Annotated in this window: 80 protein-coding genes and 5 pseudogenes; 18 read left to right on the top strand and 67 right to left on the bottom strand. The window is 61.6% G+C overall.

Annotation, left to right across the window (positions count from 1 at the left end):
• Nucleotides 1–417: 417 nt before the first annotated feature.
• Nucleotides 418–984: a hypothetical protein gene (locus ACFY9W_RS21415; protein WP_391134299.1), complete on the bottom strand. Its 567-nt coding sequence runs from the start codon at nucleotides 982–984 to the stop codon at nucleotides 418–420.
• A 453-nt stretch (nucleotides 985–1,437) separates the two neighbouring features.
• Nucleotides 1,438–2,820: an aminotransferase class I/II-fold pyridoxal phosphate-dependent enzyme gene (locus ACFY9W_RS21410; RefSeq protein WP_391134296.1), complete on the bottom strand. Its 1,383-nt coding sequence runs from the start codon at nucleotides 2,818–2,820 to the stop codon at nucleotides 1,438–1,440.
• 121 nt (nucleotides 2,821–2,941) lie between these two features.
• Between ACFY9W_RS21410 and ACFY9W_RS21405 the strand changes: the two genes are divergently transcribed.
• Nucleotides 2,942–3,811 carry an EamA family transporter gene (locus ACFY9W_RS21405; RefSeq protein WP_391134293.1) on the top strand — a complete coding sequence of 290 codons (870 nt, stop codon included), beginning with the start codon at nucleotides 2,942–2,944 and terminating at the stop codon, nucleotides 3,809–3,811.
• Nucleotides 3,812–3,854: 43 nt separating this feature from the next.
• Here ACFY9W_RS21405 and ACFY9W_RS21400 read toward each other — a convergent pair whose 3' ends face one another.
• Together ACFY9W_RS21400 and ACFY9W_RS21395 are read right to left on the bottom strand one after the other, a co-directional pair.
• A complete protein-coding gene (locus tag ACFY9W_RS21400) occupies nucleotides 3,855–4,862 on the bottom strand; it encodes a zinc-binding alcohol dehydrogenase family protein (protein ID WP_391134291.1) in 1,008 nt (335 codons plus the stop codon).
• A gap of 130 nt (nucleotides 4,863–4,992) precedes the next feature.
• The gene (locus tag ACFY9W_RS21395; RefSeq protein WP_391134288.1) at nucleotides 4,993–5,790 is read right to left on the bottom strand and encodes an SDR family NAD(P)-dependent oxidoreductase; all 798 of its coding nucleotides are present in this window, start codon (nucleotides 5,788–5,790) and stop codon (nucleotides 4,993–4,995) included.
• A gap of 105 nt (nucleotides 5,791–5,895) precedes the next feature.
• On the opposite strand from ACFY9W_RS21395, the gene ACFY9W_RS21390 reads away from it, so the two are divergent.
• Nucleotides 5,896–6,837, top strand: a complete 942-nt coding sequence (locus ACFY9W_RS21390; RefSeq protein WP_391134285.1) for a helix-turn-helix domain-containing protein — start codon at nucleotides 5,896–5,898, stop codon at nucleotides 6,835–6,837.
• Nucleotides 6,838–6,908: 71 nt separating this feature from the next.
• On the opposite strand, the gene ACFY9W_RS21385 is transcribed toward ACFY9W_RS21390, so the two are convergent.
• The 10 genes and pseudogenes from ACFY9W_RS21385 to ACFY9W_RS21340 form a co-directional block, all read right to left on the bottom strand.
• Nucleotides 6,909–7,172, bottom strand: a complete 264-nt coding sequence (locus ACFY9W_RS21385; RefSeq protein WP_391134282.1) for a stress-induced protein — start codon at nucleotides 7,170–7,172, stop codon at nucleotides 6,909–6,911.
• Nucleotides 7,173–7,419: 247 nt separating this feature from the next.
• Nucleotides 7,420–8,778 carry a Na+/H+ antiporter NhaA gene (gene nhaA, locus ACFY9W_RS21380; RefSeq protein WP_391134279.1) on the bottom strand — a complete coding sequence of 453 codons (1,359 nt, stop codon included), beginning with the start codon at nucleotides 8,776–8,778 and terminating at the stop codon, nucleotides 7,420–7,422.
• Nucleotides 8,779–8,972: 194 nt separating this feature from the next.
• A complete protein-coding gene (locus tag ACFY9W_RS21375) occupies nucleotides 8,973–9,113 on the bottom strand; it encodes a DUF2256 domain-containing protein (RefSeq protein ID WP_391134277.1) in 141 nt (46 codons plus the stop codon).
• Nucleotides 9,110–9,634, bottom strand: a complete 525-nt coding sequence (locus tag ACFY9W_RS21370) for a DUF3833 family protein (RefSeq protein ID WP_391134274.1) — start codon at nucleotides 9,632–9,634, stop codon at nucleotides 9,110–9,112. Before ACFY9W_RS21370 ends, ACFY9W_RS21375 begins: the two co-directional genes overlap by 4 nt.
• A 3-nt stretch (nucleotides 9,635–9,637) precedes the next feature.
• Complete coding sequence (locus ACFY9W_RS21365) at nucleotides 9,638–10,186, bottom strand: chalcone isomerase family protein (protein WP_391134271.1); 549 nt, start codon at nucleotides 10,184–10,186, stop codon at nucleotides 9,638–9,640.
• A 132-nt stretch (nucleotides 10,187–10,318) separates the two neighbouring features.
• Nucleotides 10,319–10,474 (bottom strand): annotated as a pseudogene (locus tag ACFY9W_RS21360) (DUF1543 domain-containing protein); the annotation flags it as partial.
• A 1-nt stretch (nucleotide 10,475) separates the two neighbouring features.
• Entirely contained in the window at nucleotides 10,476–11,999 is a 1,524-nt protein-coding gene (gene hutH / locus ACFY9W_RS21355) for a histidine ammonia-lyase (RefSeq protein WP_391134268.1), read from the bottom strand.
• Between the two features lie 12 nt (nucleotides 12,000–12,011).
• Nucleotides 12,012–12,845 (bottom strand): betaine/proline/choline family ABC transporter ATP-binding protein, encoded by an 834-nt coding sequence (locus ACFY9W_RS21350; protein ID WP_391134265.1) that lies wholly within the window; start codon nucleotides 12,843–12,845, stop codon nucleotides 12,012–12,014.
• Nucleotides 12,842–13,693: an ABC transporter permease subunit gene (locus ACFY9W_RS21345; protein WP_391134262.1), complete on the bottom strand. Its 852-nt coding sequence runs from the start codon at nucleotides 13,691–13,693 to the stop codon at nucleotides 12,842–12,844. Before ACFY9W_RS21345 ends, ACFY9W_RS21350 begins: the two co-directional genes overlap by 4 nt.
• A 75-nt stretch (nucleotides 13,694–13,768) precedes the next feature.
• Nucleotides 13,769–14,734 (bottom strand): glycine betaine ABC transporter substrate-binding protein, encoded by a 966-nt coding sequence (locus ACFY9W_RS21340; RefSeq protein ID WP_391134259.1) that lies wholly within the window; start codon nucleotides 14,732–14,734, stop codon nucleotides 13,769–13,771.
• Nucleotides 14,735–14,834: 100 nt separating this feature from the next.
• On the opposite strand from ACFY9W_RS21340, the gene ACFY9W_RS21335 reads away from it, so the two are divergent.
• Complete coding sequence (locus ACFY9W_RS21335) at nucleotides 14,835–15,749, top strand: LysR substrate-binding domain-containing protein (RefSeq protein ID WP_391134256.1); 915 nt, start codon at nucleotides 14,835–14,837, stop codon at nucleotides 15,747–15,749.
• A 186-nt stretch (nucleotides 15,750–15,935) separates the two neighbouring features.
• Nucleotides 15,936–16,454 carry an MgtC/SapB family protein gene (locus ACFY9W_RS21330; protein ID WP_391134253.1) on the top strand — a complete coding sequence of 173 codons (519 nt, stop codon included), beginning with the start codon at nucleotides 15,936–15,938 and terminating at the stop codon, nucleotides 16,452–16,454.
• Between the two features lie 39 nt (nucleotides 16,455–16,493).
• On the opposite strand, the gene ACFY9W_RS21325 is transcribed toward ACFY9W_RS21330, so the two are convergent.
• Nucleotides 16,494–20,603, bottom strand: a complete 4,110-nt coding sequence (locus ACFY9W_RS21325) for a CheR family methyltransferase (protein ID WP_391134251.1) — start codon at nucleotides 20,601–20,603, stop codon at nucleotides 16,494–16,496.
• Between the two features lie 227 nt (nucleotides 20,604–20,830).
• Here ACFY9W_RS21325 and ACFY9W_RS21320 point away from each other — a divergent pair, with 227 nt between their 5' ends.
• Both ACFY9W_RS21320 and ACFY9W_RS21315 read left to right on the top strand, forming a co-directional pair.
• The gene (locus ACFY9W_RS21320) at nucleotides 20,831–20,968 is read left to right on the top strand and encodes a PSPA7_2676 family Cys-rich small protein (RefSeq protein ID WP_391134248.1); all 138 of its coding nucleotides are present in this window, start codon (nucleotides 20,831–20,833) and stop codon (nucleotides 20,966–20,968) included.
• A gap of 9 nt (nucleotides 20,969–20,977) precedes the next feature.
• A complete protein-coding gene (locus ACFY9W_RS21315; protein WP_391134245.1) occupies nucleotides 20,978–21,814 on the top strand; it encodes a Ku protein in 837 nt (278 codons plus the stop codon).
• Nucleotide 21,815: 1 nt separating this feature from the next.
• On the opposite strand, the gene ACFY9W_RS21310 is transcribed toward ACFY9W_RS21315, so the two are convergent.
• From ACFY9W_RS21310 to ACFY9W_RS21190, 25 genes and pseudogenes are all read right to left on the bottom strand, one after another.
• Nucleotides 21,816–22,478, bottom strand: coding sequence for a glycosyltransferase (locus tag ACFY9W_RS21310; protein ID WP_391134242.1), 663 nt, complete (start codon nucleotides 22,476–22,478; stop codon nucleotides 21,816–21,818).
• Nucleotides 22,475–23,074: an SAM-dependent methyltransferase gene (locus ACFY9W_RS21305; protein WP_391134239.1), complete on the bottom strand. Its 600-nt coding sequence runs from the start codon at nucleotides 23,072–23,074 to the stop codon at nucleotides 22,475–22,477. Before ACFY9W_RS21305 ends, ACFY9W_RS21310 begins: the two co-directional genes overlap by 4 nt.
• Nucleotides 23,071–23,841 (bottom strand): PIG-L family deacetylase, encoded by a 771-nt coding sequence (locus tag ACFY9W_RS21300; protein WP_391134236.1) that lies wholly within the window; start codon nucleotides 23,839–23,841, stop codon nucleotides 23,071–23,073. The genes ACFY9W_RS21305 and ACFY9W_RS21300 overlap by 4 nt, the downstream gene beginning before the upstream one ends.
• On the bottom strand, nucleotides 23,838–24,863 hold the full coding sequence (locus ACFY9W_RS21295) for an acyl-CoA dehydrogenase (protein ID WP_391134233.1): 1,026 nt from the start codon (nucleotides 24,861–24,863) through the stop codon (nucleotides 23,838–23,840). Before ACFY9W_RS21295 ends, ACFY9W_RS21300 begins: the two co-directional genes overlap by 4 nt.
• Nucleotides 24,860–27,328, bottom strand: a complete 2,469-nt coding sequence (gene ligD / locus ACFY9W_RS21290; RefSeq protein ID WP_391134230.1) for a DNA ligase D — start codon at nucleotides 27,326–27,328, stop codon at nucleotides 24,860–24,862. Before ligD ends, ACFY9W_RS21295 begins: the two co-directional genes overlap by 4 nt.
• 415 nt (nucleotides 27,329–27,743) lie before the next feature.
• Complete coding sequence (locus ACFY9W_RS21285; RefSeq protein WP_391134227.1) at nucleotides 27,744–28,703, bottom strand: lysylphosphatidylglycerol synthase domain-containing protein; 960 nt, start codon at nucleotides 28,701–28,703, stop codon at nucleotides 27,744–27,746.
• Nucleotides 28,703–29,905, bottom strand: coding sequence for a cardiolipin synthase ClsB (gene clsB / locus ACFY9W_RS21280; RefSeq protein WP_391134224.1), 1,203 nt, complete (start codon nucleotides 29,903–29,905; stop codon nucleotides 28,703–28,705). The genes ACFY9W_RS21285 and clsB overlap by 1 nt, the downstream gene beginning before the upstream one ends.
• Nucleotides 29,902–30,675, bottom strand: coding sequence for an endonuclease/exonuclease/phosphatase family protein (locus tag ACFY9W_RS21275; protein ID WP_391134221.1), 774 nt, complete (start codon nucleotides 30,673–30,675; stop codon nucleotides 29,902–29,904). Before ACFY9W_RS21275 ends, clsB begins: the two co-directional genes overlap by 4 nt.
• Nucleotides 30,672–30,803 (bottom strand): hypothetical protein, encoded by a 132-nt coding sequence (locus ACFY9W_RS21270; RefSeq protein WP_391134218.1) that lies wholly within the window; start codon nucleotides 30,801–30,803, stop codon nucleotides 30,672–30,674. Before ACFY9W_RS21270 ends, ACFY9W_RS21275 begins: the two co-directional genes overlap by 4 nt.
• Before the next feature lie 720 nt (nucleotides 30,804–31,523).
• A pseudogene (locus tag ACFY9W_RS21265) lies at nucleotides 31,524–31,601 on the bottom strand (short chain dehydrogenase); the annotation flags it as partial.
• 20 nt (nucleotides 31,602–31,621) lie between these two features.
• A complete protein-coding gene (locus ACFY9W_RS21260; RefSeq protein WP_391134215.1) occupies nucleotides 31,622–32,824 on the bottom strand; it encodes an alcohol dehydrogenase catalytic domain-containing protein in 1,203 nt (400 codons plus the stop codon).
• 77 nt (nucleotides 32,825–32,901) lie between these two features.
• Nucleotides 32,902–34,266 (bottom strand): cytosine permease, encoded by a 1,365-nt coding sequence (locus tag ACFY9W_RS21255; protein WP_391134212.1) that lies wholly within the window; start codon nucleotides 34,264–34,266, stop codon nucleotides 32,902–32,904.
• Between the two features lie 50 nt (nucleotides 34,267–34,316).
• Nucleotides 34,317–35,264, bottom strand: coding sequence for a choline ABC transporter substrate-binding protein (choX, locus tag ACFY9W_RS21250; protein WP_391134210.1), 948 nt, complete (start codon nucleotides 35,262–35,264; stop codon nucleotides 34,317–34,319).
• Between the two features lie 98 nt (nucleotides 35,265–35,362).
• Nucleotides 35,363–35,836, bottom strand: a complete 474-nt coding sequence (locus ACFY9W_RS21245; RefSeq protein ID WP_391134207.1) for a thioesterase family protein — start codon at nucleotides 35,834–35,836, stop codon at nucleotides 35,363–35,365.
• A gap of 32 nt (nucleotides 35,837–35,868) precedes the next feature.
• The gene (locus tag ACFY9W_RS21240; protein ID WP_391134205.1) at nucleotides 35,869–36,822 is read right to left on the bottom strand and encodes a 2Fe-2S iron-sulfur cluster-binding protein; all 954 of its coding nucleotides are present in this window, start codon (nucleotides 36,820–36,822) and stop codon (nucleotides 35,869–35,871) included.
• Between the two features lie 58 nt (nucleotides 36,823–36,880).
• Nucleotides 36,881–37,813, bottom strand: coding sequence for a 3-hydroxyacyl-CoA dehydrogenase NAD-binding domain-containing protein (locus ACFY9W_RS21235; RefSeq protein WP_391134202.1), 933 nt, complete (start codon nucleotides 37,811–37,813; stop codon nucleotides 36,881–36,883).
• Nucleotides 37,814–37,902: 89 nt separating this feature from the next.
• On the bottom strand, nucleotides 37,903–39,324 hold the full coding sequence (locus ACFY9W_RS21230; RefSeq protein WP_391134199.1) for an aminobutyraldehyde dehydrogenase: 1,422 nt from the start codon (nucleotides 39,322–39,324) through the stop codon (nucleotides 37,903–37,905).
• Between the two features lie 20 nt (nucleotides 39,325–39,344).
• Nucleotides 39,345–40,274 carry a 3-keto-5-aminohexanoate cleavage protein gene (locus ACFY9W_RS21225; RefSeq protein ID WP_391134196.1) on the bottom strand — a complete coding sequence of 310 codons (930 nt, stop codon included), beginning with the start codon at nucleotides 40,272–40,274 and terminating at the stop codon, nucleotides 39,345–39,347.
• 63 nt (nucleotides 40,275–40,337) lie between these two features.
• On the bottom strand, nucleotides 40,338–41,480 hold the full coding sequence (locus tag ACFY9W_RS21220; protein ID WP_391134193.1) for an SRPBCC family protein: 1,143 nt from the start codon (nucleotides 41,478–41,480) through the stop codon (nucleotides 40,338–40,340).
• Nucleotides 41,481–41,639: 159 nt separating this feature from the next.
• The gene (locus tag ACFY9W_RS21215) at nucleotides 41,640–42,644 is read right to left on the bottom strand and encodes a helix-turn-helix domain-containing protein (RefSeq protein ID WP_391134190.1); all 1,005 of its coding nucleotides are present in this window, start codon (nucleotides 42,642–42,644) and stop codon (nucleotides 41,640–41,642) included.
• 104 nt (nucleotides 42,645–42,748) lie between these two features.
• Complete coding sequence (locus ACFY9W_RS21210; protein WP_391134187.1) at nucleotides 42,749–43,474, bottom strand: transporter substrate-binding domain-containing protein; 726 nt, start codon at nucleotides 43,472–43,474, stop codon at nucleotides 42,749–42,751.
• 13 nt (nucleotides 43,475–43,487) lie between these two features.
• A complete protein-coding gene (locus ACFY9W_RS21205) occupies nucleotides 43,488–44,726 on the bottom strand; it encodes an OprD family outer membrane porin (protein WP_391134308.1) in 1,239 nt (412 codons plus the stop codon).
• Nucleotides 44,727–44,817: 91 nt separating this feature from the next.
• Nucleotides 44,818–46,038 carry a beta-propeller fold lactonase family protein gene (locus ACFY9W_RS21200; RefSeq protein WP_391134184.1) on the bottom strand — a complete coding sequence of 407 codons (1,221 nt, stop codon included), beginning with the start codon at nucleotides 46,036–46,038 and terminating at the stop codon, nucleotides 44,818–44,820.
• 71 nt (nucleotides 46,039–46,109) lie between these two features.
• The gene (gene prpF / locus ACFY9W_RS21195) at nucleotides 46,110–47,258 is read right to left on the bottom strand and encodes a 2-methylaconitate cis-trans isomerase PrpF (protein ID WP_391134181.1); all 1,149 of its coding nucleotides are present in this window, start codon (nucleotides 47,256–47,258) and stop codon (nucleotides 46,110–46,112) included.
• On the bottom strand, nucleotides 47,258–49,885 hold the full coding sequence (locus ACFY9W_RS21190) for an aconitate hydratase AcnA (protein WP_391134178.1): 2,628 nt from the start codon (nucleotides 49,883–49,885) through the stop codon (nucleotides 47,258–47,260). The genes prpF and ACFY9W_RS21190 overlap by 1 nt, the downstream gene beginning before the upstream one ends.
• Nucleotides 49,886–50,179: 294 nt before the next feature.
• Between ACFY9W_RS21190 and ACFY9W_RS21185 the strand changes: the two genes are divergently transcribed.
• The 3 genes from ACFY9W_RS21185 to ACFY9W_RS21175 all read left to right on the top strand — a co-directional run bounded on the left by ACFY9W_RS21185 (nucleotide 50,180) and on the right by ACFY9W_RS21175 (nucleotide 53,873).
• The gene (locus ACFY9W_RS21185; RefSeq protein ID WP_391134305.1) at nucleotides 50,180–51,499 is read left to right on the top strand and encodes a citrate:proton symporter; all 1,320 of its coding nucleotides are present in this window, start codon (nucleotides 50,180–50,182) and stop codon (nucleotides 51,497–51,499) included.
• An 88-nt stretch (nucleotides 51,500–51,587) separates the two neighbouring features.
• On the top strand, nucleotides 51,588–52,895 hold the full coding sequence (locus ACFY9W_RS21180; RefSeq protein WP_391134175.1) for an MFS transporter: 1,308 nt from the start codon (nucleotides 51,588–51,590) through the stop codon (nucleotides 52,893–52,895).
• A gap of 66 nt (nucleotides 52,896–52,961) precedes the next feature.
• A complete protein-coding gene (locus ACFY9W_RS21175) occupies nucleotides 52,962–53,873 on the top strand; it encodes a GntR family transcriptional regulator (RefSeq protein ID WP_391134172.1) in 912 nt (303 codons plus the stop codon).
• On the opposite strand, the gene ACFY9W_RS21170 is transcribed toward ACFY9W_RS21175, so the two are convergent.
• The gene (locus ACFY9W_RS21170; RefSeq protein ID WP_391134169.1) at nucleotides 53,874–54,731 is read right to left on the bottom strand and encodes a LysR substrate-binding domain-containing protein; all 858 of its coding nucleotides are present in this window, start codon (nucleotides 54,729–54,731) and stop codon (nucleotides 53,874–53,876) included.
• A gap of 361 nt (nucleotides 54,732–55,092) precedes the next feature.
• Here ACFY9W_RS21170 and ACFY9W_RS21165 point away from each other — a divergent pair, with 361 nt between their 5' ends.
• The 6 genes from ACFY9W_RS21165 to metC all read left to right on the top strand — a co-directional run bounded on the left by ACFY9W_RS21165 (nucleotide 55,093) and on the right by metC (nucleotide 61,558).
• A complete protein-coding gene (locus ACFY9W_RS21165) occupies nucleotides 55,093–55,932 on the top strand; it encodes a transporter substrate-binding domain-containing protein (protein ID WP_391134166.1) in 840 nt (279 codons plus the stop codon).
• Nucleotides 55,932–56,666, top strand: coding sequence for an ABC transporter permease subunit (locus ACFY9W_RS21160; RefSeq protein ID WP_391134163.1), 735 nt, complete (start codon nucleotides 55,932–55,934; stop codon nucleotides 56,664–56,666). Before ACFY9W_RS21165 ends, ACFY9W_RS21160 begins: the two co-directional genes overlap by 1 nt.
• Nucleotides 56,656–57,336 carry an ABC transporter permease subunit gene (locus tag ACFY9W_RS21155; RefSeq protein ID WP_391134160.1) on the top strand — a complete coding sequence of 227 codons (681 nt, stop codon included), beginning with the start codon at nucleotides 56,656–56,658 and terminating at the stop codon, nucleotides 57,334–57,336. The genes ACFY9W_RS21160 and ACFY9W_RS21155 overlap by 11 nt, the downstream gene beginning before the upstream one ends.
• Nucleotides 57,326–58,144 carry an ATP-binding cassette domain-containing protein gene (locus ACFY9W_RS21150; protein WP_391134157.1) on the top strand — a complete coding sequence of 273 codons (819 nt, stop codon included), beginning with the start codon at nucleotides 57,326–57,328 and terminating at the stop codon, nucleotides 58,142–58,144. Before ACFY9W_RS21155 ends, ACFY9W_RS21150 begins: the two co-directional genes overlap by 11 nt.
• Nucleotides 58,145–58,173: 29 nt before the next feature.
• Nucleotides 58,174–58,764 (top strand): cysteine dioxygenase, encoded by a 591-nt coding sequence (locus ACFY9W_RS21145; RefSeq protein WP_391134154.1) that lies wholly within the window; start codon nucleotides 58,174–58,176, stop codon nucleotides 58,762–58,764.
• A 91-nt stretch (nucleotides 58,765–58,855) separates the two neighbouring features.
• Complete coding sequence (gene metC / locus ACFY9W_RS21140; protein WP_391134151.1) at nucleotides 58,856–61,558, top strand: cystathionine beta-lyase; 2,703 nt, start codon at nucleotides 58,856–58,858, stop codon at nucleotides 61,556–61,558.
• A 17-nt stretch (nucleotides 61,559–61,575) separates the two neighbouring features.
• Here metC and ACFY9W_RS21135 read toward each other — a convergent pair whose 3' ends face one another.
• The 24 genes and pseudogenes from ACFY9W_RS21135 to ACFY9W_RS21020 all read right to left on the bottom strand — a co-directional run bounded on the left by ACFY9W_RS21135 (nucleotide 61,576) and on the right by ACFY9W_RS21020 (nucleotide 90,112).
• The gene (locus ACFY9W_RS21135) at nucleotides 61,576–62,658 is read right to left on the bottom strand and encodes an ATP-binding cassette domain-containing protein (protein ID WP_391134148.1); all 1,083 of its coding nucleotides are present in this window, start codon (nucleotides 62,656–62,658) and stop codon (nucleotides 61,576–61,578) included.
• Nucleotides 62,659–62,704: 46 nt separating this feature from the next.
• The gene (locus ACFY9W_RS21130; RefSeq protein WP_391134145.1) at nucleotides 62,705–63,517 is read right to left on the bottom strand and encodes a MetQ/NlpA family ABC transporter substrate-binding protein; all 813 of its coding nucleotides are present in this window, start codon (nucleotides 63,515–63,517) and stop codon (nucleotides 62,705–62,707) included.
• An 18-nt stretch (nucleotides 63,518–63,535) separates the two neighbouring features.
• Nucleotides 63,536–64,195: an ABC transporter permease subunit gene (locus ACFY9W_RS21125; protein ID WP_391134142.1), complete on the bottom strand. Its 660-nt coding sequence runs from the start codon at nucleotides 64,193–64,195 to the stop codon at nucleotides 63,536–63,538.
• A 13-nt stretch (nucleotides 64,196–64,208) separates the two neighbouring features.
• On the bottom strand, nucleotides 64,209–65,444 hold the full coding sequence (locus ACFY9W_RS21120) for an SfnB family sulfur acquisition oxidoreductase (RefSeq protein ID WP_391134139.1): 1,236 nt from the start codon (nucleotides 65,442–65,444) through the stop codon (nucleotides 64,209–64,211).
• A gap of 170 nt (nucleotides 65,445–65,614) precedes the next feature.
• Nucleotides 65,615–67,228, bottom strand: a complete 1,614-nt coding sequence (locus ACFY9W_RS21115; RefSeq protein WP_391134136.1) for a dipeptide ABC transporter ATP-binding protein — start codon at nucleotides 67,226–67,228, stop codon at nucleotides 65,615–65,617.
• Entirely contained in the window at nucleotides 67,225–68,070 is an 846-nt protein-coding gene (locus ACFY9W_RS21110) for an ABC transporter permease subunit (protein WP_391134133.1), read from the bottom strand. Before ACFY9W_RS21110 ends, ACFY9W_RS21115 begins: the two co-directional genes overlap by 4 nt.
• A complete protein-coding gene (locus tag ACFY9W_RS21105; RefSeq protein ID WP_391134130.1) occupies nucleotides 68,067–69,011 on the bottom strand; it encodes an ABC transporter permease subunit in 945 nt (314 codons plus the stop codon). Before ACFY9W_RS21105 ends, ACFY9W_RS21110 begins: the two co-directional genes overlap by 4 nt.
• A gap of 2 nt (nucleotides 69,012–69,013) precedes the next feature.
• A complete protein-coding gene (locus ACFY9W_RS21100; protein WP_391134127.1) occupies nucleotides 69,014–70,609 on the bottom strand; it encodes an ABC transporter substrate-binding protein in 1,596 nt (531 codons plus the stop codon).
• A 9-nt stretch (nucleotides 70,610–70,618) separates the two neighbouring features.
• On the bottom strand, nucleotides 70,619–71,938 hold the full coding sequence (locus ACFY9W_RS21095) for an NtaA/DmoA family FMN-dependent monooxygenase (RefSeq protein WP_391134124.1): 1,320 nt from the start codon (nucleotides 71,936–71,938) through the stop codon (nucleotides 70,619–70,621).
• A 50-nt stretch (nucleotides 71,939–71,988) separates the two neighbouring features.
• Complete coding sequence (locus ACFY9W_RS21090) at nucleotides 71,989–74,427, bottom strand: TonB-dependent receptor domain-containing protein (RefSeq protein WP_391134121.1); 2,439 nt, start codon at nucleotides 74,425–74,427, stop codon at nucleotides 71,989–71,991.
• A gap of 161 nt (nucleotides 74,428–74,588) precedes the next feature.
• Nucleotides 74,589–75,575, bottom strand: coding sequence for an ABC transporter substrate-binding protein (locus tag ACFY9W_RS21085; protein ID WP_391134118.1), 987 nt, complete (start codon nucleotides 75,573–75,575; stop codon nucleotides 74,589–74,591).
• Between the two features lie 3 nt (nucleotides 75,576–75,578).
• Nucleotides 75,579–76,370, bottom strand: a complete 792-nt coding sequence (locus tag ACFY9W_RS21080) for a class II aldolase/adducin family protein (RefSeq protein WP_391134116.1) — start codon at nucleotides 76,368–76,370, stop codon at nucleotides 75,579–75,581.
• Nucleotides 76,371–77,058: 688 nt separating this feature from the next.
• Nucleotides 77,059–78,450 carry an NtaA/DmoA family FMN-dependent monooxygenase gene (locus tag ACFY9W_RS21075; protein ID WP_391134114.1) on the bottom strand — a complete coding sequence of 464 codons (1,392 nt, stop codon included), beginning with the start codon at nucleotides 78,448–78,450 and terminating at the stop codon, nucleotides 77,059–77,061.
• Nucleotides 78,450–79,310, bottom strand: coding sequence for a TauD/TfdA family dioxygenase (locus ACFY9W_RS21070; protein ID WP_391134111.1), 861 nt, complete (start codon nucleotides 79,308–79,310; stop codon nucleotides 78,450–78,452). Before ACFY9W_RS21070 ends, ACFY9W_RS21075 begins: the two co-directional genes overlap by 1 nt.
• Nucleotides 79,311–79,328: 18 nt before the next feature.
• Nucleotides 79,329–81,821: a TonB-dependent receptor domain-containing protein gene (locus ACFY9W_RS21065; protein WP_391134108.1), complete on the bottom strand. Its 2,493-nt coding sequence runs from the start codon at nucleotides 81,819–81,821 to the stop codon at nucleotides 79,329–79,331.
• A gap of 191 nt (nucleotides 81,822–82,012) precedes the next feature.
• On the bottom strand, nucleotides 82,013–82,699 hold the full coding sequence (locus ACFY9W_RS21060) for a redoxin domain-containing protein (RefSeq protein WP_391134105.1): 687 nt from the start codon (nucleotides 82,697–82,699) through the stop codon (nucleotides 82,013–82,015).
• Nucleotides 82,696–84,030 carry an NtaA/DmoA family FMN-dependent monooxygenase gene (locus ACFY9W_RS21055; protein ID WP_391134102.1) on the bottom strand — a complete coding sequence of 445 codons (1,335 nt, stop codon included), beginning with the start codon at nucleotides 84,028–84,030 and terminating at the stop codon, nucleotides 82,696–82,698. The genes ACFY9W_RS21060 and ACFY9W_RS21055 overlap by 4 nt, the downstream gene beginning before the upstream one ends.
• A gap of 25 nt (nucleotides 84,031–84,055) precedes the next feature.
• Entirely contained in the window at nucleotides 84,056–85,039 is a 984-nt protein-coding gene (locus ACFY9W_RS21050) for an aliphatic sulfonate ABC transporter substrate-binding protein (RefSeq protein ID WP_391134302.1), read from the bottom strand.
• A gap of 16 nt (nucleotides 85,040–85,055) precedes the next feature.
• Nucleotides 85,056–85,409: a 4Fe-4S binding protein gene (locus tag ACFY9W_RS21045; RefSeq protein ID WP_391134099.1), complete on the bottom strand. Its 354-nt coding sequence runs from the start codon at nucleotides 85,407–85,409 to the stop codon at nucleotides 85,056–85,058.
• The gene (locus ACFY9W_RS21040; RefSeq protein ID WP_391134096.1) at nucleotides 85,406–87,001 is read right to left on the bottom strand and encodes an FAD-dependent oxidoreductase; all 1,596 of its coding nucleotides are present in this window, start codon (nucleotides 86,999–87,001) and stop codon (nucleotides 85,406–85,408) included. Before ACFY9W_RS21040 ends, ACFY9W_RS21045 begins: the two co-directional genes overlap by 4 nt.
• 346 nt (nucleotides 87,002–87,347) lie before the next feature.
• Nucleotides 87,348–88,142 carry an ATP-binding cassette domain-containing protein gene (locus ACFY9W_RS21035; RefSeq protein ID WP_391134093.1) on the bottom strand — a complete coding sequence of 265 codons (795 nt, stop codon included), beginning with the start codon at nucleotides 88,140–88,142 and terminating at the stop codon, nucleotides 87,348–87,350.
• A 4-nt stretch (nucleotides 88,143–88,146) separates the two neighbouring features.
• Nucleotides 88,147–88,896 (bottom strand): annotated as a pseudogene (locus tag ACFY9W_RS21030) (ABC transporter permease); the annotation flags it as partial.
• Between the two features lie 438 nt (nucleotides 88,897–89,334).
• Nucleotides 89,335–89,795, bottom strand: a pseudogene (locus ACFY9W_RS21025) (type II toxin-antitoxin system YhaV family toxin).
• The gene (locus ACFY9W_RS21020) at nucleotides 89,795–90,112 is read right to left on the bottom strand and encodes a type II toxin-antitoxin system PrlF family antitoxin (RefSeq protein ID WP_391134091.1); all 318 of its coding nucleotides are present in this window, start codon (nucleotides 90,110–90,112) and stop codon (nucleotides 89,795–89,797) included. Before ACFY9W_RS21020 ends, ACFY9W_RS21025 begins: the two are co-directional and overlap by 1 nt.
• A 264-nt stretch (nucleotides 90,113–90,376) precedes the next feature.
• Between ACFY9W_RS21020 and ACFY9W_RS21015 the strand changes: the two genes are divergently transcribed.
• A complete protein-coding gene (locus ACFY9W_RS21015) occupies nucleotides 90,377–90,817 on the top strand; it encodes a hypothetical protein (RefSeq protein WP_391134088.1) in 441 nt (146 codons plus the stop codon).
• 212 nt (nucleotides 90,818–91,029) lie between these two features.
• On the opposite strand, the pseudogene ACFY9W_RS21010 reads toward ACFY9W_RS21015, so the two are convergent.
• Nucleotides 91,030–91,355 (bottom strand): annotated as a pseudogene (locus tag ACFY9W_RS21010) (type II toxin-antitoxin system YhaV family toxin); the annotation flags it as partial.
• Between the two features lie 419 nt (nucleotides 91,356–91,774).
• Between ACFY9W_RS21010 and ACFY9W_RS21005 the strand changes: the two are divergent.
• Nucleotides 91,775–92,041 (top strand): hypothetical protein, encoded by a 267-nt coding sequence (locus ACFY9W_RS21005; protein WP_391134086.1) that lies wholly within the window; start codon nucleotides 91,775–91,777, stop codon nucleotides 92,039–92,041.
• Between the two features lie 12 nt (nucleotides 92,042–92,053).
• Here ACFY9W_RS21005 and ACFY9W_RS21000 read toward each other — a convergent pair whose 3' ends face one another.
• On the bottom strand, nucleotides 92,054–93,310 hold the full coding sequence (locus tag ACFY9W_RS21000) for an HNH endonuclease (protein ID WP_391134083.1): 1,257 nt from the start codon (nucleotides 93,308–93,310) through the stop codon (nucleotides 92,054–92,056).
• A 197-nt stretch (nucleotides 93,311–93,507) separates the two neighbouring features.
• Between ACFY9W_RS21000 and ACFY9W_RS20995 the strand changes: the two genes are divergently transcribed.
• Nucleotides 93,508–97,287 (top strand): hypothetical protein, encoded by a 3,780-nt coding sequence (locus ACFY9W_RS20995; RefSeq protein WP_391134080.1) that lies wholly within the window; start codon nucleotides 93,508–93,510, stop codon nucleotides 97,285–97,287.
• The last annotated feature ends 191 nt before the right edge of the window (nucleotides 97,288–97,478 follow it).

The following is a 97,478-nucleotide window of genomic DNA, read 5'->3' as shown; positions in this document are numbered from 1 at the left end:
GCGCGAGTAGTATTTGCCCTACTGAAAAGCGGAGACGAGTATCGATCAAAAGCCGCTTAAAAAACTTCCCTAAAACCATAGAATCTCCCACAGGAGTATCACCAGCCTTCAGGCGAGTGCAGGACCTGTGGGAGCCGCGCTTGCCGGCGATGGGCCGCGCCGCGGCCCCGGTAGCGCTATGCGCACCCTGTGTGAGCGGGTTTACCCGCGAAGCAGGCGCCGCGGTGGATGGCACCGGCTGTGCCGGTGTTCGCGGGTAAACCCGCTCACAATGGATTGTGGTCGGGCTCAACGGCAGCTTCGGGTCGAAAGCTGTCGGTCGCGAATGACTGTTTTCGACCCGAAGCGGACCTTGCTTGGTGTTGATGACCAGGCGAACTGAGTAAGGTCAGCTCGAAAACGGCCTGAGAATGAGCATCAAAAGGGACTGAGCCGAGCATCGATACCTGCCTGTTTGGCCTGCGCGATCAGGTTTTCGACGGAATCTTGCTCAACTATGCAACCCACATAATCCGCACCGCCCGTGTCTACATGCACAAAGCGCTTTCCGAATCCGGTCAGCCATTGATCGAAGTCGACCAGCACCTGCGCCATTGTGGGCATCCCCTCCAGTGGGTAGGCATAGACCTGTTCAATACCGCTAGCTGAAACCAGTTTCGGTGCCAGGTACTCGAAATCATCGAAGCCGCGCACGTCTACAGCCATGAGTACCAGATGATCGAGTGACTGACCTTTCTCCGCGTCCAAAAGGCCACTGGCCAGCGCGGTGGCTGGCTCCTCACCCAGGTTGTAATAGCGCGATACCCTTCTGACGAGACGCGCGCGTTCTTTTTCAGGCAGGCGTGCCAATAGGGCATGAGTGAACATTTTAAGCTGCGCACCGAATGGATGAAGCTCACGCATTATCGCGGCGTCGCTCAATCGTGGTTCATCGGGTGGTGGCTGTGTGAAGCGGCCACCAAACAATCGATCGAATAGGCCCATCGCCGTTTATTCTCCTTTGAGGGTGAGGTAGCTGTAGTGAAGATTAACCCAGCGGCTCGACGACTCAAGCCATGCCAGAGTGCCGCAGCGATCGCCCCATGGCTATCACTGATAACGGCGTGGCGAGGGCGTAACTTCATTTCCTCGACTCGATCCCCATCCTGTTCGCATCGTGACGATCGATGAACACCTGAGCGCTGTAAGGCCGGGAAATCAGACACGGTTGGCCGTTTTCGACCCAAAGCAGAAGTTGAGCCGAACAGCAATCTTTGTGGGAGCGGGCACGCCCGCGAAGAATCCAACGCGGAGCCTGGCACCGGCTGCGCCGGTGTTCGCGGGCATGCCCGCTCCCACAGAGTGCGCATCGCGCTCACGAAATCAGCCATTTTTCAGTGTCTGCTTTGGGTCGATCGCCGCCGTTCGCGACAGAACCAGTGTGCATAGGCCCCGCGCCTAAGCACCCAGAGCCCGTTTCAACACTTCGTAGATTCTGGCGTCACCCGATTGAGCAACGTTGAACCGCAGAAAATCCCCCGCCGTCATCGACTGGCTAAAGGCATTTCCGGGTGCCAGCACCACACCTTCCGGCAAACACGCCCTGGCCAATGTTGCGGCATCCTTGCCGTGAGGCAGTTGGCACCAGGCATACATGCCAGCCTGGGGAATGATCCAGGGCTTGATACCAATGGCCTGCAACCTCGCTACCGTTTTGTCCATCTGCTCGGCCAACCGAAGGCGAACCCCCTCCATGTGTTTTCGGTACCCGCTATCAGTAATCGCGTGATGGATGATGTCTGCGGCCAGGCGCCCACCGCCGAATGTGGTCGCAATCTTGAGGTCGACCAGGCTTTCGATCCATTCCCCGCGAGCAGCAATGTAGCCGCATCGAACCGAGGCTGAGATGGTTTTGGAGAAGCTGCCTATCTGGATGACACGGGCGAGGCCATCGAAGGCCGACAGCCGTGGCGCGGGCGCATGCTCGAAGTCGCCGAAGATGTCGTCCTCGACAATCACCAGGTTGGAGGTGTCGGCCAGCTTCAGCAACCTGTGCGCCGTGACCGGTGAGAGGGTGGCCCCGGTCGGGTTGTGGATGCCGGAATTTGTGATGTACAACCGTGGCGAGTGCGTAAGCAGGGCAGCGCCGAACGCATCGATGTCCGGGCCCGTGGGCGTGTAGGGTACGCCCACAACGTTCACCCTGTGTGCCTTGAGCAGCGCGTGGAAGTTGAAATAGCAGGGGTCGTCTACCAGCACTGTGTCGCCCGGTTCCAGCAGAAAGCGGCAAATAAGGTCGATGGCGTGAGTGCCGGATTCCGTCAGCATGATCTGTTCCAGAGGGGCTTCGATCCCCATGCCTGCCAGGCGTCGCGACAAGAACTGCCTGAGCGGCGGATACCCCAGCGGTGAAGCGTACTCGGTCAGTTTTGCCGCGTCTGACCGGGCAACGATTCTAAGCGCTTTACGCATGCCAGCTTCGTACATCCAGGAAGGCGGTAGCCACCCGCAGCCGGGTTTCAACGCATCGATCGAGGTTTCAAGCGACTGTCGCGAGATCCACAGTGGGTCGACCACGCGATCAAACCTGGGGCCAAGTTCGGTCAGTGCCAAGGGCGCCACTGGCCCCGCCACGTAAAAGCCGGAGCCAGGGCGAGCGCTGAGCACGCCCTCTGCCATTAGCCGCTCATAGGCCTCAAGGACGGTAGAGACCGAGACCTGCATGGCTTGGGCCATTGCCCGGACGGAGGGAATTCTTGTGCCGGGTGTGTAGGTTCGGGAGGCGATTCTGGACTGAATTTCGCCCATGACTGTTTGAATTCGCGTTCCGCTGCGTTTCATCGCGCCCTCAACTGTGCGGGTTTTATATACATAACAGTTCGGTTCAACTGTATTGGATTGTACATGGCCTGGATAAACCCGTCAGTGATGTACTGAACACCGGATTATCGAGGACTTACCAATGGAAAAAACAACAAGCGGGTGGATCAACGGCTTTGTAGGCGTCGCAATTTTTGCGGGCTCGTTGCCGGCAACCCGTGTGGCAGTGGCGGATTTCGAACCCACCTTTCTGACCTGTGCCAGGGCAACCATTGCCGCCTTGTTGGGTGCGCTCTTCTTGATCGTGTTGCGCCAGCCTCGGCCGAAACGGGGTGATTTGTGGTCATTGGCGATAACAGCGCTTGGTGTTGTGATCGGTTTTCCGCTGTTGACGGCACTGGCCCTGCAGCATGTCACCTCAGCGCATTCCATTGTTTTTGTCGGGCTCTTGCCCCTGTGTACCGCAAGCTTTGCCGTGCTGCGGGGTGGTGAGCGCCCTCAGCCGCTGTTCTGGTTGTTCTCGATGATCGGTGCTGGCCTGGTCGCAGGTTATGCGTTGATGAATGGTGGTGACGGCTCGGTGGTGGGCGACCTGCTGATGATGGCTGCGGTGGTTGTGTGCGGGTTGGGTTATGCGGAAGGGGCGCGCCTTTCGCGGACATTGGGTGGTTGGCAGGTGATCAGTTGGGCGTTGGTTGTGGCGTTGCCGTTCATGCTGCTGCTGACCATCGCTAATTTTCCAGCGCCTGATGCCTTTGCCCAGGTAAGCGCGCCTGCGTGGTTCAGCTTTGGCTACGTTTCACTGTTCAGCATGCTGATCGGCTTTGTGTTCTGGTACCGGGGGCTGGTCCAGGGCGGGATTGCGGCTGTGGGCCAATTGCAACTTTTCCAGCCGTTCATGGGGCTTGGCCTGGCAGCGTTGCTGCTGCACGAGCACGTCAGCTGGATGATGCTTGTGGTCACGCTGGGGGCTGTCATCTGTGTGGCCGGGGCCAAGAAATACGCACGGTAAGTCGGCAGTGGCGGTAATCAGGCCCACCACTGCCAGCAAGCATTCAGAACCCTTCCAGCACAATCTTGCCGCGCGCTTTTCCACTTTCGATCATGGCGTGCGCACGCTTGAGGTGCTCGGCGTTGATGGTGCCGTAGTGCTCGCCAAGGGTTGTCTTGAGTACCCCATCATCGACCAGCCGGGACACGCGGTCGAGCAGTTGGTGCTGCTTGATCATGTCCTCGGTCTTGTACAGCGAACGCGTGAACATCAGCTCCCAATGCAGTGAAAGCGACTTGCGCTTGAGCGGCATCACATCCAGCTGCGCCGGGTCGTCGATCAGCGCCAGCTTGCCTTGCGGGCGTAGCACTTCCACCAGTTGCTCAAGGTAACTGTCGGTGTGCGTCAGGCTGATCACGTAGTCGACCGGGTTAAGCTTTAGCTCTTCCAACTGCAACGGGATCGACGCGCTGTGATCGATGACATGATGAGCGCCCAGCGCCTCGACCCAGGCCCGGGTTTCGGGCCTTGATGCCGTGCCGATAACCGTCAGCTGGGTGAGCTTGCTGGCGAGCTGGACCAGGATCGAACCGACCCCTCCGCCGGCGCCGACCACCAGCAGGCGCTGGCCTTTGCCACCGTTTTCTTCAATGCCCAGGCGGTCGAACAGCAGCTCCCAGGCGGTAATGGAGGTGAGCGGCAGGGCAGCGGCACTGGCGTTGTCGAGGGTGCGGGGCTTGTGCCCGACGATGCGCTCGTCCACTACGTGTAGCTCGCTATAGCTGCCTGGGCGGTCAATCGCCCCGGCGTAGTACACCTCATCGCCTGCCTGGAACAACGTGACTTCCGGCCCCACCTCGCGGACAACGCCGACTGCATCCCAACCCAGGATTTGTGGGTGCTCACCGCCGCGGCTCGCACGGATCTTCGTATCCACCGGGTTAACGGCAATGGCCCTGACTTCGACCAAGAGGTCGCGGGGGCCGGGTTTTGGCGTGGGCAGTTGCGCGTCATACAGCGATTGCGGGTCGTGGATCGGCAAACCGGGCTGGGTGTAAACGACGGCCTTCATTGGCGCTACCTCCAAGGGATATGAAAAGTGAGAGCAGGCTATTCCTTTCGATTCACTCAAAAAATAGCCTGAATGCAGTAAGACTTTCTCGCCTGTGATGAAAATAGTGTGGCGCTCAGCCCAATGCTGATCACTTGGCGTTATAGCGCGGCGCCAGCTGGTTGCTGGAGAGCTGGCCGAACAATGCCTGACGGCTGGCTTCGTAGTGGTCGAAGGCTTGCAGGTCGTGTACTGACGGCAGGGAGATCAGCACGCCGTTGTCGAAGTCTTGCAGGGCACCGTCAACCAGGTCCTGGGCCGACATCACGATGGCCGGGTCGAGGTTTTCGAGCGGCAAACCGCCTGTCTGCCAAAGGTCGGTGGCGGTAGCCCCGGGCAGTACTGCCTGCACTTGTACGCCTTTGCCTGCCAGCTCCTTGGCAAGTGCTTGCGTAAATGCGGTGACATAGGCCTTGCTGCCGCCGTAGACACCGTTAAGCAGTTCCGGGGCCAGGCTGACGATCGACGAGATATTGATGACCGCGCCTTGCTTGCGAGCCACAAAGCCAGGCACCGCGGCATAGGTGAGGCGGGTGAGGGCGGTAATGTTGAGGCTGATCATCTCGGCCATGCGCTCGACGTCGCTTTCCAGCAGGCCGGTATGGGTACCAATACCCGCATTGTTCACCAGCAGGCTGATGCTGGCGTCTTCGCGCAGCTTGCGCTCGACCCTGGCCAGGTCGGCTGCATTGGCAAGGTCGGCCGGGAACACCTCCACGTTCTGCCGGGTGTCACTGGTAAGCCGGGCGGCCAATGCGTTAAGGCGTTCCCGGTTGCGTGCCACCAGCACAAGGTCATAGCCGCGGCGGGCCAGTTGCTCTGCGTAGATCGAACCGATGCCGGTGGAGGCGCCGGTGATGAGCGCGGTGCCTTTGAATTGCTGGGTCATGATGATGCTCCTTTGTTTAGGTGTGGAGCCATCATGCAATACGTGGTTTTTGACCGAAATGACGCATATGATACGTTTTTAGGACATAACGTAGAGGGCACCAGCATGCACCGGGTCGGCTACCTCATAACCGATGGTTTCCAGGTCATGTCCCTGGCGACGCAAACCGTGTTCGAGTTCGCCAATATCGTGGCGGGCGAGGCGATTTACCGGGTCCAGAATTTTTCCATCGGTGGCGGCACGGTGCGTTCTTCCCTGGGGATGCATATCGACACACTGCCGTTGGGTGCGCCGGGCCTGGCTGACACCTGGATGGTCACCGGCACGTTGACGCCAATGACGCCGCCCAGTGAGGACGTGCTGGCCAGCGTACGTGGTTTTGTCGACGGCGCGCGACGTACCGCAGGCCTTTGTACCGGCTGCTTCGTGCTGGCGCAGGCCGGTGTGCTGGATGGCCGGCGCGCCACCACCCACTGGGCGTATGCGAACAAGCTGCGTGAGTTACACCCGAAGATCGACGTCGAGGAAGACCGGATTTTCATTGTCGATGGGCCGATATGGACGTCCGCCGGCATGACCGCCGCCCTGGACATGGCGCTGGGCATGGTCGAGAAAGACCTGGGCACTGAACTGGCCAGGTCGGTCGCACACAAGATGGTCATGCACCAACGCCGCTCTGGGGGGCAATCCCAGCACTCCGAACTGTTAGCGCTTTCGCCCAAGTCGGACCGTATCCAGCATGCACTGGATTACGCAAGCAGGCACCTGAGCCGCCCATTGAGCGTGGAGGAGCTTGCCGACGTGGTGCACCTGAGCCCTCGCCAGTTCACACGGGTGTTCACTGCCGAGACAGGGCAGTCACCCGGCAAGGCTGTGGAGCGCCTGCGGCTGGAGGCTGCCCGGCTGATGATCGAGCAGAGCCGGCACAGCCTTGATGTGGTGGCCAGGGAGACCGGGTTCAGGGACCGCCGGCACCTGCGGGAAGTGTTCGTGCGTGGGTTTGGTGTGCCACCGCAGTCCATACGCAGGGATGCACGGCAGCGATGATGCACGCAACTTAACGGTTTAGGCGGGGTAGAGGTGATGCCAAGGCGATCCGTCGCCAAGGCTTGCAGGGGTCAACGGTTCTTGTCTGTCATTCCGCCGTCCTGGTCTATATCGGCTTGTGAGTCATCATCCATGTTGCTGTGGCGGGCATTGTCTGATTTTTTGTCCGGGGAGTGGCCGCCTTTTGCACCTTGCTGATTGGCACCACTCGCCCGCCCGGGATCCTGGCCCTGCTTGTCCTGCCAGGCCCCTTGGCCGCCCTGTTGATGCTCATCAGGTTTGCCGCCAGACATCTGGCCGCGTTGCTGACCGGTTTTGTCTTGTTCGTTAGCCATGATCTTGCACCTCGCATGTTCACACAGAAAAAGCTGTGTTTACGTGTGAGGGCCAGCGGGCTGCGGTTGCTCATACTACTTTCCGGCTGGCAGACGAGGTGCGCGAAAATACCCATCGCTCAATGAGTTGTGTCGTAAAAGCTTGCAGAGGGCGCAGAGATCTGCCTGGCCGAAATTTCCGCACTCAGCGGGTATTTCAAACACCGCGCGGGCCGCCCTATGCGGCCTGCGAACAGTGCCTTGGAGGTTAGCCGGCGTTCAATGGCTTGGGGTTGGCGGCTTTTCTAACGCTTACTGCGCCCCACAACAGCCCGACGGAGGCAGCAATGAGCGACCCGGTGAGGATGCCAAGCTTGGCTGCACCCAGTGAACCTGGGTCGACAAAGGCGAGGTTGGCGATAAAGATCGACATGGTGAAACCAATGCCCGCCAGCAAGCCGATCAGGGTAATGCCACTCCAGGTCACACCTTTGGGCAGTGCACACCAACCCAGGCGCACCATTAGCCAGCTGACGGAGACGATGCCCAGGGGTTTGCCCAGCACAAGTGCCAGGCTGACAGCGAGCATCACGTGGTATGGCCCTTCGGAGGACAAGTCCACCCCGGAAAGCCCGACCCCGGCATTGGCCAGCGCGAACAGCGGCATTATCACAAAGGCTACCCAAGGGTGCAGCGCACTCTGCACCCGCACCACAGGCGGTACCAGGTCACGCTGGGCAAGCCGCAGGCGTTTCAGCGGGTCGATAAGGTTGCTGCTGTCCTGCTCCGGCGCTGTTGCACTGCCGAGCAGATCGTTGGAAAAACGTTTGATGGCGTCCACAGGGCGCTCACCCATGGGTGCTGAGCGCACGGGCGTCATGAGCCCGAGCACCACGCCAGCCAGGGTGGGGTGGGCGCCGGTCATCAGCACGCCGAGCCAGGTAATGGCGCCCGGAATCACGTACGCATAGGCCGAACCAACGCCGATCTTCTGCAACCCGACAACCAGCAGGATGCCAACGATGGCAACGCCAAAGCCTGTGTAGTCCATGCCACCGGAATAGAAGATGGCAATGATGAGCACGGCGATGATGTCGTCGATGATCGCAAGTGCCAGCAAGAAGATACGCACGTTGGACGGAATCGATTTGCCAAGCAGGGCGAGCACGCCGACGGCGAAGGCAATGTCGGTGGCCGTGGGCACAGCCCAGCCGTTCTGTTCTTGCGGTGCATGCGCGAACGCCAGGTAGATCAAGGCGGGTACAACCACGCCGCCCAGGGCCGCTGCCATGGGCAAGGTGGCCTGGCGCAGGCTCGCCAGCGCGCCTTCGTGGATTTCTCGGCGGATCTCCATGCCGACCACCAGGAAGAAGATGGTCATCAGGCCATCATTGACCCAGAAGTGCAGGGATTGCGAAAAAACCATCGACCCCACACCGAACGTGAGCGGTGTGTGCCAGAGTGAATCGTAGCTGTCAGCGAGTGAAGAGTTTGCCCAGGCGAGTGCAGCCAGGGCGGCGATGAGCAGCACCACACCACTCACGGCCTCGACATGCAGGAAGCGCTCTAGCGTGGCGAACGCACGACGGGCAAGTTGCTGGGCAAGGGGGATTCGAATTTTTTGCATAGGCGCAAGTAACCCCGCAAGGCGGCCCGACCTGCGCTGTTATTTAACCTGCGTCGCTGCGTTATGCAGCTAGCACCCGAGGGCAAGTCTATCACCCGAACGCAGTTTTGCGGTGAGAGATTGTGACGCTGCTTTTGCGCAGCTCAAGAGCAGGGTTGTGCGCAGCAGCATCGCCGGGGTGCGCGCAGGGCTGCCTAGTGAGGTTTGCGGTGCGAGCGGCGGCAGCGTTCTGAGCAGTAGCGTACGTGTTCCCAGCAGTTGGCCCACCGCTTGCGCCAGCTAAACGGCAAACCGCACGCTGCGCAGACCTTGCTGGGTAGAAACGGCTTCTTCATGGAAGACGACGGAAGAACAGGGTTATCTGCCCAATTTCCACGCCTAGCTTGCTCATGCTTGAGCGATTGATGAGGGTGTCTTCGTCCATCCGGTACATCCAGTCATCCAGGTCCACTTCCCAGTGGCGGCCGTCAACGGGTAGATCCAGGCGGTAGCGCCAGCGCAACGTATTACCGGCTACCTCACCGCTGGCCTCGCCGATCACGTCAGCCGCAGTGCCACGCCAGCGCCCGGGGCCGTTCGGGGTGAGCGTCCAGGTTCGCTGTTGTCGCGTACCGTCGCTATACACAAAGTGCTCGTCAAGGATCAGGCGTTCACCCTCCAGGCGGCTGCCGATACGTACATGGAAACGTTTGACGACTTCCCCCGAGCGCTTCTGGAACATGCCCCAGGCCTGAACCGGCCGCGAGAAGAACTCCACCAGGTCCAGCGGTGGCTGCTCATGGGCGTAATGCTCAACGCCAACCTTTGCGCAGCCGGCCAGCAGCAGGCAGCCGATCAACAGCACAAGTTTGTGCATGTTTCAGTCTCCTCGATTGCTCCCGGCCAGCCCAAGCAGCCGCTGGCGCAACTGTGGGTCGCGGGCCCGCGGGTCAAGCCAGATGGCGAAGAATGCGCGGGCGAAGGCGGGGTCGTTCACCTCGGCGCCAGGTTGGCCATCGACGTAGAAGCGGCAGCCTTTGCCAGGTAGGTAAAGGCCGCTGATGCGCATGCCGGGGCGCACATCCACAAAAGCTTCGCGCATGGCTTGGGACCAACGATTCAGGGTATCCGTCGCCAGTGGGCGATCAGCCAGCCGCTGCATTTCATCAAGGCTGGCCTGTACCAATGTGTCTCTGGACAGCGACCGGTGATAAATCAACTCAAGGGCGAAGGGCTCGTCCCAGTTCCATGCGGAACCGCTGTGCCAAAGTTGTGCGGTATACAGGCGCAAGCCAAACCAGGTGAATTCGCCGCTACCGGCCATGCGTGCTGGTGCCAGCGATTGCCGCCAGTCGGCGCATGCAGGCTGCGCCATTATGATCAGAATGGCCAAGGTGTACAGGCTGAGCGCCGAGCTTCTGCTTGCCATGTGTGTGACACCGGAAAACAAAATGCTGTACAAATATAGTTTGCTGTACAAGTTTTGCGCAAGTGAAGCTTATGTCGAGTGTTGGCAGGGTTGTCGGGCCAGAAGAGCCGGGGCTGGCCCCGGCCCACGGCCTCAGAGCAGGATATAGTCGCTGAACTGGCGGACACCCGCATGCTCGCCTTCAACCAGATGCACATAGCGCCCTGCCACCAGGTCCACCGGCAGGCAATCGTCGACATCGAGTACGGCGTCGGTGTGCGGCTTCAGCCAGTCTGCCGCCATGCGTTTGTCATAGCAGCCAAGGAAAGGCCGCGCCAGGCAGGCCGGGGTCCTTCAGGATCGATGCACTGCTGGCGATGTCCGGGGCCAGCCAACGGTCCTGGGAATAGGCCGGGACCCGTTCACGCAACAACTGCCAGGCAACGCGGGTGCCCGCGCCAAAGCGCTGCTCCTTGAGAAATTCGAATGCCTGAGCCGCCAACAGGTATTCGATGGCAAGGATCTGCGTACAGTTCTCCAGCGCGCGGTGCAGCTTCAACCCGGCGTTGGTGCCCATGCTCAGGTGATCCTCCTGCAGGCCAGAGGTGACGTAGTTGTCGATGACTGCCGGCTGCGCCAGCTGACGGTTTTCTGCACACAGTGAAGCGGCGACGTACTGGACAATCATCATGCCCGAATTCACTCCCGGCTGGCTGACCAGGAAGGCCGGCAAGCCGCTGACCAACGGGTTGATCAGGCGATCGAGTCGGCGCTCGGCAATCGCCCCGATTTCGGCCACCGCGATTGCCAGCAGGTCGGCCGCCATGGCCACCGACTGGCCGTGCGGATTCGCCTGGGACACCACCCGATATGACTCAGGTGTACCCAGCAGCATCGGGTTGTCGGTCGTGGAGTTGAGTTCGGTTTCGATCTGTCGCGCAGCGTGATCCAGCTGATCGCGCGCGGCGCCATGAACCTGCGGAATCGAGCGAATGCTCAAGGCGTCCTGGGTGCGGATACCCTGGCTACTGGCAATGACTTCGCTGCCGTCGAGCAGGCGGCGCAAGTTACTGCCCACGCGCTGCATGCCGGGGTGCGGTTTCATTGCGATGATTTCAGGGTCGAAGGCATCGAGTTGACCGCGCTGGGCCTCGAAGCTCATGGCGCCGATAACGTCTGCCCACTGGCTCAAACGCGTGGCGTCGTCCAAAGACAGGCAACTCAGGCCCGTCATGCAAGGGGTGCCGTTGACCAGGCACAGGCCATCCTTTGCGCCCAGTTTGACCGGCGCCAGGCCGACCTCGGTCAAGGCTTGCAGCGCCGGCACGACCTGGCCGCGATAGCTGACCTGGCCGACGCCCAGCAAGCTGATGCTGATATGTGCCATGTGGGTCAGGTACCCCACAGACCCCTGTTTCGGTACCTGCGGGGTGATGTGCTGGTTGAGCAGGCTCAGCAGCGCCTCGACCACCTTGCGCTGAAGGCCGGAGCGGCCCTGGCTGAAGTTGATGATCGCCGCACACATTATCGCCCGGGTCTGTTCGTCCGACAGCGCCGGGCCTACGCCACAGGCATGGCTGAGCAGGGTGTTACGCGACAGCTGGCTGAGTTGTTCGTCCTGCAAGGAGACATTGCACAAGGCGCCAAGCCCGGTGTTGACGCCGTAGGCGCGTTCACCGCTGGCAACGATGCGCTGGACGATCGCCTGGGCGTTCTCGATACGCGCCCAGGCCGACGGGGCCAGCTCAAGCTTCGCCCCGTGTCGGGCCACTGCCACCACGTCCTGCCAGCGTACTGGCGCCTCGGCGATGATGATCTTTTCGGCAAGTGACATACACGTGGTTCCTTAAAGCGAAGCTACACGGCGCTGCACGAAACGATCTACGTAGTCGTCCGCAGGCTGGTGGAGGATTTCCTTCGGGGTGCCGACCTGGATCAGGCGGCCGTCCTTGAGAATGGCAATCCGGTTGCCGATGCGCACCGCTTCATCCAGGTCGTGAGTGATGAAGACAATGGTCTTGTGCAGGGTCTTTTGCAGTTCCAGCAACTGGTCCTGCATTTCGGCGCGGATGAGCGGGTCGAGCGCACTGAAGGCCTCGTCCATCAGGATGATGTCGGTGTCGGCGGCCAAGGCCCGGGCCAGGCCGACACGCTGACGCATGCCGCCTGATAACTGGTGCGGGTAGGATTTTTCGTAACCCTTGAGGCCCACGGTGTTGATCCAGTGCAGGGCACGCTCGGCGCACAAAGCCTTGCCCTCGCCACGGACTTTCAGGCCGTAGGCAACGTTGTCCAGCACGGTGCGGTGTGGCAACAGGCCGAAGCTCTGGAACACCATGCTGATTTTGTGGCGGCGAAATTCCCGCAGGGCTTGCATGTCGTATTGCAGGATGTCCTCGCCATCCACCAGGATCTCACCGCTGGTCGGGTCGATCAGGCGGTTGAAGTGACGCACCAGGGTCGATTTGCCCGAGCCCGACAGCCCCATGATCACAAAGATTTCGCCGCTGCCGATGGACAACGACAAGTCGTTGACCCCGACTACGCAGCCGGTTTCGGCCAGGACCTGATCTTTGCTTTTGTTCTGGCGGATCAGTTTCAGGGCTTCTTCGGCGCGAGCACCGAAAATCTTGAACACATGTTTGACTTCGATCTTGTTCATTGTTTGTTTGGCGCTCATTTGCCCACCCCATGCCGTGGCCGGCCATAGGCCTGGGTAATGCGGTCGATCACAACCGCCAGAATCACAATGGCCAGGCCCGCTTCAAGGCCGCGGCCCACGTTCAGGGTCTGGATGCCGACCAGCACGTCCTCACCCAGCCCACGGGCACCGATCATCGATGCAATGACCACCATCGACAGGGCCATCATGGTGGTCTGGTTGATACCGGCCATGATGCTCGGCAACGCCAGTGGCAGTTGCACGCCGAACAGTTGTTGCATGCGATTGGCACCGAACGCATTGATTGCCTCCATCACTTCGCCGTCCACCTGGCGAATGCCCAGGTCGGTAAGGCGAATCAGCGGCGGGGCGGCGTAGATGACGGTGGCAAAGATCGCCGGCACCTTGCCCAGGCCGAACAGCATCAAAACCGGAATCAGGTACACGAAGCTGGGCATGGTTTGCATGATGTCGAGTAGCGGCATCAACACCGCCCGCAGGCGATCGTTGCGCGCCGAGAGGATACCCAGCGGAATACCGACCAACACCGATATCAGCGTTGCTACCAGCATCAGCGCCAGGGTCTGCATCAGCTTGTCCCAGAGCCCGACCGCACCGACCAGAAAGAGCAAGCCGACGATCACGGCAGTGGGCACAACCCTGCGCGTGGCGTGCCAGGCAATACCCGCGACAATGGCCAGCATCAGCCACCAGGGTGTTGCGCGCAGCAGGCCTTCGAGGTTGACAATGGCCCAGAGCAGGGTGTCGGAGATGTGCCGGAACACATCACCGTAGTTGGTGACCAGCGCATCGACCCAGCCATTGACCCAGTCGGCAATGGAAAACGTGAAGTTCTTGGGAAACATGGAATTCTCTCAAGCAAGTGCATGAAGCGGACTGCTGCATGGCGTGCCCGACACGCGCCGGACCCGCTCACACCCTCAGAGTGCCGCGTCTACCTTTTTGGCTGCGTCTACGCTGACCCAGCTGTGCCAGACTTCGGGGTGTTCCTTGAGGAACAGTTTGGCCAACTCAGGCGACTCGATACGCTCCTTGCTCATGCGCCCCAGGTTCTGGTTCAGCAGGTCGATCGGCAGGTTGACCTTTTCCAGCACTGCCACCAGCTCCGGCGCCTGCTCGTGGAAGGCCTTCGACACACCCACCTGAATGGTCACCGATTTATCCACGCCTGGTTCGTCCAGCTTGACCAGGTCGGCCTGGCCCATCAGCGGCGTCGGCGACCAGTAGTAGAACAGGATCGGCTCGCCACGCCTGTAGCTCGACAGTACGGCGGCATCCAGTGCCGGGCCGGTGCCCGGGCGGAAGTTGGTATAGGTGCTTTCCAGGCCGTAGCGCTTGAGCATCTCGCTGTTGTCCAGCTCGCAGGTCCAGCCGGCCGGGCAATTGTAGAAGCGCCCTTTATCTGGTTCTTCAGGGTCCCTGAATACCTGGGCGTATTGCCCCAGGTCGGCGATGGCCTTGAGGTTCGGTGCCTTGGCTTCGAGTTTGCGCTTGGCATCGCCTTCGATCACATAACGCGGCACATACCAACCTTCGGCCGCACCAACGACTGGCGAACCGATGCCAACGACCTTGCCGGCAGCCGCCGCCTTGTTCCAGACCTCGCTGCGCCCCACCCATTCCTCGGCAAACACCTGAATGTCGTTGCTGCTCAGAGCGTTTTCCATGGAGATGGAGTTACCTGGCAGGCTGTCGGTTTCGCAGCCATAGCCATTTTTCAGCACGAACTGCATCACGTCAGTAAGCAGCATCCCGCTTTCCCAGTTCAAACCGGCGAACTTCACCGGTTTACCCGACTCGCACCACCCGGCGGCCTGGCTGGCACCAGCGGATGCCAGCAGCCCGAAAGAAAGCGTTGTGGCAAGTAGAGCTTTTGTAATTGTCATTGTGACGCTCCCGAACAAGAACCTGTGCACGGGAGAAATATTTCACAACCTCAAAAAAGGAAGAAATAATAAGTCCTGATGCATCACAACGGAAAAACCTATGAAGTTCACACTGCGGCAATTGCGCTATGCACTCGCAGCGGCCAAGCACGGAAACCTGACGACGGCCGCCATGGAGCTTCATGTTTCGCAACCCTCCATCTCGGCGGCCATTACGGAACTCGAGGAAGTGCTGGGTCAGTCCATCTTCATACGCCAACGGGGCCTCGGCATATCGCTGACCCCATTCGGTCGAACCGTCATGGTCCAGGCACGTCGTGTACTGGCTGAGGCTCAGACCTTTGCCGAGATCAATGCCACTGCCGGCGAGTGTGTCGGAGAACTGGTGGTCGGCTGCTTTGAAGACCTGGCGCCCTATTGCCTGCCGCAAATCGTGCGACGGATGCAGCAGTCCTGCCCGAGGGTCACGGTCGACATGCGCGATGGCAGCTTCGATTTTGTTGGCAAGCGGCTGAGTGAAGGGGCGATTGAGTTGGCGATCACCTACGACCTGGGGTTGCCACCGAACACGCAAACCACTCCGCTGTGCCAACTGACTGCTCAGGTACTGCTGGCGGCCGATCACCCGCTGGCCAATGAACCGCGTGTCAGTCTCAAGGCACTGGCCGACTACACGCTGGTCGTTACCGATCAGGCGCAAAGTTGGCAGCATGTGCTGGATCTGTTCAGCTTTTACGACCTTACACCCTCCGTGGTGCACCGGGTGCGCACCTTCGAGTTGCAGCGCAGCCTCGTCGCCAACGGGTTTGGCGTGGCGCTGATCTACACCCGGCCGTTTGGCGATCGTAGTTATGATGGTCAAGCGCTGGTATGTCGGCCGACTCAGGAAAAATTGCCAACGCATAGCATTGTACTGGCGCACGATCAGCGCTACCCGCTGACGCCTTCGGCTGAGGCGTTCAAGGAGCTTGCGGTGGCATGGTTTGCGGAACGACCGTCGTTTGCATCCGAATGAACGACGGGTGGGACGATGCGGCTTGCACGATCCATCTGGCAGTCCGATGCAGCAACCTTGCAGTGGTTGCAGTCCTAGGCTTTAACCGCCTACGGAAAACGCTGCCATGCCCATCAAGATCGAACAAGCGCAAGCCGGCGAAGCGCGCCGCACAGGCAGGGAACGTGACCAGGCCGGAACCTGCCCATGGACATGATCTGGCAAACCATCCAGGCCGAATTCGCCGATATCGGCGATGAACGCGAGATCGTGCGAATACTGGTACGGCTGTTGATGGCTGCCGTACTGGGCGCGGTGCTGGGGTTCGAGCGCGAGCACAAGGGCAAATCCGCCGGGGTGCGCACGCACATGCTGGTTTCGCTGGGGGCGGCGCTGTTCGTGCTGGCACCGAGTATGGCAGGTGCCGATGCGCAGGCGCTCAGCCGGGTGATTCAGGGCATCGTTGCCGGTATCGGCTTTCTGGGGGCGGGCACCATACTCAAAGGCAATGGCCAGGACACCAGCCATGTCAAAGGCCTCACCACCGCCGCTGGGCTATGGATGACGGCGGCCATCGGTACGGCGGCGGGGATGGGGCGAGAAGCCACGGCGCTGGTCAGCACGGTGCTGGCGCTGTTGGTGCTGGGCACCATGCCCTTGCTGGTGGACAAGGTCGAAGGGCAGGACGAAGAGAAACAGAAGGAGGAGGAGGGCAGGAAGCACTGAGGGGCGTGGGTCGCCCCCCGGTCAGCCTGTCGGCACTGGTCAGACCGACGTTGAGCCATTCAGGCGCTCGATCGCGTCAATCAGGTCGTCATAACCCACGGGCTTGTTCAAGTGGCGGTCAAAGCCGGACTGTCGAGACTTGTATTGGTCAGCGCTTGCCCCGTAGCCAGTCAAGGCGATGGCTGGGATGTAGCGCAGATGTTCCAGGCCACGCAGCGCCCGGATCAGCGCATGGCCATCCATGCCAGGCATGCCGATGTCGGAAATGATCACGTCGTAACGCGCATCTGCCGCCGATTGCAGCGCCAGTTTCGGGTCGCTGTAGGCGTCCACGTCGGCATCCTCCATCAACAGCAACTGTTCCATCACTTCCAGCACATCCAGCGAGTCATCCACCAACAGTATGCGAACCCCTTTCAGCCGGCCTTCTGATGGCAGCGCTTCGCCCTGAACCTGGGGTTGCTGGGTGTACACACACAACGGCAATGTGATGATGAACGTACAACCCAGGCCTATTCCGGGAGACTCTACGCTGACCGCCCCGCCATGGGCTTCTACCAGTTGCCGGACCAGGGAAAGGCCAATACCCAGCCCCTCACGGCCATGCCCGGTCGGTGCAGCCTGGTTGAACAACTCGAAAATATCTTCCAGGGAGTTTTCGGCGAGGCCTATGCCCTGATCGATGACTTCAAGTCGTGCCTGCTCATCCTGCCGGGCAAGTTTCAACTGGATTTCGCCATCGGCAGGGCTGAACTTCAGTGCGTTGTTCAACAGGTTCCAGATAATCTGCTCGGCACGTGTGCTGTCGGCCTCCACAAAGACCGGCGTACCATCGGCCGGCAGCGTCAGCCGAACACTGCGGCCGCGCTGCTCATTGCAGGCTACAGCACAGATACCTTGCAGCATGGCAGACAAGTCGACAGGCTGGGTCTTGAGCTTGAGCTTGCCCGTGCGGATGCGCGCCACATCAAGCAAGTCATCGATGATCCGCGCCTGGCTTGTGACCGCTTCGCGAATGACGTTGACTGCCTTGCTCGCCATGCCGGTGCTGCTGACCGACGGGATGCGTCGCAAGATGTCGGCATTGAGCTGGATCAGGTTAAGCGGGTGCTTGAGTTCGTGCGACATCACCGCGAAGAACTCGTCCTTCATATGGCTGGAGCTCTGCGACTCGGCCAGGCGCTTGCTTTGTTCGTCCTGCAGGCGCTTGTGGCCGGTCAGGTCACGGGCGATCTTCACGTAACCGCGCAAACTGCTGCCCTTGAGGCGGGAGACTTCGCCACTGCAATAGAACCGGCTGCCGTCCTTGCGCACATGCCAGCGTTCGTCCTGGCCGCGGCCATGCAGGCGGGCGGCGCGCAGTTCACGTTCCGGTTGGCCCTCTTCGCGGTCCTGCTCGGTAAAGATCAGCGCATAGTGCTGGCCCAGCACTTCATCCTTGGCGTAGCCGAATATCAGCGCAGCGCCAGTGTTCCAGTCGATGATCAGGCCTTGTTCGTCAAGCAGGATGATGGCGAAGTCATGAGTGCTCTCCGCGACCAGGCGCATGCGTTCTTCACCCTGGCGTAGGCGCTCTTCGGCTGCGCGGCTTTTGGTGATGTCAATGAACGTGAGCACGGTGCCATCGACATTCTGCTCGCTGGCCCGATATGGCAGCAGGCGCGCCAGGTACCAGTGCTGGTCCTGGCCGATGACTTCGCGCTCGAGCGTGGTTTCGCGCTCGATCACCGCGCGCGCATCGTCCGCCAGCCCCGGATATTCCAGGCGATGGGTGATGTCGAGCAGCGAGCGGCCGGTGTCGACCGGCAGTATGCTGAAAATGGCGGTGGCCCCGGGGGTGAACCAGCGAATGTGCAACTGGCGGTCGACGAAAACGGTGGCGATCTGGGTGGAGGCGATCAGGTTGCTCAGGTAGTCGTTGATCTTGTCGGTTTCATCGACCTTGGTCTTGAGCTCGTAGTTGACCGTAAGCAATTCTTCGTTGATGGATTGCAGCTCTTCCTTGCTGGTTTCCAGCTCCTCGCTGGCCAGGCGCAGCTCCTCGTTGATCGCCTGCATTTCTTCGTTAGAGGCCATCAGCTCCTGGCTGGAGATATCCGACTGCTCGATGGTTTCCTGCAACTGCTGGCGGGTACGCTGGAGTTCGCGCTCCAGGGTACTCAACACCATGCCTTCGGTTTGCTGGATGGCAGGCGGGTTATGGGGATCAGCTTCGCGAACCTGGAATACCACCAGCAGGCATTCGCTGCCACTGGGTTCGTCCTGGTGGGGCTGTACCTGTACCTGGATTTCGACGCGCTGATCGTCGACCGTGGTGATCACTGCGCCCGAGCTGACCGGCTGGCCGGTGTTCTGAGCCTGCAACAAGGTACTGCGCAGGGCAGGGCGCAGCGGCGCGAGTACCAGGTTCAGCAGGCTGGGGCTGACTTCGCCACCGGCGTGGCGCAGGAAGCGGCCCACGCCTTCGCTCATGTGCAGGATGTTGCCATCAGCATCGACGATCAGGCTGGGCGGTGTGCGCCTGGACAAGGCACGGTGGTGGATTTCAGCGTAGGACAACTTGCGCAGGGGCTTGGGTTTGGCGCGTACTGCTTGCGTGTCGGGCGTGTGAAGCCGCCCCGGGCGGCGCGCCGGCTCCACTTCCCTGGCGCGGAAGATGCGATGGCGCTTGTCCACGGCAATAAACAGGTCGGTAGCCACGTCTGCCGATTCCGAACTGCCCAGGAACAAGTAACCCCCTTTGCGCAGGGCAAAGTGGAACAGGCGCAATATTTCCCGTTGCACTTCCCGGTCCAGGTAGATGAGCAGGTTACGGCATACCACCAGGTCCAGCTGAGAGAACGGTGGATCCGACAGCAGGTTGTGCCGGGCGAACAGGACTTTTTCGCGAATGTCCTTGCGTACCCGATAGTGCTGGTCCTCCTTGATGAAGAACTGACGCAACCTGGCCGTGGGTACATCGGTGGCGATGGCATCGGGATAAAGGCCGAGCCGGCCGATATTGATCGCACGCTCGTCGAGGTCGGTGGCGAACACCTGAACCTTGGCACTGCGCTGCGCCATTGCCAGCTGCTCAGTCGCCATCATCGCAAGGCTGTAAGCTTCCTCTCCGGAGGAGCAACCGGCCGACCAGATGCGTATCTCGCGCTGCTGGTCCTCGCTGTCGTCGATGGCCAGCCCCGGCATGACCTGTTGTTGCAATGCTTCGAAGGCATCCCGGTCGCGGAAAAAGTTGGTGACCCCGATCAGCATGTCAGCCAGCAATGCACGGCATTCCTCAGGGTGCCGCTCAAGGTATTCACGGTAGCCGGCCAGGTCAGTCTGCGCGGTGACATGCAGGCGCCGCTCAAGCCGGCGTAGCACGGTAGCGCGCTTGTAGTGCTGGAAGTCGTGGCCGGTACTGGCATGAAGGCGGACGAGGATGTCGTCGAGCAGTGGGTCGCAGTGGGCTGGGTCGCCTGAGCGTTCGCCCAGAGGCGGCGGCAGGCTGTCATCTTCTATTTCCGGCAGTTTCACCTTTTGTGCCGTGCGCCACAGGTCCACAAGCTTGCCCGGTATTTCGGCCACCGGCAGAATCAGGTCCACCATACCGGTGGCAATGGCGGCCCTTGGCATATCGGGGTACTGGGCGTCATCGGGCGACTGCACCAGGGTCAGGCCACCTTGTTCCTTGATACGCGACAGGCCCACCGCGCCATCGCTGCCGCTGCCCGAAAGGATCACGCAGAACGCATGGTCCTTGTGCACGTCCGCCAGGTCGCGGAAGAACAGGTCAATGGCGACGTGGTCACCGCGGCTGCGCCTGGCCGGGCTGACCCGCAGGTAGCCGTCATTGGTGGACAGGCGGTTGGCCGGCGAGATCACATACACGTGGTTACGCTCGATCGGTACCGGCTCGCTCACCTGGCACACCGGCATGCGCGTGACGCGCTGGATCAGGCGGTCGGCCTGGCTCTGGTGGTCCGGTGACAAGTGCAGCACCACCACGAAGGCCATGCCGGCATCCGCAGGGGCGTGCTGGAAAAATGCCTGCACGGCCTCCAGCCCGCCGGCCGATGCACCGATGCCCACCACCGGGAAGTCCAGGTGGCTGGGGCTGAGTGCAGGGTTGTGCGGCGAGGCGAGGGAAGTCTTGCTGGACGATTTCATTGGCACGAGCCTTGTGCGAACCGGAAGTGAGCTTTGGCACCGATTATAGGCCCGACACCCTTCAGCCGACGAGCGGGGTTCACGTTAGGACAGCCCTCGCCGGCCAAAGTGCCGCTATTTTTCCCGCTGCCCTGAAGGCCTGCCCGGGATATCCGGATAAACCTTCGCGGCGCCGCGTAGTCAGTTTCAATAAGGGCCTGGATATCCCTGGGCCCGGGAGGTGGCTGATGAAATTCTTCTGCCTGCTGCGTGGCTGCCAATGGCGCAGCCTGCTGGTGAGTGAAGTCGCCGGGCTTCACTGCCAGTGTTGCGAACGCTGTGGCGCGCTGCGCTATAGCCAGCCCGGCCAACCCTTCAATGCGTAGGAGCGGACCATGGCCCGGTCAATCTGGAAAGGCGCAATCAGCTTCGGCTTGGTGCACATCCCTGTCTCGCTGAATACCGCCGTGCGCAGCGAGCGTGTGGATTTCGACTGGCTGGACAAGCGCACCATGGACCCGGTTGGCTACAAGCGTGTGAACAAGGTAACCGGCAAGGAAATCGACAAGGAGCACATCGTCAAGGGTGTGGAGTACGAGAAGGGCCGCTACGTGGTGATCAGCGAGGAAGAAATCCGCAAGGCCAGGCCCGAGGCCACCCAGACCATCGATATCTTCTCGTTTGTCGACGCTGGCGACATTCCGCTGCAACAGTTTGACACCCCCTACTACCTGAGCCCCGACCGTCGTGGCGGCAAAGTCTACGCCTTGCTGCGCGAGACCCTGCACAGCACCGGCAAGGTGGCCCTGGCTACCGTGGTGCTGCACACCCGCCAGCACCTGGCCCTGCTGCGCCCACTGGAGGATGCGCTGGTGTTGATCACCCTGCGCTGGCCGGAAGAAGTGCGTGGGCTGGATACGCTGGAACTGGACAAGAGCGTGACCGACAGCAAGGTCGACAAGCGTGAACTGGAGATGGCCCGGCGCCTGGTGGAGGACATGAGCGGGCAATGGGCGCCCGATGACTACCGTGATGCGTTTCGCCAGACCATCCTCGACCTGGTGGAGGAGAAAGCCAGCAAAGGCAAGATCGAAACCGTGGACAAAGGCGAGGGCGCGACGGCGGAGAAGGGCGCCGACATCATCGACCTTACCGAGTTGCTCAAGCGTAGCCTCGGCGGCAAGCCCAAGGCGAAAAAACCGGTGGCCAAGCGTTCACGCAAGGCTTCATGAGTTACCCAAGCTCCCCCTCAAGCCCCTTGAGATAGTCGCCGAAGCCGTGGCGCGCGCGGCTGTCCACCCGGCTGCTGGTGGCCACGCTGTGCGCCGCGGTCCACACGATCTGTGCGCCGCTGGCTTCGAGGGCCAACACCAGTTGCACATCTTCGTGCGCCGGTACTGGCTGGAACCCGCCGACGCGCTCATAGGCCTTTGCGCACACCCCGAGGTTGGCGCCATGGATGTGCCGGTGCCCATCCTTGGGCTGGTAACGGCTGCGGTACAACTGGCGCAACGCGGCGTTTTGCCAAGGCTGCCAGCGCTCGATGTGCACCGTGCCGCAGACCGCATCGGCGTGCCATTGCAGCTGCGACACCAGCCAGTGCCCGGGCACGCGGCTGTCGGCGTCGGTGAAGGCCAGCCACTGGGCACCGCGCTCGATCATCCACGCCGCACCCAGGCGCCTGGCGATACCTACGTTACCGGCCTCCAGCTCCAGGGTATGCACGCGATGGCGGCGGGCGATGCGCGCGCTGGCGTCTACACAGCGATCCAGCACCACCAGTACCTCGACTGCCAAGCCCGTCGCCTCGGCTTGCGCCACGGCCTGCTTGACGGCCGCCAGGCAGTGCCCAAGCCGCCGGGCTTCGTTGTGGGCGGGGATGATGACGGCGATCATGGGCAGGTCTCGTCGAGGTCAACGACGCTGGGCTGACACGACCAGTATTCGAGCAAAAAGTCCGCCTCTTCGTGGCGCAGCACTGGGTAGAGTGGCAGATGCCGGGCTAGCAGGGCGTGCACCTCGCGGCCATCCTGCGGGCAGCTGGCGATGGGGTGGCGCCAGTGGCAGGCCAGCAGACCTCCGTCATCTGCCAGGCTGGCCGCTGATTGCTCGATGACCTGCAGCCAGTCGGTGGCGTCAAGGTAGTAGCCGATTTCGCTGAGCACGATCAGGTCGAACTGACCGCCCGGCCAGTCGCCCGGCAGGTGGCCCTGTTCGACATGGGCGTGGCCCACGCCCGCAAGCCGCTGGCGGGCCAGGGCCACGGCCGTTGCGTCGATGTCCTGGCACAACAGGCTGGCGCAGCGCTCGGCCAGCAGCGCGCTCAGCTCGCCGTTGGCGCAGGCGGGCTCGAAGACGCGCTCATAGCATTGCCGCGGCAGACTGGCCAGCGTCAGCTCGCGCTTGCGCCGTTCGTACCAGCGGGTACGAAAGGCCCAGGGGTCATCGTTGCCGGCATACAAGTCGGCGAAATACTGTGCGCCCAGGCTCATGTTGCCTCCGTTGACAGGAAAATCAGCTCGAACGGTTGCAACAGGCAAGCCTGCAACTGCTCTGGAACTACCGGCGCACGATCACCATCGGGCTGCAACTGGCTGGCATGAGCGGCGAGGGCTTGGCGTTTGAGCGCCAGATGCGCATCGCACAGTTGCAGGCGGCGGGCTCGGGGCCAAGGCAGGCGCGGGTCGTCGGGGCTTGCCCAGTGCCAGGCCCAGACCGGTACCTCCGCCAGTTGTGCCCGGCAGGCCTGTGCTGCCTGGGCACAGGCGCGACCCGCTGCCTCGTGGTCGCAATGGCCGTCACCGCGCCATGTGGTCAGCAGCAGGTCGCCAGGTTTGAGCAACTGATTGAGGTGGTTGACCAGGAAGGCTTCATCATGGGGCAGCGCGCCATCCTTGAGGTTGAGTCGTCGCCAGTCGAGGCGATTGAGGTCCAGGCCAAGCAGCTGCAGGGCATGGCGGCTTTCCAGCGGGCGCTGATGACGCAGGCGGCGCTCGGGCCATTGCGAGGAATGCGGGTGGCTACCCTCGCCATTGGTTGCAGAAACAAGCAGCACGTCCTGTTCTCGCCCCTGGAAACTGGCCAGTAGCCCGCCAGCCATGAGAATCTCGTCGTCCGGGTGCGGCGCCAGCAGTACCAGGCGCCTTCCAGGCGGGCACAACTGCTCAGGCAGCGTCCAGCTGGCGCGGGCCAGTTGAGCAGAATGCTGCCAGGCGCTCCACGGCGTCCCTTGCGCAGCCTGTATCAGGTTCTGGCTCATAGTTGCCATGCTCCCGCCGGCATGCCGGCCAGTTGTCGGCCCAACTCGGCCAGGTCGCGTTCGGCGTGGCTCTGACGCAGGTACACCGGCAGGTCGGCACTGAGCCGGGCAAAATGGCTGCTGCGACAGAACGGTGTGGCGCCCAGCGCCCGGCCGACATGCTGTATGACCTGATCGACCGCCTGCTCGACCTGGGCGCGGGTGCGCTGCACCTCGAAGCTGGCGTCGGCCTGAGGGTGACGGTCGATCCAGGTGGCGCATTCGTGAAGGGCTGCGCGGGCTCCGTACAAGGCGGCATCGACTGCGCCCAGGTGCGCATCGGCGTGCGGGTCGCGCCGGGGCTTGCGGCAGTTTTCGCGCAGGTAGTCTGCCAATGCCTCGGCGGCGCCATACCAGCAAGCAGCGATGCCGGCGCCGCCGTGCCAGAAGCCCGGGCGCGAAAGGTACTGGCCGGGGCCACCGATGGCTAGCCCCGGCGAGTGATCGAATTCAATGGCGACACTGACACTGGCAGCCATGCCAACCGCCTGCCAGTGCTCGGCCTGAATGCGTTGGCTGGGGTGAGGCAACTCGATGGCCACCAGTTGAGGCTGGTCGTTTTCCCACGCGGTGAGCAGCGCACGGTTGATGTGCAGCGCACCAGAGCACCAGGCCTTGCGGCCTTGCAGGCATACGCGTTCACCGTCCCGTTCGACGATGTAGGCCCGCGCATCCGGCGGCTCGGCGCCCCACACGCCCCAGATGCCGTTGCCGGCATGCTGGGCGGCACCGCATTCGGCCAGGATCGCCAGTGCGTCGGTATGGCCTTCGTAGAGCTTGGCCAGGCTGAGATCGCAAGCGGCGACCCGCGCCAAGGCCCGCCAGCGCTCCAGGGTGCTGCCCTGGCCGGGCAACGGGAGTGTGTCGAGTTGTTCGCCCTTCAAGGCCTGCATCAGTTCCATGAGCGAAGTGTCCCGGTCGATGGCCTGCGAACGGTGAGTAAAACGGTGTAATAACGAATCGAATTGGGTCAATTCCATCATGCAATTCCCAACTGTTTGCGCATGCGCAGCGTGATCGACTGGCGGGTCTTGCCCATTGCGGCCCACGGGTCGTCGACCTGTGCAAGCCGTGCTTGAAGGTTGCCGATGTGCCACTGGTTGGCACCCTTGAGCTGGCTCAGTTCTTCACGCCAGATGGGTACCGAAACCGGCAGGCCCTCGCGGGCTCGTAGCGAGTAGGCGGCAACGGTGGTGGCGCCCTTGCCGTTACGCAGGTAGTCGATGAAGATGCGCCCGACCCGGTTCTTCGGCCCGGACACCGCGCTGAGGCGATCGGGGAACAGCCCGGCCATGTGCTTGACCAGCGCATGGCTGAAGTCCTTCACCTCGTCCCAGCCAGCGCGACGGGTCAACGGTACAACCAGGTGCATGCCCTTGCCGCCGCTGGTCTTGAGAAACACCTTCAGGCCCAGTTCGTCAAGCAAGGTCAGGGTCAGTTGGGTGGCCTCAAGCATGGCTTTCCAGGGCAATGCCGGGTCGGGGTCCAGGTCGAGGACAAAGCGGTCGGGCTTGTCGAAATCCTTGATGGTGGCATTCCAGGTGTGCAGTTCAAGCGTATTCATCTGCACCGCGCCCAGCAGGCTGTCTGCGCGGTTGAGCACCATGGCCGCCTGGCCGGCCTGGGCCTTGCTGTAGCTGAGCAGGTGAGGGATATGCAGCTGGTCGGCGTTTTTCTGGAAGAACAGCTCGCCGCCCAGGCCATCCGGTGCCCGCACCAGGGCGACAGGCCGATCCTTGAGCTGTGGCAGCAGCCAGTCGGCGACCTGAGCGTAGTACTGGGCAACTTGGCGTTTGGTGGTACCGGTGGTTGCGTCGACCACTCGGTCGGGGTGGGTCAGGCGCAGGGTGCCCGCGTCCTCGTGTGGTGTATGTGCTGCACGCTTGGCGGGCATTGCTCGCTCCAGGTCGATGGCGGTGGCGGGTTTGTCGTGGCGCAGGCCGTGGAACACCGCGTGGCGCACGATGCCTTCACGGGTCATCTGGGCATAGGCGACTTCTGCCAGCAGCTGTGGCTTGAGCCAATGCACCCCGCGGGCTTCAGCACCGGTGGGTGGCCTGGGCAAGGGCGGCCTGTCGGTTTGCAACCGCTTGAGGCGGGCGTGGATACTATCCAGAGTGGCAGCGCTGAACCCGGTGCCGACCTTGCCGGCGTAGCGCAGTTGGCCGCTGGCGTCATCGTGCAGGCCGAGCAGCAGGGCGCCGAAGCCGTTGCGGCTGCCTTTGGGGTCGGTGAAGCCCACAATCACGAATTCCTGGCGCTGCGTGCACTTGAGCTTGACCCAGTCGCTACTGCGCCGGCCAACATAGGGGCTGTCGGCACGCTTGCCGATCAGGCCTTCGAGCTGCAGCCGGCAGGCGCTGTCGAGAAGTGACGCGACGGGCTCTGCAAAATCGGCGGAATACCTGAGTACCTGCGATGCATTGCCCTCCAGCAGCCGGGCCAGGGTGGCGCGACGCTGTTGCAGCGGCAGGTCTCGCAGGTCTTCGCCACCCAGCCAGGGCAGGTCGAACAGGTAGTAGGCAATGCCCTCGTCTTGCTCGGTGTCGAAGGCATTCTGCAAGGCCTGAAAGCCCGCTACGCCGTTGTCGTCGACCACCACCATCTCGCCATCCAGCCACGCCGAGTCGAGGCCAAGGGCCTGGAGCGCCCCGACCTGTCGAGGCATTTTGGCGCTCCAGTCGTGGCCATTGCGGGTGAACAGGCGCACGTCTTCACCCTCGATGCGCGCCAGGATCCGGTAGCCATCGAACTTGACTTCATAGCGCCAGTCGCCGCTGGGTGGGGAATCTACCAGGGTAGCCAATTGCGGCTGGAGCAGGTTCGGCATGGCTTTGCCGCCGGCCTTGCGCTTGCGTGGGGAGGCGGTCGCCTTGGCGGGTCGCCGCGGCGGCAGGGTGCGCTCGCTCAGCACACTGTCTGGCAAGGCCTCGACGATGCTGTAGTCGGTTTCGCTGCGGGCCTGTGCGTCATGGGATTTGACCAGCATCCACTGTTCTTTCTTGCCAGCCAGGTGGGTGCGGAACAGGTTCCACACCCCCGAAAGCTTCTCGCCCTGCAGGCGAAACCGCAGCTTGCCCTTGGCATAGGCTTCGCGGGGGTCGCCTTCGGGCTCCCAGGCACCCCGGTCCCAGACGATCACGTCGCCTGAGCCGTAGTGCCCTTCGGGGATGCGCCCCTCAAAATCGGCGTAGTCCAGCGGGTGGTCCTCCACGTGCACGGCCAGGCGCCGGACCTTGGGGTCGAGCGAGGGGCCCTTGGGGATAGCCCAGCTTTTGAGCGTGCCATCGAGCTCCAGGCGAAAGTCGTAGTGCAGGTGACTGGCATCGTGTTTCTGGATGCAGTACCGCAGCGCATGAGCCGGGCTCGAGCGGGCGCGTTTACCGGCTGGCTCGGGGGTGGCGTCAAAGTCGCGCTTGCGCTGGTACTCCTGCAGGGGCTTGGCCATGGCGGGCTCCGGAAAGGTTTGCAGGTCTCAGGATTGGGAGGGGGCGGGGCAGCGAGGAGTTCAAAAAAGGCGAGGAGCGGGTGTTTGCCGAACCTCTGAATCATTTACCGCTGGCGAGAGTCGACCGGGTGAAGCCCACAAACCTGCAACGCCTGTGGGAGATTGCCCAGCCCATTGGGCTGCGCTGTCGCGCAGAGAACCGATGCCGGGCGTACCGCGTACCCTGTGGGAGCGGGCGCGTCGAGGCGTCGAACCGCCGCGAAGAATCCAACGCAGTGCATGGCACCGGCTGCGCCGGTGTTCGTGGGCTTGCCCGCTCCCACAGGATCCCTGCTGAGTCAGTAAGTGATGTGCAGTTCTGTGAAAACAGGTATCTGTTGGGAGGGTGGGACGGGTGCCGGGTTCATCACGCCCTTCAGCGCTTGTCGAGCGCTGCCCCGGCCTGTTGGCGCAAGGCCTTGGCGCGCTTCTCGAGGAGCAGGTAAGTAACCACCGCCAACAGCAGCGGGATAAGGTAATACAACGTTCGATAGCCCAGCAGCGCGGCGACCAGGGTGCCTTGGCCTAGCTGGCCATGAAGCAAAGCCAGGAACACGGCCTCTAGTACGCCGAGCCCGGCGGGAATGTGGGCGACCACCCCGGCGACGCAACTGATCAGCAGCACACCTAGCACCGAGGGATAGAACAGCCCGGGCGGCAGCAGCAGGTGGATCAGCGCTGCCATCAGCGCCCAGTTGCTTGCGCCCAGCGCCACCTGGCACAGCGCCATTCGCAGGCTTGGCAGGGTGACTTCGTGCTGGCGCAGCGCCCACGTGCGCCGCTTGGCGAAAGCGCAGGCGCACAGGTAAGCCAACGCCACCGCCACCATCAGTACACCGATCAGGCGCAGGCCGCTGGCACCCACCGCCCAGCTTTCCGGCAGCTCGACCAGGCCCAGGGCGAATACCGTGCCGGCCAGCAGCAGGTAGCCCATCCAGTTGGTCAACAGCCCCAGGGTGAGGATGCGGGTGATGGTCGGGGTATCCAGCCCCAGCCGGCTGTACAGGCGATAACGCAGGGCCACGCCACCGACCCAGGTAGTGAAGTTGAGGTTGAACGCATAGCAGACGAACGCTACCGGCAGTACCTGGCGGGCCGGCAGGCGGTGGCCGGTATAGGCCCGGGCGAGCAGGTCGTAACTGGCGAATACCAGGTAGCTGCACAGCGCCAGCAGCAGCCCCAAGGCCAGGGTGGAGGGCCGGTAGCCCAGCAGCGACTGGCGTACTTCGTTCCAGTCCAGGTTACGCGCCAGGGTTACCAGCAGTACCGGTATCAACACCAGAAACAGCACGGTCAGCAAGCGTTTGGCCCAGGTCATCCAGCGTGTAGTGGCCATCAAGTCTTGCCCCCGTGGTAGTCGGCAGGGGCCTGGTCGTCGGCTTGCAGCGATTGCAGGCGTTGCCGGTGCGCCGGAAACCAGCCGGCAATCCGCGGGAAATAGCGCGTGATGTGGAACCCCAGGAAGATCAACGGGGCACGCCACCAGTAACCACGCACCATGCGCTCCAGCGTCACGGTCTTGCAGTGCTCCCGGCTCAGTTCGGTCAGGTGCTGGTACAAATGTTCGTTGAATGCAGGGTCGCGGATCAGCAGGTTGGCCTCAAGGTTGAACGACAGGCTCAGCGGGTCGAGGTTGCTTGAGCCTACGGTGGACCAGTCGTTATCCACCAACGCAACCTTGCCGTGAAGCGGCCGCTGGCAGTACTCATGGATACGCACGTCGTCGCGCAACAGGTAGTTGTAGAGCAGCCGCGAGAGCGCGCGTACCCAGCGCATGTCCGGCTGCCCCTGGAGGATCAGCGTCACCTCGACCCCGCGCCGGGCGGCGTTGCGCAGCTCGCGCAGCAAGCGGTAGCCGGGGAAGAAGTAGGCGTTGGCCACGACGATACGTTGCCTTGCTTCACGGAAAACCTGCAGGTAGCAGGCTTCGATATCGTTGCGATGGCGCTGGTTATCGCGTTCCACCAGCACGGCGCTGGCCGGGCCTGAGGCGATGCCGCCCGGCTTGACGCTGCTGGCAGCAGCCAGCACCGGTGCGAGCATGCGGCAAGTAGAAGCATGCACCTGGGCCACCACCGGGCCGACGACCTCCACGGCGTAGTCCTGCTTGGCCTGCGGGCCGAAGTCACCCAGGTGGTCGGCACTGTAATTGATGCCGCCAATGAAGGCGCGTTGCCCGTCGATCACCACGATCTTGCGGTGCAGGCGGCGAAACAGGTTGGTGCGCATGCCCACCAGCCGTGGCTGTGGATCGAACGCATGGAACCGCACGCCGGCCTCGGTCATCGAGGTGATGAATTCGTCAGGCAGGTCGGCGGTGCCGTAGCCGTCCACCGCCACCTCGACCCGCACCCCGCGCCGTGCGGCATCGATCAGGGCGTGGCGCAAGGGTTGGCCGACCTTGTCGTCGTAGATGATGAAGGTTTCCAGAAGGATCTCCTCGCGTGCCTGGGCCATGGCCTCGAATACGCGGGGGTAGTACTGCTCGCCGTTTATCAGCAACTCGACACGGTTGCCATCACACCAAGGCTGTTTCATAGCGTCACCTGCGCCACCAGCGGGGCATGGTCGGAGAGATGTGACCACGGGTATCTGGATAACACCCGTGCCTGGCTCGCGTGGGCATTGCGCAGGTAGATGCGGTCCAGGCGCAGCATCGGCAGGCGCGCGGGGAAGCTGCGTGCCGGCTTGCCGAAGGCTTCCACCAAGTGGCCCGACAGCCGCGCATCCGCTTTCAGGCGCCAGTCGTTGAAGTCGCCGGCGACAATGACCGGCTCGTCCGCTGGCAGGCTGTCAAGCAATGCCAGCAGCAGGCCGACCTGACGCTGACGATGCGCTTCACGCAGGCCCAGGTGTACACAGACGGTGTGCACCTGTTCATGGCCCGGCACTTCAAGCTGGCAGTGCAGCAGGCCTCGTTCTTCGTTGCCATGGACCGAAACGTCCAGGTTGTCATGGGCACGGATGGGGAATTTGGACAGCAGCGCGTTGCCATGGTCACCATGGGGGTAGACCGCATTGCGGCCATAGGCGAACTGCGGCCACATGCTGTCGGCGAGAAACTCGTACTGGGGCGCTTTCGGCCACATGGGGTGGCGCTCGGCATGTTGCTGATGGCTGCCGTGTACCTCTTGGAGAAACACCAGGTCGGCCCCGGTCGAGCGTACCGCCTCGCGCAGTTCCGGCAAAATGAAGCGGCGGTTGAACAGGGTGAAGCCTTTGTGCACATTCAGGGTCAGTACCGTCAGGCGATGTACGGCGGTGACCTTGTCGATGATGCAGCGGGGGGCGGGCAGTGTCCGGTTCATAGCGGCTCCTGCGGTTCGACGCCCGGTTTGGTCACCCGCTCTTTGTCCTGGCGCAGCCCCTCGGGGTAGAAGCCCTTGTGCCCTGGGCCACTGCGGCAACCGGAAATGCCTATGCGGATCTCGCTCACGACAGCCCCCAATGTCCATGTAATCATCAGTTAGCGACCGGCAGCAGAGCAGAAGGGTTCAGCAGGGTTGACGAGTGGCGCTGGGGGAATGCCAGTCTCTCAAGCCATATAGACCGCCATTGGGGCTGCTTTGCAGCCCATCGCCGGCAAGCCAGCTCCCACAGAGATCGCATCAGGGCTGACAGGTGTTGGCCGCAAGATAGGCAGCGCCTGTGAGACCGAGCGCCGCCCGCGCGGCGCATCGCGAGCTGGCGCTCGCTCCTACGTTTGTTTCGGGCCAATTATTCCTGTGGGATATGCACGCGAACGCTTTGGCGCATGTCTCGATATCGCGTCGTACAAACAAGGCGGTCGCGCGCGCCTGGCACAGGCGTTACTGGCCCGAAACAAACGTAGGAGCGAGCGCCAGCTCGCGATGCGCCGCGCGGGCGGCGCTCGATCTCACAGGCGCTGAAGATGCCGTGGCGAGCACCTGGCAACCCTTATGCCATTGCAAGAAACCATAGAATCTCCCACAGGACGCGTGAAAAACCTGAAGCCCATGCTGTACATGTGGGAGCCCGGCTTGCCGGCGATGGGCCGCAAAGCGGCCCCAATGGCTTAACTGACAGGCATTAGGCGCTGGGGGGGGGGCCTCGGATTGTTCCTCAGGTGGTACCTGATACTGGGCGAGTGAACAGCAGTAGCGCACGGCCGAAAATCATGGGGCCGGCCGAGCTGCGGAAACGGGTGAGCGCGTTCGACGTTCTCTACCGAGTAACGCTCACCGGCTTTCATGCCTGTTGTGGGATCAACCATGGTGCAAGCTCCCGTGAGGCTTATACGTTGTCAGCGCCCATCGTCCCGGATGCCGCCCCTGGAACAAGGATCACCTTGCGGCACTTGTCCTCTTTTTGAGCGAACATCTTGTAACCCATCGCTGCCTCCTCCAACGCAAGGCGGTGGGTCACGATCAGCTCGGGCTGCAGGCGCCCGGCTTCGATATGTTCGAGTAGCTCGGGCAGGTACTTCTGCACATGGGTTTGACCCATCTTGAAGGTCAGGCCTTTGTCGAAGGCATCACCAAACATGAAACCGTGCATGAACCCCGCGTAGACGCCGGGCACGCTGACTACGCCGCCACGTCGCACAGCCGCGATGCTCTGGCGCAGGGCCTTGCCGTTGCTGCCTTCCAGTTTCAAGGCCGTCATCACGGTTTCCGTGGTGCTGCCTTTGGCTTCGAACCCGACCGCATCGATGACCGCGTCTACGCCACGCATGCCCGGTGTATGGCGAATGATGCTGTCGGCAGGATCATCATCCTTTTCAAAGTTGATCGGGATCACGCCGTAGGCTTGCTGGGCGTAGGCCAGCCGGTAATCGTTGTCATCGACCATGAAGATGGTATGAGCGCCCAGCATCCTTGCGCAGGCGGCACTCAGCAGGCCAACTGGCCCCGCGCCGTAGATTGCTACCGTTGAACCCTGGCCGATCTGGGCATTGGTGACCGCTTGCCAAGCGGTAGGTAGGATGTCGGAGAGGAACAGCACTTTGTCGTCGGCGAGGGTCGTAGGCACTTTGAATGGCCCGACATTGCCTTTGGGTACCCTCACGTAATCAGCTTGGCCTCCAGGGATGCCGCCATACAGGTGGCTGTATCCAAACAATGCAGCGCCTGGTGGGATGCGTTTTTTGTTCTGGACCGATCCGCGACCGGTATTGGTCGTTTCGCAGGCAGCGAACAGATCGTGCTGGCAGAAGAAGCAGCTGCCACAAGCAATCACAAACGGGATGACGACGCGGTCGCCAACCTGCAGGTTCGTTACATCTCTGCCGACGTCTTCGACGATGCCCATGAACTCGTGGCCGAAAATGTCGCCGGGTTCTGTTTCCGGGATCTTGCCGCGATACAGATGAAGGTCCGAACCGCAGATAGCGGTCGCAGTGACCCGGAGAATGATGTCGTCTGCGTCCTGGAGAGTGGGGTCAGGGACAGTGTCGACCCTGACATCATTGGCGCCGTGGTAGGTCAGTGCTCTCATGGTCTTGCTCCTGCATCACAGAAACGTGGGGGTATGCAAAGGAAGGCTTCTGGGCAGGCAGAGTTTAGACCAGCCGGTCAAGTGGTGGTGTGATGCAGGCTGGGCTGTGGTTTTTTTGCGGCGAAATACAAGAGGCTTGCCAGCACTAGCCCCGCGATCCAGCTGACATCCGCACCCATAAGCCTGGCGAAATAGCCTTCGAAGAATGAGAGCTTCATGAACGGTACGGTGCCAATGATCGACACGCCGTACACGATCATTGTCCTGCGGTTCCATCTGCCATAGCGGCCTTGTGCATCGTAGAGGTCGCCTATGCTGTAGCTACCGCGCTGGATCAGGTAGTAGTCCACCAGATTGATCGCGCTCCAGGGGATCAGCAGGTACAGCTGGCCAATCAGAATGTCGGCAAAGAACGTGTCGAAGTGATACTGCGTGTGCATGGCAATGGCGCAGGCCAGCACGGATATGCCCCCCATCAGCAGCGTCTTGATGCCGTGTCGCACATGCGAAAGCCTGGCGAAGCCGCTGAAAATGGTCGTGGTGGACATGTAGGCGCTGTAAAGGCACAACACGTTGTACTGGATTACGCCCAATGAAACCACGATCAGCGCGGCTTTGGCCCAGGGCCCGAACAGGCTTGCAATGGCAGTCCCGGGGTCGACATCCAGCGCCGATGGTACGACCGCGGCCAGTACAGCCCCCAACGCCATCATGCCCAGTGAGCCGAGTGCGCAGCCGAAATAAGTGCTCCAGAAGGTATGCCGGGTATCGACGTCAGCCGGCAGATAGCGGGAGTAATCCGCCACGTAGGGACCGTAACCCAGTGTCCACGACGCGGCCTGGGCGATCACCAGATTGAAAATCGGCATCGAGAAACCGCCGGCATCACTCTGGAACACCCCGGTTGTGCTCGCCCGAGCAAGAATCAGCACCAATGCAGTACCGAACACCACGGATGACAGCAAACTCATCCATGCGCCCATGCGGTGTATCAGCTCGTACCCCACGACACCGATCAGGAACGTCATGATGCCGACCACCAGGATCGCCTGGTCGTCACTGATTGAAAGCAGTGCCTTCAACGGATCGCGCAACAACACGCCACTGGCAGCCATGAACAGCACTGCGGCGGTGACCATTACCAGTAGCGGGATCGCCGCGCCGAACACGCCGAACTGGGCGCGGCTCTGGATCATTTGCGGCACCCCCAGATGCGGGCCCTGGGCGGAGTGGGCAGCCATGAAAATGGTGCCTAGCATGCAGCCCAGTACCAGGCCGGTGAGCGTCCAGATCAGGCTCAGCCCTGATGCGACGCCCAATGTACCTACCATCAACGCGGTAACTTGCAGGTTCGAACTGAACCACACGGAAAAAAGCCGCCGGGGCCTGCCGTACCGCTCGCTGTGTGGTACGAACTCGATACTGCGCTTTTCGATCTTCATTTTATTATCCTTTAACCAGGCGACGAAGCCCGCGGCATGTAGGCGCTTTTTCATCGCGCCACCTGCGCCTTCACTGTCTCAAGGCCAGGCTGGCCATCCCATGTAGTCACGCCCGCGAGCCAGCCATCGAGCACCTGGGGGTTCTGTTTCAACCAGGCGCGTGCCGCAGCCTCTGGCTCCATCTTGTCATAGAGGATGGAGCCCATGATGTGGTTCTCCATATCCAGGGTGAAGCTCAAGTTCTTGAGCAGTTGCCCTACGTTCGGGCATTCGTCTGCATAACCTTTGCGGGTGCTGGTATAGACGGTGGCATCGCCGAAGTCGGGGCCGAAATACTTGTCACCCCCGGTCAGGAACCTCATCTTGAAGCGCGTGTTCATCGGGTGTGGCTCCCACCCGAGGTACACGATCGCCTGATCACGCCGCTTCGCCCGCTCGACCTGGGCGAGCATGCCCGACTCACTCGACGCAACCACCGAGAACCCGGCTTCTTGAAGGCCGAAGGCGTTCTCGCTGATCGCCTTGAGCACTGCGTTGTTGCCGCCATCACCAGGCTCAAGGCCGTAAATCTTGCCGCCCAGCTCATCCTTGAATCTTGCGAGGTCGGCGAAGTCTTTGAGCCCTCGGTCCCAGAGCGTCTGTGGTACTGCCAAGGTGTACTTCGCATGTTGCAGGTTGACCCGCACGATATCGATGGTGTTGGCATCGCGATGAGGTTTGAGATCTGGCTCCATGGTGGGCAACCACGTACCTAGAAAGACGTCCATGTTCTTGCCATCAGACAAGGCCTTGAATGTGAGGGGGACACCCACGAGCGTCGACTTGGTTTGATAGCCAAGGCTTTTCAACAGTGTTGTGGCGATGGCTGTTGTGGTCTGGATGTCCGTCCAGCCCGGATCGGACATTCTCACCAAGCGGCACTGGGAAGGTTCCGCTGCGTAGGTGTCAGCACAAAGAACCAGGGCGGAGCAGAGCATGGCGCGCAATGCATGTTTCATGACGCAAATCCTCTCTGTAGCAGCTACGGGAAGCGGCAGTTTTTTGTTATTCAGAGGCAACGCGGTCTTGTTGTTTCAGGGGTAGGGTTACGGATGGCTCAACGACGAATTCCAATCACGCGCCCGCAATAACCGGGACGCGGCAGCGAACGATGAGCTTGGAAAATCGCGCTGATCTTCGCTTCGACAGACGTTGCGAATTTCGCCGCACGCCCAGCCTCACGGGCAATGTTCATGAGCATTTGTTCACTCACAGCCAAAAGCTCCCCGTCCTGGGGGCGATACAGGTGATGGACAATGTGCAGCCGCTTGCTGTCGTGGTCGATCACCTGGGTAAACACCTGGATGTCCTCGCCCAGCCGGGTTTCGCTCAGGTAATTGATGTGGGCTTCCAGCGTGTACAACGTATGCCCATGGATTGCCCGGCCCTGCGCGTCGAGACCGATGTGGTCCATCAGTGCATCGGTGGCGTGGCTGAAAAGCAGGAAGTAGAAGGCATCGCGCAGGTGCCCGTTGTAATCGATCCAGTCTTCAACGATGGTGGCCTGGTGAATCAGCAGCAGGTTGTTCACGAATATGTCCTTCCAGAAGTCGTGGGTGGGTTTCAGAGGTCGAGAACGAGGCTTTCTGAAAGTGACCGGGAAACGCAGATCATCATCACGTCGTTGTTCTTGCGTTCGGCTGCTGTCAGCACACTGTCGCGATGGTCGGGGATACCGTTCAGGACGCAAATTTCGCACGAGGCGCATGTCCCCTCCCGGCACGAGCTTTCAACACGAAGGCCGTTCGCCTCGAGCACCTGAAGAATGGTTTTGTCCGCAGGCACTTCAAACGCCTTGCCGGTCTTGGCCAGCTGGACAGTGAAAGGTTTATCCACTGCCTGGTTTTTCGGTGCCTTGGGCGTAAACCACTCGAAATGCACCTGCTCATCGGGGAAGTGGCTCGCGGCTGCTTCGACGGCAAGCATCAGCGGGGTAGGGCCGCAGGTATAGAAATGGACATTGGGCGATTGCCGGCTGACTGCTGCCGCAATATCGAACAAGCCACCTGCCTCATCATCGGCATGCAAGGTGACCCGCTCGCCGAAGCCACGCAGTTCCTCCATGAAGGCTGCTCGCTGGCGGCTGCGTACCAGGTAGAACAGGTGCCAGGGGCGCTGATTGGCTTCGCACCACTGGATCATCGACCACACCGGTGTAATGCCAATACCACCGGCGAAGAACACGAACCCGGGCGCGTCCTCTTCCAGAGCGAAGTGATTGCGTGGCGGGCTGATTTTCAGCGTGTCACCCACACGCAGTGCCTGGTGTACATGGCGTGACCCGCCACGACTTGTCGCAGACAAGCCAACACCTACGCAGTAGCGGTGGTTTTCGCGCGCATCGTTGCACAGCGAGTACTGGCGCACCATATCGCCAGGCAAGTGCAGTTCTATATGGGCGCCAGGTTTGAAGGGCGGCAGCGCCTCACCCGAAGGCGAGCGCAGCTCGATGACCATGACACCTTTGGCTTCGGCTATCAGGTCGGTTATTTGTAGGGTCAAAACTTCATCAGGCATGGCACACCTCACGCAACGGCAGACCGGTCCGGGACGGGGAGGCGTCCCGGGCCCACACTCAACGGCGCCGCAGCGGTGCGGTTGCCTTCAACATGTGCGTAATCAATTCATCCCGATTGGTCGCCAGCGATGCCCAGCTGTTGGCACCGGCTTGCTGGTTAACACCCTCCACCAGCAGGCTGGCTGTATCTGCATCGAGGCGCGGATCACCCAGGTCATCCCACCAACCGTTGAAGCTATCGGTGTATTTCTGGCAGAAGGAACTCAGGCCTTCCGACCCGCCGCCCAGGTGGAACAGCATGGTTGGGCCCATCGCCGCCCAGCGCAGGCCCGGGCCTGCCCATACCGCCTTGTCAACGTCTCCCACGCTGGCGACGCCGCTCTTGACCAGGTGAATGGCTTCTCGCCACAGCGCGGCCTGAAGGCGGTTGGCGACATGCCCCTTCACTTCACGGTTGACTCGGATGGTCACCTTTCCAACCAGGTCATAGAAACGTTCAGCCTGCTCGACCACACCCGCAGCAGTCTTTTCGTTGCCCATGACCTCTACCAGCGGGATCAAATGCGGTGGGTTGAAGGGGTGGCCGAGAATGAAGTGCGACGGGCTCTTCCAGCCCGCTTGCATCTCACCCAGGCGCAGGCCCGAAGCGGACGAAGCTACGATGGCGCCTGGCTTGAGGGCCGCTTCCAGCCTGGCGAACAGCTCATGCTTGATGGCAATGCGTTCCGGCACGCTTTCCTGCACGAAGTCGGCTTGCTGCACGGCGCTCGCCACATCGGCATGGAAGCTCAGCTGGCCCGGCTTGGCGCTTACCAAACCTAACTCGCGCAGCGTCGGCCAGGCATTGTCGATGTAGCTACGGACATCGGCTTCCATGGTCGGCGACGGGTCGTACACCGCAACGTTGCGCCCCGATGCCAGGAACAGCGCAGCCCAGCTGGCACCGATTACACCAGCACCAACTACCGCGACATTTTGGAACTCACTCATTGGAAGAACCTCGGTTGTAAGGGGGAAGCACTGGCCAGGCCGCCATCAACGACAATGCACTGGCCGGTAATCAAGTGCGCCGCGTCGGATCAGCCATGTGCCAGCATGACGTGACGCACACTGGTGTAAGCGTCGAGCGCGAACACCGACATGTCGCAACCGTGGCCTGAGCCCTTCATGGCGGCCCAAGGCATTTCTGGCGTGGCAACGCCATGGGTGTTGACCCAGGTGAAGCCGTAACGGAGCCGGCTGCTGGCCTCCATGGCTCGACCGCTGTCGCGGGTCCAGATCGACGAGGCCAGGCCGTAGCGTGTGGTGTTGGCGATTGCCACCGGGTCTTGGTCCGGAGTAAATCGCGATACCGAAATCACCGGGCCGAACAGTTCTTGCACTGCGATTTCAGCGTGGTGGTCTACATCGGCAACGACGGTGGGGCGGTAGAAGAAGCCACCACCTGGCTCCAGCGTGCCGCCGGTCACGATCTCGGCGTAGGCGCGTGCGCGGTCGACGAACCCCGCCACCCGTTGCCGGTGCACTTCGGTCACCAGCGGGCCCATTTCTGTTCCGCTGGCCCTCGGCGCGCCCACCTTGATCGATGCAGCCGCTTCAGCCAGGGCACTGACTACGCGGTCGTAGAGCTTGCTGGCGACCAGCACTCTGCAAGGCTGTGCGCAGTCCTGGCCGGCATTGAAGAACGCAGTGGCACGCAGCGTTGCGACCAGTTTCTCGACGTCGGCATCCTCGTAAACGATGACCGGCGCCTTGCCCCCCAGCTCCACATGAACTTGGCGCATCTGCAGGGCAGCTGCGCGCATGGCGGCGCTGCCGGTTGCCGGCGACCCGGTGATGCTCACCGCTTCGATGCCGTCAGCGTTGATCAGCCGGGCGCCGGTCGAAGTACCAACCCCGTGCACGATGTTGATCACGCCCTTGGGCACTACGCCGGCCAGCAGCTCAGCCAGTTTCAGGGTAGACAGCGGTGTGACCTCCGAAGGCTTGAGCACCACGCTGCAACCTGCAGCCAGCGGCGCCGCCAGCTTCCAGGCAGCCATCATCAGCGGATAATTCCACGGGGCAATGGCTGCCACGGGGCCGATCGGGTCGCGACGGATCAGGCTTGTATGCCCGGGTACATATTCACCTGCCGCCACACCCGACAGGGTGCGGGCAGCTCCGGCGAAGAACCTGAAGGTGTCGAGGGTCAACGGCATTTCGTCGTCGAGTGCCGATGGCCATGGCTTGCCGACGTTATGGCTCTCCAGAGATGCCAGCGCTTCAGCGTTTTGCTCGATAACCCCGGCAATGTCCAGCAGCAGGGCAGCACGCTGCGCAGGGGTGGTCTTTGAATAGGTCTCGAACGTTTCTTGCGCGCTGCGCACAGCGATGTCCAGCTGCTCATCATCAGCCTGGCCAACGCTGACGATTTCCTCGCCTGTGGCCGGATCAATCACAGCCAGGGGTACAGCGGCGCCTTCAACCAGCTCGCCGTTGATCAACATTTTGGTCTGCATGGCGTATCCCCCATCACGCATCACAAGGTGATCTTGTCGCGGCCTTTTAGCCCCAGGCGCACCCGCGCTTCTTCGGGCGTTGCCACCTTCAAGCCGAGGTTTTCGACGATCGAGCGAATCTTCAGCACCTGTTCGGCGTTGCTTTTTGCTTTCTCGCCAGCACCGATGAACAGGCTGTCTTCCAGGCCGACGCGCACGTTGCCGCCGAGCATCGCCGCTTGTGTCGCAAACGACATCTGGTGCTTGCCGGCGGCCAGCACCGACCACTCGTAGTCCTTGCCGAACAGCTTCTGCGCCACGGTATGCATGTGCATCAGGTTGTCCAGGTCGGCACCGACGCCACCGAGCACGCCGAAGACGATCTGGATCAGGAACGGTGGTTTGACCCAGCCCTGGTCGATCACCCAGGCCAGGTTGTACAGGTGGCCGAGGTCATAACATTCGAATTCGAAACGGGTGCCGTGCCCTTCGCCCAGCTCTTTGACGATGTATTCGATGTCTGCGAACGTGTTGCGGAAGATGAAGTCGCGGGTGCTGTCGAGGAAGGCCGGCTCCCAGTCATGCTTCCAGTTGCTGTACTTGGCCTTCATCGGGAAGATGCCGAAGTTCATCGAGCCGACGTTCAGCGAGGCCATTTCCGGGCTGACCGCCAGTGCGGCACGCAGGCGTTCCTCACGGGTCATGCCCAGGCCGCCGCCGGTAGACACGTTGAGCACCGCATCGCTCTGGCGATGAATCTGCCCCATGAAGTCCTGGAACAGTTCCGGGCGTGGGTCCGGCTTGCCGGTTTCCGGGTTGCGGGCATGCAGGTGGATGATCGAGGCGCCGGCGTTGGCGGCCTCGATGGAGGAGTCGGCGATTTCCTGCGGGGTGATGGGCAGGTATTCCGACATGGTCGGGGTGTGTACGCCACCGGTGGTGGCGCACGTGATGATCACGGATTTTGGCATGGCGAGGCTCACAGTTTCATGTGTTGTACTTGGGCGGTAAGGCCGAGACCGGGCCGCGGGTGCTCAGGGCTTCATGCTGCGTGCGTAGGCGTCGAGTACCAGGCCGTGGAAATGGTGCAAAGCATGTTCGGACTTGCCTGAGCCATTAGGGTCGGTGACGATCCGGCCCTGATCGAAGGCCGGGGTCTGCATGCCACGCTGGACGTTCTCCACCAGCGAGATGTCTTCGACCTGCAGCACTTCGTCGAGGTAGCGAATGGCTTCTTTTTCCATGTCGTCCGGCTCGGGCGTTTCCAGGAAGAAGTCGTAGGTTTCCAGCGTTCGGTCAGGGCCCACCGGCACGATGTTGAGCACGATCATCGAGCTGCGGCCGGGGTAGCGCATCAGGCAAGTGGTTGGCCACAGCCACCAGACTGCATGGGTGCGCACGCTGGCCTTGGAGGTGTCGTACGCCGAGTTCTGGCCGTTACCGGCTTCGGCCATATGGCTCGAATAAATACCGTGGGTCTTGACCTTGTAGGTGTCCATGTCGACCAGGGTGCAGAAGTCCTTGTGCGCGGTCGGGCAGTGGTAGCACTCCAGGAAGTTGTCGACCACGTTCTTCCAGTTCGACTTGATCTCGTACGTCAGCCGGTGACCGAACGTGAGCTTCTCCACATCCGGTGCCCAGTGCAGGATTTCCCTGGCCAGGTCCCCCGACTGCTCGCGCAGCGGTGCGGCGGATGGATCGAGGTTGACGTAGACAAAGCCGCAAAATTCTTCGACCTGCACCGGGCTCAGGTGAACCTGGTCCTTGTCGAAGTCCTTCAGGCCGCTAACGTGCGGGGCTGCAACCAGGTTGCCGTTGAGCCCGTAGCACCAGGAGTGGTAAGGGCAGGCAATGCGCCGGGTTTTGCCTTCGCCTTGAAGGACCGGATGGGCGCGGTGCTTGCACACGTTGTAGAAGGCGCGCAGCACACCCTCCTGGTCGCGCACCACGGCGATCGGCTGGCCGGCGATGTCGACAGTGGTGTAGCTGCCAGGCTCACGCACCTTCTCTACATGGCACACCCACTGCCAGCTTTTGCCGATGATTGCCTGCTGATCGAGGCGGAACCATTCCGGCTGGACGTAGGCGTCAGCACGCAGCGACTGGGACAGCAACGGGTCGGGATCGTAACCCTGCTTGATCGATTCGAATTGGCGGGGATGCAGCAACTCAGACATGTCAACGGCCCTTTTATTATCACGAGCGTGGGGATGTGCTCGTTCTGTGGCGTTGATAGTGGTCTGGTTGAAATACGGAAAATTTTCATATTTCGCCGATTTATGTGTTTATTCCGTCGGCGTCGTTTTTAGATATGTGATGACAATGCACGACAAAAATCACCGGTCCGTTGCCACCTGGTGCATCGGCCAGGCCCGGTAATTGAAGGGCACACGGCCATCCTGACGGTCCTGGCGCGGCGTCAGGCCGAAGCGTTCGCGATAGACTTTGCAGAAGTGCGATTGATTCGGAAAACCCGAGGCCACCCCAACCTTGGTCAGGGCCATGCTGGTCTGCGTCACCAATCCACGGGCACGATCCAGACGGATATCGCGGTAGTACAGCGCTGGTGTTTTATGGGTTATGTCACGAAACAGACGGTCGAGTTGGCGCTGTGAAATGCCTACCCGTTCACTGATTGCCGGGATGCTGATCACCTCTTCCAGGTGTGTTTCCATCAGCTTGATCGCCTGCATTATCGCCGGGGGTATGGTATGGCCTAACGGCTGGTGGTCTTGCGGATTCTGCTGGGTGCTGCCGGGTCGAAATTGTGGGTGGAACACGTAACGCGCAGCCTCGTTGGCGACCGTTTCGCCATGCATGTTGCGGATCAGTTGCAGGGCGGTATCGGTTGCCGCTGCGCCGCCACAGCACGTGAAGCGATTGTCATCGAAGACGTACAGGTCCTCGACGATGGTCACGTCCGAGTACAGCTCGATCAGCGCATCTATGTGTTCGTAATGGCCGGTTGCGCGCCGCCCGTTCAGCAAGCCTGCTTCTGCCAGCAAGAACGTGCCCGTGTCGATTGCACCCAACATGCAACCTTTGCCTGCCCAGGTCCTGAGCAGGCTCTGCAACCGCGCGTCATGGAATTTTTCGGGCGTCCAGCTGCTGGAGAGCACCACAAGGTCCCAGTGCGCGTTGCGCACTTTGGCCAACGACTGGGTAAACAAGTCCATACCGTTCGACGCCCGAATCCCGCCGCCTTCGAGCGAGGCAAACTCCCAGTGATAATGGGCCTCTCCACTGAGGTAATCGGCTGCCCGAAACGGGTCGACAAATGCAGAGGTGGCGGCCGCATTGAAATAGGGGAACACAATGACTAGGAACCTGAACACGCTCATCTCCAAACGTCTGGTCGTCCTCAATGATAGGGCAGGACGAGCCGGGCAGCTTGTCTGAGGGCGGTGACCAGCTGCTCAACTGAGTCACTTGGATTGCATCGCCCTCAGCGCGGTGCGCTGACGTCTGTTTGTCCACTGGCGAGCAACGCGCCCCGGACGAAACCCTCGGCAAGTCGTCGCTCGACGAAATCCCGTATATAGGCTGCCCCCGCATCACGGCCGCGTGGCACTGCGACTGCTTGGCGGATAGCGGTGAAGGCCCCCTGCATTACCCGATAATTCGTATTCCTGGCTGCGACTTGCTCCAGCGGTTGTCTTACGCCGGCGGCAGCATCCAGGTGTTGATCAATGAAGAGGTCGACAGCGCCTGCAGACGTGTCAGCCCTGTGCAGCTCGGCATGTTGCAATGTGCGCGACAGGTACAGGTCGTAAGCAGCGCCGTTGCCTACTGCAAGTCGAAGTCCAGGTTGATCCAGATCTTCAACTTCAGAGTAGGGGGCATCGGCTTTGACCAGGTAGGTCCCCTCGATCAGAACGTAGGGTTCGCTGAAGCTGAGCTGGGCAGCGCGGACGGGCTCGATAGCCAGGAAGGCCAGCGTCCACGCATTCTCTTCAAGTGCAGCGAAGACTTTTCCGGCTGCATCGTACGTGCGTAGTTCGAGCCCCACGCCCAGCTCATCGGCCAGCGACTTGGCCAAAGCTACTGAAACGCCACATGGCTTTCCGTCAGCGCCTGGTTGAGCCAGCACCGGGTTACCGAAGTTGATCGCGGCACGCAGAATGCCATTGGGCGCCAGGTCGCTGAGGACCTGCTGGGCAATAGGGTTCATCTCTTCTCCAGTTTCAGGAAATTGGCAATGTGTAGGACACGATCAGGCGGTTTTCATCCGCGCCACGTGCAAAGCTTGATCGATAGCTCGCGTTACGCCAACGGACCGATACATTCTTCAGGGCGCCGGACTGCACCACATATTGCAGTTCGGTGTTGCGCTCCCATTCATGGCCCTCGCCAATGGTGGTCGCTGCGTCGGCCTGATCGCCTCGCAGGTAGCGGGTCATGAAGGTCAAGCCAGGAATGCCGAGCGCCGCGAAGTTGTAGTCGTAGCGCAACTGCCAAGAACGTTCGCCGGGCTCGGCGAAGTCGTTGAGCTGGACGAAGTTGACCAGGTAAGGATCGGTTCCATCGAGATAGGGCATGGAGGTAGAACCGTTCATCTTTTGCAGTCCCAGCCCCAGCGCATGTCCGCCCAAGCTGTAGGTGAATATGCCAGAAATTGCTCTGCTATCGATACGTCCGCCCAAAGCTCGACCGTCATCGTCGCTATCCATGTAACGAAGATCAGCTTTGATCTTCCCGGGGCCCACTGGAATCGAATAGTTCGCCCCCATGAAGTGCTGGTGGTAGACCTGTTCCAGCTCTGCATACTGATAGGTCAGCAGCAGCGCTTTAGTGAGCTGGTAATCCATACCGCCCAACCAGAAGGCGTCGCCTTCGGCATTGCCACCTGTGAAGCGACGGTTCTTGTTGTTCAGTGTGATCGGCACGCGGTCTGTCGAGTCGCGATCGGTCTGGCGCTCGAAGCGGGCACCGATGAAGGACAACGAATCAAATTCTTTGCTGGTGAGCAGGCCACCCTCAAAGGTTTGGGGGAGGAGGCGACCAGTGTTGGCTTGAACAGTGGGCAGCTTGGGGATCAGCGTGCCGTATTTAAGCTCTGTCTCGGACAGGCGCATCTTGCCAGTCAGGCCCAGGCGGCTGAACTCATCAGCTGCGCGACCCTCATCATGGGTCGGCAAAAGGCCGGTACCGGTTCTGTCCGGGCTTGAGTCCAGCTTCACGCCGAGCATCCCCAGAGCATCGACCCCAAAACCGACCGGTCCAGCTGTGTATCCGGACTTCGCATCGAGAATGAAACCGTGGGCCCATTCTTCGCGCTTTGACTGGCCGTCCCCGTCGCGCAAATCCCGGTTGATGTAGAAGTTCGTCGTTTGCAAGGTGACCTTGCTGTCGTCGATAAAGCCGTCCCCATACGCCGTAGCGGCAGCCAGGCAAGGTGTAACGGCGAGAAGCTTGCAACCCATTTTGTTCTTGTTATGCATGTGCTGCTCCGTTAGTTGGAACGTGGGGTGTAGGCGTGCCTCCCGGCACGCCAGAATCAGGAAAAAAAGAGGTTCAGGCGGTGCGGAAAATCATGCAGACCGGGCTGCCGGTCTCGATCTGGTGTTCCAGCAAAGCCAGTTCGCCTTTTGGGCTAATGGAGAAGGTCTTGATGTTGTCGCTGTCTTCGTTAGCGACGAACAGGAACCGCCCGCTAGGAGATGCCGTCATGAAGCGTGGCTTCTTGCCTTGGCTAGGTACGTTGCCGATCGGGTTGATCTTGCCGGTAGGCTGATCCACCGAAAAAATGGTCACGCTGTCATGCCCGCGGTTAGAGGAGAACAGATGTACTCCATCCGGTGCCATGACCAGTGCCGCTGCACGGCTGTCTCCTACAAAGTCCTGAGGGAGCGCTGGAACCATCTGGAATGGAACCAGGGAGCCGTCGTTCTGGTTGTAGCGGTAGCTGGTGATCGTGCTGTCCAGTTCGTTCACAACGTAAGCAAATGACCCGGTCGGAGAGAACACCACATGTCGAGGTCCGGCCCCCTCGCGTGTCTTGATTTCATGAGCCAGTTCAGGCTTCAGTGCGGTCTCGTTCTGCTTCAAATCGAACACAAAGACTTTATCCAGTCCTTTGTCCGGGACCACCAGGAAACGGCCCGATGGATCGCGTGGGATCATGTGCGGGTGGGAGCTCGCCTGCTCGATCTTGTGCGGGCCAGGGTTCCCCGGAAGGTCGTATTTGCTGATGACGGGTTGCAGGTGGCCGGTCTTATCGAATGGCAGAATGACAATGCTGCCGGTGGCGTAGTTGGCCACAGCGAGGAATTTGTTGCTCTTGTCCACGGTAAGGTGGACGGGGTTGTTCCCTTCGCAACCAACCGAGCTCACCCTGGTGAGCGTTCCGCTGGCTGGCTCAATTTGGAATGAGCTGACAGTAGACTGGTCGCCATGCACGCAGAACAGCAGGCTCTGGGTTTGGTCGAGGCACAGGAAGGATGGATTGGTCAGATCGCCGACGGTTTGCACCAGTTCGGAGCGACCTGTCTGCGGGTCATGTCGATAAACCGTGATGCCTGCACCGCGGGCGTTACGCTCGCGAGTGGTTCTGGAGCCCACATAGACAATTTGGGTTTTGTTCGAGTTGGCAGGCTGCATAGCGTTCTTCTCAGGTCCTGATTTGGCATCTGCCGCTCCCGCACCGAGGCCCAGAAGGGTTGCCGCAGCGACGATGGAAGTAGAAGAGAGCAGCGTGCGCCGGGTAATGGCGGGTGGAAACGGTGATAGGCACATAGCAAAATCTCATCGTTGTTTTTGTTGTGATGAGTACCGCCGACCTTCGGAGGTCGGCGGCAGCTGAGCAATCAGTGCTTCGAAGGTACGAGCACCCAGCCTTCCATCAGGCGGCGGGCGCTTCGGCTCATGACGGCCTTGTCCACAACCCAGTTGCCATCGGCTTGGGTGGTCTGCGCGCCAACGGCAACGGTGCCGGCGGTGTGGCCCATGTTGACTTGGCGCTCACCGATATCGCCGACGATCCGGTTGACCAGGGTGCCTTCCAGGGCGGCTGCCACGGCAACGGCTACAGCGCCAGTGCCGGTGATTGCGTGGTGCAATTTGCCCATGGAAAGGATGCGGGCGATCACGTCGATCTCGCCGGCTTCGACTGTCTTGCCACCGGCAGCGCTGTAGGTTTGCGGCGCAGCTACCAGGCAGAGCTTTGGCGTGTGAGGGCGAAGGCGTGTTGCTTCCTCAGCGGTAGCCGCCAGGCCCATGGCAACGGTGCAGTGTGCGCGGATGGTTTCCAGCGACTGCAGCAGTTCGGCGTTGCCGTTGACCTGGTCCTGGGTCTCGGTGCCGGTCAGGCCAACGCGCATGGCGTCGACGAAGATCGTCGGGTTGCCTGCGTTGAGCAGCGTTGCTGGCAAGCCTGGAAAGCCAGGGATATCCAGTTCATCCACAACATTGCCGGTTGGCAGAATGCTGCCGCCCGAACCGCCAGGCTGAAGGAATTCCACAACGATTTCGGCAGCAGGGAAGGCGACGCCATCCAGCACGAAATCACCTTCTTCAACGACCTCGCCATCCTTCATCGGGACATGGGCGATGATGCGTTTCTGAATATTGGCCTGCCAGATGCGGATGGTGGCGAAGCCGTCACGAGGCGCATCGACGAGCCCCTGGCGAATGGCGAATGGGCCAACGGCTGCGCTCAGGTTGCCGCAGTTACCGGACCAGTCGACTACCGGGTTTTCGATTGCCGGGGCGCCGAACAGGTAGTCAACATCGCAATCGGTACGAGCCGATTTACCGATGATGACAACCTTGCTGGAGCTGGAGGTGGCAGCACCCATGCCGTCGATCTGCTTGCCATACGGATCCGGGCTGCCAATAACCCGCAGCATCAGCGCGTCGCGCTCAGGGCCGGCAGCAGGGACGTCCTGCTCAAGGAAAAACACGCCTTTGCTAGTGCCGCCGCGCATGAAGACGGCAGGGATTCGAACTTGGGTCATTACACTGCTCCTTCCAGTTGTTTCGTTTGTGCAGCCTTGTCCATGCTCTCTACCAGCAGCTGTGGCAGCAGGCCGCCGCGGCGGAAGTAGCGCACGTCTTCGTGCGTATCCAGGCGGCTGGTTACGGTCACGTTTTCGGTGCTGCCGTTTTCTCGCTCGATGACAAGTTGCAGCTTGTCGCCAGGTGCGAAGGTGTCGTTGATGCCTTCCACCGAGAATTTCTCGTGGCCAGTCAGGCCGAGGGTTTTGCGGGTCACGCCTTCCGGGAATTGCAGAGGCAGAATGCCCAGGCCAGCCAGGTTGGTGCGGTGGATGCGCTCGAAGCTCTCGGCAACGACGACGCGTACGCCCAGCAGGCGAGGGCCTTTGGCCGCCCAGTCTCGCGACGAACCGCTGCCGTACTCTTTACCTGCCACGACGATCAGCGGCTGCTTACGGTCGGCATAGGCTTGCGCGGCTTCGAATACGGTGCTCACGCGATTCTCTGGCAGCAGCAGTGTCCAAGGCCCTTCGCGGCCGTCGCTCATCAGCTCGTTTTTCAGGCGTGGGCTCGCGAAGGTGGCGCGTTGGGCAGCTTCGTGGTTGCCGCGGCGGGTGCCGTAGGAGTTGAAATCATCAACAGCGATACCGTGGCCCTTCAGGTACGTACCGGCGTCACTGTCGGACAAGATGGCGCCCGACGGCGAAATGTGGTCGGTGGTGATGTTGTCCGACAGCATCACCAGAACGCGCATGTCCTTGAGGTCGCGTTGAGGGTCGGTAGCCGTCAGTTCATCACTCCAGTAAGGCGGCTTGCGGATGTAAGTGCTGGTCTGGTCCCAGGCGTACTGATCGGTAACGCCGGCGCGCAGGTCAGAGGCGATGACGCCTGCCTCGCGAGGTACCGAGCTGTAGGCTTTGTCGAACAGGTCGGCCGACAGGGCTTGTTTCTCGATCTCGTCCAGCTCTTGATCCGAAGGCCACAGCTCGCTGAGGTAAACCGGCTTGCCTTCGGCGTCGGTGCCGAGCGCATCTACCTGTGGGTCGATGCGGTAGGTGCCAGCGATCGCGTACGCCACGATCAGGGGAGGGGACATGATGAAGACTTCGCGAGCCAGCGGGTGCACGCGGCCTTCGAAGTTGCGGTTGCCTGAGGTGGCGGCAACAGTCTCCAGCTTGCGGGCGCGGATTTCGTCTTCGATCTCTTTGCTCAGCAGGGGGCCGGACATGCCGTTGCAGGTGGTGCAGCCGTAGCCGACAACGTTGAAGCCCATGTTGTCGAGGTCCACGTTCAGGCCTGCACGGTCCAGGTAGTCGGCGACCACCTTGGAGCCGGGAGCAAAGGAAGTCTTGACCCATGGCGCACGACGCAGCCCGCGCTTGAGTGCATTGCGGGCGACCAGGGCCGCAGCGATCACGCCACGAGGGTTCGAGGTGTTGGTGCAACTGGTGATAGCGGCAATCACGACCGAGCCGTTATCCAGGCCGGTAGGGATGTCTTTTGCTGCTTCGCCTTTACCCAGCAAGATGCGCTGGTGAGGTTGTTTCGGGCCGGCAATCGCACGGCCAACGCTGCTCAGGTCGAGGGTGACGACACGGTCGTACTCGACCGATTCCAGGCTGTCATGCCACAGACCTTGATGTTTGGCATAAGCCTCGGTCAGCTCTGCAATTTCCCCGCCGCGACCGCTGAGTCGCAGGTAGTGCAGGGTGCGATCGTCGATCGCGAACATAGCTGCGGTTGCGCCGAACTCAGGGGCCATGTTGGACAAGGTGCCACGGTCTGCCAAGGACAGCGCGGCAACGCCTGGGCCATGGAACTCCAGCACGCTGCCGATTACGCCGGCTTTGCGCAGGCTTTCGGTCAAGGCAAGCGCGATGTCGGTAGCAACGTAGCCCGATGGTGGGGCGCCTTCCAGTCGAACACCGACGATCTCTGGAACCCGCATCATCAGGGCTTTGCCCAGCATGGCAGCTTCAGCTTCGATACCACCAACACCCCAGCCCAGCACACCGATGCCATTGATCATGGTGGTGTGGCTGTCAGTGCCGACCAGCGTATCCGGGAAGGCCCACAGCTCACCTGCGACTTCGCGTGTACCGATGACGGTGGTCAGGCGCTCCAGGTTGATCTGGTGAAGGATGCCGTTACCTGAAGGCACGATCGACAGGTTGTTGAAGGCCTTGTTGCACCAGTCGAGGAATGCAAAGCGCTCGGCATTGCGCTCGCGCTCGATGGCTTCGTTATCGGCCAGGGCGTTGGCGTCGCCCCAACGCTCTACGTTCAGCGAGTGGTCCACCACGAGGTGCGTCGGGGTGACCGGGTTTACCTGGCGTGGATCGCCGCCTGCTTTTGCTACTGCGTCACGCAGGCCGGCCAGGTCGACCAGGGCAGGGGTGCCGAGCAGGTCCTGAAGGACTACGCGGGCAGGGCGGAATGGGATGTCGCAGTTTTTAGAGCGAGTGCAAATTACCTTCAGCGCCTCGTTCGGCTCTGCCTCGGTACGCAGGACGTTCTCAGCGAGGATCCGGAGGCTGATTGGCAGGCGCGCGAAGTCGCCGCCTATCGCTTTTAAAGCTTCCGATACGTTGCAGACGCGGTACTCGCGACCGTTTACGGCCAGGGTTTGGCCAATGTGCTTGCTCATGCCGGGGACCTCACAGGCGTGTTTTTTGTGAGGCTATATTGCACTTTGTCTAAACTTGAGTCAATTTATCTCCAGCAGAAAAACATCGGTCGAACGCCGAATGGTCACCTTGAAGCCTGAAGAGCGGCCATTTATCTGCCTGCCAGCCTTTCCCGCACAAAGACAAAAACGAGGAAAACCAAGATGAAATTCAATCAGACCTACCGTAAATCCGCCCGGCACCAGTCCGCTCCGTCCCCTTCGTTCCGCTAAAGCCTGGCTAAGCGGCACCAAAACAATAAGGAGAGAGCCATGCTGTTGACCGTGCTCGGTTTTTCGATGGTCACCTGTTTCATGTACCTGATCATGACCAAGCGGCTGACCGCCCTGGTCGCCCTGATTGTGGTACCGATCGTGTTCGCCCTGATGGGCGGCTTCTATGCCGGCCTGGGCACGATGATGCTGGACGGCATCAAGACTTTGGCGCCGACCGGCGTCATGCTGACCTTCTCGATTCTTTACTTCGGCATCATGATCGACGCGGGGCTGTTCGATTCGTTGGTGCGTTGCATTCTGAGAATCGTGAAGGGCGACCCGCTGAAGGTGTTGTTCGGGACCACGATCCTGACCATGCTGGTATCGTTGGATGGCGACAGCTCCACCACCTACATGATCGTGATTGCCGCTTTCCTGCCGCTGTACCAGCGCCTGGGAATGAGCGTTCTGGGCTTGACCTGTGTGGTCAACATTGCCAACGGCATCATGAACATTTCCCCGTGGGGTGGCCCGACCGCCCGTGCCGCAGCTGCGCTGCATGTGGATGCGATGGACATCTTCCTGCCGATGGTGCCGTCGATGCTGCTGGGCTGCGCCTGCCTGCTCTTCATTGCGACCTTGCTCGGCCGGCGTGAGCGTGCACGCCTGGGCGTGATTGCCGTGGATGATTTCCACAACGGTTCTATCGCGCTGGGTAATGGCTCGCACGAAGACTGCGACCGTAATCGTCGCCCGCACATGTTCTGGCCCAACCTGCTGCTCACCGCAACGATGATCGGCGTGTTGATGGCGGGTATCGTGCCGATCCAGGTGCTGTTCATGGTCTGCTTCGCCATTGCGGTGATGATCAATTACCCGCACCTGGAGCAGCAGAAAGAGCGTATTTCAGCTCACGCTGGCAACGTTCTCGCGGTGACGTCTGTCATCTTCGCCGCTGGCATCTTCACCGGAATTCTTTCGGGTACCGGTATGGTCGATGCGATGGCGAAGGGGCTGTTGGCAGTCATTCCTGATGCGTTTGGCCCATACCTGGCGCTGTTCACCGCCCTGGTCAGCATTCCGTTCACCTTCTTCATGTCCAACGATGCCTTCTACTTCGGCATCTTGCCTGTGATCGCCCAAACCGCCGCCACCTACGGAATCTCGCACTTGGAGATTGCCCGGGCATCGGTGGTGGGTCAGCCCGTCCACTTGCTCAGTCCACTGGTGCCTTCGCTCTACCTGTTGGTGGCCCTGGCAAAAGTCGACCTGGGTGACCACCAGCGCTTTGCGTTGAAGTGGGCGCTCCTGGTGAGCATGGCCATGTTGGTAGGTGGCGTGATGTTCGGAGCATTCCCGCTGTATCACTCAGCTTCGTGAGTCGGTGGCTAGTCGTCGGCTCTGCCGACGGCTGGCTGCCGGTGCTTGTAGCCGGCGCACCCGCGCCTACAAAAATAAAGGTGTAACCATGCCGTACCGTAGAGCCTGGATTGCTGTATTTCTGTTCTCTCTGGCGATGATCAATTACATGGACCGTATTGCCCTGTCCATCGCTGCCAAACCAATCGCCGAGGAATTCAATCTCAGTGCAGTCGGCATGGGATACCTCTTTTCCTCATTTATCTGGAGTTACGCGCTCTTCCTGATTCCTGTTGGTTTGCTGATTGATCGCTATGGAGCCAAGCGCATCGGTGGCTTTGGCATTCTCGTGTGGTCGGCTGCTACGGCGCTGACCGGGGCAGCGATGAACTTTGCTTCGCTGCTGGCTGCGCGGCTTGTAATGGGCGCTGGGGAATCGGTCAGCAACCCAGTCGGGGCTAAGGTGATTCGTGAGTGGATCTCGAGCCAGGAACGCGGCACCATCACCGCTGTTTTCAACAGCGGATCATATGCTGGCCCGGCGATCTGCTCGATCGTTCTTGCGATGCTTGTCGCCAGTGTCGGCTGGCGCTGGTCCTTCGTGATTGCCGGCGGTATCGGCTTCGTTTGGCTGTTGGCTTGGTACCTGTTCTACGGCAAACCTGAAGATGTGAAGTGGCTGAGCAACCAAGAGCGTAAAACCATCCTGGGCTCGCGATCCGGTGGCGGCAAACCGGGTGGTGCCGCAGTCGCTCCCTACGGTCTTAAACGCCTGTTGAAGACTCCAACCCTCTGGGGCCTTGCTCTGACTCAAGGCTGCAACGTGTACACCCAGTATCTGTTCCTGACCTGGTTGCCGAGCTACCTTCAGCAAGAGCGTCATTTGACGTTGGAAAAAAGCGGTCTGGTGACTGCTATCCCTTATGCTGCGGCTGTTGTGCTCTGCATCGGCCTGGGCAAACTCAGTGACTGGTACCTGACTCGTGGCGGGGGTGTGAGCTCGGGTAAGCGCCGCAACGTAATTGCGATCTCGATGCTGATTGCGAGCTGCATCCTTTTGGTGCCATTCGCTGACTCTACTGCATCGCTGGTCCTGATTTCGTCGCTGACCTTGGCAGGTATTGCCTCGACCACTTCGCTGAATTTCTCCCTGCTCAATGATCTGCTGCCAAGTGCCGGGGACGTTGGGCGTGCGGTCGCGTTCATTGTTGTTGGCGGCAATCTCTTCGGTGTGGCGGCTCCGATCGTCACTGGTTACGTTGTTCAGGCCACGAACTCGTACAACTGGGCCTTCATGATTGCGGGTATTCTGCTGGTGGCGGGTGCAGTTATTGCTCTGACTATGACTCGCAAGCCAATGGTCCCGCCTACAGTCGAGGTCGAGCCCCATTTGGAAATGAGCCCGCAAAAGGCATAATGCAGGTGCGTGGGGCTCGTCTGTTGGTAAGCGCCCCGCAATCCCATGCCCCAACACGGAAAAGACATGAATCTGACGCCTCTTCAAGCCCGCGTAGCTCGCGATATCGTTGCCTATATCCGCCAAGAGCAACTGGCCGCAGGGCAGCACGTCTCGGAGCTAGGGCTGGCCAAGGCTTTGAAGACGTCACGCACGCCTATCAAGATTGCTCTGAACTACCTCGCTGAGCGAGGAATGCTCAGCCAGGACCGCAACCGCGGCTTTTTCCTGGCCAAGCCCTACGATGATCTGGCCGAAATTGCCCAGGATTTATCGGTCTCCATCGACGATCCGATCTATCAGCAGATCGCGGTGATGCGCCTGAACGGGCAGATTCCTGAGCAGTTTGCAGAAACGGACTTGATGCGTTTATTCAACATTTCACGCTATATGCTGCGTGGCGTGTTGAGCCGCATTCAACAGGAGGGCTGGATCGAGCAGCGTGCCGGCCAGGGCTGGCAGTTCTTGCCGATGATCGACTCGGTCGAAGCCTATGAAGAGAGCTATTCCTTCCGGGCGATCATCGAACCGGCAGGGCTGCTTGCCCCAACGTTCATGATCGATACCGAAGCCATGGCTCGCTGCAAGAAACAGCAGCAATTCATTGCAGATGGCGGCTACCTGACCATGACCCCTCAGGAACTGTTCGAATCGAATGCTCAGTTCCACGAGACGCTTGCCAGTTTTTCCGGCAACAGATTTCACGTTCAGACGGTTCGTCGCCTGGACCAGCTTCGCCGTCTGGTGGAGTACCGCCAGGCTAGCAAGCGTGCACCCAGGCGGGAGCAGGCGGTCGAGCATCTGGCGATCCTTGCATGCCTTGAAAAAGGTGATCGGCTGGCAGCCGCTGACCACATGCGAAAGCACCTGGAGCAAGCTCGCCGGCATAAAGTTGCAGCTGAGTTGTTTGAGGCCGTTGAGCTGCCTGTTGAGGCTTGATCACAACCCTGCACTGGTACGCACCATCGCATAGGCCTGGCGCACCAGCGGGTTGACCGAGTTGGCCCGCACCCACAGGTGGTAGGTGACGTCCGGTAGCGGCGGCAGGCCGTCACTCTGCCCCAGCACACGCATGTCGGGGCCGACCATCTCCTGGCTGCGTGCGGTAATGCCCAGGCCCGCCCGCACCGCGGCCTTGACCCCAATCAGGTTTGACGCAAGGTAAGCCTGGCGCCAGGCGATGCCGGCCTGCTCTAGCGCCTCCACGGCCAGTTTGCGGTACAGGCTGGGGTCGTCCACCAGCACCAGTGGCAGCGGTTCTTCCGGAACATGCTGATATTGCGCGGCGCAGATCCACCACACTGGCGAGGTGCGCAGCGCGAAGCCTTCCAGGCCGGGTGCCGAACGGGTGGAAATGACCATGTCGATCTTGCCGCGCTGTAGGTCTTCCATCAGGAACGGACTACGGCCGACGTCGATCTCCAGGCGCAGATTGGGGGCCGAGCGGGCGATGTGGCTAAGCAATGGCGGCAGAATGGTATCGGCGATGTCGTGGGGTGAGCCGATGCGCAGCACACCGCTCAGTCCGTCGTGACGCAGGCCCGCGAGCGCTTCGTCGTTGAGCGCGAGCATCTGCCGGGCGTGGCGCAGCAGTTGGCGGCCGGTGTCGGTCAGTGACTTGTGCCGGCCCTGCTTGCGCAGCAGCGCCACGCCCACTTGCTGCTCCAGGCGTTGCATGTGCTGGGTCACCGATGCCTGGGTGCGGGCCAGGTGACGGCCGGCCTTGGCGAAGCTTGCGTGGTCAGCGATGGCGACGAAGGTGCGCAGCAGGTCGAGGTCCAGGTTCGGAGTGGTCATGGGGCAGGCCTGTGAGTGAGGGGCGGTAATGGGGGGGCGGACTGGCCCGCAATGGCATTCGATCAGTCTGTATGACCAACCCTGGTGGCCTCATCGCGGGGCAACCTCGCTGCCACGAATATCGCATTCTTACATCAAAGACCGGTAGAAAAACATAATGATCCGTTATGTTTCATGCCTCTCACGCAAACTCGAGCCAGAAAAAAGATCAACGATTGCTGGCATATGCCTTTCTGAGGGCGCAGGAGCACAAACATAGTTATAACGATAGTCAATATTTGAATTTCCCCTCGATCTGGCAACTTCCTAGCATGCGCCCTCATTGGCCGGGTGTTCCGGCTGCCGGGATGAGGAGCCCACCATGTCGCTGTCCACCGTTACCCGCCGCGGGCTGTTTGCATCGTTGCTGGTCACCGCAACCTTCACCGCCAGTGGCCTGGCCCACGCCGACGCCACCCTGGACAAAATTCAGCAGCGCCACAAGCTGGCGGTGGGGGTGGTGCTGTCGGGCGGCCCATTCGGCGCCATCGACCCCAGCACCCGCCAACCCGTCGGTTTCAGCGTTGACCTGGCCCGTGACCTGGCTCGCCAGTTAGGTGTCGCGGTGGACTTGGTCGCAGTACAGCCAGCCAACCGTGTGCAGTTCTTGCAGCAGGGCAAGGTCGACCTTCTGATCGCCAACATGGAGTGGACCGCCGAGCGCGACAAGCTGCTTGGCCACGTACCCACACCGTTCTACCGCGTAGGTGGCAGCGCTGCGGTGGCCAAGGACAGCCCGCTCAAGACATGGGCCGACCTCAAGGGGCAGGCGGTGTGCACCAGCCAGGGCAGCAGTTATACCCAGGCGCTGGTAGGCCTGGGCGCGGACATCAAAGCCTTCAAGACCTCCGCCGAGTCGCTGCTGGCCCTGCGCGGCAACAACTGCGTGGCCGCCGTGCACGACGCCACGCTGATCAACCCGCTGCTGGCCAAGGGCGGCGAGTGGAGCGGCTACCGCGCCATTACCCCCGAGCTGAACCCGGCGCCGTCGGTAATCTGGACCCGCCTGGGCGAAACCGACACCCAGCAGCGCCTGGACCCTTTCGTCAAGCAATGGCACCGCAGTGGCTGGCTGATCGAGCGTGAGCAGGCCAACCACATCACCCCGGCTTCACCGGCGCTGGTAGAGCTGCGCGCCAAACTGCAGGGCGAAGGCGCCTGATGAGTGATGCTCTGCACTGGCTGGTAGGGCAGCTTGCCCGACTTGGCCTGGACTACGGCTTTCTGTTCGATGGCTACGCCAGCGGCAAGCTGGTGGAGGGCGCGCTGACCACGTTATGGCTGTGCCTGTGCGGAATCATCGGGAGCCTGATGGTGGGCGTGTTGCTGGCCGCAGCGGTGACCTCCGGAAGGCGCTGGGTGGCTTGGCCGGCGCGGGCCTTCATCGAGGTTACCCGCAACACGCCGACCCTGGTGCAGCTTTACTGTGCCTTCCTGGTGCTGAACATGCTGATCAACCAGAGCCTGGGCAGCGCCAACCCCATGACACCCTTCGCCTGGGTGGTGTTGGTGATCTCGCTGCACAAAGGCGCCTTTCATGCCGAGGCCCTGCGCGCCGGCATCGAGGCGGTACCGGCGGTTACCCTGGAGGCGGCCCGCTCGCTGGCCTTCAGTCGTCGCCAGCAGTTGCTGCAAGTTCAGTTGCCGCTGGCTTTACGCTTCGCCTTGCCGGCGCTGGTCAACAACCTCATCGACCTGGTGAAGATGACCGCCGTGGCCTCGGCCATCGCCGTCAACGACATCACCTACGCCTCGATCATGATCTGGACCCAGGGCGACAACGTCGTTGAGCTGATGATTTTGATCCTGGCTTTTTTCGGGCTGCTGAGCTTTGCAGTCAATTGTGCCGGCCGCGCCGTGGAAGCGCGCCTGAGGATGCCTGGTTATGGCCACTGAAAACCTCGCTACCCTGTGGCACTGGTCACCAACCCTGGGCGCGGGTCTGTTGCAGAACATCCAGATCAGCGTCGGCGCCATTGGCCTTGGCACACTGCTGGGCTTGCTGGTGGGGGCGCTGCTGCTGTCGCCGCTGGCGTCCTTGCGCGTTATTGCGCGGCTGTGGGTGCAGGTGTTTCGCAATGCGCCCTGGCTGGTGTTGATCTACTTCACCTCGTACGTGTTTCCCTTCGATGTGCAGGTGGGTGGCACTTGGGTCGCGTTCCCCGACTGGCTCAAGGTCACTGTGGGGTTGGCCTTGCCGGCCAGTGCCAACGTGGCCGAAATCTTGCGCGGCGCGGTCGCCTCGATTCCGGGCACCCAGTGGGAGGCCGCGCGCTCGCTGGCCTTCAGCCGCGGGCAGATTCTGCGCTCGATCATTCTGCCGCAGTGCCTGCGGCGCATGTTGCCACCGTGGATGAACCTGTACGCAGTGGTAACCATGGGTACCGCGCTGGCTTCGCTGGTCGGTGTGCATGACCTGATCGACAGCGCTCAGGTCGCTGCAAACACCGTCAACCGCAGCGGCTTCACCGTGTTGGTGTACTTCAGCGTGCTGGCGTTGTTCTTCGCCTATTGCTACCCGATTGCCCGTGTGACTCAACGCCTGGAGCGCCGCTATGCCTTCTGAACCCCTGATCCAGCTGCGTGACGTGCACCTGGCCTTTGCCGACAACCCCGTGCTGCGCGGCATCGACCTGGACGTGCAGGCCGGCCAGGCGGTGTCGATCATCGGCCCGTCCGGGTCGGGCAAGTCAACCATCCTGCGCTGCATGACCGGCCTGCTGCGGCCCCAGCGCGGCAGCATTCGTATCGGTGACACTCAGGTCGAACAGCTGCGCGGCGAGGCCGGGCTGATCGCATTGCGCAAGCAAGTGGGCTTCGTTTTCCAGCAATACAACCTGTTTCCGCACCTGAGCGTGCTCGACAACCTGCTGATTGCCCCTACCAAGGTGCTGGGGCGCAGCCGTGGCGAGGCCCGGGATCAGGCCCTGGCGTTGCTCGAAAAGGTGCGCCTTGCGCATAAGGCCGCGGCCTTTCCGGGTGAGCTGTCGGGTGGCCAGCAGCAGCGGGTGGCCATTGCCCGTGCCCTGGCCATGCGCCCCAAGCTGATCCTGTTCGACGAAGTCACCTCGGCGCTGGACCCGGAAATGGTGGGCGAAGTACTGGCAGTGATCCGCGAGCTGACCGAGGAGGGCATGACTTGCGTGCTGGTCACCCATGAAATGCGCTTTGCCGAGGAAATCAGTGATCAGGTGTATTTCACCGAACACGGTCGCATTGTCGAGCACGGCAGCGCCGGGCAGGTGTTCCGTGCCCCCAGCCACGAGCGTACCCGCGCGTTCCTCCAGCATGCGTTGGGCGAGGGGGGGCTCCGCCCCAGCCGCCCGGCCCCCGATGTATTGAGTAACCTGGGGCGCTACAGCCTCAGCGTATGACTACCGTTTCCCCACAAGAGAGACTGACCATGTCCCAGGATTCCGTGATCCAGCCATTCCTCGCGCAAGTGCGCGCCATCCATGAACGTGGCGTAGACCGCGCCGCCCTGCAGCAGATCGTCTTGCTGCTCGAAGGCCTGGCCGAGCGTCGCGAGCTGTTCAATTTCGAGCGGTTCCCAGCGCCGGATGCGGCCACCGGCGAAACCCAGTACCGCTACCGCCTGAACGACGACGGCGAGTCGCCGACGCTCTACGTCAACTCGCTGCTGCCAGGCAAGGCGACCTTGCCGCACAACCACGAAACCTGGGCGATCATCGTTGCCGTCGAGGGCCAGGAGCTCAACCGCGTGTACCGCCGCGAGGACGACCGTAGCGACCCGGCCCGCGCCAGCCTGGCGCTGGAGCGTGAGGTGTTGGTGCAGCCGGGCACTTCGGTGGCGTTCCTTGGCGATGACTTGCACGGCATTCGCGTCGAGGGCAGCAGCCCGACCTTGCACTTTCACCTCTATGGCCGGCCGCTGGAGTCGCTGGACAACCGCTACGGGGTCAAGGATGACGGCAGCGTGGTGAACTACAACAAGTCGCAGATGGCACCTTCGATCGCCGCTTACGGGCATTGATGCGCTTGGGCCTCATTGCGGGATCGCCACGCGATGAGGCCAGTGCCCGCAATACACCCCCCATTCCAGAAACGACCACGGACTGCGTCCCATGACCCCCAGCATTACCCCTGCGCAGCTGCACAGCTGGCTGTTCGACGGCCAGGAAATCGCCCTGTTTGACCTGCGCGAGCATGGCCAGTATGGCGAAGCCCACCTGTTTTACGCTGTCAACCTGCCATACAGCCGCCTGGAAATCGAAGCACCGCGCCTGGCGCCCAACCCGGCAGTTCGGGTGGTGGTGTACGACGAAACCGGCGACGAACTTGTCCAGCGTGGCGCCCGACGGTTACAGGCTTTGGGCTATACAGACGTGCACTGGCTACAGGGTGGCAGTCTGGGTTGGAAGGCCGCAGGCTTCGAGCTGTTCGCCGGGGTGCACCTGCCGTCCAAGGCGTTTGGCGAGTTGGTCGAACACGCCTGCCACACCCCGCGCATTACTGCGCTGCAGCTGGCCGACTGGCAGCGCCAGGGCAAACCGCTGGTGCTGCTCGACGGTCGGCCGCTGGAGGAGTTCGCCAAGATGAACATCCCCGGTGCCACCTGCTGCCCCAATGGCGAACTGGGCTATCGCCTGGAAGACCTGGTGAGCGACCCGCACATACCGGTCGTGATCAACTGCGCCGGGCGCACCCGCAGCATCATCGGTGCCCAGACCTTGATCAACCTGGGCATCGGCAACCCGGTCTTCGCGTTGGAAAATGGTACCCAGGGCTGGCACCTGGTGGACTTGCCCCTGGAGCACGGCGGCCAGCGTGGTTATCCGGCGCACAGCAACAAGGCGCTGCAACAGCAGCGGGATCGGGCCACGGCGCTGGCACGAAGGGCTGCGGTACAGTGGGTCTCGGCCAGGGAGGTACAGCTTTGGCAGCAGGATGCCCAGCGTTCGCTGTTCCTGTGCGATGTACGCACGCCTGAGGAGTTCGCCGCCGGCAGCTTGCCCGGCGCTCAGCATTGCCCCGGGGGACAGTTGATCCAGGGTACAGACCTGTACATCGGGGTACGCAAGGCGCGGGTGGTGCTGTTCGATGACGACGGTGTGCGCGCCCCGGTGGTAGCCAGTTGGCTGCGGCAGATGGGGCACGAGGTGTACGTGCTCGAGGGTGGCCTGGGCAGTGGCCTTGCCTTGCCTGTGCGGCCTGTGCCGGCACCAGGCCTGGCCGAAGCCAGCGCGGCCGAGCTGGAGGACGCCTTGCTGCTGGACGTGCGTGCTAGCAGCGCCTTCCGCAGGCGCCACCTGCGCGGTGCGCAGTGGGCGATCCGTCCGCGACTGGCCGCACAGGTGGCTGCTGAAACCCGACGCCTGGTGTTCATCGCTGACGACCCGCAGGTCGCGCAGCTGGCCGTGAATGAATTGCCCGAGGCTCAGCGCCTTGCGGCGCGGTTGTTCCCGGTGGGGCTGCAGGCCCAATGGCCGCAGGTCGAGAATGACACTTCGCTGCCAGATGCTCAGTGCATCGACTTCCTGTTCTTTGTGCACGATCGTCACGCCGGCAACAAAGCCGCGGCGCGCCAGTACCTGGCCTGGGAGACCGGCCTGATTGCGCAGATGAACCCTCAGGAAACTGCAAGCTTCAGTCCGCTGGTCCAGCTCGACCCGGTGGCAACGCGTCTGGTGCACGCTGGCCGTGGCAGGGCCGGGCAGGGCGCCCAGGCCGTCAACCCGCCGGTCAGTCGCCTGAGCACGGTGCTGTTTGACAGTGTCGCCGACCTGCAGGAAGCCCGCAGCAAGCGTGATCAGGAACGGGTACTGAGCTACGGTGCCCGCGGCAATCCCACGGCCTTTGCCCTGGAGGATCTGGTCAGCGAACTGGAGGGCGGCTACCGCACCAAGCTGTTCGCCACCGGGCTGCAGGCCATCACCCAGACCTTCCTGGCTTACCTGCGCCCGGGTGACCACCTGCTGATCAGCGATGGCGTCTACGGCCCGGTACGGCGCCTGGCCCGGGAGCTGCTGCAACCGTTTGGTGTGCAGGTGGAGTATTTCGCGGCCGATGGCCAAGGGCTTGAAGGGGCCTTGCGGCCCAACACGCGCATGGTCTACAGCGAAAGCCCAAGTTCGTTGTTGTACGAGCTCAACGACCTGCCGGCCATGGCCGCCCTGTGCAAGCCGCGGGGGATCCTGCTGGCGGTGGACAACACTTGGGGCTCGGGCTACCTGTACCAACCGCTGGCCTTGGGGGCGGACATTTCTGTCATGGCCCTGACCAAATACCTGGGCGGGCACAGTGATGTGATGATGGGCAGCGTGTGCACCACCCGTGAAGCCTTCGCCGCGCTGTCGCGCAGCAGCGATACCTGCGGCTGCACGGTGGGTGCGGATGATGCCTGGCTGGTGCTGCGTGGTGCGCGCAGCTTGGCCAGCCGCATGGCAGTACACGAACGCCAGGCGCTTGAGATTGCTGACTGGTTGCAGGGGCACGAGGCGGTGGCGCGTGTGTACCACCCGGCGTTGCCGCAGCACCCGGGCCATGCGTTGTGGCAGCGAGACTTCAAGGGCAGCAATGGTCTGCTCAGTTTCGAGCTGGCCAATGCAGCCCACGGCCAGGCCGAAGCCTTCGCGGACGGCTTGCGGCTATTCGGCATCGGTGCTTCCTGGGGCGGATACGAGAGCCTGGTGATGCTGTCGGAGGTGGCTGGGCGGCAGTTCGCAACTGCCGCTCGAGGAGTGATTGTACGCTTGCATGTGGGGCTGGAGGATGTTGCGTCTCTCCAGCGGGACCTGGATCAGGCATTGCGACAGAGCGCTTCATAGCCGCACAAGGGAGGGTTCTAAATGGCGGCTCGTATGAGATGCTGGTCGATAGCGACTTGAGGGCGCTTGGTGTCCAGCACGTCGACGCGATCCGCCAGGCGCCTGGCGCGATCCAGCAGCGCATCCTCACCCAAGTGCCATTGGACCGCCAGGCGCAAGCGGCCGATGGCGTAGCCTTGGATACGGTCGAGGCTGGCGTGGAGCAAGCGTGTAGGTGCGCCAAGGCCTCGGCCGATGGCGGCCAGGTCGGGCTCCAGGCCGTTGCGGCCGCTGTAGTGCAGGTCGATGAGGTGCTCGCCGGTGTTGCCGCTCAGGTCGTCATGGGTATGTTCGAGGGTGCCGAGCAACGTGCGGGTGACCGCGCTGCGTGGCTCGCCGAAGACTTGCCAGACCTCGCCCTGTTCGGCGATCTTGCCTTGTTCGAGCACTACCACACGGTCGCAGATTTCGCGGATCACGCCCATCTCGTGAGTGATCAGGACGATGGTCAGGCCGAGGCGCCGGTTGATGTCGCGTAACAGTTGCAGGATCGCCTGGGTGCTTTCTGGGTCTAGGGCGGAGGTTGCTTCGTCGCACAGCAGGATCTGCGGTTGCATCACCAGGGCGCGGGCGATGCCGACACGTTGCTTTTGCCCGCCGGAGAGCTGCGCCGGATAAGCGTCACGGCGTGCTTCCAGGCCAACGAGTTGCAGCAGTTCATCAACCCGGCGTGTCTGTTCTTCGCGCGATACGCCGGCCATGCGCAGCGGCAGGGCGATGTTCTGCGCCACGGTGCGAGTGGCCATCAGATTGAAATGCTGAAAGATCATCGACACCCGCCGGCGCAGGCTGCGCAGGGCCAGGCCTTCGAGGTTGCCGATGTCATCGGTGTCGATGAATACCTTGCCGCTGCTGGGGTTCTCCAGGGCATTGAGCATGCGCAGCAGCGAGGATTTACCCGCGCCACTGCGGCCGATGATGCCGAACACCTCGCCACGGCGAATGTGCAGATCGATACCCCGCAGCGCCTCGACGCCGTTGGGATAGTGCTTGCAGACTTGTTCAAGGCGGATGTGGGGTTGCGGTGCAGCTTGGGTGCTCATGGTGTCGTCTTGCTCCATAAAGATCACTCCCTCGCCTGGCGCGGGAGTGATCGGCACTGTTCAATCAGAACGCCGGATAGATCGCGCCCTTGTAGCGCGCCTTGATGAATTCACGGGTGGCATCGCTGTTCAGCGCTTCGGCGACGATCTTGATCGCCTTGTCATCCTTGTTTTCCGGGCGAGTCACCAGGTACTCGGCCCAGATGTTCTTGCCATCCTGGCCCTTCTCGATGTACAGCGACTTGTCCAGCGGCAGTTTGGCTTCCAGCACGTAGTTGCCATTCAGCGCAGCCAGCTCAACCTGGCTCAGGGCGCGGGGCAGGATCGCCGATTCCAGCTCGACGATTTTCAGATGCCTGGGGTTTTCCACGATGTCTTTCTGCGTTGGCAGCGGGTCTTCCGGGCTGTCCAGCTCGGCCTTGCCCTTGAGCTTGATCAGGCCAAGCTTCTGCAACAGCAACAGCCCACGCCCGCCATTCACCGGGTCGTTGGGGATCGCCACTTTGGCGCCGTCTTCCAGTTGAGTGACGTTGGTAATCTTCTGCGAGTAAGCGACGAAGGGCTCGATGTGCACCGGCACGATAGACACCAGATTCGTGCCGCGCTCTCGGTTGTAGTCGTTGAGGAAAGGCCGGTACTGGTAGTAGTTGGCGCTGAGCTGCCTGGACACGAGTTGCGCGTTGGGCTGGATGTAGTCCGAGAAGATGCGGATATCCAGGTCGACGCCCTGTTTGGCGACGATGGGTTTGATGAACTCGAGGATTTCGCCGTGTGGCACCGGGCTGGCGCCTATCACGAGTTTTTCCCCGGCCTGGGCAGTGCCCAGCAACAGGCCGCTGACGGCCAGGCTGGAAACGATGAGCTTGATGAACGACATGGTGTGTTTCCTTGGCGGTTATTTGCGGGTGAAGTGGATTACCAGGCGGTTGCCGGAGGCTTGCAGCAGCTGGACGAGCACGATGAGCAGGCCGACGGTGACGATCATCACTTCGGTCTGGAAGCGCTGATAGCCATAGCGGATGGCCAGGTCGCCGACGCCGCCACCGCCGATGGCGCCAGACATGGCGGTATAGTCGACCAGCACGATGGCGGTGACGGTGATTGCCGAAATGATGCCCAGGCGGGCTTCAGGTAGCAGGGTGTACCAGATCACCTGCCAGGTGCTGGCGCCCATCGACTGGCTGGCCTCTACCAGGCCGCGATCGACTTCACGCAAGGCGGTTTCCACCAGGCGTGCGAAGAACGCGGTTGTACCGATCACCAGCGGCGGGATGACGCCGCGCACACCGAGGGAGGTGCCAGTGACCAGGGTGGTCAGCGGGATCAGTACAATCAGCAGAATGATGAATGGCACCGAGCGCACGATGTTCAGCACGAAAGACACCAGCCCATACAGTGCTGGCTGTTCCAGTAGTTGCTTGCGCCCGGTCAGAAACAGCAGCACGCCCAACGGCAGGCCGAGCAGCACGGTGAACAGCAGCGCGCCGCCAAGCATGGCCAGGGTATCGAGCGAGGCATCGGTGATCTGGGTCCAGTCGATCTGGTCAAAATTCATCAACAGGCGCCCCTCAGATCCACGAATGCTGGGGCGGATTGACGCCGTTGAGGTAGTACTGGCCGACCGCATAAGGCTTCCAGCGCACCGGGTCATGCAGGGTGTGGGTGCGGGCATCGCGCCACAGGCGGTCCAGGCCATTCTGTTGCAAGGTCGAGCGAGTGCCTCCCAGCTCGAACAACTTGTTGGCGGCGAGCAGGGCGATGTCGGTTGTCAGCACCTTGGCCTCGGCCACGGCGATCTTGGCCTTGGCGATGCTGTCGAGCGTGGGTTCGGCAATGGTCGCGTCCAGTTGCAGGCCGGCCCGCTCCAGTAGCGCTTCGGCTGCGTGCAACCGGATGAACAGATCGCCAACCGCAGCAATGGTGAACGGGTCATCGCTGGCGTGCTCTTTGCCGCTGTCAATCCAGGGCCGGGCTTTGCTGCGAACAAACTCAACCGTGGCCTGCAGCGCGCCACGGGCGATACCGGCATCGATGGCAGCATGGATCAGCTGGCTCTGAGGGCCAACGGCGCTGGGGTTCTCGTAGACGATGTGCGCAGGAAGTACACGCTCGTTGGGCACCACTACGTTTTCCAGCAGCACCGTGCCGCTGGCGGTGGTGCGCTGGCCGAAGGCTGACCAGTCGTCTATCACGCTCAAGCCCGGTGTATCACGGTCGGCGATGGCAACGATGACGTGGTCGTGGTCATCCAGTGCGACGATGGGCACCAAGTGGGCGAAGAGCGCCCCGGTGGAGTAGAACTTGCGACCGTTGAGCACCTTGTGATGCTCATCGTGATCGCTGATGCGGGTCTGGAAATCCTCGACGTTTTTGCCGCCGAACTCCGAGAAGGCGTTGCCAAGACGCAGCCCGGATAGCACTGCGGCGAATAGCGCCTGTTTCTGTTGCTCACTGGCCGACAAGCGAATCACGTCGATGATTTCGAAGCTGTTCTGGGCGATCTGCGCAGCCGATGCATCGGCTGCGGCGAGGATGGCGAAGACCTTGGCCAAGGTCACTTGAGAGACGGCTGCGCCGCCGTATTGCTTGGGGATGGTGATGCCCCACAGGCCGCTTTGTGAGTAAGCCTCCACTTCGGCAAAGGGCAGTGCGCGCTGACGGTCACGTTCCAGGGCGCCTTCGGCAAACAATTTGGCCAAGGCATGGGCTGTTTCTATCGCGTGGGCATCGCTGGTGATACGTGTAGCGGGTTGGGCCGGTCGGCTGGGGCGCCAGGTGGCAGGGTCAACAGGGTAGTAAGGCATGGCGCGGGTCTCGTTTCGACAGGGTCCGATAACTGTCCTCTCGCAAAACCTGTGCCACTGAAGAAAATCAATAAAATCATATAGTTATTGGCATTTAACTGCTTGGATCACTGTACGGTAACTGTAGCAATCTGTTGCTTCACTGTTGCCGGGTAAACAGCGCTCGATGTTCAGAGATTGGCGGCCCTGGTTTGCACTTCAGCCTCCGGCATCAACCGCCCCGGCATATCCTCCAGCAACCGCCGCGTATAGTCGCTCCCCGGTCGCCCGAACACCTCTTCGGTGGGGCCCTGGTCCACCAGTCTGCCCTGGCTCATCACCAGCACCTGGTCACTGATGCCGCGTACCGTCGCCAGGTCGTGGGAGATGAACAGGTAGGTCAAGCCAAGTTCTTCCTGCAAACCTTGCAGCAGATCCAGCACCTGCGCTTGCACCGGTGCATCCAGCGCTGATAGCGGTTCGTCCAGCACCAGCAGCTCCGGTTCTGCCGCCAGCGCCCGGGCTATTGCCACGCGCTGGCGCTGCCCGCCGGAGAGTTGGGCAGGGCGGCGGTGCAGCAGCTCGCCCGGCAAGCCGACCCGCTCCAGCAGTGCCAGTACCCGCGCGCGGTGGTCCCGACGCTGGCCTATTCCGAACGCGCGCAGCGGCTCGCTGATGATGGCAAGCAGATCCTGGCGTGGGTCGAGTGCTGCATAGGGGTTCTGGTAGACCAGTTGCACCCGCCGGCGGTAACCGTGCAATTGGCGGCGACCGGCCCCGAGCACCTCCAGGCCGTCGAAGCGCACGCTGCCGGCGCTGGCCTGCTCCAGGGCCAGGATAATCCGCGCCGTGGTGGACTTGCCCGAACCGGACTCGCCCACCAGGCTGGTGGTGGTACCCCGTTGCAGGCTGAAGCTGACGCCATCCACAGCCGCCGCGCCGTGTTTGTCGAAGCGCCGGTGCAGCTGGGTGACCTGTAGCAGCGGAAGCTCCCGACTCACCCTTGGCGCCACGCGGCGCTGTTGCAAACGCGCCAGCGGCGAGGCTTGCAGCAACTGGCGGGTGTAAGGGTGCTTCGGGGCATGCCACAGTTGCGCCGGGGCACCGCTCTCCAGCAAGCGACCGTGGCGCATCACCAGAATGCGGTCGGCGCGATCCACCGCCACCGCCAGGTCATGGGTGATCAGCAGCAGGCTGCTGCCGCGCTCGCGGACCAACTGCTGCAAACGGTCGAGGATCTGCCGTTGTACGCTCACATCCAGGGCGCTGGTAGGCTCGTCGGCGATCAGCAGCGGCGGGTCGTTGGCCAGGGCAATGGCGATAAGCACCCGCTGGCACATGCCACCGGACAGTTGATGGGGGTAGCGGGCGAGCAGGGTGTCCGGCGCCTTCAGCCCGACTTCCCGCAGCAGCTCCAGGGCACGCGGACGGGCCTGGGCCAGGGGCACACCGTGCACCGTCATGGCTTCTACCACCTGGGCTCCGATAGTCTTCACCGGGTCCAGCGAAGTACCCGGATCCTGCGGCACGAAGCCGATCAGGCGACCGCGACGCTGGCGCCAGGCGTGCTCGTCGAGGCAGGCCAGCGCGTGCCCCTGAAGCCACAGTTGCCCGTGCTGGCGCGCCGACTCCGGCAACAAGCCGGCCAGCGCCGCGGCTGTGGTGGATTTGCCGGAGCCAGACTCGCCGACCAGGCAAACGATCTCGCCTGCCGCTATGTCCAGGTCCAGTTCCTGCACGGCGGCCTGCGCCGCCCCCGGATACTCGACCCCGAACTGGCGGACACGCACCAACGGTACACTCATGTGTGTTCTCCCTGAAGACGTTGCAAGCCCCGGCCAAGTTGCTGGGTGGCGAGCACGACGCTGGCCACCACCAGCCCCGGCAGGGTGGTGTACCACCAGGCGGCGACCATGTAGTTGCGCCCCTCGGCAATCAACAGGCCCCATTCCGGTTGCGGCGGTGGGGCACCGAAGCCCAGGAAGCTAAGGGCTGAGACCGCCAGTACCGCACCGGCGAACTCCAGTGCCGCCAGGGCGAGCAATGGGCTGGCCGCATGAGGCAGGACGTGCCGGCACAGATTGGTCCAGGCGCCAACGCCGGCCACTTGTGCGGCTTCGACGAATACCCGGCTGCGCCAGCGCAGGACTTCGCCCCGGGCCAGCCGGGCGAACACCGCTACCGACGACAGCCCGACTGCGATAGCGATCTCCAGCGTGCCGAAGCCAAGGGCGGTGACGATGGCCATGGCCAGCAACAGGGCCGGAATCGCCATGAGCACCTCCACCAGCACCGCCAGAACCCGGTCGGCAGTACCACCGAACCAGCCGGCGATGCCGCCGAGCAGGGTCCCGGCGAGCAGGGCGATCAGCACCGCGATGGCGGTGGCCTGCAACGACAGCGCCGCCCCATACACGCAGCGGGCGTAAAGGTCGCGGCCCAGGTGGTCGGTGCCGAACCAATGCTGCGCCGAGGGCGCGCGCAGCGTACGGGTGGGGTCGGCGAGCAGCGGGTCGAGGCCGGTGAACAGCCCGGGGAAGAACGCCCAGCCCAGCAGGAGCAGGAACAGCACCAGGCTCAGCACCACCGGCAAGCCAGGCCGGTGGCGCCACGATGGCGACGAGGAAATGGCGGGTTGCAGGATCATGGTCGCCTCCCTTGGCGAATGCGCGGGTCCAGCAGTGGGTAGAGCAAGTCGGTCAGCAGGTTGGTCAGCACAAACAGGGTCGCGGCGAGCAGCACCACGCCCTGCACCACGGCGATGTCCTGGCTGGCCACTGCAGCCTGGGCCAGGCGGCCCACGCCGTCGCGGGAGAACACCGTTTCAGTGACTACTGCGCCGGCCAGCAGGTTGCCGAGCAAGGTGCCGGTCAGGCTGAGCAGGGGGATCGAGGCGTTATGCAAAATATGCCGCCACAGCAACGACCAGCGCCCGACCCCCTTGCTGCGCAGGGCCTGGACAAAGGGCTGGCGGCTGACGCCGGCGATGGAGCGGCCGAGTACCTGAGCGATCATTGCGGCGCAGGGCAGGGCCAGGGTGAGTGCCGGCAGCACCAGGCTGGCGAGGCCGTGATCGCCCATGGCCGGCAGCCAGTGCAGACGGAAGGAGAACAGTTGCAGCAACAACAGGCCGACCCAGAACGTTGGCAGCGATACCACCAGTGCCGGCGCGTTGTGCAGCGCCGCCTGTAGCGGGCGCCGCCGTACCTGGTGGGCCGCCAATGCCACGCCGATGCCCAGCGGCACGGCGATCAGCAGTGCGGCAAAGGCCAGGGCCAGGGTTGCCGGGAGTGCCGCGGCCAGGGCCGCCGTGACCGGCTTGCCAGTCTGCAGCGATACGCCAAGGTCCAGGTGCAACAGCCGCCACAGGGCGCCGCCGTATTGCTGCCAGAGACTGCCGTCGAGGTGATAGCGGGCACGCAGTTCGGCGACCTGTGCCGGATCCGCCGTGCCCGGCTCGCCGCCTTGGGCGAGCAGGATCCCGATCGGATCGCCCGGCAGGGCATACAGGATGGCGAACGACAGGCTGAAGGCCGCCCACAGCACCAGCAAGGCCTGGGCCAGACGCCAGAGTGCAGAGGTGTGCATGCTCATTGGCCTCCCGGTTGTGCCAGCCACGTGTCGTAGAATTGCAGGCGCGTCGAGGCCTCGTAGTGCAGGCCGCGAACGACATCACGGAAGGCGGTGACGGTGGCCATTTCCACCAGCGGAATCACATGGCCCAGGTCCAGCAGCTCGGCGCTGGCCTGCTGGATCAGTGCGCCACGTTTCTGCCCGTCGAGGCTGGCCGCCGAGTCGAGCAGCAGCTGGTCGAGCGGCAGTGTTGCGCGAACGTTGACGTTACGTCCCGGCGACAGGAATACCGTGCGCAGTACGTCTGGGTCTGCCCGGGTCAAGTTGAAGAACCACAGGCTGTAGTCGAGGGAGGTCTGTTGCAGGCTGACCTGGCCGATGGTGGATTTGTTCAGGCGCAACTCGACGCCGATCGTGCGCAGCTGTTGCTGCACCAGCTCCAGCACCGGGGTGGTGGCCTGCCAGTAGTCGAGGGCGAAGCCTAGCCTCTTGCCGTCGCGCTGGCGCCAGCCATCGGCACCCTTGCGCCAGCCGGCGTCATCCAGCAGCTTTTGCGCACCCGCCGGATCGTAGGCCAGATGACTGCTCAGGTCCTGGTAATACGGCGTGCTGCTGGCCAGTACCGACGTCGCCGGTTTTTGGTAACGGGAAATCACCCCCTGGAACTGGCTGCGGTCGATGGCCTTGTTCAGCGCCTGGCGCACCGCCAGCTCATCCAGCGGCGCCCGTGAGACATTCGGCGTCAGGCTAAAGACGATGCCCGGGTTGGGGCGGTTGATCGTGGGTACGCCCTGGGCTTGCAGCACCGTTTCGTCCTGCACCGGCACGCTGGTGTTCACGTCGATCTGCCCGGACAGCAGGCTGCCCAGGCGTACGCCGGACTCGGGGAGGACATGGAATTCGATGGCGTCCAGCCAAGCGCGGCCTTGGTGCGCGGCAATCGAAGACGGCCAGTGGTAATCGGGGCGGGCCTCGATGCGTACCAGCCTGTTGTGAGCGAAACTTTTCACCGTGAACGGCCCGGAGCCCACCAGGGCACCCTGGCAGCGCTCCTCGGCAGTGCGTTTCAAGGTGTCGAGGGAAAACAGCCCGAGGCTCATGGTTGAACTGGCCTGGAGAAACTGCGCGTTGGGCTGCCTGAACGTGACGCGCACGCTCAACGGGCCGGTGACGTCCACCGATTCAAGGCCCGCCAGATAGGTACCGGCCAGTTGCGCACGCGCCCCAAGCGCGACGATCGCCTCGAAATTGGCCTTCACCGCTGCCGCATCCAGCGGGCTGCCATCGGCGAAGGTCACCCCTTCGCGCAGGTGGAAATCGAACTGCCGCGAATCCTCGCTGACTTCCCAGCGCTCGGCCAGCCAAGGCAGGATCTCGGCGCTTTGCGGGTCCTGGTCGGTAAGCGAGTCCACCAGTTGCCGCCCCACATTGAGCGCGGTGTTGTTGCCGGCCTGCTGCGGGTCGATGCAGTTCGGGTCGCCGTCGAAGGCCACGCGCAGTACACCGCCAGCCTGCGGCTGCGCCGGGGTTCCGGTGGCGGCCGATTGCTCCGGCTTACTGTCGCAGCCGGCCAGGGCCAGGGCGATGGCCAGGATTGCCAAGGGTCGAATCATGGACGCTCCTCAGAAGAACCGGTTGGCGCGGTAGGGTAGGCCGAGGTTTTCCCGCAGCGTGGTACCGGCGTATTCGCGCTGGAACAACCCACGGCGTTGCAGCTCGGGGACCACACCGTCGACGAAATCGTCGATGGCCGAATGCAGGCCGCTGAACATGATGTTGAAGCCGTCGGCGGCATCCGCTTCGTACCAGGCATGAAGGTCATCGGCGATGCTTTCGGGCGTACCGATCAGTATCCGATGCCCGCCAGAGGTCAGCTGGTTGAACAGCTGGCGCACGGTCGGGCGCTCGCGGCGTATCAGGTCGAACACGAGCTTCTGCCGGCTCTGGTGGGTGTTGGTGGTGAACTGCTCCGGTGGCAATGGCACTACTTCGTCGAAGGGCAGTTCGGACAGGTCGTAGCCGAGGCTGACGAACTTCGAAATCGAACTGAGGAAGGCTTTCGGCTCCAGCAGTTCCTGCTGGCGGTCGTATTTGGCCTGGGCTTCGGCAAGGGTCTTGCCGACCACGGGGGAGACACCCGGCAGGATCTTCAGTTCATTCGCGCCCCGCCCGAACCCGGCGGCCGCGGCCTTGGTTTCCTGATAGAAGGCGCGACCCTGTTCGATGGTGTGCTGGGCGGTGAAGATCAGTTCACCCACCCGCGCCGCCAGGCGCTTGCCCGCCACCGAAGCACCGGCCTGGGCCACCACCGGATGGCCCTGGGGCGAGCGCGAGACATTGAGCGGGCCGCGCACCTGGAAGTGCTCGCCCTGGTGACCGAGTACATGCAACTTGTCGATGTCCAGCCAGGTGCCGCTGGCCTTGTCCTGGATGAAGGCGTCGTCGGCCCAGCTGTCCCACAGGCCGCTGACCACGTCGTAGAACTCCTCGGCGCGGGCGTAGCGGTCGTCATGCTCGACATGCTCCTGGCGATTGAAGTTTTCGCCACCGCCCAGGGAGGTGACCAGGTTCCAGCCGGCCCGGCCACCGCTCAGATGGTCCAGCGCAGCATACTTGCGCGCCACGTTGTAGGGCTCGTTATAGGTGGTGCTGGCAGTGGCGATCAGGCCGATATGGCGAGTGCTGGCGGCCAGCGCCGGCGCCAGGATCAGAGGGTCCCAGCGCACGCTGTTGGGCCCGCGCTGCAGGGCCAGGTCGAGCTTGACGTCGAGGGTGTCGTTGAAGAACAGCGAATGGAACCGCCCGGCTTCCAGCTTGCGGGCGATGTACTGGTAGTGCTCGAGGCTGCGGAAGGTATCCAGCGGCGCCTCCGGCAGGCGCCAGGCGCTGCCGCTGAGGGTGCCGGGGATGAAGGCGCCGAGTACGAACTGGCCTTGGCTCATGAACATTCTCCTGGCGCCCGCCGAACGAGGCGGGCGCTCGATCGTTGGGGTCAGAAGTTGTAGGCGATGCGGGTGTACCAGAAACCGCCATACGGATCGAACGGCGAGATCGAGCCGAATTTCGGGAAGCCGTTGACGTCGCCGGCTGGGAAGGCGTTGTTATCGGCACGTACATCGAACAGGTTGTTGGCGCCCACGGCGATATCGAAGTTGTCGGTCAGCGCATAGGCCACTTCCAGGTCGGTGAGCCACTTGGCGCCGTAGGTCACGTCGTAGTCGGGGTTGGCGTCGCGAGCGATGACCTTGTCATAGCGGGTCACGGCGGCGTTGATGGTAAAGCGCTCGATCTGCCAGTTGGCGCTGAGGATCAGCTTGGTCTTGGGGTTGGCCACGGTGAGGTAACCCTGGGCCACACGGTCGAACAGTTCCAGATTGTTGCCAGCGGCCCTGAGAGTGGCTGGGGTCTGCTTGATGTCGTCTATCTCGGTCTTGTTGTAGTTGGCGCCGATGCCGTACTTGACCTGGCCGAACCGGCCATAGTCGACCCGGTAGTCGGCCACCAGGTCGATGCCGCGGGTGGTGGTGTCGGCGGCATTGGTGAAGTACTTGATGCGGTAGCCGGGCTTGTAGCCGTTGGCCACGAGGACCTGATCGACGCCGTTGCCATAAAGGAAGCCGGTCAGGGCGATGCGGTCGCGGATCTCGATCTGGTAGGCATCGAGGGTCACGCTGGCTTGTGGCAATGGCTGCCAGGTCAGGCCGAGGCTGATGTTGCGCGACTTCTCCGGGCTCAAGTCCTCGGCACCGAGAGCCTTGGCCAGCGCCGAATCGACCCGGGCGGTCTTGGCTTCGACGAACTGGGAGACGCCATTGACCGTGGTGTACTGGTTGGCGGTCTGTGCGTAGGTCGACTGCGACAGCGACGGCGCACGGAAGCCGTTGCTCAGCGTGCCGCGTATGGCAAAGGTCGGGGTGAAGTCATAGCGCGCGGTCAGCTTGCCGCTGCGGGTATTGCCGCTGCTGTCGTCGTATTTTTCGAAGCGCGCGGCGGCCCCCAGGTAAAGCTTCTCGGTCGGGTTGAAACCGACGTCGAGGTAGCTGGCGTAACTGTTGCGGCTGGCCTGGCCTTCGTCCTCGGGTGTAAGGGTAATCGCACCTTGCGCACCGACCGAACCCGGTTGCCCGGCCAGTGGACCGCTGGGGTAGATATAACCGCCGTTGATCCATGACAGCGGGTCGTCCGACTCGGTCTTGTAGCGCTCGTGTCGGTGCTCCAGGCCCCAGGATACTTGCAACGGCTTGCTCAGGCCGACCTCGAAGGGGCGGGTCAGGTCGAGGTTGTTGGTCCATTGGTCGAAGGTGTTGGTGTAGGTGTCGAAATGGGTCGGGCTGCCCGGGCCGAGCGAGGCGTTGAGGGTCTCGTCGGCGCCGGCCTGGCTTTTCGCCCGGCCGAAGGTAGAGCTGAGGTCCCAGTGCCAGTCGGCGATGTCGCCCTTGCCGCCAGCCGCGGCCTGGTAGTCGGTTTCCTTGAGGGTATAGAAGGGAGCAGTACCGTCCGGGTAGATCTCTGGAATGATGTTGGTCGAGTTTGGCCGTCGATAGTTCTGTCCGCCCTTGGCGTCGCGCTGGCTCAGGGTAGAGAAGGAGTACAGGGTCAGAGCGTCGCTCACCGGCAGTTCGGCGTTGTACGACAGGTTGATCGCCTTGATCTTTGGCAGGCCATTCTTCTGCACTTCACGGTCGGCTGTGGCATTGCGCGGGTCACCAGGGAAGTACAAGTTGCCGGTGGCCTCGCGGGAGCGGGTGGCGGTCTGCACCGACTTGGCATCCAGGGCGTAGTTGAAGAAGCCGCCGCTATCGCCCAGGGCCAGGCCCTGGTTGAGGGTCTGGCGCAGGTTGCCGCCGTCGCCGTCCTCGTAGTACTGGCCATATTGGGTACTGACCGAGCCGCCGTTGTCGTGCTGCTTGAGGATGATGTTGATGACCCCGGCGATGGCGTCGGAGCCGTACTGTGCCGAGGCACCGTCGCGCAGCACTTCGATATGGTCGATGGCACTGACCGGGATCATGTCCAGGTCCACCGGGTTGGTGCCGTAGGCGGCAGTGGAGTCGAGGTTGATCACCGAGCTGTTGTGGCGGCGCTTGCCGTTGACCAGCACCAGCACGTTGGAACCGTTCAGGCCGCGCAGGCTGTAGGGGCGGGCGACGCTGTCGTTGGAGGTGCCGGAAGGGCGCTGGGAGAACGACGGCAGGGTTTTCTGCAGGGCTTCGCGCAGGCTGCTGGAGCCGGTCTGTTCGAGCTGTTTGCTGTCGATCACGTCGATCGGTGCCGGGCTGCTGGTAACGGTGCGCACCTCGCTTCCGCGCGAACCGGTGACGATCACCGTGCCAAGCGCGGTGTCGCTGTCGGCGGCCAGCGCCAGTGGGTTGAACAGGTAGCCGGCGAGCAGCGCCGGGGCCATGGCCAAGGGAGTGAATACGGACTTCATGACGGTTCCTAGGAATACGGTTGGCAGTCAGGCCCTGGATGTGCGATCGAGCGGGCTCTCATAGGTTGTTTCAGGTTTTCCAGGCATGGCCGGGCCCGCGGAAGGTCCATCGCTCCCGTGGTTCGGCGTGCCTGTGTCTCGTCCGGCGCGCGCCGGTACGCTTATGCCGCTGCGGGTTCCTGGCCGCTGAGCAAGGAACTGAAGCGTCGATCCCAGAAGTCGCGGACCGTCACCGGTTGGCGCAGCAGGCCGCTGTCATGGAAAAGATCGGCGATGCGCTGCTGGGCGGCGATGTCCTCGTCGCTGACCGGGAGCAGGCGACATGGCCGCTGGCGCTGGTCGAACTGTTGCAGGTAGAGGGTGCGGGAAATGCCGGTCAGGGTTTCGTTGCGCGCGGCCCAGGCCTGCGGATTGCGCTCCACCCAGTCCCACGTGGCACGCTCGCGTTCAAGGAAATCGGCGATCTGCGCCTGCTTGCCCGGTTGCGCCAGCACCTGCGCGCTGGTTGCGATCAGGTAATTGCCGCACTGGTAGCGGCTGGCGTCGGCGAGCAGTTCACCGTCCATGTGCGTCAGGGCCTGGAGCGCCCCGATGCCGCCGGCGATGATGGCGTCCAGGTGGCCGTTCTGGAAGGCGACCAGCGCATCCCGTGCTGGCATGGGGCGGGCCTGTACATCGTCAAGGGCGAGGCCGTTGTCGCGTAGCAGGTTGAGCATCAGGTAGTGGGTGTCGGTGGCGCGCACGAAACTGATGCGTTTGCCCTTCAGGTCGGCGATCGAGTGGATGCCGCTGCCGCGCTTGACGATCAGGCCGCTACGGTTCTGCTCGCCCTGGTAGCTGGCGATCAGCACCAGCGGATTGCCGGCGGCACTGGCGAACAACGGCAGCACCGGGCTCATGAAGGCGTAGTCGAGGCTACCGCTGGCGAAGGCTTCGAGGACCATGGCCCCGCCGGGAATGTCCACCCATTCCACGGGATAGGGCGTGGTGGCCTGACCGGCATCTCCGAGGAAGCTTGCGGCCTGGCCCTTGTAGCGCCAGACCCGCAGTGCCTTTGGGGTGTTCGCCAGCGCCGGAACCATGCCAGCGGCGAGGCCGAGCAGGGCGCTGCGCTGGATGAACCGGCGGCGGTAGAGGTCGATATTCATGGCTCAGTCCAGCAGATCTGGTTGTTGCTGGACGATACGGTCCCACAGTGGCAGGAAGTTCAACCACCCGAACAACTCCCGCTGGGCCGCATCGAAACTGTCCTCGCCCGCTTGCACAATACGTGGCTGGCCGGCGGAATACGCCAGCAGATGAGCGCGGGCGGTGTCATCGGCAAGGATAAAGCGCCATGCCGCGCTCTCCACGGTCCGGCCGGTGGTCCATAAGCCATGGTTCTGCCAGACCAGCAGGTTGTTGTTGGCGAAGGTCTCGACGAAGGCGTGGGCCACCAGGTCGCGATCGGCGGTGCACAGGGCATGGCGGTCGAACAGTACCTGCTCGCCGACAAAGGCCGAGGACTCGGCGGTGATCGGCTGGAACAGCTGGCCGAGGGACGACCAGACCCGGCCGTGGAAGCCGTGCAGATGAGCAATGCCGACTACCTCCGGGCGGGCCTTCTGCAACTCGTAGTGCAGTTCCAGGGCACTGGTGTTGAGCAGCCCGTCACCCTCCACGACCTGACCCTGACCGTTGACCCTCAGCAGATGGCTGGTGCGGATCTGCGAGAACGGCACGCCCAGCGGGTTGATCCAGTAGTGGTCTGTCTCGATCGGATCGCGGGCGGTGAAATGCCCAGCCAGGCCGACCTCGAAGCCCAGCTCGGCGAACAGCCTGTACGACGCAGCAAGGCGTTGCTTGCGGTGCAGGCGTTCGGCGTGGAGATCGGCGTGGGTGGTCGGGGCGCTGATTTGCAGGCGGTGGTTGTGGTTCGGCAGGCGGGTGATGCTACGGGTCATGGGGCGTACTCGCAGGTGGATGAATCGGGCGCCTCCACCGTGCGAGGGGTCGGGTCTGAAAGGACTGTAGCAAGGGCGCGCGAGGGGCAGAAATACTGTTTTGATCTATTTTTATTATTATTTTTCAGAATAAAAAACCAAATGAATATTTAACTACCGCATTTTAGTTCTGGACCCATAGTCGGCAGGGAACTCTGTAGGGGCGGGCTTGACCCGCGAAGCAAGCAGCGCGGTACGGCCCATCGCCGGCAAGCCAGCTCCCACAGGTACGGCGCATGGCTTGAGTTCAGTGCAATCGGTGTGGGAGATTCTATGGTCAGTGGCAATGTCATCAGGGTTGCCAGGTGCTCGCCACGGCATCTTCAGCGCCTGTGAGATCGAGCGCCGCCCGCGCGGCGCATCGCGAGCAAGCTCGCTCCTACATTTGTTTCGGGCCAGTAACACCTGTGCCAGGTGCGCGCGACCGCCTTGTTCGTACGACGCGATATCGAGCCATGCGCCAAAGCGTTCGCGCGCAAATCCCATAGGAATGATTGGCCCGAAACAGATGTAGGAGCGAGCTTGCTCGCGATGCGCCGCGCGGGCGGCGCTCGGTCTCACAGGCGCTGCATACCTTAAGGCCAACACCTGCCAGCCTTGACGCGATCCCTGTGGGGGCTGGCCCGCTCCCACAAGGTCAAGATCCCTACTAATTGCCCTTGGCAGCTTGCGTCGCCAAGCGCATGCCGAGGGTGGCGTTCGCTGACGCTGGCGCTTCTGTTCGTTGGGGTTTTTCCAGACCCAAGTGATCCCGCAAGGTGCTGCCCTGGTATTCCGTACGGAATATCCCGCGCCGCTGCAGCTCCGGCACCACCTGCTGGAGGAAGCGTTCAGCACCACCGGGCATGTACGGCGGCATCACCACGAAGCCATCGGCGGCGTGTTCGTCGAACCATTGCTGAATCTGATCGGCGACGGTTTGCGGCGAACCGATGAACTTGGCGAAGGCGAGGCTTGAGGCGTACCAGCGGCCCAGCTGTTCGAGGCTCCACCCGGCTTCGATGGCATTGCCGATCACCACGTCGAAACGGCCCTTGCTGCCGCGGATATGCTCGCGGATATCCGGTACCGGTGCTTTTGGGTCGTGCTGCGCCAGGTCGTAGTTCATGCTTGCCGACATGAACGCCAGGCCGGCGATGGGCAGGATCAACTCGTCCAGCTCGGCGGCCAGCGCCTGGGCCTGCTCATCGGTGTCGGCGATGATCGGGTACAAGCCTGGCAGCACTTTGACGGCCTCGACGCTGCGGCCGGCCGCCACCACCTGCTGCTTGAACTCGCGGTAGAAGGCCTTGGCTTTCTCCAGGGTCGACTGCACCGGGAAGATCACCTCGGCGTTATGTGCCGCCAGGGACTGGAATGCCGACGACACGCCTGCCTGGATCAGCACCGGATGGCCTTGTGGCGGGCGCGGCAGGTTAAGCGGGCCGCGCACCTTGAAGTGCTCGCCTCGGTGCTCGGCGTAGTGGATTTTGCTGGCGTCGGCGTAACGCCCGCTGCTTTTGTCCAGTAGCAGTGCATCGTCTGCCCAAGTGTCCCAGAGGCTGCGCACCACATCGAGAAACTCCTCGGCCTTGGCATAGCGTTCGGCATGGCCGAGGTGCTGATCGAGACCGAAGTTTCGCGCTTCGCCATCGTTGACCGAGGTCACCGCATTCCACGCCGCCCGCCCATGGCTGAAATGGTCCAGCGTGGCGAACTGCCGGGCGACGTGGAATGGCGGGTGGTAGCTGGTGGAAATGGTCGCGCCCAATCCGATGCGTGAGGTCAGCACACTGAGCGCCGAGAGCAGTGCCAACGGTTCTGGCGAGCCATTGGGGCGCCAGGTCACGGCGGCGTCGAAATTACCGCCGTGTATGTCGTCAAGCGCGAGTTTGTCTGCGACGAAGAGCATGTCCAGCTTGGCTGCCTCGGCCTGCTCGGCAATGCGCTGGTAGTAGCGAATATCCAGCGCATTGCCGATTTCGGCCTGGGGATGGCGCCATCCGGCCAGGTGCGAGCCCGCTTGAGTGACGAACAGCGCCAAGTGCAGCTTTCGCCCCATCACACGGCCTCCTGCTTGCGCACGCGGTGGGGGATGTCGTTGTCGGCGATCAACACCCGCTCCATCGCACGCTCGAAGTCGCCGTAGTTGTAGACCGGGTAATGCAGCAGCGCGCGGTTATCCCAGAAGGCGACCGTGCCCGGCGTCCATTTGAAACGCACCTGATACTCGGGGTTGCTGAACGCCTTGAGCAGCTCGGCGACCAGCGTGCGGCTTTCCTCAACCGACCAGCCAATCACCTGGGGTGACATGGAGAAGTTGATGAACAGGGCGTCTTCGCCGGTTTCCGGGTGGGTGCGCACCAGTGGGTGGGCAAGGATCGGGTAGGCATAGCCGACCTTGTCCAGCGACGCCTTGAAGTTGTGGGTGACGAAGAGGTTGTCGATGCGCGCCTTGAGCTCATCGGACAGGCCGCGGTAGACCAGGCCTGCATCGGCCCAGACCGTATCACCCCCCAACTCAGGCAGCGATACCGCGCGCAGCACCGCGCCGTAGGTCGGCTGGAGCAGCCAACTGGTGTCGGTGTGCCAGCGGCCCTTGGGTGCGTTGCCGTATGCCTCACGCGCTTCCTTGGCAAGGATCAGGTGGGCCTGGGGCTTGTTGCTGTCCTGCTTTTGGGTGGTGGGGTGTTCGTACAACTCGCCAAACTGGGCGGCGAAGGCGATCTGCTGTTCGCTGTTTATGTGCTGGTCGCGGAAGAAAAGCACCTTGTGCTTGAGCAGCAGGGCGTGGATTTCATCGCGCTGCGACGGGGAGAGCGGCTTGCTCAGGTCGACGCCGCTGATTTCGGCGCCGACGGTGGGCTCCAATTGGGTGACTTTGAGTGCTTCGGTGAGTGCGACAACGTTTTCTGCAGGCATGTTGCTGTCCTCTTGTGGTTACCAGTCGTAGGAAAGGCGTGCGTAATAGAAGGCGCCGTTGAGGCCGTAGGGGCTGAATGCTCCGTACTCATCGAGGTTGTTGATTTCGGTTGGGTTACCCGCCAGGTTGGTCCGCACCAGGTTTGGCGATTGTTTGTCGGGGCGCACGCCGAACAGGTTGTTGGCGCCAATAGCGGCCGACAGGTTGTCGGTGATCAGGTAGGTGATATCGAGGTCGGTGATCCACTTGGCGCTGAACTGCTTGTCGGCCGCAGCGGTTGTGCCAGCCTCGGTGTACTTGCCGTAGCGGGTCAGTTGCAGGTCGGTGATGAAGTCGCCGACACGCCAGTTGCTCCCGAGCACCAGCTTGTCGCGCGGGCTGCCCTCGGTCAGGTCGGTTTGTGCCTGGTGGCCGAAGGTTACGTAGTTGCGACCAAGCAGGGCGGCCGCGCCACTTTCCTTGATGTCGCGGATGGTGGTGCGGTTGTAGCTGTACAGCGCCGACCAACGCACCTGGCCAAAGCGGCCGTAGTCACTGTGCAGTTCACTGACCAGGTCAATACCATCGGTTCGGCTGTCGACGCCATTGAGGTTGTACTGCGCGGAGTAGGCGTCGCTGACCTGGATGATCTCGCTTTTGACGATGCGATCCTTGATTTCGATGCGGTAGGCATCGAGGGTTACGCGGGCATTGCGAGTCGGCTCCCAGGACAGGCCGATACTGAAGTTGGTCGATTTCTCCGGCTCCAGGTCCTTGGCGCCAAGGGCTTGAGCCTCGGCGCTGCCCGGTGGCAGGTAGCGGGCCTGGATTATGCGGGTGGTGCCATCGGCCTGGAGCACGCCGGTATTCTGCGTGACCGAGAAGATTTGCTGGGCCAGCGACGGCGCGCGAAAGCCGGTGTTGAAGGTGCCGCGCAAGGCCAGGCCTGGCGCCAACTCATAGCGGCTGGCGAGCTTGCCGCTGACGGTGTTGCCGGAGCTGTCATCGTAGTGCTCGAAGCGAAACGCGGCGCTGGTGTACAGGCGTTCGGTGAGGTTGCTGCCGGCGTCGATATAGAAGGCGTAGCTGTCGCGGTCCAGTGAGCCGGCATCGCCAGGCGAAGTGCCGGTGAACGATTGCAGGCCCGGCGAGGGCTGTTGCCCTGCGCGTGGATGGCCAACGGGGTAGACGTAGCCGCCGTCGCGATAGGAATCAGGTTCGCCGGCGCCTTGCAGGTATTTTTCCCAGCGGTGTTCGATACCCGCTGACAGTTGCAGGGGTTTGGGCAAGCCAATCTCGAAGGGCCGGGTGAAGTCGAGGTTGGTGGTCCACTGCTGAAACTCCTGGGCGCCGAGGTAGAACGAGGTCTTGCTGGCCGGGCCAATGGACGCGTTGAGGGTGTTTTGCGCGCCCAGGCGGACATCATCCTTGCCGTAGATGGTGGACAGGTCGTAGGCCCAGCCGGCGAGGTCGCCTTTGCCGCCAACGGCGACCTGGAAGTCCTTTTCGTCGATCAGCCGTTGTGCATGGAAACCGTCTGGGTAGATCTGCGGGATCGACGAGACGCTGGTGGCGCGGAAGCTACCGCGAGTGTCGACGATGCTGCGGTCGCTGTAGGTTGAGAACGAGTACAGCGTCAGGTCATCATTGATGGGCAGTTCGGCGTTGTAGGAGAGGTTGTAGACTTCGTCGCGGTTGGAGCGGCCATAGCCTTTCTCCAGCAGCCGATCGACCGACTCCTCGCGCGGGTCGGCCGCTGCGCCTGGCGTACCGAACGGTACTGACTGGCCGTTGAGTACCGGGTAGTACCACGCCCCTTGGGCATCGCCAGCGGCATAGGAGGGCCCTTGCAGGCGGATGTCCAGCGAGGTGTTGAAGAAACCGCCGTTGTCGCCAAGGCCGAAACCGCTGTTGATGCCGGTCTGGGTCAGGTCACCGGGTTTGTCCTCCTGCTGGCCGACGGTGACGCTGGCACTGCCACCGCTGGCCTGGCTTTTGAGGATGATATTGAGCACCCCGGCGATGGCGTCGGAGCCATATTGCGCCGAAGCGCCATCACGCAGCAGTTCGATACGCTCGATGGCCGAGGTGGGGATCAGATCGAGATCCACCGGTACGCTGCCGCTGGCGATACGCGCAAAGTTGTTGTAGACGGCGGTGTTATGACGACGCTTGCCGTTGACCAGCACCAGCAGGTGGTCGCCGGACAGGCCACGGATCGACACCGGGCGCACTGAGTTGGAGGTGCCGCCACCTGACTGCGCCGGTGCGTTGAACGATGGCACGATACGCCCAAGGGCCTCGCGCAAGCTGGCCTTGCCGGTTTTGCGGATTTGCTCGCCGCTGATGATATCGATGGGCGATGGGCTGTCGGCCACGGTCAGGGTGTTGCTGCGGTTGCCGGTGGAGATCACCGATACCGTGTCGAGTACGGTGTCCTGGGCCCAGGAGCTTGCTGGTAGTGCCAGGCAGAGCAGCGACAGGGCATAGGGAAGACGATTTTCGGGACGAACGAATCCTTGCGCGCGCATTGGCCGCATCCTTTTCAGTTGAGGGAGTGGCTTGTTATCGGGCAGATGCCAGTCTGTTAAGCCTTATGGGGAGCTAATGGGGCTGCTGTGCAGCCCTTCGCGGGCAAGCCCGCTCCCACAGAAAATGCGCATTCCCCTGTGGGAGCGGGCTTGCCCGCGAACACCGGCGAAGCCGGTGCCATCCCCACAAATCAGGCGCTTCTGGCCACCTTCTCGGTAGCTCCCAGCGCCCCATCCACCGCATCAATGATCACCTGCGCTTCACTGCGCACCAGCCAGTCCGGGCTGACCTCGGCAAAGTGCACGCGCTTGTCCGTGCCGATAACCACCACGGTTGGCTGCGGCAGCTCCCACGTCCCGGTGCCGGTAACTTCGCCGATCCCTGGCCCCTTGCTCAACGAAGCTTGGCGCGAAGCCTCGTCGAACTCATAGAGCACACCAAGGCGCCGGGCCAGGGCGTTGTCCTTGTCGCTGGCGACTTGCAGGCTCAGGTTGTGCCTGGTCTTGATGTCAACCAGACGCTCCGGCACCTGCGGGCTGATTGCCACCAGGGGTACGCCGCGCGCCTGCAGCGCCGGTTGCAGGTTGCGCTCGTAGTAGGGGATGGCGATGTTACATGCAGGGCAGCCGGCAAAGCGGAAGAACACCAGCACGGCAGGGCCATCGGCCACCAGTTGGTCGAGGCTTAGCGAGCCGCCCTCGACCCTGAGTAGCTCGAACGCCGCGATGCTGTCACCGGCCCTGACGAACTGGTCATGGCGTGCTTTATCGACCAGCGTCTGGCGCTGGTCGATATTCACTTTCAGCGCCTCGGGTGCCCAGGTGCGCACGCGCTCGGCGTGCAGTTCGGCCAGCAGCCCATTGAGCGATTCACTCATGCCACTTCTCCTTGTGCACGGCGCAGGGTATTGCGGTTGGTGGGCACCGCCAGGCCGAAGCTTTCGCGCAGGGTGCTGCCGTCGTATTCTCGTCGCACCAGGCCACGGGCCTGCAACAGTGGTACGACGTATTCTGCGAAATAAGCCAGGCCGTCGGGCAGCAGCGAGTTGATGATGAAACCGTCGGCTGCGCCGTCTTCGAACCAGTCCTGCAAGGCGTTGGCGACTTCCTCTGGCGTGCCGACGAAATCACGGCGCGGACGTGAAAAGTGCAGGGCCACTTCACGCAGGGTCAGGTTTTCATCCCGGGCCTGCTGTTTGATGCGGTCAGAGCCGCCTTTCTGGCTGTTGCTGCCCAAGTCGCCGAGGTCGGGGAAGGGGGCGTCCAGATCGTGTTTGGAGAAGTCGTAATCATTGAACGGGCGCCCCAGGGCGACGATGGCGTCTTCGATGGTCACCAACTCGACAGCCTGTTGGTAACGGCTTTCCACCTCTTCGGCATCGCGGCCGATAATCGGGCGAATGCCGGGCAGGATGAAAAGCTCGTCCGGGTTGCGACCGGCCTTGGCGGCACGCTGCTTGAGGTCCGCGTAGTAGGTGCGGGCGTCGGTGAACGATTCCGGGCTGACGAAGATCGCATCGGCATTCTGCGCGGCGAAGTTGCGGCCATCCTCGGAGGTGCCTGCCTGGAAGATCAACGGCTGGCCTTGGCGCGAGCGCTGTATGTTCAGCGGGCCTTTGACCTTGAAAAACTCGCCCTGATGATTAAGGGCGTGGAGTTTATCCGGGTCAAAAAATTCGCCGCTTTGCTTGTTTCGTGTAAAGGCATCGTCTTCCCAGGAATCCCACAAGCCTTTGACCACGTTCACATGCTCGCGGGCAATACGGTAGCGGGTGGCATGCGGCGGGTGCTCCGCCTTGCCGAAGTTGTCGGCAGTGCCAGACAGCCACGAGGTGACCACGTTCCAGCCGGCGCGACCGCCGCTGATCTGATCCAGCGACGCGAACTGGCGGGCGACCTGGAACGGCTCGGTGTAGCTGACCGTCACGGTGGCCACCAGGCCGATGTGCTCCGTCACTGCCGCCAGCGCCGACAGCACGGTCAGCGGCTCGAAGCGGTTGAGGTAGTGCGGGCTGGACTTGGCATGAATATGCAGGCTGTCGGCGATGAAGGCAAAGTCGAACCTGGCCCCCTCGGCCAACTGGGCCTGCTGCTTGTAGAAGCCGAAGTTGACACTGGCATCGGCCAGCGCGTCCGGGTGGCGCCATTCGCCCCAACCATGGCCGACACCATGAATCATTGCACCGAGTTTGATCTGTCGTTTGCTCATGCGGGCTCTCCGAATTTGAATAGGCTTATTGCTGCTTCTGTGTCGAGGCTGCCAGCTGCTTGTCCTGCAGGTGACGGCTGGCGTTGAAACTCTTGTCGAAACCTTGGCTGACATTCACTGGCCGCGTCAGTACGCCCTCGGCCAGATAGGTGTCGGCGGTGTTCTGCAGGTTGGCGATGACCGCGTCGGTAATGGCTACGGGCTGGAAATCGGTGTTGCTGGCCGAGGCCAGATGCACTTCCACCGGCAGGCCGGTGACCTTGGCCTGGGCCTGGGCGTATTCGCGTGGGTGGCTGTTGACCCAGCTCCAGGCGCGGTCGATGCGCTGCACGAAGTCGTCGAGTTGCGGGCGTTTGTCCGCAATGGCTTTGCTGGTGGCTGCGAGGTAAAGGTGGTTGGTCAGCAGGTCGTCACCCTTGCGCAAGATGCGCGCGCCGTTTTGGGTGATGGCGATGGTGGTGTACGGGTCCCAGGTCGACCAGGCGTCTGCGTTGCCGCTTTCCAGGGCACTGCGTGCGTCGGTGGGCAGCAGGTTGACGAAGGTCACGTCGCTGGTTTTCAGGCCGGCATCCTGCAGTGCGCGGATCACCAGGAAGTGGCCGATGGAGCCGCGATTGGTGACGATGCGCTTACCCTTGAGGTCGGTTACGCTTTTCAGGGGGGAATCCTTGGGTACCAGGATCGAGGTGCTGAAGCGGCCGTCGGCATGGGTGATGCTGACCGTTTTCAGAGGCGCGCCTGCACCAAGGGCGAACACGTAGGGCGCGTCGCCCAGGGCGCCGATATCGACGGCCTCGGCATTCAATGCCTCCCCCAGGGGGGCGGCGGCAGCGAATTCGGAGAAGTCGATGCGATAGGGCACATCGTTCAACTCGCCAGCGGCTTCGAGCAACACCTTGAGCGATGACTTCTGGTTTGCCACGCGCAGCGGTTCCAGGCCTGCGGCGCTGGCAAGGTTTGCAAGCAGTACGCTGGCGCTGAGCAGGCTGGTCATGAACGTGCGGATCAGCATGGAATGTCTCCTGTCAGTTTTTCGAAAGGCTGCGGGCGAGGACGAAGATTTCCTCCATGCGCCAGTGCTGGTTGGTGTAGCGCGGGTCATCGGCCCATTCGTGCCAGCCAGAGTCGCGCCGGTATTGGCCGAGCAGGCCACTGGCGCGGATCTGCGCGGGGTCGACGCTGACCGCGTGGTCGCTGGCGGGGTGCACGTAGATGGCGTCGCTGTTGCAATACAGCTCACACATGAAGCAGGTCTGGCAGTCGGCCTGGCGGGCGATGGTCGGCAGGCCGTCGATGCCTACGGCGAGCACGTCTGTCGGGCAGGCGACCACGCATTGATTACAACCGTCGCAACGGTCGCTGAGGATCAGTTCGATCATGCCGGCACCTGCGCGTGGGCCTGCAGCGGATCGCGGCGTACCCAGGGCGCATCCAGGCCACCGCTGCGTAAATGCAGGTCAAAGCTTGCAAGCTGTTGGGGCACATCGCTGCGCTGATGGATGCCACGGCTTTCTTTGCGCTCCAGCGCCGCGCCATAGCACCAGCGGGCACTGGCGAGCATGGCGGCGGTCTCCCGCCAGCGCAGTTGCGCGGCTGGATCACGGGCGCCACGCTGTTCACGCAGGCGGTCCCAACTGTTGCTCAGCTCGGCCAGGGAGCGCTGCAATTGTGTACCCGTACGAAACAGGTTTTTGTCGTAGGGGTGCATTTCGTTCTGCACGGTGCTGACCAGATCGCTACTGCCTTGGCGGTCGTCGCCAAGAGGCAGCAGGCCGACGCGTGCGGTGCCGTAGCAGGTGCCGGTGCGTAGCGGGTGTTGACGGGCATGCAGCGCAGCGCCACGGCCAGCCCACTGCCCGCTGGACAGCGCCCATGACGAATTCACCGCGCCGCCGCCAGAAATAGCGCCTGTCACTTTTTCGCGGCTGGCTGCATCACCTGCGGCGAACAGGCCGGGCAGGCGGGTTTGGCAATGTTCGTCGACCAGGCGCAGGCCGCCGACACCACGGACAGTGCCCTCGCCATGCAGGGTCACGGCAAACTTCTCGCGGTAGGGGTCTATCCCTAAGCGGTCGAACGGCAGCATCAGGTTCGGCTGCACATAGGGCAGGCGTGCGCGAATGTCGTGAGGGATGCGATCCAGGCGGCAATACACTGGCCCTTCGAGCAGGGCACGGGCCAGCGATTCGTTGAAATCGGGCCCCTGGCTGATCGGCATTTCGCGGCCGCTGGCATCGAAATAGCGGCCAAAGGTGTAAACCATCGAGCGGGTCATGCTGCTGCCAGCCGGGGCAATGCAGTAGTAGCTGGAGAACTCCATGCCGGACAGCTCGGCACCGGCTTCGACGCCCATCAGGTAGCCGTCGCCGGTGTTGTTCTGGCTGCCCAGCAGGCGTGAGTGAAAGGCACAGCCACCAGTGGCAAGCACCACCGCAGGGGCCCGCACCTCCCATTCGCGCTGCTGCTGGCGCTGCAGGCCTCGGGCGCCGGCCAGCTCGCCGTTGCCGTCCTTTAGCAACTCCAGCGCAGGGCTGTGGTCGAGCAGGGTGACGCCATGCTCCAGCGCCAATTGACGCATGGCACGCATGTATTCCGGGCCACGCAGGGCGCGGTACTGCTTCTCGCCTTGCGGGTTTTCTGGAAAGTGATAGAGGCGGTCGAGGCTTGGTAGCGTTTGCCAGGTGGTGTCCAGGATGCGCGCCATCCAGTTGGCATCGCCGAGCCCGGCGGCGCTGGCTATACGCTTGTCGATGGCCGCTTGACGCTGCTCGGGCGGCACCCACCAATGCCCCGGCCCTGCCGTGGCGGTTACACCGCTGGTGCCGCAGAAACCCTTTTCGGTGAGCACCACGCGTGCGCCTTCCCGGGCTGCTGCGACCGCAGCCCAGGTGCCCGCCAGGCCTCCACCGATCACCAGCACGTCGGCGTCGATCTGTAGCGTTGGGGCACTGGTGGTGAGCGGGGAGGTCATGGGTTGCTTGCTCCTGGAGTGGGTCGTAGGGACGTCCTCCGCCAGGAATGGGGTCGGTCTGAAATCAACCATATCTTTCTAAGAAACGGCTGTGAAAGTCTTTTTGGCTCTAAGCTAATTATGTAATTAACTGATTTAACAGAATCTATAATATCAGATAACGGCATTTAAAGATTGCGTGCTCTTTGTGCCTTCAGGGCATGGCAGGCCCGGTTTTGTGCGTCTGATGGGTGCCAGCGCTTGACCCCAGCTGTTTGCAGGTGTGCGGCGCAAGGCAGTGCGTAGCGGCGACAAGGCTGTAGTGGATCGCTCGGGGTACCAGCGACTCTGTTCGGGGAAATGTCGGCTAGATGGCGATTGCGCTGAGTGGATAGCCCGGCGCGATAAACGGGTTGTGGTCTCGGCCAAGGCCGTCCGGGTCGTCCTTATCAACACCGAGCAAGGCCAGCAGGCGTGTGCGGATGGTGTTGAAACCCAATTGGCCGTTGTCGCGGGGGCGGTGCAGGTCGACACGCAGTTCTTCGGCGATGCGCCCGTGCTGCAACACGATGATGCGGTCGGCCAGCAGGATGGCTTCGTCGACGTCATGGGTAACCAGCAGCACCGCCGGGGTATGTGCCTGCCAGAGGTCGATGATCAGCCGGTGCATGCGGATGCGGGTCAGGGCATCGAGCGCCGCGAAGGGTTCGTCGAGCAGCAGCAGCTTGGGTTCGCGCACCAGGCTGCGCGCCAGCGCTACGCGCTGCGATTCACCGCCAGACAGGGTGGCTGGAAATGCCTCCAGGCGATGGGCCAGGCCCACTTCGGTAAGCGCCTGCACGGCGCGCTCCTTGGGGTTGTTCACCCGCAGGCCCAGGGTGACGTTTTTCCAAGCGCGCTTCCAAGGCATCAGCCGCGGTTCCTGGAACACGGCGGAGCGTGCCTGCGGCGCGTTCAGTTCACCGCCATCAATGGCATCAAGGCCAGCCAAGGCGCGCAGCAGGGTGGTCTTGCCCGAGCCGCTAGCACCGAGCAGGGCGACGAATTCGCCAGGCGCGATGTCCAGGTCGAGGCCATCGATGACACGATTTTCGCCGAACTGGCGCACTACGCCGCGTAGGCTCACGGCTGGCTGATAGTTGAACTGGCTTTGCGCATTCATCGCATCAGGTCCTTACGAAAGAGGGCCGCCAGGCCAGGGCGAGGCGTTCAAGGGTGCGAATCAGGCCGTCAATCAGCAGGCCAAGCACGCTGTAGATCAGCAGGCAGATGACGATCACGTCGGTGCGCATGAAGTCGCGGGCGTCGCTGGCCAGGTAACCGATGCCGGCGGTGGTGTTGATCTGCTCGACGAACACCAGGGCCAGCCAGGAAATGCCCAGCGAGTAGCGCAGGCCAACGAAAAACGACGGCAGGGCACCAGGCAGGATCACGTGCCAGATCAACTCGCGGCGGCTAAGCCCCAAGGTGTTGGCGGCCTCGACCAGTTTCGGGTCGATATTGCGGATGCCGGCGAACAGGTTGAGATAGATCGGAAAGGTCGTGCCCATGACGATCAGCGCTACCTTGGTGAATTCGCCGATGCCGAACCAGAGGATGAACAGCGGCACCAGGGCCAGCGACGGAATAGTGCGCAGCATCTGCATCGGTGAGTCGAGGGCGATTTCACCGCGCCTCGACAGGCCGGCAATCAACGCTACTGTCACGCCGATGGCCACGCCAATACTTAACCCGGTGACCGCCCGTTGCAGGGAAACCAGCAGGTGTCGCAACAGCTCACCGCTGCGGATCAGCTCCCACAGCGTGCCGCCGATTTCACTTGGCGCGGCGATCACCCGGGCTGGAATCAGCCCGGCGCGCGAGGCAATTTCCCAGATCAGCAAAATGGCCAGCGGGCTTAACAGGCGCAGTAAAACGTCTGGGGCTGACCACCTTTTTGCTAAGCGGTGCGCAGGCTTGCTGACCTGGATAGTAGTGGCGTGCGTCATGAAAACTCCCCGGAGATCAGTAGATATAGCTTTGCCCATGGGCAGGCGGCGGCAGAGTCGAGCAGGGTGCGGTTGGCGAACAGCAGGGTAAGGCGAGGGTATCGGCAGGTTGCGTCATGGGTCTCTCGTTACGGGCGCAGATGGCAGGCGGGAGCCTGTTGGGTTGTGTAGCGCCCCAGTGTGAGAGGTGGCTTTTGGGAGACCGTATGCTTATAAGTGCTAGGTGTAAAAGTACTTTTGATTCTAAGCTAATTATCAGTTTTATTGAGTTAATATGAATTGCATTATGCGCTTATCGAATTTTAATGGGTGTGTGGGGTTGCCGGTTGCAGGCATTGCGCCGCTACATTCTCCAAAGCGTGCCGCTTACGCCTTGGGCCCGTCCCAGTCGCTACGCGTCGCAGCAGTCAGCGCATCCCAGTCATCAGGAGGGTTGGCGCGGCCCAGCATCTTCTCGAATACGGCGTAGGGATCGGATTTGCTGCCTGCCCACCTTAGGGATTTTCGACGTTGGCCCATGCATAGACGATGACCTTGGACCTTGAGTCGTAGCGAAAGAACAGCCGAAAGCGCCTGCCGATTTTTGCCCGCCGCCAGTGTCGGTAAACGGTGCCCGGCGTGTTGCCTTGCAGGAACTCATCACGGCCCGGGTCTGCAGGCACAGCCTCCATGATCAGATGGCCCAATGCCCGAAACAGCTTCACGTTAGCGTTGCTTTCAAAACCCTGTGGGTCGTTCTGCTCGGCCCGGGCGGCGGCTTCTTGCAATTTGCGTAGCTGTAAAGTCACACATTCATGAAACAACAGTGTCCAGCCATGTAGCACCATCAGATCGCGACCTCACCGTCGATCTCTTCGTCCAGGTTTACAGGGTGGTTTGCGTTGGCGAGCATGGTTTGCGCCAAGTCTTCCGGCAGGTTTGTGAGGTTGCGTCCGCTGCGGATATCAGCCTCCAGCAAACCCAGGAATGCACCGATGGCAGGGTCTTCGTGGGCGGTTTCTACACGGCTGACCACAATTTCACCGCCGCGTACGTCGAATGCGATCTTGCCACCTTTGTCAATGCCCAGTAGCTGGCGAACGGATTTGGGTAGCGTTACCTGGCCCTTCGAGGTCAACGTGGCGATTTCGTGGATGGCAGGCATGAGCGTTCTCCCGGATGTATTGGCTGAGTGGTAAGGAATAATCCTTACACGGTCAATCTTGGATCTCTGATGATCAACCACAAGCAGCCTGCCGATACTGTCCTACAGTAAGATCTGCGTGCACTAAGGTCTCAGAACAATAGTGTGGTGATTCGCTGGTTTGAGGTGATTGCTGGCGAGAGTGAGATGCAGCTGAATTGATCTGGTCTCTGGGTCTTAGGTGAATCCCAGATCCACTGATGAGCCCTTTGAGGACATAAACTCATGCCTCAGCCTACCGTAACGCAAGAAACCGTCTCGGCGTTCCAAACCCAAGACGTACGTGGCCGCAGGTTCAAGGCCATTTTTGACTATCTGGTTCAACAAGGCCTAAAGCCGGAAGGTAAGTCGAATTCCGAGACACTTGCTTTCCAGTATCGCGGCGCGGATGGGAACCAGATGGATGTACTTGCCTTCCGCCGAGGTAACAACGATGTCCTTTCTTTTCCGCGTTCTTACTGGCGCAGCCGTTCGGATCGACGCGAGGCGCTCTGTGAGCCGTTTGACTATTCGGAAAGGCCATCGGTGGCCACTGGGGTAGTGGGCTCTACAAACTATTCGGTTGGGCAATTGATAATCAAATCAGCGACCCAAGATCGCGTCATGGCTGTTTGTGCAGCCGTGTGCTTCGATCTGATGAATGAATTGGCCTCATCGAGTGAATAATGTGGAGTAAGCAGTGGCCCCGGCTGAAAGTGAATGGATCTCCATGGCCTATGAAACTCCCGGAGCTGATGAGATGAAGAGCCTGCCCGAGACCTAAAGACTATCAGGATCCCCAAAGAACATTTGGGCATTCATATAAATCAAAAGGTTATGAATGGGGAATTGGTTTTGTACCCCCAGATGTACCCCTTTTAACAGCAGCTTCGGGTGGATTACAGTGGACGCGCCGAGGGGCTGGCCTCGAACGCGCAATTCCTCACCCAGTTGGTACGCGTCGCAGCAATCAGCGCATCCCAGTCATCAGGAGGTTTGCCGCGGCCCAGCATCTTCTCGAATACGGCGTATGGATCGGATTTGCTGCCTGCGGACCGTAGGGTACTTTCGTCGTTGACCCATGCATAGACGATGACCTTGGATCTTGAGTCGTAGCGAGAACAGCGCGAAAGTGCCTGCCGGTTTTTGCGCGGCGCCAATGTCGGTAGGCAGTGCCCAGCGTGTTGCCTTGGGGGTTATGTATGCCTGTATCGCCCGGCACAGCTATTGGACTGGGTTCTGGCACAAGACAACAAGATGCATCCTTGGTGCTTACGAATGGCGAGATTCTGATGACTGCTAGTATGATTGGGCAACCAATGGCCGCCTAAAACAGCATCACTACGGACCCGCCCAGTTGCAAGCCAGTGGTGGATGGGGCTGGTCCTAATATCACTTCAAGGATTCCAATGGCACGTCAGAGCATCGATGATCGGGTTGAGCGACTTAACAAAGGGTGTTGCCCCATCCATGGCATCGACATGCCACAGGTCGACCGAGTTGGGGAGAGTGGTGTTAGACACTGGCTCGTTGAATGCCCAAGGCTTGACTGCGAGGTGCAAGGTCTCTCCCAGCAACCCGATGGGCCCGTTGAGCTCCTGCCGGCTTTCCAGGTACTGATAGGGCGCAGCCAGGTATGACTTCGTGAAGCAGGTCGTCTATCGAACCCTCGGTATGGGAGACCGCTTCTACCAGGATCACCAGTGGTGGGTGAAACTGGATGACAAGTCCGCCCGACACGCCAGCCAGGCAATGTACGTCGACATGCGGCCGGCTTCGAAGGTGCTGGTCAGAGGAGATGATCCCACGCCAACTGGCCCGGGATCTGATGCCCGCCGGAAAATGGAGAAGCGCGAGGGGGTCTTTCTCCTGCTTGGCATCTTTTTTGAGTCCTTCAAGTGGTTCGGCTAGCCCGACCCTTGGCTAGCGTGCCAGTGCCTTGAAAGCACGGTAGTGTGTTTCGAGGAACAACAGCCTGGGCCTGGGCGTGAAACTGAACAGTCGTATCCCATGATATGCCCTGTACACAGGGTCATTGATGGAGTTAGCGACCACTACCTCGAGGGTTTCCGGATTGATCGACACCAGGTGCGCGTCGAACAGCCTATGCAGGTCTACCCGGAGCAATAGTCCATTGCTCACATCATCCGACTGATCCCCCCGGTACGGGATGACGTGTGCGGCCTCGACCAGGGCGCTGATGTCGCAGCCGCTGATGCAGCACCTCCCGCCATATCGCGTAATCACGTCTTCGCGGAAGTTCGCCTGGCCAGTCCTCACGACAGAAACCTGTGCGCGCATCGTCCGCCGATCGGCATGCAGCAGCTCGAGCTCCCGTGAAGGCAGGGGAGCTGTCAGGGATCCCGCGGCAGGATTCTCTAGAGGAAGCGTATCGGAGAGGTCAATCACGAGCTCGTGGGAGAGCATCGCCCTGTAGCTAGGTTTGGTCGTCGATTCGGTCTTCAGGGCGCGCAGGATGGCCAGCGTTTCCGCCGCGGCCTCAAGCGAGGCGAAGCTGTCTGGACGGTTATCCCAGGCTTGTCGCAGCGCGTCGATGCCCAGCCCCCGAACTGCCTGCAGGTCGTACAGGTTCGCGCCAGCGCCTCCGGCGTCAAGGTCAAGCACGGCCTCATCAACTAACCCAGTCTGTGAAGCCGGCCCTTGTTCTTCCTCGCCAGGGAACAACGCAACGACCTCAGGGTGCCAACGGTAAGCGGTTTCGCCGGCGTAATGGTCGTCGGTACCGGTGACGAGACGGTATAGCGCATAGAGCTCCGCCGCGGCCTCCACAGATCCACAAGACTCTGTTCGGTAGACCCAGGCGGCAGCTATGTCCTCTTCAGTAAACTCCAGCAGATCTGCTACCTCCAGCGCATAGAGGTATCGCGGTGCTTCAGCCGGCCGGGGACCGTAGACGCGTGGCCCAGGGTCGTGAAGCGCGAGTTTGGGGCGCGGAGAGTCATCATCCAGAAAAGGTAATGACTGTGTAAGCCCGTGATGCAGCCAAGCGCTTGACCGTTGCTGGCGCAGGTGCTCCATGTCGGCCTGCAGGTACTGGTCGAAGGATCGCACGTGATTTAGCCAGTCGAGGTAGCCGTGAAGGCGCTCTCGCGGTCGAGGGAAGGGCTTGAACGGCTTTTCCTTGGAGATTTCAGAAAGGCGCCTACTTGAGGTTGTCATCGGTCTTCCGTCACCGCACTTGGAGTGCAACAGTGTGTGGTGCCGGCAGTATCGGTGAACGGGGAGGGTATGCCTACTGCTCTTGGCAATTCCGCCGAAACACCGCGGTACGGTACTCCCCTCCGCACCTTTGACACCGTCCAAATAGTACACTCGCAGTGACTTGTACTGGGACTGATCTTGCCTTGGGGTAAACCATGCGAATTACAGCCTCTCACATCGTCGATTGGGCGAACACTCATGCAAAGGAGGCGCAAGCGGCGCTGCCACGCTTGATCAGGCGGCTTTGCTACGAGCCGTCGGTGACTGCTCTCATAACGTTCCCAGCGGGCGATTCCACTTACGTTCCCGGGTGGGATGGAACAGTTTTCCATCAAGAGGGTAATGCATGGATTCCGCTCGGTTTGTCTCGATGGGAAATCGGCTGCGATCAAGACGTCCAGGCAAAAGCTAATTCGGATTATCAGAAACGTGTTGAAAAAGTCGATCAGCAAGAGCGTTATAAAACGGTTTTTGTATTTGTGACGCCGAGGCGTTGGGCAAAAAAGGCTGAATGGTTAGCTCAAAAGAAGGGGCAACGAGAGTGGGCAGACGTTAGAGCCTATGACGCGGATGACTTGGAGCAATGGCTCGAGCAAACCCCGGCAGTGTCTTTGCAATTTGCCGAAGAGATAGGTCTCGCCGGTTGGGGGGTTGTAAGCATTGCGAGCTTTTGGGATGGCTGGGCTCGCCAGTGCGTTCCCGAGATCACACCTGATGCATTGGTTATGGGACGAGCGCTGGCGCTGAATGCTCTGAATGAAAAACTCCGCTCCGCAGCGGCTGATAACGATGTGATGAATCCGCTATCAATCAGAGCTGACAGTATGGACGAAGCTGCAGCCTTTGTGGTGGCGGCGACAATGGCTTCGGGAGAGTTGAGGCATCAGGCACTGGTAGTAATTGATCCTGCTGGCTGGCGATATGTTGAAGCCAATCCTCAGATTCGCATCGCAATCGTCGCTCGAGCAGAGATAGCAAGTCATCCCATCATGCGTAAAGGGCTTCGAGTGATCGTTCCCTACGCCTCCGGTGATATGGCGGGTAGACCGAACGGAGACGAACTGGTACTGGAGCGACCGAGTATTTACGACTTCGAAAAGGCTCTCGTTCACACGGGGATGGAGGAGTCCGATGCCAAAAGGTATGCGCTCAGTACAGGGCGGTCCTGGACGGTACTGCGTCGCCAACGGGCTACCAACCCTGCGATCCGTCGCCCTGGCTGGTTAGATTCCCTTCACTCGGCAAGCTTGCCTCTTCTGTGCCTGCTTGGGGCTTGGAAGTCTGATTCCCTGGCTGACAGACAGATAATTGAGCGCATTGCCGATCGGACGTATGAAGATGTAGAGGTTGATTTACGCCAACTCGCCAGAGTGGATGATGCACCGGTACTAAATATCGGTATGGTCTGGAAGGCCAAATCACCGCTGGAGCTCCTCACTCAGTGTGGCGACCGAATCACTAGCGGTCAGTTAGATAGATTTTTTGCTATTGCCCAAGAGATCCTCAGTATCCCTGATCCGCAGTTGGAGCTGCCGGAGGAAGAGCGTTGGCTGGCTCAGGTTAGTGGTCGAGTACATCAATATTCCAGTCTGCTGTTCGAGTCGATTTGTGACTCACTTCTGAAGCTGGCGGTGCGCGGTGAGGAACAACCAGGGCTTCAGTCGCTTCGCATAGAGCAGCGCGTTTCGTCGCTCATTCTGAGTTTGCTCGATGGTGCCGATGGTTGTCGCTGGTTGTCGTTAGCTTCGTACTTGCCGACTTTGGCAGAAGCAGCACCTGATGAATTTATCCGGGCCGTTCAAAAAAGTCTCGGCCTGGCGGGTGCGCCTGTGACTCTACTCATCACCGAGTCAGCGAGCTCGGGTGGATTTGGCGGTCGTTGCTGGCATGCTGAATTGCTCTGGGCGCTAGAGATGCTCGGCTGGGCGCCGCGGCGGCTCGGCCCAGTTTCACTGATTCTTGCTCGCCTCCGTGATGTGCCTATGAAAGGAAATTGGGGAAACAAACCTAGTGAGAGTCTGCTCAGTTTGTTCCGATCCTGGTATCCCCAGACAGCGGCCAGTTTGGAAGAGCGTATCAAGGTCCTTGATTTTCTGATTAACAAAGCACCCGACGCGAGCTTCAGCTTACTGCTGGGTTTGGTCGGGCGGGGTCCTAATGGTGCGTTTCTGACCCACAGACCGAAGTGGCGGGATGATGATGCCGGTGCTGGTCGTGGTGCTAGCCGAGAGGAGGCAGCCGCGATGGTCCTCGCTGCCAAGGAACGGTTGTTGACGATGAGCGTCGGGGATGCCTCTAGAACGGTGCGAGTCATCAAGAAGATTAATCTTGTCGATGAGTTGGATAATTTGCTTTTACTGCTAGCGCCATTTCTATTAGATGGGGCTGCCGATGGGGACCGTGAGGCTATCCGTGCGGAGCTGCGAAGCATAATTTACTGGCACAAAAACTATTCGGATGAACCGGTCGCAGAGCTAGAGAGTAAATTACAAGTTGTAAGCGGTGTTTACGAACGGCTTGTTGCTAAAGACGTGGTGCTGCGACACCAATGGTTGTTTGACAATTACTGGTTGGAAATGCCTGAAAAAGATCAGGATGATGGAATCGAAGCCAAGGGTCTGGCCGTCTTAGAGTTACGGGTCTCGGCATTGAGTCAGGTATACGAGTTTTATTCAATGCAAGGGGTTAATCGGCTCATCTGCGAATGCGCTGAGCCTGGCATTGTTGGATCTACGCTGACCAGGGTTGGGTGGATAAATCCAGTTGAAATTGCCGATTGGTTATTTTCGGAAGATGCAGATTTTTTGAAGTCTTCATCGATGGCAAGGTGCTTGGTTGGGATATTCGAATCGTATTCAGTATCAACAGCCGACGAGCTACTCCAGAAGCTGATCTGTTTAGGGCTGCAGCATAATTGGAAAGTGGACAGGTTGGCCAAGTTACTGGCTTTGGCAGTAGCAAAGCCTGCTACATGGCGGATAGTGGAGGAGTGCGGGCCTGAGGTTTCGGCTGCCTATTGGCAGCAAGTGAATGTCTCTCCCAGAGCAGATGAGATTCCAGGGTATGTTATGGAGCAGTTGCTGACAGTCAAGCGACCATTAAGTGCGCTTCATTACTGTCAGTATGCGATCGAAAAAACGGACCCGCATCAGCTGCTTGCGGCCCTTGAACTGTTCTTAACCCAAGGTGGGGAGGGGGAGGCCAGGCTCGAAAGCTGGCATCTTGAGAAGATGATCGAACGTTTAGAGGCCTGCAAAGAGATAGACCGGATGAGACTGGTGCGACTTGAGTTTGGCCTATTCCCGTTGCTTCGTTATGGTCGAGAAAGCAAGGCGGCGCTTCTTTATGAAGCCCTTACGACTCAGCCCGAAATTTTCAAAGAATTGATTTGCATGGTGTTCGCTCCGGAGAATGGAGAGCGGGAGCTAGTTGACGATCTGGCTAAGGCTGCCGCAAAACGTGCCTACAGTATTCTGCACTCATGTCGTCGGTTGCCCGGTGTGCAGGACGATGGGCACATCGATAGAAACGTTCTAATTGAGTTCGCCGAATCGACTCGCAGCCTGTGCCGTGACGCCGACAGGCTAACGATGTGTGATCAGACATTGGGAGAAATACTTGCTCATGCTCCTGCTGACGCGGATGGGGCCTGGCCATGCGAACCAGTCAGAGAGGTACTGGATGACTTCGGCGTAGAGCAAATGAGAAAAGGGTTTTTCATTGGTTGCTTCAACAAGCGTGGTGTAACCACTAGGTCCATGTGGGATGGTGGGGAGCAGGAAAGGACCCTAGCGGAGACGTACCGAGGACACGCAGAGCGGGTTCGTTTTTCACACCCTAATGTGGCTGCTGTTCTGGATGACCTGGCCAAAGACTATGAGCTCGATGGCAGGCGGGAGGACACAGCGGCAGACTTGAGGAAAGAAGGCCTCTGATTCTTAAGCCCGCATCGGTTTATGTACCATGTGGCGGGCACCCGGGTTCGGAGGGGGCAGCAGCATTGGTTGGGCTCAATCGGGCCGGCAGGTTTACTAGGCTCTGTCTGAAATCCCAAGAAACTCAAATATGGCCCTGGAGCAGCTTGGGTTCTGTACAGTCGCCGACCATCTACGGAAAGGAATTCTGT

Source organism: Pseudomonas sp. NPDC008258, from assembly GCF_042956345.1.
Classification (GTDB): Bacteria; Pseudomonadota; Gammaproteobacteria; order Pseudomonadales; family Pseudomonadaceae; genus Aquipseudomonas.
Note: the sequence above shows the minus strand (reverse complement) of the source record. Positions and strands in the feature narration are given on the sequence as shown.

Bases quoted from the DNA above. Each gene is read 5' to 3' on its own strand.
- ACFY9W_RS21095 (WP_391134124.1), bottom strand. From the start codon at position 71,938: ATGAGCCAAGGCCAGTTCGTACTCGGCGCCTTCATCCCCGGCACCCTC.
- ACFY9W_RS21255 (WP_391134212.1), bottom strand. From the start codon at position 34,266: ATGAAGATCGAAAAGCGCAGTATCGAGTTCGTACCACACAGCGAGCGG.
- ACFY9W_RS21155 (WP_391134160.1), top strand. From the start codon at position 56,656: ATGGCCACTGAAAACCTCGCTACCCTGTGGCACTGGTCACCAACCCTG.
- ACFY9W_RS21305 (WP_391134239.1), bottom strand. From the start codon at position 23,074: ATGAGCCTGGGCGCACAGTATTTCGCCGACTTGTATGCCGGCAACGAT.
- ACFY9W_RS21065 (WP_391134108.1), bottom strand. From the start codon at position 81,821: ATGCGCGCGCAAGGATTCGTTCGTCCCGAAAATCGTCTTCCCTATGCC.
- ACFY9W_RS21365 (WP_391134271.1), bottom strand. From the start codon at position 10,186: ATGGCAAGCAGAAGCTCGGCGCTCAGCCTGTACACCTTGGCCATTCTG.
- ACFY9W_RS21325 (WP_391134251.1), bottom strand. From the start codon at position 20,603: ATGAAATCGTCCAGCAAGACTTCCCTCGCCTCGCCGCACAACCCTGCA.
- ACFY9W_RS21330 (WP_391134253.1), top strand. From the start codon at position 15,936: ATGGACATGATCTGGCAAACCATCCAGGCCGAATTCGCCGATATCGGC.
- ACFY9W_RS21160 (WP_391134163.1), top strand. From the start codon at position 55,932: ATGAGTGATGCTCTGCACTGGCTGGTAGGGCAGCTTGCCCGACTTGGC.
- ACFY9W_RS21120 (WP_391134139.1), bottom strand. From the start codon at position 65,444: ATGCCTTACTACCCTGTTGACCCTGCCACCTGGCGCCCCAGCCGACCG.
- ACFY9W_RS21205 (WP_391134308.1), bottom strand. From the start codon at position 44,726: ATGGGTTGCAAGCTTCTCGCCGTTACACCTTGCCTGGCTGCCGCTACG.
- ACFY9W_RS21300 (WP_391134236.1), bottom strand. From the start codon at position 23,841: ATGAGCCAGAACCTGATACAGGCTGCGCAAGGGACGCCGTGGAGCGCC.
- ACFY9W_RS21020 (WP_391134091.1), bottom strand. From the start codon at position 90,112: ATGCCTGCCATCCACGAAATCGCCACGTTGACCTCGAAGGGCCAGGTA.
- ACFY9W_RS21320 (WP_391134248.1), top strand. From the start codon at position 20,831: ATGAAATTCTTCTGCCTGCTGCGTGGCTGCCAATGGCGCAGCCTGCTG.
- ACFY9W_RS21385 (WP_391134282.1), bottom strand. From the start codon at position 7,172: ATGGCTAACGAACAAGACAAAACCGGTCAGCAACGCGGCCAGATGTCT.
- ACFY9W_RS21240 (WP_391134205.1), bottom strand. From the start codon at position 36,822: ATGCCTGATGAAGTTTTGACCCTACAAATAACCGACCTGATAGCCGAA.
- ACFY9W_RS21220 (WP_391134193.1), bottom strand. From the start codon at position 41,480: ATGTCTGAGTTGCTGCATCCCCGCCAATTCGAATCGATCAAGCAGGGT.
- ACFY9W_RS21310 (WP_391134242.1), bottom strand. From the start codon at position 22,478: ATGATCGCCGTCATCATCCCCGCCCACAACGAAGCCCGGCGGCTTGGG.
- ACFY9W_RS21285 (WP_391134227.1), bottom strand. From the start codon at position 28,703: ATGGCCACTACACGCTGGATGACCTGGGCCAAACGCTTGCTGACCGTG.
- ACFY9W_RS21135 (WP_391134148.1), bottom strand. From the start codon at position 62,658: ATGGAGCAAGACGACACCATGAGCACCCAAGCTGCACCGCAACCCCAC.
- ACFY9W_RS21415 (WP_391134299.1), bottom strand. From the start codon at position 984: ATGGGCCTATTCGATCGATTGTTTGGTGGCCGCTTCACACAGCCACCA.
- ACFY9W_RS21170 (WP_391134169.1), bottom strand. From the start codon at position 54,731: ATGACCACTCCGAACCTGGACCTCGACCTGCTGCGCACCTTCGTCGCC.
- clsB (WP_391134224.1), bottom strand. From the start codon at position 29,905: ATGAAACAGCCTTGGTGTGATGGCAACCGTGTCGAGTTGCTGATAAAC.
- ACFY9W_RS21080 (WP_391134116.1), bottom strand. From the start codon at position 76,370: ATGACCCGTAGCATCACCCGCCTGCCGAACCACAACCACCGCCTGCAA.
- ACFY9W_RS21055 (WP_391134102.1), bottom strand. From the start codon at position 84,030: ATGAGCAAACGACAGATCAAACTCGGTGCAATGATTCATGGTGTCGGC.
- ACFY9W_RS21125 (WP_391134142.1), bottom strand. From the start codon at position 64,195: ATGAATTTTGACCAGATCGACTGGACCCAGATCACCGATGCCTCGCTC.
- ACFY9W_RS21090 (WP_391134121.1), bottom strand. From the start codon at position 74,427: ATGAAGTCCGTATTCACTCCCTTGGCCATGGCCCCGGCGCTGCTCGCC.
- ACFY9W_RS21130 (WP_391134145.1), bottom strand. From the start codon at position 63,517: ATGTCGTTCATCAAGCTCATCGTTTCCAGCCTGGCCGTCAGCGGCCTG.
- ACFY9W_RS21200 (WP_391134184.1), bottom strand. From the start codon at position 46,038: ATGTGCCTATCACCGTTTCCACCCGCCATTACCCGGCGCACGCTGCTC.
- ACFY9W_RS21180 (WP_391134175.1), top strand. From the start codon at position 51,588: ATGCCGTACCGTAGAGCCTGGATTGCTGTATTTCTGTTCTCTCTGGCG.
- ACFY9W_RS21405 (WP_391134293.1), top strand. From the start codon at position 2,942: ATGGAAAAAACAACAAGCGGGTGGATCAACGGCTTTGTAGGCGTCGCA.
- ACFY9W_RS21105 (WP_391134130.1), bottom strand. From the start codon at position 69,011: ATGCACACCTCTGCACTCTGGCGTCTGGCCCAGGCCTTGCTGGTGCTG.
- ACFY9W_RS21035 (WP_391134093.1), bottom strand. From the start codon at position 88,142: ATGAATGCGCAAAGCCAGTTCAACTATCAGCCAGCCGTGAGCCTACGC.
- metC (WP_391134151.1), top strand. From the start codon at position 58,856: ATGACCCCCAGCATTACCCCTGCGCAGCTGCACAGCTGGCTGTTCGAC.
- ACFY9W_RS21335 (WP_391134256.1), top strand. From the start codon at position 14,835: ATGAAGTTCACACTGCGGCAATTGCGCTATGCACTCGCAGCGGCCAAG.
- ACFY9W_RS21070 (WP_391134111.1), bottom strand. From the start codon at position 79,310: ATGCCTGCAGAAAACGTTGTCGCACTCACCGAAGCACTCAAAGTCACC.
- hutH (WP_391134268.1), bottom strand. From the start codon at position 11,999: ATGTCACTTGCCGAAAAGATCATCATCGCCGAGGCGCCAGTACGCTGG.
- ACFY9W_RS21115 (WP_391134136.1), bottom strand. From the start codon at position 67,228: ATGAGTGTACCGTTGGTGCGTGTCCGCCAGTTCGGGGTCGAGTATCCG.
- ACFY9W_RS21075 (WP_391134114.1), bottom strand. From the start codon at position 78,450: ATGGGGCGAAAGCTGCACTTGGCGCTGTTCGTCACTCAAGCGGGCTCG.
- ACFY9W_RS21040 (WP_391134096.1), bottom strand. From the start codon at position 87,001: ATGACCTCCCCGCTCACCACCAGTGCCCCAACGCTACAGATCGACGCC.
- ACFY9W_RS21175 (WP_391134172.1), top strand. From the start codon at position 52,962: ATGAATCTGACGCCTCTTCAAGCCCGCGTAGCTCGCGATATCGTTGCC.
- ACFY9W_RS21295 (WP_391134233.1), bottom strand. From the start codon at position 24,863: ATGATGGAATTGACCCAATTCGATTCGTTATTACACCGTTTTACTCAC.
- ACFY9W_RS21260 (WP_391134215.1), bottom strand. From the start codon at position 32,824: ATGAGAGCACTGACCTACCACGGCGCCAATGATGTCAGGGTCGACACT.
- ACFY9W_RS21085 (WP_391134118.1), bottom strand. From the start codon at position 75,575: ATGAATATCGACCTCTACCGCCGCCGGTTCATCCAGCGCAGCGCCCTG.
- ACFY9W_RS21100 (WP_391134127.1), bottom strand. From the start codon at position 70,609: ATGATTCGACCCTTGGCAATCCTGGCCATCGCCCTGGCCCTGGCCGGC.
- ACFY9W_RS21410 (WP_391134296.1), bottom strand. From the start codon at position 2,820: ATGAAACGCAGCGGAACGCGAATTCAAACAGTCATGGGCGAAATTCAG.
- ACFY9W_RS21225 (WP_391134196.1), bottom strand. From the start codon at position 40,274: ATGCCAAAATCCGTGATCATCACGTGCGCCACCACCGGTGGCGTACAC.
- ACFY9W_RS21350 (WP_391134265.1), bottom strand. From the start codon at position 12,845: ATGAGCGCCAAACAAACAATGAACAAGATCGAAGTCAAACATGTGTTC.
- ACFY9W_RS21210 (WP_391134187.1), bottom strand. From the start codon at position 43,474: ATGAACCCTATTGCCCAGCAGGTCCTCAGCGACCTGGCGCCCAATGGC.
- ACFY9W_RS20995 (WP_391134080.1), top strand. From the start codon at position 93,508: ATGCGAATTACAGCCTCTCACATCGTCGATTGGGCGAACACTCATGCA.
- ligD (WP_391134230.1), bottom strand. From the start codon at position 27,328: ATGGCCAAGCCCCTGCAGGAGTACCAGCGCAAGCGCGACTTTGACGCC.
- ACFY9W_RS21315 (WP_391134245.1), top strand. From the start codon at position 20,978: ATGGCCCGGTCAATCTGGAAAGGCGCAATCAGCTTCGGCTTGGTGCAC.
- ACFY9W_RS21000 (WP_391134083.1), bottom strand. From the start codon at position 93,310: ATGACAACCTCAAGTAGGCGCCTTTCTGAAATCTCCAAGGAAAAGCCG.
- ACFY9W_RS21235 (WP_391134202.1), bottom strand. From the start codon at position 37,813: ATGAGTGAGTTCCAAAATGTCGCGGTAGTTGGTGCTGGTGTAATCGGT.
- ACFY9W_RS21375 (WP_391134277.1), bottom strand. From the start codon at position 9,113: ATGAAGAAGCCGTTTCTACCCAGCAAGGTCTGCGCAGCGTGCGGTTTG.
- ACFY9W_RS21165 (WP_391134166.1), top strand. From the start codon at position 55,093: ATGTCGCTGTCCACCGTTACCCGCCGCGGGCTGTTTGCATCGTTGCTG.
- ACFY9W_RS21215 (WP_391134190.1), bottom strand. From the start codon at position 42,644: ATGAGCGTGTTCAGGTTCCTAGTCATTGTGTTCCCCTATTTCAATGCG.
- ACFY9W_RS21370 (WP_391134274.1), bottom strand. From the start codon at position 9,634: ATGCACAAACTTGTGCTGTTGATCGGCTGCCTGCTGCTGGCCGGCTGC.
- ACFY9W_RS21190 (WP_391134178.1), bottom strand. From the start codon at position 49,885: ATGAGCAAGCACATTGGCCAAACCCTGGCCGTAAACGGTCGCGAGTAC.
- ACFY9W_RS21395 (WP_391134288.1), bottom strand. From the start codon at position 5,790: ATGACCCAGCAATTCAAAGGCACCGCGCTCATCACCGGCGCCTCCACC.
- ACFY9W_RS21400 (WP_391134291.1), bottom strand. From the start codon at position 4,862: ATGAAGGCCGTCGTTTACACCCAGCCCGGTTTGCCGATCCACGACCCG.
- ACFY9W_RS21230 (WP_391134199.1), bottom strand. From the start codon at position 39,324: ATGCAGACCAAAATGTTGATCAACGGCGAGCTGGTTGAAGGCGCCGCT.
- ACFY9W_RS21045 (WP_391134099.1), bottom strand. From the start codon at position 85,409: ATGATCGAACTGATCCTCAGCGACCGTTGCGACGGTTGTAATCAATGC.
- ACFY9W_RS21340 (WP_391134259.1), bottom strand. From the start codon at position 14,734: ATGACAATTACAAAAGCTCTACTTGCCACAACGCTTTCTTTCGGGCTG.
- ACFY9W_RS21145 (WP_391134154.1), top strand. From the start codon at position 58,174: ATGTCCCAGGATTCCGTGATCCAGCCATTCCTCGCGCAAGTGCGCGCC.
- nhaA (WP_391134279.1), bottom strand. From the start codon at position 8,778: ATGCAAAAAATTCGAATCCCCCTTGCCCAGCAACTTGCCCGTCGTGCG.
- prpF (WP_391134181.1), bottom strand. From the start codon at position 47,258: ATGACCCAAGTTCGAATCCCTGCCGTCTTCATGCGCGGCGGCACTAGC.
- choX (WP_391134210.1), bottom strand. From the start codon at position 35,264: ATGAAACATGCATTGCGCGCCATGCTCTGCTCCGCCCTGGTTCTTTGT.
- ACFY9W_RS21390 (WP_391134285.1), top strand. From the start codon at position 5,896: ATGCACCGGGTCGGCTACCTCATAACCGATGGTTTCCAGGTCATGTCC.
- ACFY9W_RS21060 (WP_391134105.1), bottom strand. From the start codon at position 82,699: ATGAGTGAATCGCTCAATGGGCTGCTGGCCGAACTGCACGCCGAGCGC.
- ACFY9W_RS21275 (WP_391134221.1), bottom strand. From the start codon at position 30,675: ATGAACCGGACACTGCCCGCCCCCCGCTGCATCATCGACAAGGTCACC.
- ACFY9W_RS21345 (WP_391134262.1), bottom strand. From the start codon at position 13,693: ATGTTTCCCAAGAACTTCACGTTTTCCATTGCCGACTGGGTCAATGGC.
- ACFY9W_RS21015 (WP_391134088.1), top strand. From the start codon at position 90,377: ATGCCTCAGCCTACCGTAACGCAAGAAACCGTCTCGGCGTTCCAAACC.
- ACFY9W_RS21150 (WP_391134157.1), top strand. From the start codon at position 57,326: ATGCCTTCTGAACCCCTGATCCAGCTGCGTGACGTGCACCTGGCCTTT.
- ACFY9W_RS21110 (WP_391134133.1), bottom strand. From the start codon at position 68,070: ATGATCCTGCAACCCGCCATTTCCTCGTCGCCATCGTGGCGCCACCGG.